The organism is Paenibacillus sp. HWE-109, assembly GCF_022163125.1.
Taxonomy (GTDB): domain Bacteria; phylum Bacillota; class Bacilli; order Paenibacillales; family NBRC-103111; genus Paenibacillus_E.
In genome coordinates this window covers 288,358-403,700 of the sequence record NZ_CP091881.1, presented here as the reverse complement: position 1 = coordinate 403,700, position 115,343 = coordinate 288,358, and the positions used below count along the sequence as shown (strand labels likewise).

General features: G+C 47.0%; 102 protein-coding genes, 1 tRNA gene and 2 riboswitches (2 of these 105 only partly in view). Of the genes, 28 read left to right on the top strand and 75 right to left on the bottom strand.

Annotated elements, in window-relative coordinates:
• Positions 1-416: the 3' end of a phosphodiester glycosidase family protein gene (locus LOZ80_RS01810; RefSeq protein WP_238169827.1), read on the top strand. The gene continues 1,066 nt to the left of window position 1, outside the view; only the last 416 of its 1,482 coding nucleotides appear in the window; the start codon falls outside the window, past its left edge; the stop codon is at positions 414-416.
• Between the two features lie 81 nt (positions 417-497).
• On the opposite strand, the gene LOZ80_RS01805 is transcribed toward LOZ80_RS01810, so the two are convergent.
• Positions 498-2,234 carry a methyl-accepting chemotaxis protein gene (locus LOZ80_RS01805; protein ID WP_238169826.1) on the bottom strand — a complete coding sequence of 579 codons (1,737 nt, stop codon included), beginning with the start codon at positions 2,232-2,234 and terminating at the stop codon, positions 498-500.
• A 541-nt stretch (positions 2,235-2,775) separates the two neighbouring features.
• Positions 2,776-4,074 (bottom strand): glutamate-1-semialdehyde 2,1-aminomutase, encoded by a 1,299-nt coding sequence (gene hemL, locus LOZ80_RS01800; RefSeq protein ID WP_238169825.1) that lies wholly within the window; start codon positions 4,072-4,074, stop codon positions 2,776-2,778.
• 71 nt (positions 4,075-4,145) lie between these two features.
• Here hemL and LOZ80_RS01795 point away from each other — a divergent pair, with 71 nt between their 5' ends.
• Positions 4,146-4,805, top strand: a complete 660-nt coding sequence (locus LOZ80_RS01795; protein ID WP_238169824.1) for a Crp/Fnr family transcriptional regulator — start codon at positions 4,146-4,148, stop codon at positions 4,803-4,805.
• On the opposite strand, the gene hemG is transcribed toward LOZ80_RS01795, so the two are convergent.
• The 15 genes from hemG to lonB all read right to left on the bottom strand — a co-directional run bounded on the left by hemG (position 4,792) and on the right by lonB (position 22,255).
• Positions 4,792-6,219 carry a protoporphyrinogen oxidase gene (gene hemG, locus LOZ80_RS01790; protein ID WP_238169823.1) on the bottom strand — a complete coding sequence of 476 codons (1,428 nt, stop codon included), beginning with the start codon at positions 6,217-6,219 and terminating at the stop codon, positions 4,792-4,794. The two genes, LOZ80_RS01795 and hemG, sit on opposite strands and share 14 nt — an antisense overlap.
• On the bottom strand, positions 6,216-7,163 hold the full coding sequence (gene hemH, locus LOZ80_RS01785) for a ferrochelatase (RefSeq protein ID WP_238169822.1): 948 nt from the start codon (positions 7,161-7,163) through the stop codon (positions 6,216-6,218). Before hemH ends, hemG begins: the two co-directional genes overlap by 4 nt.
• 1 nt (position 7,164) lies before the next feature.
• The gene (hemE, locus tag LOZ80_RS01780) at positions 7,165-8,229 is read right to left on the bottom strand and encodes a uroporphyrinogen decarboxylase (RefSeq protein ID WP_238169821.1); all 1,065 of its coding nucleotides are present in this window, start codon (positions 8,227-8,229) and stop codon (positions 7,165-7,167) included.
• A 209-nt stretch (positions 8,230-8,438) separates the two neighbouring features.
• Positions 8,439-9,434, bottom strand: coding sequence for a porphobilinogen synthase (hemB, locus tag LOZ80_RS01775; protein WP_238169820.1), 996 nt, complete (start codon positions 9,432-9,434; stop codon positions 8,439-8,441).
• Between the two features lie 16 nt (positions 9,435-9,450).
• Positions 9,451-10,980 (bottom strand): uroporphyrinogen-III C-methyltransferase, encoded by a 1,530-nt coding sequence (gene cobA, locus LOZ80_RS01770; protein ID WP_238169819.1) that lies wholly within the window; start codon positions 10,978-10,980, stop codon positions 9,451-9,453.
• Between the two features lie 5 nt (positions 10,981-10,985).
• Positions 10,986-11,933, bottom strand: coding sequence for a hydroxymethylbilane synthase (gene hemC, locus LOZ80_RS01765; RefSeq protein WP_238169818.1), 948 nt, complete (start codon positions 11,931-11,933; stop codon positions 10,986-10,988).
• A gap of 23 nt (positions 11,934-11,956) precedes the next feature.
• Positions 11,957-12,682, bottom strand: coding sequence for a precorrin-2 dehydrogenase/sirohydrochlorin ferrochelatase family protein (locus tag LOZ80_RS01760; protein WP_238169817.1), 726 nt, complete (start codon positions 12,680-12,682; stop codon positions 11,957-11,959).
• A 5-nt stretch (positions 12,683-12,687) separates the two neighbouring features.
• Positions 12,688-13,518, bottom strand: a complete 831-nt coding sequence (locus LOZ80_RS01755; RefSeq protein ID WP_238169816.1) for a cytochrome C assembly family protein — start codon at positions 13,516-13,518, stop codon at positions 12,688-12,690.
• A 33-nt stretch (positions 13,519-13,551) separates the two neighbouring features.
• The gene (hemA, locus tag LOZ80_RS01750) at positions 13,552-14,955 is read right to left on the bottom strand and encodes a glutamyl-tRNA reductase (protein ID WP_238169815.1); all 1,404 of its coding nucleotides are present in this window, start codon (positions 14,953-14,955) and stop codon (positions 13,552-13,554) included.
• 157 nt (positions 14,956-15,112) lie between these two features.
• Complete coding sequence (locus tag LOZ80_RS01745; protein ID WP_238169814.1) at positions 15,113-15,649, bottom strand: S-adenosylmethionine decarboxylase; 537 nt, start codon at positions 15,647-15,649, stop codon at positions 15,113-15,115.
• A 119-nt stretch (positions 15,650-15,768) separates the two neighbouring features.
• Positions 15,769-16,176: an adenosylmethionine decarboxylase gene (gene speD, locus LOZ80_RS01740; RefSeq protein WP_079419122.1), complete on the bottom strand. Its 408-nt coding sequence runs from the start codon at positions 16,174-16,176 to the stop codon at positions 15,769-15,771.
• A 313-nt stretch (positions 16,177-16,489) separates the two neighbouring features.
• Positions 16,490-17,077 (bottom strand): non-ribosomal peptide synthetase module, encoded by a 588-nt coding sequence (locus tag LOZ80_RS01735; RefSeq protein ID WP_238169813.1) that lies wholly within the window; start codon positions 17,075-17,077, stop codon positions 16,490-16,492.
• A 254-nt stretch (positions 17,078-17,331) separates the two neighbouring features.
• Entirely contained in the window at positions 17,332-17,976 is a 645-nt protein-coding gene (gene yihA / locus LOZ80_RS01730) for a ribosome biogenesis GTP-binding protein YihA/YsxC (protein ID WP_238169812.1), read from the bottom strand.
• A 23-nt stretch (positions 17,977-17,999) separates the two neighbouring features.
• Positions 18,000-20,345, bottom strand: a complete 2,346-nt coding sequence (lon, locus tag LOZ80_RS01725; RefSeq protein ID WP_238169811.1) for an endopeptidase La — start codon at positions 20,343-20,345, stop codon at positions 18,000-18,002.
• Between the two features lie 191 nt (positions 20,346-20,536).
• A complete protein-coding gene (lonB, locus tag LOZ80_RS01720) occupies positions 20,537-22,255 on the bottom strand; it encodes an ATP-dependent protease LonB (RefSeq protein ID WP_238169810.1) in 1,719 nt (572 codons plus the stop codon).
• A gap of 170 nt (positions 22,256-22,425) precedes the next feature.
• Here lonB and LOZ80_RS01715 point away from each other — a divergent pair, with 170 nt between their 5' ends.
• On the top strand, positions 22,426-23,106 hold the full coding sequence (locus LOZ80_RS01715; RefSeq protein WP_238169809.1) for an N-acetylmuramoyl-L-alanine amidase family protein: 681 nt from the start codon (positions 22,426-22,428) through the stop codon (positions 23,104-23,106).
• Here the strand turns inward: LOZ80_RS01715 and LOZ80_RS01710 are convergent.
• From LOZ80_RS01710 to LOZ80_RS01685, 6 genes are all read right to left on the bottom strand, one after another.
• The gene (locus LOZ80_RS01710; protein ID WP_443147041.1) at positions 23,099-23,836 is read right to left on the bottom strand and encodes a divergent polysaccharide deacetylase family protein; all 738 of its coding nucleotides are present in this window, start codon (positions 23,834-23,836) and stop codon (positions 23,099-23,101) included. The genes LOZ80_RS01715 and LOZ80_RS01710 overlap by 8 nt on opposite strands.
• Positions 23,837-24,178: 342 nt before the next feature.
• Positions 24,179-25,276, bottom strand: a complete 1,098-nt coding sequence (gene ispG / locus LOZ80_RS01705) for a flavodoxin-dependent (E)-4-hydroxy-3-methylbut-2-enyl-diphosphate synthase (protein WP_238169807.1) — start codon at positions 25,274-25,276, stop codon at positions 24,179-24,181.
• A gap of 96 nt (positions 25,277-25,372) precedes the next feature.
• Positions 25,373-26,641, bottom strand: coding sequence for an ATP-dependent protease ATP-binding subunit ClpX (gene clpX / locus LOZ80_RS01700; protein WP_189013506.1), 1,269 nt, complete (start codon positions 26,639-26,641; stop codon positions 25,373-25,375).
• Positions 26,642-26,653: 12 nt separating this feature from the next.
• Positions 26,654-27,244, bottom strand: a complete 591-nt coding sequence (gene clpP / locus LOZ80_RS01695) for an ATP-dependent Clp endopeptidase proteolytic subunit ClpP (RefSeq protein WP_238169806.1) — start codon at positions 27,242-27,244, stop codon at positions 26,654-26,656.
• A gap of 199 nt (positions 27,245-27,443) precedes the next feature.
• Positions 27,444-28,745, bottom strand: a complete 1,302-nt coding sequence (gene tig, locus LOZ80_RS01690; RefSeq protein ID WP_238169805.1) for a trigger factor — start codon at positions 28,743-28,745, stop codon at positions 27,444-27,446.
• Positions 28,746-28,854: 109 nt separating this feature from the next.
• Entirely contained in the window at positions 28,855-29,745 is an 891-nt protein-coding gene (locus LOZ80_RS01685; protein WP_238169804.1) for a hypothetical protein, read from the bottom strand.
• A gap of 180 nt (positions 29,746-29,925) precedes the next feature.
• Between LOZ80_RS01685 and LOZ80_RS01680 the strand changes: the two genes are divergently transcribed.
• The 5 genes from LOZ80_RS01680 to LOZ80_RS01660 all read left to right on the top strand — a co-directional run bounded on the left by LOZ80_RS01680 (position 29,926) and on the right by LOZ80_RS01660 (position 33,348).
• Positions 29,926-29,999 (top strand) — tRNA-Arg (locus LOZ80_RS01680).
• A 318-nt stretch (positions 30,000-30,317) separates the two neighbouring features.
• Positions 30,318-30,508: riboswitch (cobalamin riboswitch) on the top strand.
• A gap of 152 nt (positions 30,509-30,660) precedes the next feature.
• On the top strand, positions 30,661-31,434 hold the full coding sequence (locus LOZ80_RS01675) for an energy-coupling factor ABC transporter permease (protein ID WP_238169803.1): 774 nt from the start codon (positions 30,661-30,663) through the stop codon (positions 31,432-31,434).
• Positions 31,431-31,715, top strand: a complete 285-nt coding sequence (locus LOZ80_RS01670; RefSeq protein WP_238169802.1) for an energy-coupling factor ABC transporter substrate-binding protein — start codon at positions 31,431-31,433, stop codon at positions 31,713-31,715. Before LOZ80_RS01675 ends, LOZ80_RS01670 begins: the two co-directional genes overlap by 4 nt.
• Entirely contained in the window at positions 31,712-32,515 is an 804-nt protein-coding gene (gene cbiQ, locus LOZ80_RS01665; protein WP_238169801.1) for a cobalt ECF transporter T component CbiQ, read from the top strand. Before LOZ80_RS01670 ends, cbiQ begins: the two co-directional genes overlap by 4 nt.
• Entirely contained in the window at positions 32,512-33,348 is an 837-nt protein-coding gene (locus LOZ80_RS01660) for an energy-coupling factor ABC transporter ATP-binding protein (protein ID WP_238169800.1), read from the top strand. Before cbiQ ends, LOZ80_RS01660 begins: the two co-directional genes overlap by 4 nt.
• A gap of 94 nt (positions 33,349-33,442) precedes the next feature.
• Here the strand turns inward: LOZ80_RS01660 and LOZ80_RS01655 are convergent, their stop codons facing one another.
• The 8 genes from LOZ80_RS01655 to LOZ80_RS01625 all read right to left on the bottom strand — a co-directional run bounded on the left by LOZ80_RS01655 (position 33,443) and on the right by LOZ80_RS01625 (position 40,447).
• The gene (locus LOZ80_RS01655) at positions 33,443-33,808 is read right to left on the bottom strand and encodes a (2Fe-2S) ferredoxin domain-containing protein (protein ID WP_238169799.1); all 366 of its coding nucleotides are present in this window, start codon (positions 33,806-33,808) and stop codon (positions 33,443-33,445) included.
• A gap of 15 nt (positions 33,809-33,823) precedes the next feature.
• Entirely contained in the window at positions 33,824-34,579 is a 756-nt protein-coding gene (locus LOZ80_RS01650) for an ABC transporter ATP-binding protein (RefSeq protein ID WP_238169798.1), read from the bottom strand.
• 10 nt (positions 34,580-34,589) lie between these two features.
• Positions 34,590-36,353 carry a dipeptide/oligopeptide/nickel ABC transporter permease/ATP-binding protein gene (locus LOZ80_RS01645; protein WP_238169797.1) on the bottom strand — a complete coding sequence of 588 codons (1,764 nt, stop codon included), beginning with the start codon at positions 36,351-36,353 and terminating at the stop codon, positions 34,590-34,592.
• Positions 36,346-37,314: a nickel ABC transporter permease gene (gene nikB, locus LOZ80_RS01640; RefSeq protein WP_189013528.1), complete on the bottom strand. Its 969-nt coding sequence runs from the start codon at positions 37,312-37,314 to the stop codon at positions 36,346-36,348. The genes LOZ80_RS01645 and nikB overlap by 8 nt, the downstream gene beginning before the upstream one ends.
• Positions 37,311-38,888 carry an ABC transporter substrate-binding protein gene (locus LOZ80_RS01635; RefSeq protein WP_238169796.1) on the bottom strand — a complete coding sequence of 526 codons (1,578 nt, stop codon included), beginning with the start codon at positions 38,886-38,888 and terminating at the stop codon, positions 37,311-37,313. Before LOZ80_RS01635 ends, nikB begins: the two co-directional genes overlap by 4 nt.
• Positions 38,889-39,365: 477 nt before the next feature.
• Positions 39,366-39,571: riboswitch (cobalamin riboswitch) on the bottom strand.
• A gap of 99 nt (positions 39,572-39,670) precedes the next feature.
• Positions 39,671-39,802 (bottom strand): hypothetical protein, encoded by a 132-nt coding sequence (locus LOZ80_RS39100; protein ID WP_268240227.1) that lies wholly within the window; start codon positions 39,800-39,802, stop codon positions 39,671-39,673.
• 128 nt (positions 39,803-39,930) lie between these two features.
• Positions 39,931-40,044, bottom strand: coding sequence for a DUF4023 family protein (locus tag LOZ80_RS01630; protein ID WP_189020902.1), 114 nt, complete (start codon positions 40,042-40,044; stop codon positions 39,931-39,933).
• A 46-nt stretch (positions 40,045-40,090) separates the two neighbouring features.
• On the bottom strand, positions 40,091-40,447 hold the full coding sequence (locus tag LOZ80_RS01625; RefSeq protein WP_238169795.1) for a hypothetical protein: 357 nt from the start codon (positions 40,445-40,447) through the stop codon (positions 40,091-40,093).
• A 178-nt stretch (positions 40,448-40,625) separates the two neighbouring features.
• On the opposite strand from LOZ80_RS01625, the gene asnB reads away from it, so the two are divergent.
• On the top strand, positions 40,626-42,470 hold the full coding sequence (asnB, locus tag LOZ80_RS01620; protein WP_238169794.1) for an asparagine synthase (glutamine-hydrolyzing): 1,845 nt from the start codon (positions 40,626-40,628) through the stop codon (positions 42,468-42,470).
• A gap of 50 nt (positions 42,471-42,520) precedes the next feature.
• Here asnB and LOZ80_RS01615 read toward each other — a convergent pair whose 3' ends face one another.
• From LOZ80_RS01615 to LOZ80_RS01605, 3 genes are all read right to left on the bottom strand, one after another.
• Complete coding sequence (locus LOZ80_RS01615; RefSeq protein ID WP_238169793.1) at positions 42,521-43,168, bottom strand: XTP/dITP diphosphatase; 648 nt, start codon at positions 43,166-43,168, stop codon at positions 42,521-42,523.
• A complete protein-coding gene (rph, locus tag LOZ80_RS01610) occupies positions 43,152-43,910 on the bottom strand; it encodes a ribonuclease PH (RefSeq protein ID WP_238169792.1) in 759 nt (252 codons plus the stop codon). Before rph ends, LOZ80_RS01615 begins: the two co-directional genes overlap by 17 nt.
• A 189-nt stretch (positions 43,911-44,099) precedes the next feature.
• Positions 44,100-45,146 carry a GerMN domain-containing protein gene (locus LOZ80_RS01605; RefSeq protein ID WP_238169791.1) on the bottom strand — a complete coding sequence of 349 codons (1,047 nt, stop codon included), beginning with the start codon at positions 45,144-45,146 and terminating at the stop codon, positions 44,100-44,102.
• 213 nt (positions 45,147-45,359) lie between these two features.
• Between LOZ80_RS01605 and LOZ80_RS01600 the strand changes: the two genes are divergently transcribed.
• The gene (locus tag LOZ80_RS01600) at positions 45,360-46,322 is read left to right on the top strand and encodes a phosphatidylglycerophosphatase A family protein (protein WP_238169790.1); all 963 of its coding nucleotides are present in this window, start codon (positions 45,360-45,362) and stop codon (positions 46,320-46,322) included.
• A 168-nt stretch (positions 46,323-46,490) separates the two neighbouring features.
• Positions 46,491-46,751: a hypothetical protein gene (locus LOZ80_RS01595; protein WP_238169789.1), complete on the top strand. Its 261-nt coding sequence runs from the start codon at positions 46,491-46,493 to the stop codon at positions 46,749-46,751.
• 86 nt (positions 46,752-46,837) lie between these two features.
• On the opposite strand, the gene LOZ80_RS01590 is transcribed toward LOZ80_RS01595, so the two are convergent.
• The 3 genes from LOZ80_RS01590 to LOZ80_RS01580 are packed head-to-tail and all read right to left on the bottom strand — an operon-like array spanning position 46,838 to position 49,282.
• The gene (locus tag LOZ80_RS01590; protein WP_238169788.1) at positions 46,838-47,818 is read right to left on the bottom strand and encodes an MBL fold metallo-hydrolase; all 981 of its coding nucleotides are present in this window, start codon (positions 47,816-47,818) and stop codon (positions 46,838-46,840) included.
• A 10-nt stretch (positions 47,819-47,828) separates the two neighbouring features.
• A complete protein-coding gene (locus LOZ80_RS01585) occupies positions 47,829-48,560 on the bottom strand; it encodes a class I SAM-dependent methyltransferase (RefSeq protein WP_238169787.1) in 732 nt (243 codons plus the stop codon).
• Between the two features lie 29 nt (positions 48,561-48,589).
• The gene (locus tag LOZ80_RS01580) at positions 48,590-49,282 is read right to left on the bottom strand and encodes a DUF6483 family protein (protein ID WP_189020883.1); all 693 of its coding nucleotides are present in this window, start codon (positions 49,280-49,282) and stop codon (positions 48,590-48,592) included.
• Positions 49,283-49,477: 195 nt separating this feature from the next.
• Here LOZ80_RS01580 and LOZ80_RS01575 point away from each other — a divergent pair, with 195 nt between their 5' ends.
• Together LOZ80_RS01575 and LOZ80_RS01570 are read left to right on the top strand one after the other, a co-directional pair.
• Positions 49,478-49,699 (top strand): helix-turn-helix domain-containing protein, encoded by a 222-nt coding sequence (locus tag LOZ80_RS01575; protein ID WP_028556998.1) that lies wholly within the window; start codon positions 49,478-49,480, stop codon positions 49,697-49,699.
• A 220-nt stretch (positions 49,700-49,919) separates the two neighbouring features.
• Positions 49,920-50,105, top strand: a complete 186-nt coding sequence (locus tag LOZ80_RS01570) for a hypothetical protein (RefSeq protein ID WP_238169786.1) — start codon at positions 49,920-49,922, stop codon at positions 50,103-50,105.
• 1,319 nt (positions 50,106-51,424) lie between these two features.
• Here the strand turns inward: LOZ80_RS01570 and LOZ80_RS01565 are convergent.
• Complete coding sequence (locus LOZ80_RS01565; RefSeq protein ID WP_238172876.1) at positions 51,425-52,297, bottom strand: NAD-dependent epimerase/dehydratase family protein; 873 nt, start codon at positions 52,295-52,297, stop codon at positions 51,425-51,427.
• 193 nt (positions 52,298-52,490) lie between these two features.
• Between LOZ80_RS01565 and LOZ80_RS01560 the strand changes: the two genes are divergently transcribed.
• Positions 52,491-56,840 carry a DEAD/DEAH box helicase gene (locus LOZ80_RS01560; protein ID WP_238169785.1) on the top strand — a complete coding sequence of 1,450 codons (4,350 nt, stop codon included), beginning with the start codon at positions 52,491-52,493 and terminating at the stop codon, positions 56,838-56,840.
• An 8-nt stretch (positions 56,841-56,848) separates the two neighbouring features.
• On the opposite strand, the gene LOZ80_RS01555 is transcribed toward LOZ80_RS01560, so the two are convergent.
• The 4 genes from LOZ80_RS01555 to LOZ80_RS01540 form a co-directional block, all read right to left on the bottom strand.
• Positions 56,849-58,873, bottom strand: a complete 2,025-nt coding sequence (locus tag LOZ80_RS01555; protein ID WP_238169784.1) for a molybdopterin oxidoreductase family protein — start codon at positions 58,871-58,873, stop codon at positions 56,849-56,851.
• A gap of 140 nt (positions 58,874-59,013) precedes the next feature.
• Entirely contained in the window at positions 59,014-59,364 is a 351-nt protein-coding gene (gene nirD, locus LOZ80_RS01550) for a nitrite reductase small subunit NirD (protein ID WP_238169783.1), read from the bottom strand.
• 30 nt (positions 59,365-59,394) lie between these two features.
• Positions 59,395-61,812 carry a nitrite reductase large subunit NirB gene (gene nirB / locus LOZ80_RS01545; protein ID WP_238169782.1) on the bottom strand — a complete coding sequence of 806 codons (2,418 nt, stop codon included), beginning with the start codon at positions 61,810-61,812 and terminating at the stop codon, positions 59,395-59,397.
• 271 nt (positions 61,813-62,083) lie between these two features.
• Entirely contained in the window at positions 62,084-63,325 is a 1,242-nt protein-coding gene (locus LOZ80_RS01540; protein ID WP_238169781.1) for a nitrate/nitrite transporter, read from the bottom strand.
• A gap of 472 nt (positions 63,326-63,797) precedes the next feature.
• On the opposite strand from LOZ80_RS01540, the gene LOZ80_RS01535 reads away from it, so the two are divergent.
• From LOZ80_RS01535 to LOZ80_RS01525, 3 genes are all read left to right on the top strand, one after another.
• Positions 63,798-64,442: an ANTAR domain-containing response regulator gene (locus tag LOZ80_RS01535; RefSeq protein ID WP_238169780.1), complete on the top strand. Its 645-nt coding sequence runs from the start codon at positions 63,798-63,800 to the stop codon at positions 64,440-64,442.
• Positions 64,439-65,470, top strand: coding sequence for an anthranilate phosphoribosyltransferase (locus LOZ80_RS01530; RefSeq protein WP_238169779.1), 1,032 nt, complete (start codon positions 64,439-64,441; stop codon positions 65,468-65,470). The genes LOZ80_RS01535 and LOZ80_RS01530 overlap by 4 nt, the downstream gene beginning before the upstream one ends.
• A gap of 163 nt (positions 65,471-65,633) precedes the next feature.
• Positions 65,634-68,054, top strand: coding sequence for a putative bifunctional diguanylate cyclase/phosphodiesterase (locus tag LOZ80_RS01525; protein WP_238169778.1), 2,421 nt, complete (start codon positions 65,634-65,636; stop codon positions 68,052-68,054).
• A 105-nt stretch (positions 68,055-68,159) separates the two neighbouring features.
• Here the strand turns inward: LOZ80_RS01525 and LOZ80_RS01520 are convergent, their stop codons facing one another.
• The 3 genes from LOZ80_RS01520 to LOZ80_RS01510 all read right to left on the bottom strand — a co-directional run bounded on the left by LOZ80_RS01520 (position 68,160) and on the right by LOZ80_RS01510 (position 70,899).
• The gene (locus LOZ80_RS01520) at positions 68,160-68,720 is read right to left on the bottom strand and encodes a nitroreductase family protein (protein WP_238169777.1); all 561 of its coding nucleotides are present in this window, start codon (positions 68,718-68,720) and stop codon (positions 68,160-68,162) included.
• 378 nt (positions 68,721-69,098) lie between these two features.
• Positions 69,099-69,896 (bottom strand): peptidoglycan-binding protein, encoded by a 798-nt coding sequence (locus LOZ80_RS01515; protein ID WP_238169776.1) that lies wholly within the window; start codon positions 69,894-69,896, stop codon positions 69,099-69,101.
• Positions 69,897-70,023: 127 nt separating this feature from the next.
• On the bottom strand, positions 70,024-70,899 hold the full coding sequence (locus LOZ80_RS01510; protein ID WP_238169775.1) for an AraC family transcriptional regulator: 876 nt from the start codon (positions 70,897-70,899) through the stop codon (positions 70,024-70,026).
• Between the two features lie 139 nt (positions 70,900-71,038).
• Between LOZ80_RS01510 and LOZ80_RS01505 the strand changes: the two genes are divergently transcribed.
• Positions 71,039-72,616 (top strand): HEAT repeat domain-containing protein, encoded by a 1,578-nt coding sequence (locus LOZ80_RS01505; protein WP_238169774.1) that lies wholly within the window; start codon positions 71,039-71,041, stop codon positions 72,614-72,616.
• 743 nt (positions 72,617-73,359) lie between these two features.
• Here the strand turns inward: LOZ80_RS01505 and LOZ80_RS01500 are convergent.
• The 5 genes from LOZ80_RS01500 to LOZ80_RS01480 all read right to left on the bottom strand — a co-directional run bounded on the left by LOZ80_RS01500 (position 73,360) and on the right by LOZ80_RS01480 (position 81,914).
• The gene (locus LOZ80_RS01500) at positions 73,360-74,256 is read right to left on the bottom strand and encodes a hypothetical protein (RefSeq protein ID WP_238169773.1); all 897 of its coding nucleotides are present in this window, start codon (positions 74,254-74,256) and stop codon (positions 73,360-73,362) included.
• A 136-nt stretch (positions 74,257-74,392) separates the two neighbouring features.
• Entirely contained in the window at positions 74,393-75,271 is an 879-nt protein-coding gene (locus LOZ80_RS01495) for a carbohydrate ABC transporter permease (protein WP_238169772.1), read from the bottom strand.
• A gap of 13 nt (positions 75,272-75,284) precedes the next feature.
• Positions 75,285-76,184 (bottom strand): ABC transporter permease, encoded by a 900-nt coding sequence (locus tag LOZ80_RS01490; protein ID WP_238169771.1) that lies wholly within the window; start codon positions 76,182-76,184, stop codon positions 75,285-75,287.
• A 121-nt stretch (positions 76,185-76,305) separates the two neighbouring features.
• Positions 76,306-78,021 (bottom strand): extracellular solute-binding protein, encoded by a 1,716-nt coding sequence (locus tag LOZ80_RS01485; protein ID WP_238169770.1) that lies wholly within the window; start codon positions 78,019-78,021, stop codon positions 76,306-76,308.
• Positions 78,022-78,200: 179 nt separating this feature from the next.
• A complete protein-coding gene (locus tag LOZ80_RS01480; protein WP_238169769.1) occupies positions 78,201-81,914 on the bottom strand; it encodes a polysaccharide lyase family 8 super-sandwich domain-containing protein in 3,714 nt (1,237 codons plus the stop codon).
• A gap of 302 nt (positions 81,915-82,216) precedes the next feature.
• On the opposite strand from LOZ80_RS01480, the gene LOZ80_RS01475 reads away from it, so the two are divergent.
• Positions 82,217-83,206 carry a ketoacyl-ACP synthase III gene (locus LOZ80_RS01475; RefSeq protein WP_238169768.1) on the top strand — a complete coding sequence of 330 codons (990 nt, stop codon included), beginning with the start codon at positions 82,217-82,219 and terminating at the stop codon, positions 83,204-83,206.
• Between the two features lies 1 nt (position 83,207).
• Here LOZ80_RS01475 and LOZ80_RS01470 read toward each other — a convergent pair whose 3' ends face one another.
• The 6 genes from LOZ80_RS01470 to LOZ80_RS01445 form a co-directional block, all read right to left on the bottom strand.
• Complete coding sequence (locus LOZ80_RS01470) at positions 83,208-83,471, bottom strand: hypothetical protein (protein WP_238169767.1); 264 nt, start codon at positions 83,469-83,471, stop codon at positions 83,208-83,210.
• Positions 83,471-83,815, bottom strand: coding sequence for an alpha-helical endospore appendage domain-containing protein (locus LOZ80_RS01465; protein WP_229757903.1), 345 nt, complete (start codon positions 83,813-83,815; stop codon positions 83,471-83,473). The genes LOZ80_RS01470 and LOZ80_RS01465 overlap by 1 nt, the downstream gene beginning before the upstream one ends.
• An 11-nt stretch (positions 83,816-83,826) precedes the next feature.
• Positions 83,827-84,117, bottom strand: a complete 291-nt coding sequence (locus LOZ80_RS01460; protein ID WP_238169766.1) for a nucleoside-diphosphate sugar epimerase — start codon at positions 84,115-84,117, stop codon at positions 83,827-83,829.
• 72 nt (positions 84,118-84,189) lie between these two features.
• On the bottom strand, positions 84,190-84,921 hold the full coding sequence (locus LOZ80_RS01455) for a glycosyltransferase family 2 protein (RefSeq protein WP_238169765.1): 732 nt from the start codon (positions 84,919-84,921) through the stop codon (positions 84,190-84,192).
• Positions 84,912-86,024 carry a glycosyltransferase family 2 protein gene (locus LOZ80_RS01450; RefSeq protein ID WP_238169764.1) on the bottom strand — a complete coding sequence of 371 codons (1,113 nt, stop codon included), beginning with the start codon at positions 86,022-86,024 and terminating at the stop codon, positions 84,912-84,914. Before LOZ80_RS01450 ends, LOZ80_RS01455 begins: the two co-directional genes overlap by 10 nt.
• A 4-nt stretch (positions 86,025-86,028) precedes the next feature.
• Positions 86,029-86,817, bottom strand: coding sequence for a glycosyltransferase family 2 protein (locus LOZ80_RS01445; RefSeq protein WP_238169763.1), 789 nt, complete (start codon positions 86,815-86,817; stop codon positions 86,029-86,031).
• 218 nt (positions 86,818-87,035) lie between these two features.
• Here LOZ80_RS01445 and LOZ80_RS01440 point away from each other — a divergent pair, with 218 nt between their 5' ends.
• Positions 87,036-87,953 (top strand): NAD-dependent epimerase/dehydratase family protein, encoded by a 918-nt coding sequence (locus LOZ80_RS01440; RefSeq protein ID WP_238169762.1) that lies wholly within the window; start codon positions 87,036-87,038, stop codon positions 87,951-87,953.
• A 63-nt stretch (positions 87,954-88,016) separates the two neighbouring features.
• Here the strand turns inward: LOZ80_RS01440 and LOZ80_RS01435 are convergent, their stop codons facing one another.
• The gene (locus tag LOZ80_RS01435) at positions 88,017-88,364 is read right to left on the bottom strand and encodes a hypothetical protein (protein WP_238169761.1); all 348 of its coding nucleotides are present in this window, start codon (positions 88,362-88,364) and stop codon (positions 88,017-88,019) included.
• A gap of 194 nt (positions 88,365-88,558) precedes the next feature.
• On the opposite strand from LOZ80_RS01435, the gene LOZ80_RS01430 reads away from it, so the two are divergent.
• From LOZ80_RS01430 to LOZ80_RS01410, 5 genes are all read left to right on the top strand, one after another.
• Entirely contained in the window at positions 88,559-88,966 is a 408-nt protein-coding gene (locus LOZ80_RS01430; RefSeq protein WP_238169760.1) for a hypothetical protein, read from the top strand.
• A gap of 138 nt (positions 88,967-89,104) precedes the next feature.
• A complete protein-coding gene (locus LOZ80_RS01425; protein ID WP_238169759.1) occupies positions 89,105-89,452 on the top strand; it encodes a hypothetical protein in 348 nt (115 codons plus the stop codon).
• Between the two features lie 34 nt (positions 89,453-89,486).
• A complete protein-coding gene (locus tag LOZ80_RS01420; RefSeq protein WP_238169758.1) occupies positions 89,487-90,551 on the top strand; it encodes a glycosyltransferase family 4 protein in 1,065 nt (354 codons plus the stop codon).
• A gap of 22 nt (positions 90,552-90,573) precedes the next feature.
• Entirely contained in the window at positions 90,574-90,945 is a 372-nt protein-coding gene (locus LOZ80_RS01415; RefSeq protein ID WP_238169757.1) for a hypothetical protein, read from the top strand.
• A gap of 18 nt (positions 90,946-90,963) precedes the next feature.
• Positions 90,964-92,190 (top strand): beta propeller repeat protein, encoded by a 1,227-nt coding sequence (locus tag LOZ80_RS01410; protein WP_238169756.1) that lies wholly within the window; start codon positions 90,964-90,966, stop codon positions 92,188-92,190.
• 55 nt (positions 92,191-92,245) lie between these two features.
• On the opposite strand, the gene LOZ80_RS01405 is transcribed toward LOZ80_RS01410, so the two are convergent.
• The 3 genes from LOZ80_RS01405 to LOZ80_RS01395 are packed head-to-tail and all read right to left on the bottom strand — an operon-like array spanning position 92,246 to position 94,714.
• Positions 92,246-92,656 (bottom strand): hypothetical protein, encoded by a 411-nt coding sequence (locus LOZ80_RS01405; RefSeq protein ID WP_238169755.1) that lies wholly within the window; start codon positions 92,654-92,656, stop codon positions 92,246-92,248.
• Positions 92,657-92,688: 32 nt separating this feature from the next.
• Complete coding sequence (locus tag LOZ80_RS01400; protein WP_238169754.1) at positions 92,689-93,264, bottom strand: class I SAM-dependent methyltransferase; 576 nt, start codon at positions 93,262-93,264, stop codon at positions 92,689-92,691.
• Between the two features lie 25 nt (positions 93,265-93,289).
• A complete protein-coding gene (locus LOZ80_RS01395) occupies positions 93,290-94,714 on the bottom strand; it encodes a glycosyltransferase family 4 protein (protein WP_238169753.1) in 1,425 nt (474 codons plus the stop codon).
• 161 nt (positions 94,715-94,875) lie between these two features.
• On the opposite strand from LOZ80_RS01395, the gene LOZ80_RS01390 reads away from it, so the two are divergent.
• Together LOZ80_RS01390 and LOZ80_RS01385 are read left to right on the top strand one after the other, a co-directional pair.
• Positions 94,876-95,940 (top strand): glycosyltransferase family 4 protein, encoded by a 1,065-nt coding sequence (locus LOZ80_RS01390; protein WP_238169752.1) that lies wholly within the window; start codon positions 94,876-94,878, stop codon positions 95,938-95,940.
• Positions 95,941-96,111: 171 nt separating this feature from the next.
• On the top strand, positions 96,112-96,537 hold the full coding sequence (locus LOZ80_RS01385; RefSeq protein ID WP_238169751.1) for a hypothetical protein: 426 nt from the start codon (positions 96,112-96,114) through the stop codon (positions 96,535-96,537).
• Positions 96,538-96,611: 74 nt separating this feature from the next.
• Here the strand turns inward: LOZ80_RS01385 and LOZ80_RS01380 are convergent, their stop codons facing one another.
• From LOZ80_RS01380 to LOZ80_RS01310, 15 genes are all read right to left on the bottom strand, one after another.
• Positions 96,612-97,334 (bottom strand): glycosyltransferase, encoded by a 723-nt coding sequence (locus tag LOZ80_RS01380; RefSeq protein WP_238169750.1) that lies wholly within the window; start codon positions 97,332-97,334, stop codon positions 96,612-96,614.
• A 3-nt stretch (positions 97,335-97,337) separates the two neighbouring features.
• Entirely contained in the window at positions 97,338-98,069 is a 732-nt protein-coding gene (locus LOZ80_RS01375) for a glycosyltransferase family 2 protein (RefSeq protein ID WP_238172875.1), read from the bottom strand.
• A 10-nt stretch (positions 98,070-98,079) separates the two neighbouring features.
• Entirely contained in the window at positions 98,080-98,814 is a 735-nt protein-coding gene (locus LOZ80_RS01370; protein ID WP_238169749.1) for a glycosyltransferase, read from the bottom strand.
• Positions 98,807-99,706, bottom strand: coding sequence for an NAD-dependent epimerase/dehydratase family protein (locus tag LOZ80_RS01365; protein WP_238169748.1), 900 nt, complete (start codon positions 99,704-99,706; stop codon positions 98,807-98,809). Before LOZ80_RS01365 ends, LOZ80_RS01370 begins: the two co-directional genes overlap by 8 nt.
• Positions 99,703-100,539: a dTDP-4-dehydrorhamnose reductase family protein gene (locus LOZ80_RS01360; protein WP_238169747.1), complete on the bottom strand. Its 837-nt coding sequence runs from the start codon at positions 100,537-100,539 to the stop codon at positions 99,703-99,705. The genes LOZ80_RS01365 and LOZ80_RS01360 overlap by 4 nt, the downstream gene beginning before the upstream one ends.
• Positions 100,536-101,522 carry an SDR family NAD(P)-dependent oxidoreductase gene (locus LOZ80_RS01355; RefSeq protein WP_238169746.1) on the bottom strand — a complete coding sequence of 329 codons (987 nt, stop codon included), beginning with the start codon at positions 101,520-101,522 and terminating at the stop codon, positions 100,536-100,538. Before LOZ80_RS01355 ends, LOZ80_RS01360 begins: the two co-directional genes overlap by 4 nt.
• Complete coding sequence (gene wecB / locus LOZ80_RS01350; RefSeq protein WP_238169745.1) at positions 101,512-102,603, bottom strand: non-hydrolyzing UDP-N-acetylglucosamine 2-epimerase; 1,092 nt, start codon at positions 102,601-102,603, stop codon at positions 101,512-101,514. The genes LOZ80_RS01355 and wecB overlap by 11 nt, the downstream gene beginning before the upstream one ends.
• The gene (locus LOZ80_RS01345; RefSeq protein WP_238169744.1) at positions 102,600-104,480 is read right to left on the bottom strand and encodes a glycosyltransferase family 4 protein; all 1,881 of its coding nucleotides are present in this window, start codon (positions 104,478-104,480) and stop codon (positions 102,600-102,602) included. Before LOZ80_RS01345 ends, wecB begins: the two co-directional genes overlap by 4 nt.
• 64 nt (positions 104,481-104,544) lie before the next feature.
• Positions 104,545-104,844, bottom strand: a complete 300-nt coding sequence (locus tag LOZ80_RS01340) for a hypothetical protein (protein ID WP_238169743.1) — start codon at positions 104,842-104,844, stop codon at positions 104,545-104,547.
• A gap of 16 nt (positions 104,845-104,860) precedes the next feature.
• On the bottom strand, positions 104,861-106,000 hold the full coding sequence (locus tag LOZ80_RS01335; RefSeq protein ID WP_238169742.1) for a CgeB family protein: 1,140 nt from the start codon (positions 105,998-106,000) through the stop codon (positions 104,861-104,863).
• 15 nt (positions 106,001-106,015) lie between these two features.
• On the bottom strand, positions 106,016-107,110 hold the full coding sequence (locus LOZ80_RS01330; RefSeq protein ID WP_238169741.1) for a CgeB family protein: 1,095 nt from the start codon (positions 107,108-107,110) through the stop codon (positions 106,016-106,018).
• Position 107,111: 1 nt separating this feature from the next.
• Entirely contained in the window at positions 107,112-107,984 is an 873-nt protein-coding gene (rfbD, locus tag LOZ80_RS01325; protein WP_238169740.1) for a dTDP-4-dehydrorhamnose reductase, read from the bottom strand.
• Positions 107,981-108,985: a dTDP-glucose 4,6-dehydratase gene (gene rfbB, locus LOZ80_RS01320; protein ID WP_238169739.1), complete on the bottom strand. Its 1,005-nt coding sequence runs from the start codon at positions 108,983-108,985 to the stop codon at positions 107,981-107,983. The genes rfbD and rfbB overlap by 4 nt, the downstream gene beginning before the upstream one ends.
• Complete coding sequence (locus LOZ80_RS01315; protein WP_238169738.1) at positions 108,986-109,705, bottom strand: sugar phosphate nucleotidyltransferase; 720 nt, start codon at positions 109,703-109,705, stop codon at positions 108,986-108,988. It abuts the gene before it with no gap.
• 211 nt (positions 109,706-109,916) lie between these two features.
• Positions 109,917-114,665 carry a WIAG-tail domain gene (locus LOZ80_RS01310; protein WP_238169737.1) on the bottom strand — a complete coding sequence of 1,583 codons (4,749 nt, stop codon included), beginning with the start codon at positions 114,663-114,665 and terminating at the stop codon, positions 109,917-109,919.
• Between the two features lie 336 nt (positions 114,666-115,001).
• On the opposite strand from LOZ80_RS01310, the gene LOZ80_RS01305 reads away from it, so the two are divergent.
• A protein-coding gene (locus LOZ80_RS01305) for a YheC/YheD family endospore coat-associated protein (protein WP_238169736.1) crosses the window boundary here: on the top strand, positions 115,002-115,343 show its 5' portion. It continues 759 nt past the right edge of the window; 342 of the gene's 1,101 nt are visible here — the first part of the coding sequence; the start codon lies at positions 115,002-115,004; its stop codon lies beyond the right edge, outside the window.

The following is a 115,343-nucleotide window of genomic DNA, read 5'->3' as shown; positions in this document are numbered from 1 at the left end:
ATTTCTTGAAAGAACAGCAGGAGAAGAAAAACAATCCACCAAAAGCAACACCAAAACCTTCAGCATCAACAACATCAACACCTACGGCAACACATAAACCGGAATCCAGCAGTGAAGCTGGCAAGAACGGCGCAACACCAAATTCAGAAGCAACGGGAAATGGGACAACAGGCAAACCAACTTCTTCTGCGAAGCCAGAAACTTCGCCTACGACATCGGTTAACCCTACACCTACCCCAACTCCGAATACGAATGGCGGTACTACGGGAACAGGAGGCTCCACTTCTGGAGCTTCCAACACCGTAAAGCCAAGCGAGACGCCAACACCAAGTGCAACACCTGCTCTTCCAGCGAATAATGGCAATTCCGTAGCGCCGGCACCTACACCATCACCAGCGACAAAACAAACTAATTGATTACATAGTTTGAATGTAAAATAGGCAGCACCACAAGGTTGATACCTTGAGGGCTGCCTATTTTTTTCGACCTGTGACCTGTTATATTTTAAATTTCTTAACCAACCGATTCATATTATCCGACATCTCACTCAGCCTGTTTGCGGATTTTGAAATTTCTTCAATGGATGCCAATTGCTCTTCCGTAGCCGCCGACACGGTCTGTGAAGCTCCCGCGGTATTGGATGACAGCTTCTCCATTTCTTGAAGCGCAGCGGCAATTTCTTGCGAGCTTGCAGACATCTGCTCAGCTGCAGCCGAGGCTTCTTCAACTTGATCAACAACGTTGCGAGTTGCTTCCAGGATCCGTGCAAACGCAGCACCTGACTCCTTGATTGAAGCAACACCAGATTCAACTTCATGCTCACCTTTGAGCATAGAAGCAACCGCATAATCGATGTCGTTCTGTATCGTTTCTATTAACTCGGCTACCTGGCCGGCAGAATCGTTAGACCGCTCAGCTAGTTTCCTTATTTCACTAGCGACAACCGCAAACCCTTTCCCTTGTTCACCAGCGCGTGCGGCTTCAATTGATGCATTAAGGGCTAGCAGATTCGTCTGCGCTGATATTTCCCTAATCACTTCTGCGATATGGCCAATTTGCTGCGAACGATCGCCAAGCTGTTTAACGACCGCGCTCAGGTCGCCTACCGTATCACTTACCGCTGTCATTTGCGATCCGGATTGCGTAATTAATTGGCTGCCGTTCTCTGCTTCCTTCAGCGTGCCAAGTGAAGCTTCAAAAGCTTGGCTGGATGTAACGGCAATCCGTTGAATGCCAGTCGTCATTTCTTCCATGGCTCTGGACGTCTCCCCGATACTGGCAGCCTGCGTTTCATTATTGGCAGCAACTTCAGTAATAGCTTCTGAGGTTTGATGAACCGATTGGACTGTGTCTGTAATGACTGTTGATAATGTCCCTGAAGAAGAAGCCAACGCATTGGCGCTTAGCAATTGATTCCCTGCAAGCTCTCTCAAACTGCTTAGCAAGGAATTAAACGAATCGGCCAGCAAGCCAGTTTCATCGCGGTTGGAAACCTTGACTTCTTCGCCAGTCAAATCACCACTAGCCATAAGCTTCGCCTGATTTGCGACTCGTGTAATAGGTCTGGAGATATGTAGCGCAAACAAAGTTAATAACGTTGTCCCAATAACCAAACAAATGCCTAACGTTAACAGCATAGCTGACAAGATATGTCGTTGGCCAGCATTATAGTCCTGGACATAAGAGCCCGCGGATACAACCCAACCCCATGAAGGAAACTGCTCGCTGTAAGCTACTTTGCTAGCTTCTTTCGTTGAATTCGGCAGCGGCCAATCGTAGTAGGTAAAGCCGCCCCCTGATTGCGCAGTTTTGATCATATCCCGTATGTAAAACGTGCCATCCGATGTTTGCTTATCCCAAATATTTTGGCCCTCAAGCAGCGGATGCGCAAGCAAATTACCTTTTTCATCAAGAACAAAGAAATAGCCATTCTCCCCCAGATCAATTTTCTTATTGATCGACCTTGTGTTGTCTGACTTCTTCTCTCCAAGCAAAATAAGGCGAAGTTTGTCCTGCGCTTGTTCTTTGCTGATGGTACCTTTCTGTACGTCTCTATCCAGTGAATCTAGCATTTCGCCTACCATTCTCACATTATTCTTCAATCCACTTTCGATGAGTGCTCGATTAGAGTCGTCTGTCACTTGATAAGTGACAATTCCCAACGTAATGATAGGTACAACTAGTAATAGGATGGATACGTATAACAGCTTTTTACGGATTGTAAGCCTAAACACGGTCCTCACACCTTTCGACAAAATACTCATTTAGGGAAATAACTGTAGGTATATATCCCCCTTAAGAGTAATCCTATAGAACTACAATTACAAATTTTTCCGACCCTTTCACAGCTAAAATTAGATATCTTTTGGCAATTCAGTGAACTTGCCGAATGAGAAGCCCCAGCATCCTGCCTTGCTTATGTCTTACTACTAAGGACATCCCATGAAGGGGAACTGTAGTACGCTATTTAGGCAAATGGCAGGGTTGTTAGGACAGTAGCGGAACTACAGGACCTTATTTCCACCAAAAGAGCCAAATTTCTCATCAAACTTCAAAATAGCGCACTCTAGTTCCCTTACCCTCGCTATATTGACATTTCAGCTACAATAGCGCCCTGTAGTTCCCTCAACCACGCTATCAGGACACCTTTTGCTAGAATAGCGGCCTGAAGTTCCCATATCTCCGCGCGAGCCGGCTGCAGAAACTCCTGGATCACGCCAAATCTCTAAAAAAAGGACCTGACGGTTATTAACCGCCAAGTCCTTTAACAATAACCTATAATCGTTTCAACGCTTCACGATGCGCTGCGATCGTTGCGTCTATGTCCTCATCCGTATGAACAGTAGATACGAACATCCCTTCGAATTGGGAAGGCGCCACCGACACACCGAGATCCAGCAAATGACCAAAATAAGCATTGAACTTCGCTAAATCCGATGTTTTTGCTGTGTCATAGTTCGTTACTTTCTGCTCCGTAAAGAACGGGCAAATCATCGATCCGACCCGGTTTATCGTGCTTGCCACGCCAAGCTCTGATGCATTCCGAATGAACCCGGCTTCCAGCTTGGCTGATTTACGTTCCAACTCCTCATACACATTGGCTTCACCAAGTAGAGAAAGCGTCGCGATGCCAGCCGCCATGGCCAGAGGGTTGCCGGATAAGGTACCCGCTTGATAGATCGGCCCTGCAGGTGCCATATGCTCCATGATCTCCAGCTTGCCGCCGTAAGCGCCGACTGGAAGACCTCCTCCGATCACCTTACCGAGGCAGGTTAAATCCGGTGTAACCCCATATAAGCCCTGTGCGCAATGCTTATGGACGCGGAAGCCTGTCATCACTTCATCGAAGATCAAGAGCGAACCATACTGCTTCGTAACCGCACGCAAACCTTCCAAGAAACCGGGTGCCGGAGGCACAACTCCCATATTACCGGCAATCGGTTCAACAATTAAAGCTGCGATTTCTTCACCAAACTTTTCAAAAACCAGGTTCACTGATGCCAAATCATTGTAAGGCACCGTAATTGTATTGGAGGCTACACTAGCCGGCACACCTGGACTATCGGGCAATCCCAAAGTCGCAACACCTGATCCCGCTTTAATCAGCAAGGCGTCCGCATGACCATGATAGCTGCCTTCGAACTTGACGATTTTATCACGTTTGGTGTAACCGCGGGCTAACCGCAAAGCACTCATTGTCGCTTCGGTTCCCGAGTTGACCATCCGCACCATCTCGATAGATGGGACCCGCTCAATAACCAGCTTGGCCATTTCAGTTTCCAGCAGCGTAGGCGCACCGAAGCTCGTCCCCTTCTCGGCAGTAGCTTTGATAGCCTCCAGCACGAAAGGATGAGAATGCCCAACGATGAGTGGCCCCCATGAGCCCACATAGTCAATGAATGTGTTGCCATCGATGTCCGTTACTCTTGAGCCTGCCCCTTTATCCATAAACATTGGCGTCAATCCAACTGATTTGAACGCACGAACGGGACTGTTCACACCACCAGGAATCAGCTTCTTGGCTTCTTGAAAGGCCGCGGATGAGCGCGTGTCGATTCTGCTCGAATTTTCCATAATTTCATACCCCCGTTAAGCTTTCTATGATAAAATGAGTTGAAATCATTCCAAAAAAGGCGGTACCTTCTATGTTGGAATTCATCAAAAAAGTCCCTTTATTTTCTCAGTTGAATCCAGATCAATTGAACGCGCTTGCCCAAATTTGCACCAGACGTTCCTACAAAGGGAATACCATTCTTTTTGCCGAAAAAGAAAGCGGTTCTGTCTTTTACATGGTCCTCAGCGGCTCTGTCAAAATTTACACAACCAGCATCACTGGCGAAGAAAAAATATTATCCATCTGCAAAGCAGGCGAAAGTTTTGGCGAGCTTTCCTTGATAGATGGCAAACCTCGCTCAGCATCAGCCCAAACCTTAGAGGATTGTGTGCTGCTTACCTTAACCGGACCGAACTTTCTTGAACTGCTACGCAACCATTTTGACATTACGATAGGCATTATGCAAGAACTTAGCAACCGTCTGCGCGATACGAATCAACATGTGTTTGACTTGACCTTCCTGGACGCCAGAACACGCGTAATCAAGAGTTTGATCACAATGGCTAACAAGCACGGCTTGCGCAGCGGAAATATCATTACAATTAAGCTGGTTTTGAACTTTGACGAAATTTCTCAACTAGCCGGCGTACAGAAAACAACGCTCATGCAGGTCATTCGGGATTTGGAAGAGAAGCAAATCTTGACCATCTCGCCTTCGGACTTCAAATTGGATTTGGTCAAGCTTCGTTAAGATCAGCCAGCTGCCATGCTGCTTCCTTCCCTTGCCGAATACAGTCCGGCAAACCTACACCATGGAATCCAGCCCCTGTGACGAATACGCCTGGCAGGGATACGGCAAGCGCATCACGGAACTGTGCAAGCTGCTCCAGATGGCCTACAGGATATTGCGGCATTGAATGCATCAGACGTGTGACTTCCGTGAAGAGCGGCTTTGCTTCTAGACCAAGCAGTTTCCGAATATCCTCGCGCGCCTTGCTAATGAGTTCGTCATCCGACAAGTTTGGCCACTCCTGCTCACCGGAACGCCCGATATAACAACGCAGCAGCACTTTGCCCTCCGGGGCTGTATGAAGCCACTTAACGGAGGTCAGCGTGCAAGCGGTAATCGTCAATCCCTCGCTTCTAGGCACCAGAAAGCCCGATGCATCCAGTTCAAACGGAATATCCTTCCGATCAAAAGCCATAATCACATTCGCCACGGAAATATAATCGATTTTTTGAAGTACGCTTGCTGCAGGTACATGCGCCAACATCCGCGCAGACTGATAGGTGGGTGTTGTCAGAATAAGGCCATCCACAATTTCGCTATGCCCATCTTCGAAGGTAATCTCCGTTTGTCGGCCTGCTTTCTTAATCCCTGCAACTCCTTCACCACTGCGTAAATCTACGGCTTGCAAAGCCTCAAGCAGCCCTGAGACAAGTGTCTGCAGCCCTTTTTTGAACGTCACAAAAACCGAATTCCGCACATGTGCAGGCAAATGAGCACTCTCTTCACTGACATTTTTGCGGTTTGCCATCATCCCGAGAATCAAACTGCGGTGTTTTTGCTCCATCATCCCGAATTGGGGAAATGTTGCTTTAAGGCTAAGCTTAAACGTATCTCCGGCATAAATGCCAGCAAGCAGAGGCTCTACGATGCGCTCTAGCACTTCTTTACCCAGGCGGCGTTCTAGGAAGTGTCCAAGCGACTCATCCGTCACTGCCTCACGTTTGGGCTTCATTAGATCCATAGCAGCTCTAACTTTTCCCCAAGGAGAAATGAGACCCGTCTTCATAAATGGCGTCATTTGGGTGGGAATCCCTAATACGAGACCTGGCGGCATACGATGCAGCTTCCCCTGACGAACAATGTAAGTCTTTTTGGCCGCCGGATTCGTACCGGTAAGCTCATTTTCCAACCCCAAATCGTAAGCCAAATCAATAATAGGACGCTTGCGCGCTAGAAAAGAGTCCGGTCCTTTTTCAATAACGAAACCGTCCCGTTCTAATGTGTGAATTTTCCCGCCAAATAAGGGGGATTTCTCAACGATGGAAAGTCGAAAGGATTTCCCTTCCGACTCCAATCTTTTCTTCAAATAATAAGCAGCGCTTAACCCCGTGATACCCCCGCCAACAATCATGTAGTGAGGAGTCTGGGTACTCATGATGATATCGCAGCCTTAGCCCATTGCTGGTAAACAACATCGCTCAAGGTTTCCATATACAAGGGGTCCGTATTCAGCGATTCCGTCCGCTCCAGATGGAGCCCCAACTCGTTGGCAAGAGCCTGCGCTTCAATATCAATATCGTAAAGAACTTCAAGGTGATCAGACACAAATCCAATTGGACAAAGCAAGACGTTCTTCACGCCTTCTTCGGTGTTAATCGTTCGCAAAACATCCAAAATATCAGGGCCAAGCCATGGCATCGCCGTTTGTCCGGCACTCTGCCAACCAAACTGCCAATTCGTCAAGCCCACCCGTTCTGCGATGACTTTGGAGGTAGCCAACAATTGATCGGGGTACGGATCTTTCAACTCGAGAATTTTCTCCGGCAAACTATGTGCCGTGAAAATAACACGAACATCACTCCGCTCCACACCAGAGAACTTCTCCAAAGCTTTGTCTACTCGCAGGCTGAGCGCATCCAAGAGCTTAGGATGAAGATGATAGTCCAGAACAAAATCGATCTTAAGGCCAAGCGCATCCGCTTTATCCTTCGCTCTCTTTACATAACCGCCAACACTCATAGTTGAATAGTGAGGTGCCAGCACAACGCCTACAGCTTCTGTAAGGCCATCCTTAACCATTTGTTCCACACCGTCCTCTACATACGGTTGTGCATGCTTGAGGCCCTGATAGCAGACGAACTCCACTTCAGGATGCTCTTGGCGCAATGTTTCCTCAAGTCCTTTGACTTGTTTATTCGTATTTTCACGCAGAGGGAAGAACCCTCCGACAATCGCTTCATAGCGCGCTGTTAACTCGTGCAGCTGCTCAGGCGTTGGCGGATGTCCGCGCCTGATATGCGTATAGTAAGCTTCAACTTGATCCAAACTTTCCGGCGTACCATAAGACATGACTAAGACACCAATGCGACGTTTCGTCATCTTAAACACCACTCTTTTCTGCTTGCTTAGTTAATACCGAATGGGAATAGGTATGAATGAACGTTGTCAGCTCTTTCAACTTCTCCAGCGATGCTTCCGGGAATAAACCATGACCAAGATTGAAAATGTAGCCTGGCTTCTGGATGCCCTCATCGATGATGGCTTTCGCCTGTTTCTCAATAACAGACATGGGCGCTGTTAGAATATAAGGATCCAAATTACCTTGCACGGCATAACGCTCACCGACCCGCTCGCGGCCTACCGAAATCGGCACACGCCAATCCAGGCCAATTACATCCGCTTGAATACCTCTCAGATAAGGCAGCAGCTCACCGGAGCTTACGCCTGGGAAATAAATCTTAGGCTCTTGGAGATTCGAGAGCTCTTGGAAAATCCGCATCATCGTTGGCAGCACATACACCTGGAAATCAGCAGGTGAAAGCGCGCCGACCCAACTGTCAAATACCTGAACAGCTTTGGCACCTGCGGCAATATGAGCGCGCAAATAGGTAATAACCATGTCGCCGAGCTTATCCATAAGTAGGAACCAAACGGTTGGTTCGGAGTACATAAGCTGCTTCGTGCGAATATAGCTTTTGGACGGCCTGCCTTCAATCAGGTAGCTTGCAATCGTGAATGGCGCTCCTGCAAAGGAAATCAAAGGAACCTCAAGTTCCTTGTCCAAAATGCGAATGGTTTGAATGATGTGCGATAAATCTTTCTCTACATCAATGGGACGCAGATTGGCAACATCCTGTGCTGTCCGAATCGGTGTATGAATGACAGGGCCCACATCTTTGACAATATCAAAGTCAACCCCAAGCGAAGCGACGGGATTCATAATGTCTGAATATAAAATTGCCGCATCTACACCTAGCTTCTTGATAGGCATCATCGTAACTTCTGCAGCGAGTTCCGGTTGCTGGCATATTTCGAGGAGTGAATACTTTTCTTTGATTTTGCGATAATCCGGGTCATACCGTCCAGCTTGGCGCATATACCAAACAGGCAGTGTATCCACCTGCTCCTGGCGGCAGGCTTTAATAAAGTTGTCGTTGTAGCTCATGAGGCACCTTCCTCTTTGTTTCCATCTATTCTCATTCATTATGCCCTAATTATACCCCTGTCACAACTCAAGTAAGCTTGCGTTTTGCGACAAAAGTATGACAATAGAAACCTGCAAAAGAACCATTCACGTCTAGAAACGGCAGGCTTGTCAATTTCTTAAAGAAACTGCGCGCAGATACCTTCTAGGGTGAATGGTTCGGATCTTAACTAGCTATTCTTGAGATAACGAGCGATATCTTTGGCAAAATACGTCAGGATAATGTCAGCGCCCGCACGCTTGAAGCTTAACATGGTTTCCATTACGATGGCTTCTTCGTTAATCCAGCCTTGACTTGCAGCGGCCTTCACCATGGCGTATTCGGCACTTACGTTGTAGGCAACGACAGGTAAATCAAAGTTGTCTTTCAACATGCGAATAATGTCCATGTAAGCAAGCGCAGGCTTCACCATCAGGAAGTCAGCCCCTTCGCTTACATCGCTTTCCGCTTCACGCAGCGCTTCCCGGCCATTGGCCGGATCCATTTGATACGTTTTGCGATCACCGAATTGCGGAGTCGAATGCGCGGCATCACGGAACGGACCGTAGTAGGCCGAAGCGTATTTAACGGAATAAGCCATAATCGGCGTATTCTCGAAGCCCGCTTCATCCAGCCCTGAGCGAATCGCATGGACATACCCGTCCATCATGTTCGATGGCGCAATGATATCCGCTCCTGCTTTGGCTTGCGAGACCGCCGTGCGAACCAGCAATTCCAGAGAAGGATCATTAGCTACATCAGCAGCCCCTGTAACCGGGTGATGATGAATCACGCCGCAATGGCCTGTGTCCGTAAACTGGCAAAGGCACGTGTCCGCGATAATCAACAGATTCGGGTTCAATTCTTTGATAAAACGCGTGGCTTGCTGGACAATGCCATCATCCATATAAGCTGATGTCCCTGTTGGATCTTTGTAATCCGGAACTCCGAACAACAGGATCGCTTGGATGCCTAACTGCGTAATTTCGTCAATTTCTTCCTTCACACGGTCCAAGGAGAAATGATACACACCAGGCATGGAAGCAATTTCTGATTTGACATTCGTACCGTGGGTAACAAAAATAGGCTGTACAACATCATGAACGGTGACTTGATTTTCACGAACCAAATTACGAATAGCAGCATTACCGCGCAAACGGCGGTTGCGAACTGTGGGAAAACTCATGAGGAATTCCGCCTCCTTATTGACCTGATAGACTTCGAACGAGTGACGCAACGGTTGCCTCTTCGGCCAAATAGGTGATCGGTAGTCCGAATTGACTGACCGTTTCTGCCGTTTTGGGACCGATACAGGCGATTTCAACACCTTGCAGCAAAGATAAAGGGTCTTCTACGCCTAACTTGCGCAGAGCCTCAATTAAATTAGTTACGGTAGATGAACTTGTAAAAGTTATGATATGAATGCTTTGATTTTGCAAAAGATGAATAATTTCATCGCCATCATCTGTCGTAAGTACATTCTCATAGACATCGACTTCAGCGACTTCAAGACCCAGTTCTCTCAGCTTAACCGGTAAATAGTCGCGAGCGAGATCCGCCGTTGGGAGCAGAACTTTCTGCCCTGCCTTCAAATCAGCTTGAATCGCCTCTAAGATGCCTTCTCCATGATATCTGGCTGGAAGTACATCAGCAAGAATGCCTCGCTCTGCCAGCGCTTCTGCGGTCTTAGGACCGACTGCTGCTATGCGAGCATTCCCCATTTTACGTACATCTATTCTTTTCTCACGCAATCGTTGAAAGAAGAATTCAACACCATTTACGCTCGTCAATACGATCCAGTCGAATTGCTGAAGTTCATCCAAAGCCTGATCCAGAGCCGCCAACGCCTCAGGACGGCTTGGCGGCTGCAAGCGAATAACAGGAAACTCGACAGCTTCTCCGCCTAAATCATCAATTAAATCGACGAGTTCGCTTGCTTGGCTTCTTGCTCTAGTAACGAGTATGCGGCGTCCGAACAGCGGTTTCTTCTCGACCCAAGCCAGCTTCTCCCGCAGTTTAACGACCTCACCGACAATAATAACCGCCGGCGATTTGAAATCAGCTGCTCTGACTTTCTCCGTAATATCCCCGAGTGTTCCAGTGATCGTCGCTTGATCTGCCCAGGTTCCCCAGCGGACAAGCGCAACCGGCATGTCCGCTGGCTTGCCGCAGCGAATCAATTCCCGGCATATCTGTTCGAGATTAGCTACCCCCATCAAGAAAACCATGGTGCCAATCGCTTTGGCAAGATGCTCCCAGTCCAAGCTGGAGTAGGTTTTGTTCGGATATTCATGCCCAGTAATAATCGCAAAGGAGGAAGTAAAATCCCGGTGTGTCACAGGAATACCCGCATAGGCCGGTACCGCAATGGAAGAGGTAATGCCCGGAATGATATCAAAAGTCACATCATGATCGGCCAGCAATTCAGCTTCTTCCCCGACCCGACCGAAAACACTGGGATCGCCGCCTTTGAGACGGGTGACGATCTTCCCTTGCAGCGCGAGATCCACGAGCAATTGATTGATTTCTTCTTGCTTTAGAATATGTTTATCCGGCAGCTTGCCAACAAAGATCAGCTCTGCTTCCGGTCTGCGATGCTTGAGTAAACGAGGATTCGCCAGCCTGTCGTACACGATGACATCCGCTTTCTGAATAGCCTCCATACCACGAACCGAAATCAGCTTGGGATCTCCCGGACCTGCACCAACGAGATAAACTCTGCCTTTGCCCACATGGCTCACTCCCTTACCTCAGCAAGGATTCGTTCTGCCCCTTGTGCAATCAGCTGATCGGCGACAAGGAGTCCCAGCGCTTCCGGATCACGCCCGGAAGCCGATTCCTTCAGCATGGTTACGCCGTCTGGCGTTCCGACCATGCCTGTGAGGGTGAGCAGCGGCCCAGCTTCCCCGCTGCTGTCTTCGCTGACGCTCGCGTAGGCGCCGAGCGGCACCTGGCAGCCTCCATTGAGTCTGCCCAGGAATGCCCGCTCCGCTCGCACCGCGAGCGCAGTAGGCTCATGCTGGAATCTGCCCAGCAGGTCCAGCATGAAGGCGTCGCCGCCCCGGCACTCGATGCACAGCGCCCCCTGCCCTACGGCAGGGAGGCAGACCTCGGGCGGCAAGTACGCGCTGATGCGATCCTGCCAGCCGATCCGGTGCAAACCGGCAGCGGCCAGCATGATCGCATCGAAGTTCTCTTCTTCGAGCTTGCGCAGCCTCGAATCGATATTGCCGCGGACCGACTCGATTCTCAGGTCCGGGCGGTAGTTCTGCAGCTGGCTGGCGCGGCGCAGCGAGCTTGTTCCAACGAGCGCGCCTTGCGGCAGCTCGTCCAAGGAGCGATAGCCGCGCGTGATGAGCGCATCGCGCGCATCTTCACGCTTGGGAATCGCTCCGACCACTAGCCCTTCGGGGAGTTCGAAGGGCATATCTTTCATGCTGTGGACGGCCATGTCAATATCGCCATCTGTAAGCGCCTGTTCGATTTCCTTGACGAACAGCCCTTTGCCGCCAACTTTCGACAATGTTACATCCAGAATACGGTCACCTTTGGTCACGATTTTCTTAATTTCGAATTGACAGGCAATGCCGTGCTCGGCAGCCAACTGTTTCAAAAGTTCCACAACTTGTCCTGTCTGGGTTAAAGCCAGAGCACTTTGCCGTGTTCCTACAATAATGGTTTTCATCTCGATGCGCCTCCCTCTACTCTCTATTCGAAATCTCTGATCGCTGACCAAGCAGATGGACTGATCTCCACTTCACCTGTTTGTTCATTCAACCGCGTTTCTTTCTCTAAAGCATCGTAAAGTTTCTCTTTCCATCGTTCAAATGTACCCTCACGAATGTGGGCAAGTACATCCCAAGCCAGCATTTCTTTGAACATCCGCTGTCTCTCTTGCTTATCCATTACCTTCTTCTGGATGAACAAACGCAATTCACTAAGAAATTCAAGATAGAGCTCGTACTCTTCGCCGTAGCGCTCATCCAGCTCTTGAACGATTTTCCTAGCTGTCGAGGGACTGGCTCCGCCGGTTGACACCGCGATCACTAATTTTCCTCTGCGCACGACGGAGGGTACAATAAAAGAACTGAGCTGCGGCTGGTCAACCACATTGACTAATATGCCTTCACGTGAGGCCAAAGCTTCAATCTGCGCGTTTACCTGAGCATCATTCGTAGCAGCTACAACCAACGTATAACAGGAACCTTTTAAACTTGAGTTCAACATAGCTGGATCGAAATTCTGCCGGCTGAGAACGACTTCCGAGCGGCTTCCCAAATCCATCAATGCCTCAGTAAAAGATAAGCTGATGACGGTAACCGCAGCTCCTGCTTGGAGCAAGGATTGGACTTTGCGCTGAGCGACAAGGCCCCCTCCAACAACCAAACATGTGCGGCCTGACAAATTAACCATAATTGGATACGGATGCTTCATCTTAGTTAGCTCCATATCCAGTCATGAAAACCTGAGAAGAAATTTGAAACAACGAAATTCAACACAACGATGAAGAATGCAGCGAGATTCCAGGCTGCCAATTTATAACCAGAAATTCGCATCGACTTTTGTTGAAATAAATAGAACGCATAGGCAACTAGTACAAAAAAGGAATTAATCACTTTAGGATCGTACAACAAGTTCTTATTCCCTTGTAGGACGACCCAAACTACGCCCAAAGATAATGCCATTAAAAGCAGCGGTGCCCCAATAATGACCGAGAAATACGTGTAATGATCGATTTTCTCGAGCGATGGCAACCGCATCACGGTTTGTGAGAATTTCTTCGCCTTCAACATGTTATGCAGGAAAACATACATCCCCGAGAATATAGCTGCTATGGAAAAAGCCGCGTAACTGCCAATCGCCAAAGTAATATGTATAAATAATAGCTCATCGTTGATATCCCAACCGGCTTTGATCGGCTTTACATGCGGGTTCCCAAAGATATTCAGGGCTAGAATGGCAAATCCAAGCACATTGACGAAAAATACAAACAATTCAATACGGAAAAAGCGATTTATCAACAACGAAATGGTGACTATCAACCAGGAGAACATAAAAAGCACGTCTGAGCGAGCAAAGGCCCATTCAGTCAAATGTCCGTATAAGTTCATTCCTAAATAAGCGGTCTGCAGAACCCATACAAACAAAAGCAGCCCCGTCCCCATCCGTTTCGCATTCCGGTTCGCGTTGGCGAAATCCGAAAAGTAAAACAACAGGCTCAGGGCATACATATAAATCATCGCATCAAACAACCAGCTACGTGTGACCATGGCACCTCTCCTAGGCGATTAGCGCCTTTCTTCTCAAGATTGTGCTAGAACATCTGCGGTCTGTAGACCACGCACGGACAACTTCTCTTCGAGCAATTGCTTGGCTTCCAGTGCTTTTTGCTCCGCTTCCCGTTCTTCTGCTAACTGATTGGCTTGCTCTTGTTGTTCCAGTGTTTCTTCTAAGGCAAAGAGCTTCGTGAACAGCTCCAGCGCTTCATCCCCATGACGTTCTCCGGCCATTTCCTTGATACGCAGAATAGGATCACGCAGCACTTGATTAACAATACTCTTCGTTAATTTGCGTATGACTTTAATCTCACGCTCGTCGAGATCAGGCAGTTTTTTGAGCATGCTGTCCATCGTCTCTTCGTGGATCATACTCGCTTTTGCTTGCAGCGCATTGATAACAGGACTCACGCCCAACGTTTTGGTCCATTGTTCAAAAACGCCAATCTCTGTTTCAATCATAATTTCAATCTTAGCCGCTTCTTTCTTTCTCTCTTGCAAATGCTTGTCTACGATGTGTTCCAAATCATCAATGTCATAGAGGAACACGTTTGGCAGGTCACTGATTTGAGGATCCAAATCACGCGGCACAGCAATATCCATCATAAACAAGGGACGGGATTTTCTCTTTTGCACATGTGCTTGAAGATCATTTCTGGTTAGTACATACCCCGGAGCTCCTGTTGAGCTAATAATGATATCCACTTCCGGCAAATACCCAAGCATGTTGTCTACGGTACATGGAATACCATTGAATTTATCCGCCAATTCCACCGCACGCTCGAATGTGCGATTAACGACAATAACTTTGTTAGCCCCATTCGCATATAGATGCTTAACGGTAAGTTCACTCATCTTGCCTGCACCGATAATCATGACCGTTTTGTTCACATAGGATCCGAATATACGTTTGCCGAGTTCTACCGCAGCGTAGCTGACTGAAACCGGGTTGTTGCTGATCCCTGTTTCGGAGTGAGCTTTCTTGGCGAGCGTTACCGACTGCTTAAACAAAGTATTGAAATAAGCACCTGTTGCTTTCATTTTTTGAGATGATAAAAAAGCATCTCTCACTTGTCCAAGGATTTGGGTCTCCCCAATCACCATTGAATCTAGTCCGCTTGTTACGCGAAACAAATGATCAATGGCTTTTTCATTTTCATACATATATAAATGTTTTTGGAACTGATCCTTTTCAACCTGGAACCAACGCGAAATGAAATGTGTCAAATAATGACTGCACAGCTGTGGCCGATCCACAACCGCATAAATTTCAGTGCGATTGCAGGTGGCTACAATTACACACTCCAATATGCTTTTCGTTTCTTTTAATTCTGCAATTGCTTTAGGCAAATCGGATTCGGAGAACGCAAATCTCTCCCGAATTTCCACTGGAGCTGTCCGATAATTCAAGCCTACTGCGATGATATGCAAAGGTACCACCTGCCTTTCGATCTATTTCTATGAATCATTATAGCACAGCAAAACCGGCATTCCGACAAATTTTTTGTATAATTTATGAATGCTTCTGTCTGCTCGTTAGTTTTCACAGCATTTGTCTCCTATATACCTATGCATCGCCAATGCCCCTTTATTGCAGCATTTTTTTTCTTAGAAATTGAGTCAAATTACGATCTAACACCGCTAGTTTCGCATTTTGCGAAGAAATAATGTCACCGTTTGAGGCCATCATTTTCTCATAAATTTCGTACATATTCTTATATTGCAAACCGGCTTCCTTGAGTGTTTGGAGTTCATCCGCTTTAAACGCCCGCTCTCCGCCCACCTGTAATCGCTGCAGATACTGTGTAAGCTGTGTTATGCTATCCAGCGGAGTCAAGTAATCTGCGCCTCCAGCAGCCAGCACGAGCCGTTCATGCGTGTAGCCAGCTGAATACAGCGCCTGCTTGCTCGCATCCAGTTCATCGGTCGTTTTGCTTTGAGCGGCTTCCTCCAAGTAACTTTTCAAAAGCTCCATCTGAAACAAAGATACCTGATATAACAGATGCGTCGCATCGTGCTCTTCTTTGTGATTGCCAAGCATGTGAATAAGCTGATACAACGGCCAAATAATAAGAAAGAGCACAACCCCGTAGATGACCGCTTTCCTTGCTAATTTCTGTTTCAAATCGATCCCCCCCACTTCCTGTCACCTGGACATGTGCCGCAATAACAGTGTATGGGCAGGAGGACAAACAAATAACCACGGATTTCTCCGTGGTTATCGTTATGGTTATGTGCAGACTCTTATTTAACAAGCTCTGCTTGCTTAATTTCTGGAGTTTCTACTTTCAGTTCACCCATACCGCGAACTAGCTTCTTCGCATAGAACGTTTCTGGTTTCAATACGGATACCATAAAATCAATTGCTAATTGAGGGTCCACTGTCTCACCGCAAGTATAACAGTCAAGCGCGGCAAAACCTCTCTCAGGATAAGTATGAATGGAGAGATGACTCTCGGACAACATAACAAGTACAGTTGCTCCTTGTGGTTCAAATTGCTTGGATTGTACAGATAGTACGGTTGCTCCGCATACCTCGGCAGCTTCTACCATCTGAGCTTGCAGCCAATCTGCATTGTTCAGAAGTTCGAAATCTACCCCCCAAGTATCTACAGCAACGTGTCTTCCGAAAGTTGAGTATTCTGTTTCCATCTTTCGGTTCCCCCTTCCTAGGAATAAAATGTCTGAAAAAAAATTTCATCCGCTAGGACCTACGTCATTCACTTCCCGAGGGTATTATCTCTCGCAACATTCAATGTCCTGAGTGAATCCTGGTTCCTATATTGTTTTCAACGAGAATAAAAATAACATCTATCGACGAGAAATGCAATAGTTTTTTTTGCCAACCGCCTTCTTCCGAATCGATGCCACATCTAATGTATGTTGAAAGTGCCCTTCCTGTTCACTCATTTGCTAAAGAAAAAAGACCCAAATTGGGTCTTTAGAAATTTGAATATATGTGTGATTAAGCCTCCAGAATAAACAAACGATGTGTCAGTTCATTGAGGCGAGTGTCAATCTGCTGGTGTTCTTCGGGCTCTTGCAGCATATTGCGCATATCAAGAAGATGGTTGATTTGATCGTAAATCATCTCAATTTCCTGCTCAACTTCACGCTTCTGGAACATTTGCTGCATAAGTCCAATTGTATCTCTGTATTCATAAATAACGGTTAATAATTGACCTTTGACTTCCTCAATCTTCACAACTGTACCGCGTTCGTAGTAGTAAACCATCGTATAGCTGGGGTAAATCCGGTTGACGGTTGCACTGCCTTTGAACTCAGAAACGGCCTTACGCATTAAGTTAGCTAGTAGGGTATTGCTTAATCTGCAGGATCCTGTGCATTCATATAGGCCCGATTTCTTTTCAAATGAGAGGACAATTTCCTGACCTGCTCCATCTTGAAAAACAACCTCTTGGTTGCCATTTTCCAAAACTTTCACTTGCAAGGTCACTTGATGATCCACAAACATTTGAAAAAACCTGAACATCTCGGCTTCTGTTAACTGGAGGCAGGTTTTGACATATTCAGTCGCTAACCTTTGTGCCATAAAAATCCCTCGATTCTTTGTTTTCAAGCCATTTACTCTTATTAAAGCTTACCTTGTTTATTATTATACTACATGCGCCATTAATATTCCTGCGCGCAATTCATGATAATCAGCCAAATATTCTGAAAAAACCAAGGAATTACGGAATGCCAGCAAATTTTCCCCAGAAAACCTCGCTATCCCGTGTACTTCTTCTAGATTTTCTCACTCTTTTGACGTCCTACTCCTGATTACACAAAAAACCGCCCTATGAATCAGGACGGCTCTTGCTCACTTGCGATCTCAACATCTTCTTCTGGGACTGTAGGCTCGCCATATGCGATGGCTTGCTCTAGAATGCCCCACAGCTCGTCTTTGCCGAGGCCAAGCTCGGAGGAAAACATCAAAGGTTGAACACCTTTGTCCATGCCCAGTGTCTCGCGCACAATCTTGATATGCTTGGACCATCTGCTTTTGGGAATTTTGTCAGCTTTGGTTGCCACAACGATAACAGGTACATCATTGTGCCTAAGCCACTCATACATCGCTTGATCATCTTTGGATGGCGGATGACGTAAATCCACTAATTGCATGACGAGACGCAGCGTTTCGCGATTCATCAAATAGCTTTCAATGAATTTGCCCCATTGCTCCCGCTTCGTTTTGGATACTTTGGCATAACCATAACCGGGAAGATCGACAAAGTATAAGTCCTGATTAATCTTGTAATAGTTTAACGTTTGGGTTTTACCGGGTTGCGAGCTGGTCCTGGCCAAATTCTTGCGGGATATCAAGCAATTGATAAGCGAAGACTTCCCGACATTAGAACGCCCTGCCAGAGCTATCTCTGGCAAGGCATCCTCTGGATATTGGCTGGGTCCAACCGCACTGATAATAAACTCAGCTTGATTGACTTTCATGAATGTTCAGCTACTTTCTATGTTTATCCGACGTGAGCGGGAGGCCTATTTTTGACAAGCGCATGTTCCAGCACCTGATCCATATGGCTGACCGGAATAAAGGTCATCTCTGCGCGGACACTTTCTGGAATTTCGACGAGATCTTTCTCATTGTCTTGCGGCAAGAGAATGGTACGAATACCAGCGCGATGCGCAGCGAGCGCTTTCTCCTTAAGACCTCCGATCGGAAGCACACGGCCGCGAAGCGTAATCTCGCCTGTCATTGCGACTATACGGGAGACCGGGATATTCGTCAAGGCTGAGATCAAGGCCGTTGCCATCGTAATGCCTGCGGATGGACCATCCTTAGGAATGGCACCCTCGGGAATATGAATGTGAATATCGTTTTTCTCGTGAAAATCAGGTGCAATACCGAAAACATCCGCACGAGTACGCGTATAACTGAAAGCTGCTTGCGCAGATTCCTTCATCACATCACCGAGTTTCCCTGTCAAAGTCAATTTGCCTGTTCCAGGCATAATGGTAACTTCGATGACCAAGGTATCTCCACCGACCTCTGTCCATGCCAGCCCTGTTACTGCGCCAATCTGGTCCTTCTCTTCCGCTACACTGTACCGGTACTTGATTGGACCAAGGTAATCCTTCAAGTTCTCTTCTGTGACATGTACAGGCGTTTGAGGGTCAGAAACGATTTTCTTGGCCGCTTTGCGGTTCACACCGGCAACTTGCTGTTCCAAGTTACGTACGCCTGCTTCGCGCGTGTATTCACGCACAATTTTCATTAACGCAGCTTCATCTACTATCAGTTGATCTTCCTCTAGTCCATGGTCACGTTTCTGCTTAGGCAATAAATACTTCTTCGCAATCTGCAGCTTCTCAATTTCCGTATAGCCCGGAATGTAGAGAACCTCCATCCGATCTAGCAGAGGGCGGGGAATGTTGTGCACAGCGTTCGCTGTCGTTACAAACATAACATTGGATAAGTCATAAGGAACTTCAATGAAATGATCACTAAAAGTGCTGTTCTGTTCGGGATCAAGGACTTCCAGCAAGGCTGAGGCAGGATCGCCGCGGAAATCCATCGCCATTTTATCAATTTCATCTAACAGGAATACCGGGTTATTCGCTCCGGCATTCTTCATACCTTGAATGATCCGCCCTGGCATGGCGCCAACATACGTGCGGCGATGACCGCGAATCTCAGCTTCATCTCTGACTCCGCCAAGTGAAATGCGAATAAACTGTCTGCCCATGGATCTGGCGATCGAACGCGCGATCGATGTTTTACCCACGCCTGGAGGACCTACAAGACAGAGAATCGGGCCTTTCAGCTTTTTGACAAGCTTCTGAACCGCCAAGTACTCAAGCACACGTTCCTTGGGCTTCTCGAGACCAAAATGATCCTCATTCAGGATCTCTTCCGCCTTAATCAGATCCAAATCATCTTCCGTCTGCTTGCTCCATGGAAGCCCCAGCAACCAGTCGATATAGTTGCGAATGACGCCGCCTTCCGCAGAAGTGGCTGGCATTTTCTCCAGACGGTCGATTTCTTTCTCGACCTTCTCGCGAACCTTGTCAGGCAGTTCAGCTTCTGCTAGCTGACTGCGCAGCTCATCCACTTCCCCTGCCCGACCTTCTTTATCGCCAAGCTCCTTCTGAATTGCTTTCATTTGCTCGCGAAGGTAATATTCCTTCTGCGTTTTTTCCATTTGCTTTTTGACGCGTTGACTGATCTTGCGTTCCAATTCAAGCACTTCTCGCTCATTATTTAAGATATTGAGCATTTTTTCGAGACGCTCTCGGACATCTACCGTTTCCAAAATATCCTGCTTATCTTTGATTTTGAGCGAAAGGTGACTGCATATGACATCCGCCAAGCGGCCTGGTTCATCGATATCCGAAACCGCGGCAAGCGTTTCCGGTGTAACCTTTTTCGACAAATTAATGTAATTCTCAAACTGGTTCAGCACAGTCCGCATAAGAGCATCGATCTCGGGATCGGTGATTTCCTGTTCCGGCAATTCTTTGGCCGTCACTTCGTAATATTCATCGTTGACTAGATACTCTACAATCTCAGCGCGCAACACGCCTTCCACTAACACACGGATCGTTCCGTTCGGCAGTTTCAGCATCTGTCGCACCTTCGCGATGGTACCGATGCGATAAATATCCTCTTTGGAAGGTTCTTCAATGTTGATCTCAGATTGAGAGCAGAGGAGAATCATGCTGTCATCCACCATTGCCCGTTCGAGTGCTTTAACCGACTTTTCCCGCCCTACATCTAGATGTAGAACCATGCTCGGATAAACCAGCAATCCCCTAAGAGGCAATAGCGGCAATCTGCGCACCTTGATTTTTCCGGGTCCCATCCTCTGCACCTCCATTTATAGGGATCTTTGAGCCGTGCTCAAAGTCTCTCAGTTTTGGACCATTGAACGGAGTTCAAAGTCTCTCAGTTTTGGTTTGTATCCCTAGTTGCCCTTTACATTTTAACAAAACTAAAAACAAAACACCAATTGACAACTAACGCATGATGTAAGGTATTCATTTGAAGCCGAGATCAAGAATCAATCGTATGCTGGGAATTCGCATGTAGAATAGGCAGCGAAGCAGCAGGCACGGCCCTCTCGGAAGTAAACGGCAGTGGAATAACGTTGTCGTGAAGTTCAATTCCTAATGCTACACGCAGTACTTCCTCTATGGAGTCAGCAGCGATAACCTCCACGCCTGGCAGGTCAGCGAACAGCTCTTGCCAATTTTCTTTGGGGATAATCACTTTCGTAGCTCCCGCCTGGAAAGCAGCTTCCACCTTCGCCACAACCCCGCCGACCGGTTTCACCTTGCCGTGGATGCTCATTTCTCCCGTCATGGCCAGTTTATTATCGACTGGAATTTTATGTAACGCAGATGCAATAGCCGTAGCCATCGAAATGCCCGCAGAAGGCCCATCGATCGGCACACCGCCAGGAAAGTTAATATGCAGGTCATAATCAGATGTGTTAAAACCAAGCTTGCGCAAGACGGTTAGCACATTCTCTACGGAACCTCGCGCCATGCTTTTGCGACGAATCGTCCGGGAACCGCCTCCCATTTCTTCCTCATCCACTACGCCTGTAATATTAAATTTGCCTGTACCTGCAGCAGCAACCGGAATCGCAGTCACTTCAATCTCCAGCAGGGTGCCCAAATTAGGACCATAAACCGCTAATCCGTTAACAAAGCCGATTTGCGGGTGTGCAGGGACTTTACGCTCCGGTCTTGGTGGAATCTGTGACGAATTGACGACCCACTCAATGTCGCCTGCCGTAATCTCATCACGTTTATCCGTTAAGGCAATACCCGCGGCAAGCTGAATCACGTTGACCGCTTCTCTCCCATTCGTCGCATACCTCATTACAACTTCAATCGCGGCTTCACACTTCTTGAAGCCGATCTTATCGAGCGCTTTCCGCGCAATGTCCCCTACTTCGTTAGGAAGAAGCGGACGGAAATAAATTTCTAGACAGCGGGAACGAATCGCTGGAGGAATCTCACTTGGCGTACGAGTCGTCGCTCCGACCAAACGGAAATCAGCGGGCAGGCCATTCTGAAATATATCATGAATATAGCCTGGAATATTCGCATCTTCGGAGCTATAATACGCACTCTCCAGAAATACTTTACGATCCTCCAGCACTTTTAGTAATTTGTTCATTTGTGTAGCATGCAATTCACCGATCTCATCGATAAACAAAATTCCGCCATGCGCTTTGGTAACTGCGCCGGGTTTAGGCTGCGGAATCCCAGCGACACCCATAGCGCCTGCACCCTGATAAATAGGATCATGAACAGAACCGATCAGTGGATCGGCTATGCCTCTTTCGTCGAAGCGCGCGGTAGTCGCATCAATCTCCGTAAACTTAGAATCGGGGCGGAACGGTGACTCTTGATTCTTCTTCGCCTCTTCCAGCACCACACGGGCTGCTGCTGTTTTACCAACACCCGGAGGTCCATAAATGATAACGTGCTGCGGATTAGGTCCGCAAAGCGCCGCTTTCAATGCTTTCAACCCTTCGACTTGACCCACAATATCCTGCATCGAGGATGGTCTCGTTTTCTCCGACAGCGGCTTGGTTAAGGAAATGGATCTGAGTTTTCTCAGCTTCTCCAACTCTTTTCTGGATTCTCTATCGACAGCAGACCGGTTCGTCTGTTGATTACGCAATAAATTCCAGAAATACAACCCGATTACAACAGCAAAAAACACTTGAATCACCATCAGAATGATACTTAAACTCATATCCTTTACCTCCTTAGAGTTTTGCTTTGGCAAAACAGCCCTGCACTAACATCCATTATTCCCGTGTAAAAGAAGGTTAATCCAATCCATGCAAACTTTTGCAGGATGTATGATAGCCCCCTTGGGGAAGAAGGATAAGTGTAAATAATCGTGCAAAAGGATGTGGCTTCGTGAAGTATTTTGTACGCCTTCTACTTTCCCTTTGCTTACTTACATCGAGTTCAAATGCCTACGCTTTTACCAACGATCCTTTATTGCCAAGCGCAGATGTCATTCTTGATGTAGGACATGGCGGCATAGACAGCGGAACGATGGTCGGCAAATATCAGGAGAAAGACATCAATCTCGCCATATCCCAAAAGACTTATAAGCTCCTGCAAAAAAAAGGCTATCGCGTCATCATGAACCGCTCGAAAGATTACGCATTAAGCGATGACAACAAGTGGTCCTATGGCAGCAGGCATCGTAAAGATTTGGCTCAACGTTCCGGCTTAGCCAATACGATTAAACCTCAAATGATGCTAAGCTTGCATATCAATTGGTCTCGTAAATCGGATATAAGAGGACCTATTGTCATTTATCAGAATCGATCGGAAAGCATCTTGCTTGCTCAACTTTTACAGGAATCGCTCAATCGAGTCTACGGGACGGAAGAATTACCTGTGCTCGGCAAAAAATATTTCGTCATTAGGAACACCAAATGCCCTACCGTTATTGTAGAGCTTGGCTTCCTTTCCAATAAGGCCGATCGCAAGCTGCTTAATAGTTCTCATCACCAAGCAAAGCTGGCCGAAGCGATTACCAAAGGAGTAGAACAATATATCCGGATGACTCACCCATCTGTTAATTAGTCGGACGTTTTATCGTTTGGGAAATCGTTACGAACGTTGCTTCTTTCTGAATCGCCGGGATCGCTTCTTTAATTACCTGCGCCGTTTTCTTTCCAGGCGGACCAACGTGACCAATGGCGATGACGGTTTCTCTCTCATGAACCAGTTTTTTAAATCTTGTCATTTGTTTGCTGATATGGCTGTACGTATAGAGATCATCAAAGAATAATTGATTTTCTGAAAATGGCACACCTTGCGGACCAGCCAACTTGCCGATGACACTTTTGGGTGTTGTACGGCTGTCCAGCAGCATGAGATTCCTCTCCTTGCAAATGTCCACGAGAATTTTCATCACTCTCTCATCAGCCGTTGCTTTGGAACCCATATGATTGTTGATGCCTATCACATAAGGGATATCATCTATGGCCGCGACAATCCGTTTGTGGATCTCTTCATTGGACAAATCAGTCGTAATCGCTCCCGGACCTAGCCAACTCTTCTTGCCTCGCACAGGCTCCATGGGAAGGTGAAGAATAACTTCATGACCTTTCTCATGCGCTAATTGCGCATCTTGCTTGCTCGAAGGCAGGAATGGCATGACCGCAACTGTCAGTGGAATGGGCAGATTCATCATTTCTTTGGTCCCATCCATATTATTGCCAAAATCATCAATGACGATGGCCACTCTCTTAGCGCTCATTTCAGTAACTGGCTGCGCAGGCTTTAAACCAGCTTCGGCTCCTGTCTGCATAGGCAGTATAAGCAAGCCTATTCCCAACAATCCTGTTAGGGCAGCAAGGCGAGTCGATGCATATTGATTTCGCAAATTCATGGTCATTCTCCTTATAGTCATTTCATCATTAGCAAAACTTGCGACTTTTGAGCAAGCTTTCCAGTTTTATTCATTATGCTTCTCTTAGCCCACAAATATGCGCTCTTAGGTCTATAAAAAAGCAAAAGGAACCTACGCAGGTTAGTATCCTGCGGGTTCCTATTTGAGCACTAGTTCCTTATTCTCATAATGTTATTATAAGTACACAAAGACCATCAGGACTTGCCCTGATGGTCTAATATCGCCTTGTTATGATAACGATTAGTGTTTGCGGCCAGGAATGACACCTGTCTTTGTATATGAATCAACAATGATATCAATTTCTTTTTTGAGCTCAGCGAGTAATTCTGCTTCAGGCACTTTACGAATCATTTCTCCGTAGCGGAACAACATGCCTTCACCACGAGCGCCTGCGATGCCGATATCGGCTTCACGAGCTTCTCCTGGGCCGTTAACCGCACAACCCAACACAGATACCTTGATGGGCACCTTGATTTTGGAGATGTACTCTTCAACCTCGTTAGCAATCGAGAATAGATCAATATCCAAACGACCGCAGGTCGGACAGGATACTAGCGTTGCGGCATTCGTAATCAAACCGAAAGTTTTGAGCAGCTCGCGAGCCACTTTGATCTCTTCAACTGGATCTGCGCTGAGCGAGATACGAAGTGTATTCCCGATCCCCATATTCAGCAAAGTACCAATACCTGCGGCGCTCTTCACAGCTCCCGTAAAAAGCGTTCCCGCTTCTGTAATCCCCAGGTGGAGTGGATAATTGAAGGCTTGGGCCGCTTGTGAATAGGCAGCAATGGCCATCGGCACATCAGAAGCTTTGAGGGACACGATAATATCATGGAAATCCAGCTCTTCCAGGATATTAATGTGGAACAAAGCACTTTCTACCATCGCTTCCGGCGTTGGATATCCATACTTCTCGAGCAGGTGATGTTCCAATGAACCGGCATTGACTCCAATGCGAATGGGAATCCCACGTTCTTTGCAAGCTTTAACGACCGCTTCCACTTTCTCGCGACGGCCGATATTGCCTGGGTTGATACGGACTTTATCGATCCCATTCTCAATCGCAGCAAGCGCCAAACGATAGTCAAAATGGATATCTGAAACGAGCGGAATATGAATCTGTTTCTTAATTTCTTTAATCGCTTCAGCAGCTTCCTTGTTGTTGACGGTAACTCGTACCAATTGACAACCGGCTTCTTCAAGACGAAGAATTTCCGCTACGGTCGCTTTCACATCAGCTGTTTTCGTTGTACACATGCTTTGCATGATCACTTCATTGCTGCCGCCGATGGTCAGATCGCCCACTCGTACAGCTCGCGTATCTCTTCTATGGAACATTATGGTTTCTCTCCCCATGACACCAAACATCCTCCGCTCCAATTTCCTTCGAGGAAACCGGATTGGAGGCTGTGTGTTCGTTTATGAAATTATGGGTTACGCACTTTCTTCTTTCTTCTTGCCTGTCGCAGGAGCGCCCTCTTTGGTCGTCAAAACAGGAGTGATCTTGTTTTGAACCGTTTCCTTCGACACCACGCAAGTGGAAACGTCCGTTCTTGAAGGAACCTCGAACATCACATCAAGCATAATGCTCTCAATGATCGCTCTCAGTCCACGCGCACCCGTATTCCGTTTGATCGCTTCTTTGGCAATGGCGTCAAGCGCCTCTGCATCGAATTCGAGCGAAACGTTATCCATTTCAAGCATCTTCTGGTATTGCTTCACAAGCGCATTCTTAGGCTCGGAAAGAATACGCACAAGCGCTGCTTCATCCAGCGGCTCAAGAGTGGAGATAACCGGTAAACGACCTACGAATTCCGGAATTAGACCGAATCTCAGAAGATCCTCTGGCAATACCATGGACAGGTACTCACCTGGTTTCAAATCAACTTTAGCACCATCCGTGCTAAAACCGATTACTTTTTTACCGATTCTGCGTTTGATAATTTGCTCAAGACCGTCAAAAGCCCCACCACAAATAAACAGAATATTCGTTGTGTCGATTTGAATGAATTCTTGGTGCGGATGCTTGCGTCCACCTTGTGGAGGAACGGAAGCTACTGTACCCTCAAGAATTTTCAGCAAAGCTTGCTGTACGCCTTCACCGGAAACATCTCGAGTAATCGAAGGGTTCTCGGATTTGCGTGCAACTTTATCAATCTCATCGATGTAGATAATGCCGCGCTCGGCCTTCTCTACATCATAATCAGCAGCTTGAATCAATTTGAGCAAAATGTTCTCAACGTCTTCCCCTACATATCCCGCTTCTGTCAATGAAGTGGCATCTGCGATCGCGAAAGGCACGTTCAGAATTTTGGCTAGTGTTTGCGCCAGCAACGTTTTACCGCTACCTGTTGGCCCTAGAAGGACGATGTTACTCTTTTGAAGTTCAACGTCTTCCAGTTTATTTTGGGAATTAATCCGTTTGTAGTGATTATAAACCGCTACAGCCAGTGATTTCTTAGCTTGTTCTTGACCGATAACATACTGATCCAAAATGTTGCGAATTTCCTTTGGTTTCGGAACATCCTTCAGATCAAGCTCTTCTTCATGACCTAATTCTTCTTCCACAATCTCCGTGCAAAGCTCTATACATTCATCACAAATGTAAACTCCCGGACCTGCAACAAGTTTGCGAACTTGATCCTGGGATTTTCCACAAAAGGAACATTTGAGTTGGCCTTTTTCATCGTTAAATTTAAACATGGGATCACTCCTTTATTTCAAGTCGTTTCGAGTGATAACCTCGTCGATTAACCCATATGCCTTCGCTTCATCAGCGCTCATAAAGTTATCCCGGTCGGTGTCTCTTTCGATCTTATCAAGCGGCTGTCCCGTACGGTCCACATAAATCTGGTTGAGTTTTTGTTTCGTCTTGATAATCCAATCCGCGTGAATCTTGATATCGGTCGCTTGACCTCTAACACCGCCGAGCGGTTGGTGAATCATAACTTCAGCATTCGGCAGCGCGTATCGCTTGCCTTTGGCACCTGCCGTTAAAAGCAAAGAACCCATGCTTGCAGCCATACCTACGCAAATCGTAGATACGTCAGGTTTAATGAATTGCATGGTATCGAAGATACCCATTCCAGCTGTTACAGACCCACCTGGTGAGTTGATGTATAAGTGGATGTCTTTCTCAGGGTCTTGTGCAGATAAAAAGAGCAGCTGGGCAATGACCAAATTAGCCACATCGTCATCAATTGCGGTCCCGATGAATATAATGCGGTCCTTAAGCAGACGCGAGTAGATGTCGTAAGAACGTTCCCCACGAGCCTCTTGTTCAACAACCATAGGAATAAGACTCATTGTACCAACTCCTTTTGCGGCCATAGCCAATGTTCTCCAAAATGGGATTCAGTTACAGTTTAACACGTTTGAGCAGCAAAGTCATTTTTTCAGAGAACTGCTATGTAAGTACGTATTTCTTATGTTCTTGAACAGTTTGCAGGTAAAATAGGGTAAAAGAAAGGCACGTTGCTTACGTACGTGCCTTTACTAACCTTATTTATACAGCTGCGGAAACATGCTTGCTATTTTCAAGCAAGAAGTCAACTGTTTTTCTGATAACAAGATCATTGCTCAGACCTTCTAGGCTGCCGTTAGATGCGAACAGTTCACGAAGTTCTTCTGTTGTCTTTTGGTAGGAAGAGGCATATTTCTCAAGTTCCACATTAACTTCTTCGTCGGAAACTGTGATTTTTTCTGCCGCTGCGATGGCTTCAAGAACCAAATTGTTGCGAACACGCTTGTCAGCATCTTCTCTCATTTGTTCTTTCAGCACGCTCTCGTTTTGACCGGAGAACTGGAAGTAAATCTCAAGCGTCATGCCTTGGGAGCGAAGACGTCTTTCGAATTCTTTCACCATAACATCAAGCTCTGCTTCTACCATGGAAGCTGGAATCTCAACATCAGCGTTAGCTGCAGCTTTTTCAACAACAGCTGTTTCCAGAGCAGCCTCTGAATCTTTTTCTTTGCGCTCTTGCAGACGTTTTTGCAATTCTTCTTTGTACTCAACAAGTGTATCGTACTCGCTTACGTCTTTTGCAAACTCATCATCAAGTTCTGGCAAGTTTTTGCGTTTGATATCGTGAATTAACACTTTGAATACAGCTTCTTTACCTTTAAGATCTTCGGAGTGGTAGTTTTCTGGGAAGCTAACGTTAACTTCCTTTTCTTCGCCTTTTCCAAGACCAACAAGCTGCTCTTCGAATCCTGGGATGAAAGAGTTCGATCCAAGCTCAAGGGAGTATTTCTCCGCTTTGCCGCCTTCGAATGCTTCACCGTCCACGAATCCTTCGAAATCAAGAACGACCACGTCGCCGTTAGCTGCTTGTCCTTCTTCAAGAACAACCAATTCAGCGTGACGTTGTTGCAAACGCGTAAGCTCTTCGTTCAATTCTTCTTCTGTAACCGCTGCGCTAACTGCTTCTACTTCGATACCTTTGTAGTCGCCAAGCGTAACTTCAGGTTTAACCGTTACTTTAGCTTTGAACTTAAGAACTTGACCTTTGGCGAATTGCTCAACGTCAACTTCAGGGCGATCAACAGGCTCGATTTTGACTTCTTCAATCGCTTCTACGTAAACTTCTGGCAGAATGATATCCAAAGCATCTTGGTACAAGCTTTCTACACCAAATTTAGCTTCAAAGATAGAACGTGGTACTTTCCCTTTACGGAAACCTGGAACATTTACTTTCGCTGATACCTTTTTGAATGCTTTATCCAAAGCATCTGCGACGCGCTCTGCGCCAACTTCCACTTCAAGAACGCCTACGTTCTTCTCTATTTTTTCCCAACTTGCTTTCATTTTATGCTTTCCCCTCCAAAAATGTACGATGACATATTTTCACGTTACGCTCATTATAACCATTCTATTATAACATATAACAATTTCATTTCAAGGCGACCTTTTGGAGCTACGAAAGTTCATGGGTAAACTGCTTCACAAACGCCTGCAGCACTAGGTGTGCCCGCTTCCATTGCAGGGTCATCGAATCCACAATCCCATAGTTATCTAGTATTTCTTCACGGTTCACCGTACCAAATAATTTCTCTTGCAGAATCGCGTGCAGCGCGGATGCCCACACGTCGACCGCCCCTTCTTCCGCACTAAGCAGATCCGTGTAGATGGATGTGCCATAGGCGTAGGCCAGAAACTCCTGCCACGTTTGTCTGGCAAAATACACGAAGTCAGGTTGGCTGATTTCACTAATGTCCCCTACCCGGCGAATCATATCACGAATCCGCAATGGAAATTCTTCGGGACCTAGCGGCGTCTCCTCAATCTCCACGGCAACCTTTTTCCCATTCTTGGGAAACTCGATAAAGCCATGTTCACCCATGTGCTTGAGCGCTTGCAGCGCTTTGAATTGAATGTGCGGATGCCGGGGCCGTTCACTGAGCCATTCCTTAACCGATTGGCTGACCTCCTCTTGGTCGATGAAACCGAGCTGTTCAAGCGCACTGACCTGCTGCTCCAATGTGCCTTCTCTTAACAGATTCAGCAATTTAAGCGTAAATCCTTCATCCGTTGTTTTTTCTTTTATGTATTGCCTTAAAAGTTCCTTCTCCTCTTCCTCATCCTCTTCAGGCGGAGCCGCGCCCGGAAACATCGTTTCTGGAAACATGGTGTAGAGCCAATGACGCAATGCTTCCCATTGATCCGTTTTACTTGCTTCGACATTTGGGAACTGGAGTAGAAAAGTAAGCAGTTGAAGAGCATCCGTGTATTGCTCAGTTCGCAGAAAGCGAGTCAACTCTTCTTCGTAGTACTGCTCTGTTTTGGGAAAAAGAATTAAATTATTCATAGATGGTTCTGTTATGGTCATCACCTCAGAAATCATGGTCTTGCTGGTCACAGTTTACTTGATTGTCAGAGTGATTGCAAAATAATTATGAATCGAGGGTTGACTTCCTATAAAATGATATGATATATTAACTCTCGCTTCGCTAAACGGATTCATTCCGCTAGGTAAGAAGAGGTTTATGTCTCAGTAGCTCAGCTGGATAGAGCACACGCCTTCTAAGCGTGCGGTCGGGGGTTCGAATCCCTCCTGGGACGTCATGCAAGTTCGAAAGACCGCGAGAAATCGCGGTCTTTTTTTGTTTTATTTAGATAGAGGGTATACTTGGTTCCACCTCTTGATAAGAGTCTCCAAGGACTTCTATTCGTGTAAAATAGCCACCCTCGGCACAAATAAGAGCTCTTTGAGACTCCTACCGCTTCTTGTTTGGGGGTTTTTGCGCGTTTCACCGAAGATAAAAGCCCCCAAAGACTTCTATTCACGATAAAAACTACCTTTTTGTGCAAATAGGGGCTGCCAGAGACTCTTATCTTGCTACGAATCTTTCAATTTGTGCTATAATCATCTCAATTACATAAGTTCGAATAAATGAGGTGCCCTTGTTCGCAACAAGGGGTAACAGGGAATCGGGTGCAAATCCCGAGCGGTCCCGCCACTGTATTCGGGGAGTTTCTTTCTATCAATGTCACTTGATATGTCATCAGGGAAGGCCGAAAGAAAACGAAGATCCGAGAGCCAGGAGACCTACCTTCATTTATGTACCCACAACCCTTCGCGGAAAGGAGCGGTGTACGTCAGTCCTTCGACAAAGCCGTTTCTTTGTCGTGTATTCGTACGTACCCACGACCTGTCCACATGGATTGGTCTTTTTTGTTTGGACTTATTTATATTCGATGAAAAAAGGAGATTTCCGAAAAAATGTCAATCAAATCAAAAAGAATGTCAAGCTTTCTGCTGCTTGTGATCGGATTTGCGCTCTATCTATTTATCAATGAACCTCAATCCGCCTATGCAATGCACATTATGGAGGGGTTCCTGCCTGTGGGCTGGGCTATTTTCTGGTGGGTCGCTTTCCTCCCATTCTTCTTCCTCGGACTGCGTTCCCTCATTAAGATTACCAAAGAAAACCCCGAGCTCAAAATTATGCTCGGGCTTGCCGGAGCGTTCACTTTCGTGCTCTCCGCACTGAAGATTCCATCCGTTACGGGGAGCAGCTCCCATCCGACAGGTACGGGTCTTGGAGCTGTAATGTTCGGGCCGCTGCCTATGAGCGTGCTGGGCTCCATTGTATTGATGTTCCAAGCCGTATTGCTCGCGCATGGCGGGCTTACAACACTCGGAGCTAACGCTTTCTCCATGGCCCTTGCAGGCCCGGTTGTCGGTTTCTTCATCTATAGGTTCATGATGAAAACGACAGGCAAGCAGAAATGGTCCATTTTCCTGGCAGCTGCCTTGGCTGACTTATCTACCTACGTGGTTACATCCATTCAACTAGCTCTGGCCTTCCCGGCTGAACAAGGCGGCTTCATTGCTTCTTTCTTTAAATTTGGCGGGATTTTCGCCATCACACAAATCCCGCTTGCTATTAGTGAAGGTATTTTAACCGTATTAATCTGGAATTGGTTGCAAGCTTATAGCCCCAAAGAACTGACGATTCTGCAGCATAAAATGAAAGGAGCATCCGAACAATGAAATCACGCACCAAAAACATTCTCATGCTGATCGCTATTGTACTCTTGGCCGTGCTGCCTCTCGTCCTCGTGAACGGTGAATTCGGCGGTGCCGATGATGCCGCAGAACAATTGATCCAGACCATCCAACCTTCCTATGAACCGTGGTTCTCCTCTTTCTTTGAATTGCCTGCGGAGACAGAAAGCATGCTGTTCGCCCTGCAGGCGGCTATCGGCGCAGGTTTCATCGGTTTTGCTTTTGGACTATTCAAAGGAAGGGCGTCGAAATCCAAGTCCCAATGATGAAACGAATTGATACACTCGCCTACAGCAATGCGTTACGCGACCTTTCCCCGATGTGGAAATGCGCTTTTGCCATGATCATGCTCTTGTTTACTTATATGGCTCATCCGCTCGTTCAAATTCTTCTGGCTATATGGATGACGTTATGGACCGTGGTTTATGCCCGTATTCCGCTGAGGTTTTACATCTCGCTAATTGCCATCGCCTGCTTGTTTTTTGTAGGAAGTGTGCCTGCCCTTATCATTGAAATCCAGCCATTGCAAGCAAGCTATCCTGGTCTTCATGAGGTGGCAAGCCTAACCTTTCTGAATTGGCATTTATTCATTACTTCGTCGGGACTCCTGCTTGTGGGACAACTGTTCGCTCGCATTGTCGCCTGTCTGTCCTGCATGACTTTTATTATTTGCAGCACCCCTTTTGCGGAATTGCTTCAAGTTTTGAAAAAAGTCCGAGTGCCTAAACTCGTATTGGAAATTATGCTGATTATGTACCGGATTTTATTTATGCTTTTTGAAACAGCCCAAGATATGTATGTCGCGCAGCAAGCCAGAGGCGGCCAGAACGGCTTCCGCAACCGCCTGAGAGATACAGCCACTTTAATTGTCCAAATGTTTATCAAAACGATGCAGCAGTATAAATCGCTGTCCAATGGGCTCGTCTCCAGAGGCTTCACGGAAGACATCCACATGGCGCCCTACCAAGCTAAACCCATACCACTCCGATACAAAGTGGAAAGCAGCGTAGGATTCACTCTTTTGCTGCTGCTCGAATTATGGCTTCGCTGGAGGAGTGCCCTATGAGTGCAATATTTGAAACCCTGGCCGTGAGCTTCAGCTATCCAGGAACGCAAACCAAGGCTCTCAACGAGCTGAACATCGCGATCCCCGAAGGAAAAAAAACGGCCATTTGCGGTCACAATGGTTCCGGTAAGTCAACGTTATTCCTCCATACGATTGGCATTCACGAGCCTGCGTCAGGCCAGGTTTTGTGGAAGAACATGCCTTTGAAGTATGAACGCAAAGCTCTGAAGCAGCTGCGTCAGGACATTGGTCTCGTCTTTCAAGATCCAGAGCAGCAGCTCATTTTGAATACCCCTTACGAAGATGTTACCTATGGACTGCGCAATGCCGGAATGCCTGAGCCAGAAATCAAGCATCGTGCTGAAGCCATCTTGCGCACGATGCGCATCGAGCATTTGGCCCATACACCGATCCATCATTTGAGTCTCGGCCAGAAGAAGCGAGTAGCGCTGGCTGGCGTGCTCGTCCTTGAACCAAAGCTGCTGCTGCTGGATGAACCTACAGCCTATTTGGACCGCATCTCCGAACAACAGCTTATCGAAGAGCTTGATCGTATTCATCATCGCGGAATCACGCTTGTCATGGCAACTCATGATATGAATCTTGCCTATGCATGGGCCGATTGGGTTCTTGTTCTGGATCGTGGTCAATGTGTAATGGCAGGTACGCCATCCGATATTTTCAGCCAGACGGAAACTATTCAATCGCTGGGATTGGATAAACCTATGCTGCTGGATTTGTGGGAATCCTTACCTGAAGCAAACAGGGAAGGCGTCAGTGCACCAAGAAATGTAGCGGATTTCAAAAGCCATTTACTTAAAAGCTTTTCATAAAAAAGAGGCTTTCCTTGCAAGGTTGAAAACCTTGCGGGAAGCCTCTTTTGTGTTCCTATATCAGTGAATGAAGTATCGACGATTGCGGTTCATGCTACTGCTTGATGCGGCTAACGCCAGTTCGCCCTTTGCCTGTGGGTACAAAGCTATCCTCATAGGTGTAGATCATATGATCCTCCAAAGGCCGGCCCTCCAGGAGATGCTCGCGGACCAGTCTTCTTCCTGATTCCGGTGTCATCTCTTTATACCAAACCCCTTGCGGATACACAGTAACCACACAGGCATCCTCGCAGCGTCCATTGCATCTTGTGCGTGTAGTATGGATGAGACCCTCTGCACCATGCAGAGCAATTTCATCACGAATAGCCAGGGTCGTTTCATCCCCCATTTTCTTGAGACAGGAACCGCCATTGCAAATTAATACATGATGCTTCACTGTAGATAAATCCCAAGTACTCATAACGTCCTCCTTGCTTTACGTAAATTTCGGATAATGCGGCACGTCCGCAAGCAGTGAGCGGGTATAGGAATGCTTCGGATCGGCCAAAATATCCTGCGTCCTGCCCTGCTCGACGATTAGACCCTCATGCAAAACAAGAAGCCGATCACAGAGTGAAGCGACTACTGCAATATCATGGGAGATAAATAAGTAGCTAACCTGCCGGGTTTGATGCAGGGTATGCAGCAGCTCGATGACTTGGGCTTGCACCGATACATCCAGTGCCGAAAGACATTCATCCAGGATGATCAACTCAGGCTCTGCCACAAGCGCCCGGGCGATGCATACGCGCTGACATTGGCCTGTACTCAGCTCATGCGGGTAGCGGCTCAGGAAGGATTCATTCAATCCGACTGCCTCAAGCAGCTCGGCATATACCCGGTCTTGTTCTTGCGGACGACTTTGGTGTGCCTGGAATTGCAGAAACGCCTCACTTAGGCTTCGTTTCATCGTCCAGGCCGGGTTTAAGCTGTTTCTCGGGTCTTGAAACACGATCTGAATCGATTTGCGCGATGTCTGGCGAACACGCTTGTTCGCCAGGGATGCTCCATACCACTGCATGCTTCCTTCATCTGGACGTTCCAGATCCATCAAGCAGCGTGCCAATGTGCTTTTCCCTGAGCCGGACATGCCGATTAAACCGACACTTTCGCCAGGCGCTATCGTAAATGTGACGTTTTGGAGCACTTTTTTCTTTGCGTAAGCTTTGGATACGCCATCAACGACCAGCATAGACCGTACCTCATCTTTCCACCGGCACCTGAGCCAGTTCCTCTGACCTAATAGATGAAGAAGGCATCTTAGGTATAGCATCTAGTAATTGTCGCGTGTAAGCATGCGCAGGGTTCGTGAATACCTGCTGAATATCGCCTGTCTCCACAACCTGACCACCGCGCATCACACAGACGCGATCAGCGATTTGAGCAACTAGCCGCAGATCATGCGAAATAAAGATAAGAGCCATCTGATGTTTCAAACGCAGCTCATTCAACAGTTCCATGATTCTAGCCTGGGTGCTTACATCAAGCGCTGTTGTCGGCTCGTCCGCCACGATAATATCGGGTTGATGAATCATCGCCATCGCGATGACGACACGCTGACGCATCCCTCCGCTGAGTTCGTGCGGATAACAGCCATAGGTATCCGCAGACAAACCCATTTGCTCCAGAAGCTCAAGCACCTTCTCTTTGGCAGCCGCCTTCGTCCAAGAACTGCCTCGCATCAGCAGGCATTCGCGCAGCTGCTCGCCGATACGTAGGACTGGATTCAGAGAATCCATTGGATCTTGCGTTATATAGGCAATTCGCCGCCCGCGAATGCGGCGCCAATCCTTCCACCTGTACGCAGAGGTATCCTCTCCGAATAATTGGATTGAACCCTCTTGTTGATGAAGGGGCAGTCTGAGCAAGCCCAATGAAGCAAGCGCGAGTGTGCTCTTGCCTGAGCCGCTCTCCCCCACTAGGCCTAGACATTCACCTGGATACAATCGGAGGTCCACCTTGTGAAGAATAGGAGAAGTGGCTGATTTGCCGTTCTCTTGCAGAGTAATCGTGACGCTGCGCATGTCTAAAATTGGAGCGCCCGACACTCCAGCAGCCCAAGGGGCAATCGGTGGAGGTGCTATGATTTTATGCAATCGTCTGCGCCCAAACAATTGCGGAACTGAAGGTTTGCGCGGTTCCAGTGCATCCTTCAAGATGTCGCCCAAATAATTGGCGGCTAATACGGTAAGCAAGATCGCCATGCCTGGGGCAATAAACAACCAAGGCGCTTCTTCCAGATAGGCTCTGCCTTCGTTCAGCATCGCCCCCCACTCCGGCTGCGGCGGCTTAATCCCCAGCCCCAGGAAGGACATCGAAGCGATGCTAAGCATGATACTCCCCATATCCAGCGTCACCAAGACCAGAATCGGTCCTGCCAAAGCGCCTAGAATATGCGTCCCGATAATTTTCCATGCGGGAATGCCCATAGCTCGAGCGGCCGTCACGTATCCATCCCCCCGGATCGATAGAACATAACTGCGAATCATACGGGCATACGAGGGCCAGGAGACAGCCGCGACAGCAATAAGCAAGCTGGGCAATCCTGCGCCTAGTAAAGTAGCGAGCGTTATTGCTAGAACCATTTGCGGAAAGGAGAAAAGAACGTCCATAATACGGGTCAGGACTGTATCCACCCAACCACCGAAATAGCCGGCAGCAAGTCCGACCAACAGACTTATGGAAATCACGATGCTCACCGCTAGGATGGAGGCTCCAATGGAATGGAGCCCGCCATACATCAACCTTGTCCACACATCTCTTCCGTAATTATCCGTTCCGAACCAGTGATCACTCGACGGGACAAGCAGAGAAGCCGAATAATTCACTTTGAGCGGATCTTGAACAGCGAACCAAGGGGCACCAAGCGAGACGATTAGAATTCCGATAAGGAGTACAAGCAGACCAAGTGCAATCGGATCTTTTTGAATAGCTGCAACTAATCTTTGGCGAAACCGCTTATCCACGCTGTCCCTCCTGCTCAACCCTTACTCGCGGATCAAGCCACCGATAGGCGATATCAACGAGAAGATTCAATGAAATGTACACGACAGCTATGAAGAGGACAAATGCCTGAATGACCGGATAATCGCGCCCTGTTATCGCATCCACCGCATAGCGGCCAATACCGGGCCACGCGTAGATGGTCTCCACGATAACGGAACCGCCGATCAATCCCCCCAGAACCAACCCAAAGGAGGTTAGAACAGGGAGCAGCGCATTGGGAAGCGCATGTTTCCCGATCATTTGCAGCCTCGAAAGACCCTTCGCTTCAGCCAGCAGCATATACCGCTGTGAGAATGCTTGCAGCATACTTGTCCGCAGCAATCGCGCGGTAATGGAGGAAAGTCCGATCCCAAGCGTAAGTGCAGGGAGAATCAGATGTTTCATATCGCCTCGTCCCATTGTCGGCAGCCAGCCGAATTTGACCGAGAAGCTATACATAAAGACGAGTCCCAAGAAGAAAGAAGGCACCGAAATCCCGATTAAAGCTATGAATCGACTGATATGATCCAGTGCTCTGCGATGAAACACTGCGCCAGCAATACCGGAAGGAATTGAGATCAGGATCATGACCACAAGGGCAGCAAGCGATAATTCGAGCGTGGCTGGGAAGCGGCTCATAAACTCATCCCAGATCGGTGTTCTGCTGCGAAAGGAAACACCTAAATTTCCTTGGACAATGTGCATAAGCCAATGTCCGTATTGGACCCAGAAGGGCTGATCCAGCCCAAGGCTCCTTTTCAGCTCACTTGCATCTTTCTCCAAATCAGTTAGATTCGAGCCAGGATCAAACATGCTGAGCAGCATGGTGCGAGCCGGGTCGCCGGGGATGAAACGCACAAGTGAAAAAACAAGCAGCGTTACACCTAGAAGGACAGGAACCGTCATCGCCAGCCGGATGCATAGATAACGTACTAATTTCATTGTGCGATATACATGGCCGGTGTGATTCTGGTCTTGAGGTTGTCATCTACACCTTGAACTTTTTTATTGTAGGCTGCGCCCCAACGCGTACTATTGTATAAATAAACAATCGGCACATCCTGCTGCACTTTCGTTTGAATTTGCTTTGCAAGTTCAGCCTGTTTCTTGCCATCGAACTCGGAAACCAAAACTTCCAACAGTTTATCTACTTCTGTATTGGAGTAGCCACCATAATTAGAAGCAATGCCTGTGTGGTAGTATGAATTTAATTGCCCTCCAACATCCCCAGTCGCACTTCCGCACGAACAATAGGTCGCAAGCTCAAAGTTGCCGTCCAGCATCATTTGATTGGATGCCGTCGTTTCTACAACGTTTAGTTCAACGGAAATCCCAACTTCTTTGAGCTGTGATTGCAGCGCAACCGCTAGCGGTTGAAAGACCGAATAAGTCAACATTTTATACTGCAGCTTCTGGCCATCTTTGGCACGAATGCCGTCAGAACCAGCTTTCCATCCTGCCTCATCCAATAATTGAGCCGCTTTGGCTTTATCCATTTCCGTGCTCGTTTCAATTGCATATGGGAGACCCGAAGGGAAGTGCCCTGTCGCTTTGGAAGCAAATCCGCGATTCACTCCATCGATCAGTTCCTTGCGATTCACAGCGAGGTTGATCGCTTGGCGCACTTTCGCATCCTGGAGGGATGGCACTTTCTTGATATTGAGCCACAGATTCGAGGTGCTGCCAACAGGAAAATAGGTTTGGAACTTGCTATCCTTTTCGTAGGAAACCCGTTGTTCCACTTCTACGTTCATATCTCCGTCTGCATCACCATTCTTCAGCGCAAGCAAACGAGCTTGACCATCCGTCCCGAGCCTTGATTCAAGGCGCTGCAGTTTAGGCTTGTCACCCCAGTAGCCTGGGAATGCTTCTGCAATCAACAGCTCGCCGGGCGTAAATTGAATGGGCTTCATAAATCCCGTTAAATCGGGCTCTTTATTGAACTTGTCACCGATTAAATCCGCTTGAGCCGCGTTATGTATGGCAAATGCAGCTAATTTAAAGATGAAAGAAGGATCCGGCTTAGGCGTCTGAATTTGCAGATGCGTAGCATCCTTCACAATGAATTGAACGCCGCCAAGTTGAGAAGGTCCGCGTTTATTCAGCTTCTGGTGACGTTCCAGAGCCGCTTTCACAGCGGCCGCATCCATCACGGCACCGCTCCAAAATTTGACGTTAGGCTGCAGCTCAACTTCCCACTGCGTCGGTTCTACGTTCTTCCACGATTTGGCTAGCCAAGGACGAATAGAGCCATCGTCATTCTGATACACAAGCGGTTCGGCGATGCCATCTGACGTAATTCGCTGAGCGTCAATATGGACAGGATCGAGCGAGCGAGGCATATTCAGTGTGACATATTTAAGCACTTGATCTTTGGCAGGGACTGCCGCATTTGCCGAAGATTTGGGCTGAGCAGATGCGCCAGCTTGACCATTGGAACTCGAACAGGCCGATAGAATCACAATCACGATAAGGAATAGAAATGAGACCAGCTTACTGGAATAGCGACTTAACATAGGGAATTGAACCTCCTGAGAATTGTTTAATCGTAATTATTACTATTATTATGAACTGGACATGAATTGTCAATACGAAAACCAGCTTCGCCACCCTGATAGATCCGTCTCTTCTTAGCGGCAAAACTTAGCAAGGGAACCAGGGGACGCTAATTAGGCAAAAAGTAGGCATGCGAGGGTCATAGCGGAACTACAGGGTCTTATTTCCACAAAAAGTTTCAAAATTCGCATAAAACAGCAAAATAACGTACTGTAGTTCCCTCAACCTCACGATACTGACACTTTTGGCTAGAATAGCACACCTCAGTTCCCTTACGTCCGCGCGAGGCAGCTGGAGTAACTCCGCGTTCACTCCAAAACAGATAACTCTTATACTTCTAAAAAAGGCGCCTCCCCTCTTTTAAAAAAAAGGGAAAGACGCCTATCGATGGTATGCGAATAGTTCATCTAACACCTCCCTATCTCCCGTAGGTACATTGTGTGCGTCAAAAATAGGCAGGTCTCCTGGCTTCAAGATCATCATCAAGCGTCTACCTTCCCAATCTACAGCGATCAGTGGCACCCTAGACGTTGACTCCTTTGTTACAGTGGCGGGACCGCGTCGGCTTCGAACCGATCTTCCCTTTTAAGCTTATCCTTGCAATAACTTGCCCAGGATAAACACCTATTTCCGTTATGAAATTACAAAGCTTGTTCCAACTCCTCCCCCATCTTACCGTAATGTCCATAGGCTTACAAGGAAAAAAGCCCCAACTCAAGGTTGGAGCTCTTCGAGATATGGTCTACACAGAAGGACGATTAGGCTGATGATGCCCCGGCTCAGTCGAGGTCAAATTCGATTGCACTTGCGAAGCTTGCTTCGAATTATCAATAGCACTTTGGTTCTTTTCCGTCATATTTTTCTTTTTGCTCATCGCTGCTGCTCCTCCTCTAAGTGAATTAGCCACTCGTTTAGTATGGATCCAACCTGCTTAAACCATGCAAAAAGCAAAAACCTGCAAGGCAATTTCCCTCGCAGGTTCTTGTTTGGTGCCACTCGACCTTAGTGTTTCTTGTGCGGCAAATTACTGCCGGGCTGCTTATCACCTTGTGTCCTGAAGTTCTTCTCGGCTTTCCTCTGCTTGTCATGCAGCTTGCTGATGAAATGACTATCCATGAGCATTCGCCTCCTGAAGAAAGAATGGCACTACATCTTTAGAATGTCACACTAGCTCCAAATTTAAACGCATGGCTAGATTAAGAATCGCCCCTCTGGCTTCGGCATCTGTTTTGACACGCTCGTACAGTTCCTCGAAGTTGCCGCGATTTTGCATAAATTCCGGCTCCGTCTTAATGGCGGTTTGCGTCCAGTTGATCAAGACATTTTCAGCTTGTGTAAGCTCATTGTAAGCACGATGCAAACCAACACGCTCAATGATGTCCTCCAACTCAGCTTGGCCTACTTCAGCCCCCGACTCTTTCAGTTCGGCAATTCGTTTATCCGCTTGATTGCTAATTTGCAAAAAATGTTCTCTGGAGGCCAAGTAATCAATTTGTGCTTTGGAATGTTTCTTTTTCATTGTCATCACCTTCGTCATTTAATATGTAAGAATTGGATTTATTGTAACAGTCCTGTTAGCAAAACACAAAATCCATCTTGTCAGCCATACCTATCCGGCTAGGGACAGACATTATATATCCCAAATTTGCATACCCTTTATCATCATGCTCTCTTCATAAAGAAAGGAAGGAACGTCTATGTGCGGAATAACGGGTTGGATAGATTGGCGGAAAGACTTGACCGGGTACCCGTCCATTCTAGAAAATATGACGGAAACACTCCATTTGCGTGGTCCCGATGCTTCAGGCACCTGGATTTCACAGCATTGCGCGCTTGGGCATCGTCGACTTAGTGTCATGGATCCGGAAAACGGCGCTCAGCCCATGGTTCGGAAACAAGGAGACTACACCTATACCATTGTATATAACGGCGAGCTTTACAACGCCCCTGAATTGAAAAAAGAGCTCGAGCTCCGTGGACATCAATTCCGCACGACCTGCGATACCGAGGTGTTGTTGGTTGCTTTTATTGAATGGGGGCGCGCTTGTGTTGACCGTTTGAATGGCATCTTTGCTTTTGCGGCCTGGAATGATCAGGAGCAATCCCTCTATCTGGTGCGAGATCGGCTTGGCGTAAAGCCGCTTTTTTATTCTCATCAGAATGGCGTTCTTCTATTCGGTTCAGAACCGAAATCCATCCTTGCACATCCGGACTTCAAGGCGGAAGTCGGGGCGGAAGGAATAGCCGAAATCTTCGCTGTCGGACCTGCACGCACGCCAGGGCATGGCATTTACCGCAATATGTCGGAACTCAAACCAGGACAATGCGCAGTGTTCGATCGCAACGGCTTGTCCATTCGCACATATTGGAAGCTGGAGAGCAAACCACATCCAGATGACATTGCGGCAACAGCCCTGCAAGTTCAGAATCTGCTCAATGACACATCCCAACGTCAATTGGCCTCCGATGTCCCCATCTGTACGCTGCTTTCCGGCGGACTCGATTCAAGCGCCTTGACGTCGCTGGCTGCCGCTCACTACAAAGATAGCGGGCAAGGCCCTCTGCATACCTTTTCAGTCGACTACAAAGATAATGACAAGCATTTCAAAGCCAATATCTTTCAACCGAATTCCGATGCTCCGTGGATTAAAAGAATGACAGAACACTTGGGCACCGAACATCATTATATTGAGTTCGACACGCCGGAACTTGTGGAATCATTGAAAACAGCCGTTCTGGCCCGCGATACACCGGGCATGGCTGACGTCGATGGGTCTCTTTATTTATTTTGCCGAGAAATCAAGAAACATGCCACCGTGGCAATCTCCGGGGAAGCAGCGGACGAAATCTTCGGCGGTTATCCATGGTTTCACAGTGAGGAAGCCTTATCGGCCAATACGTTTCCCTGGTCGCTCAAATTGAATAATCGGGTAGATTTATTAGCTCCCGACCTCGTCGATTGGATTAAACCCATCGAATATGTCAGCAATCGCTATCAGCAAGCATTAAGTGAAGTGCCGCGGCTGGCTGGCGAAACTGAGCAAGAAAATCGGATGCGGGAAATGTCCTATTTGAATATTACCCGCTTCATGCCGACCTTGCTCGATCGCAAAGACCGCATGAGCATGGCGGTTGGGCTGGAAGTCCGCGTTCCCTTCTGCGACCATCGGCTCGTTGAATATGTCTGGAATATTCCTTGGGATATCAAAACTTCCGGTGACAGAGAAAAAGGCATTCTGCGCAAAGCCCTCAAAGGCGTTCTTCCAGACGATGTCTTAACCCGCAAAAAAAGTCCTTACCCCAAAACGCACAATCCTAATTATTTGGCTGCCGTGCGAAAATGGGTGTTGGAAATACTCGATGACTCCAGCTCCCCCTTGCTGCCTTTCATCGACGTGAAGAAAATCCGCGCGCTTGCCAGCTCGGACACGAATGATTTTGATCTGCCTTGGTTTGGCCAATTAATGACAGGTCCTCAATTATTCGCCTATTTGGCTCAAGTGGATACCTGGCTGCGCACCTATAAGATCTCTATACGATAAAGTAAAAAAACCTGCTATCCACGCATCAAGTGGTAGCAGGTCTATTTCATTTAGTCCGTTTGATTCGGCAATCGATCCAGAAAGAGCCGCAGCGCTTTGGCGCGATGGCTAATCGCATTTTTCTCTTCCATCGTCAGTTCAGCCATCGTCCTTCCCATCGCAGGAATATAGAACAGCGGGTCGTAACCAAAACCGCTCTCTCCCCGCTCCTCACCGATAATGAAGCCGCGGCAAGCATCCTCCGCCTCGATGATTTCATTAGCCACAGGATCGATTAAAGCCAGCGCACAGACGAAGGATGCTTCGCTAAGCAGCTTCGGGTGGCCCGCTTCAGACAGCAAGTCGCCCGCTGGAGCGGTTTCGCTCAAAGCTTGCAACAGTTTTGCATTATTATCGGCATCTGTGGCTCCTTCTCCAGCGTATCTAGCCGAATAGACGCCTGGATCCCCCCCCAAAGCTTTGACGCATAAACCGGAATCATCAGCTAACACAGGCACGTGGAGGTGTGCCGAAATAATCTGAGCTTTGATCCGCGCATTCTCTGCAAACGTCTTCCCGCTCTCGACAATGTCCGGAAGCTCGGTATAGTCGGCCAAACTGCGAACCTTGTAGCCCTTTGCTCCAAACAGCTTAGCGAACTCTTTGACTTTCCCTTCATTGCGCGTAGCAATGACAACAATATTACTTTGTAGCCGCATGTTGTACACCTCGAATACGATCTGCGATCGGTCCCAGCACTTTGCTTTGCTCTTCAATCATCGTCCGGATGCCTGTTTCGGCAAGTGCCAGCAGCTCATCCAATTCCTTGCGGGAAAAAGGGGCATCCTCGCCCGTACCTTGCACCTCTACGAATTGGCCTTGGCCCGTCATGACGACGTTCATATCCACCTTGGCTTGGGAATCCTCTTCGTAATTCAGGTCCAAACGCGGCGTATCGCCGATCACGCCTACACTGACGGAGGCCAGAAAATCGTTGATCGGGAACTTTGCCAATTTTTTATCATTAGCCAGATTGTTGATCGCAAACGCCATCGCTACAAAAGCACCGGTAATCGACGTCGTACGCGTTCCGCCATCTGCTTGGATCACATCACAATCCAGTGTAATGGATCTCTCGCCCAAGGCTTCCAAGTTCACGACGGAGCGGAGAGCACGCCCAATCAATCGCTGAATCTCCATCGTGCGTCCGCCTTGTTTGCCTTTGGCCGCTTCGCGTTGATTTCTAACTTGCGTGGCTCGCGGCAGCATCGAGTACTCAGCCGTTACCCAACCTTTGCCTTGCCCCTTCATGAAAGGGGGGACGCGTTCTTCCACGGTTGCCGTACAAATAACTTTGGTATCCCCGATCTCAATGAGTACCGATCCTTCTGCATGTTTTATATAATGAGGGGTAATTTTCATCGTACGCAGGTCTTGGTTCGTTCTTCCACCAATTCTCATAACTGTTGTTCTCCTCCTGTTGCTTCCTTCAAAAGCTTTAATCCTTTAAACCCCATTGTAATGTAGTAGAAGTCTTTTGTAAAAAAATTTAAGCTTCTTCCCCAAAAATAACTAAAATAAATAGAAAAAAGCCCCCTCCAAGGAGCTTGTCAATGACAAGATCCCAAGCATAGGGCTTTCGCAATAAATTTACAGCTTCGCTGGATTAATATGGGCAGGTCGGGATACCGGCTTGGTATAATTTTGATCCGATGCCGAACTTTTCACCACAGCGCCATCCACTTTAATTTGAACTTGCTTATACCCCGTGTTTTCCGTTAATGACAGAATCACCGACTGCAGCGCATCTGCGGATGCTTTCTGATCTGCGCCCAGAAGCTTATTGGTGAAATCAACGGTAATTAATCCTTCTGAAGGCTTGATACTCTTCACTTCCGTCGTCTTGTTAAGCACGGCAGCCAAGCCTTTTTTCTGATCCGGCCCTTTGATCAGTTGATTGACAACGGCGGTAGCTACATCATCAGTTCGTTTGACAAGCCGGGTTACCGGTACGTAGTATTTATAATTTTGATCATTTTGATTTAAGAAATAGAGCGTAACCGGTGTGGATTGCCCAAACTCGGCATCCTCTGCCTTCTCGATATTAATCCCCATGGAACGAGCCAAAGGCGCATCCAGCGGCGTCTTCGCCTGCGGCATTTCCTTCAGATCTTTGCCTTCTACACGTAGTTGAACCTTCTCAACACTGGAGAAATTGGTCAGGTTCCATGTGACGGCTTCCAAAATTTTTCTTTCATCCTGTTTATCATAATTCAAAAATTCTTTGGAGAAATCAACGATTGCACGCTTATCCGACGTGATGTTCAGACTAACAATTTTGGTTCCTTTCGGCAGCAGCGCCTGGAAACCAGATGGCAGCAGGCTGGCAACCGGCCCTCCATCCACCATGTACTCCAGCGTCGTCTTCGCGACCGACACCGACTTGGGAAGTCCAAGGCTAAGCGGTGCTACGAAGCCTTTGGCATCCTTGACGTACACCGTCATTTGTGAAGAGTTTTCTTCCATCATATCGATCGTAACGGCAGCAGATGTCGTCTTGGCTTCCGCTTCCGCACCCGTGGTAGGAGGTGCATCGATGTCACTTTTTTTCCCAGTGCCCAGAACCGAACATCCCGTGGTCAGCAAGGTAATCACCCCCGCAATAGCGGCTGAACGAATCCAATGTTGATGTTTCATTTGCTTATTTCCTCCTTCGCGTTTTCGCAGAAGCTTTCTTCAGAAGCATCTGCCCGTTTGTGGTCTTGGATAATGGCCTGTACATTGCTTTTTCGTATTATTATGTATACGGGGCTTTGTCCGATTTATAACTACTTTTTGTCCACATTTTCAAGAATTAAATCTGATATGCTATACTTGTCAAATAGATTGGACCCAACTGGAGGCGCAGCGATGAGAACTTTCCTCAAAGACAAAACGCTAATTTTCAATGAATTCCGTGATGAAGTTTTCAGTCACTATTCCCAAGCTGTCATAGAAGATGCTGTGGCTCGCTTGCTCGTCGAGATCAAAGGAATCAAAAAAATTCCTTATGACATGATTACCACAACGCTGCTCGGAGTATTGAGCAAAACAGAAACGTATAACGTCATGTCAACGCTCATGGAATTGCAAAAAAAAGTAAAGCATGATTCTGAACTGCTAGCCAGCATGAAAGACCCTGCTTATAATGTGCACCGGACGATTGCGATGTCCATCTGTGGTTTATATGGAAGCGGAGCCATCTCGCTCTTTGGCTTTATGGATTGTAAATTCCGCTTTTTCTTCCCGACCAAACGTCCCAAATCTTTCATTTCCAAAGGGATCTGCGCCATCGTAGCCTCAACGGCAAGCGTGATCATCTCGGAAAATGTGAAAGAAGATTACACCCAGCGCAATCTGGAAATGCTAGCCGCTAGAGGTGTGGCACTTGATGATATGGTGGAAATTCTCGACACCCTGCAGCGCCCCTATAATCCCGATATGCCGCGCAGCCTCTGCGAAGAGCATGTGCTCGCCGTTCTGCGTAAGCAGCAGACATTCCACGCCCTGCAATTGGCGATCAAAATTGATACTGCCGTGGAAGCAGGCGAATTCAACCCGCAATATAATCATATTGTCGGTCAGGATGAAGGACTTTTCGGCGTAGACGAAAGCATTGCTACCGCCGTCCCTCTCATGTACGGAACCATCGCCCTCACCAACTTCGGCTATTTGGATAAAGAGAAAATCGGCATAATCAAAGATTTGGACAGTGATCATTCCGAAGGAAAATGCAACACGTTTATCGATGATATGGTTTGTGGAATCGTTGCAGCCGCTTGCGGCCGACTTGCGCATAATAATATCCCGACTTATAGCAAGCCTTTGAAATAAAAGATGGAGAAAAGCCATGCGGTGCCTTAGGCGCCGCGTGGCTTTTTGGCGTTTGGTGGAATGAAAAGCACAAAGGCAATGTTGATACCCATTCCGCCTTTCACTCAGCACACTTATAGCAAACAAGCATTCAATATAGAGTATCTACAACGAAATGAGGTGATTAGATTGGCTCGTGCAAAAGCTGTTCATCAACCTGACTTAGTCTTGATTAGTTGGACAAGAAACCCTCTAGTTCCCGGTTCTCCGCGCAGAATTACCGCTGCCCGCGTTATCGGCAGTGCACAACCCTGCACATTCACACTGGTGCGCAATAGGTTGGTCATCAATGCGTTAAACTGCTTATTGGATCATGACATCGGCTTTAGAATCGTCTTTCAGAAAAGCACTTCACGTGTAAGCGGGTATATTCTATTGCAGCGATTTTAGTAGTAAGTAGACTGGAAGCGCAGTACCTAGGCTTCCAATAAACAGGAATAGCCTCCAAACCAGCAGCACGGTTTGGAGGCTATTCGTTATGGTTTCGCTACAGCAATGTAGCGAATGAATTCCGCGGACGGGTCATCCTTGCGGATACGTCCCTCATCTTCCAGCAGGATGAGGTGAGCGATCGTCTCCGACAACGCGAACCTCATCTGGTGAATGCTCAGCCGGTCGCCGAAGGTCGCCCGGCATACATCATAAGCGCTCAGCGATGCGCTTAGCTGACTCTCCATGAGCGCAAGCCGCTCATGGTGGTGGCGCACCAGCTCCGCTGCGCGTGCGCCGAAGCCCTGCCATGGCTCCCGGTGTCCCGGGTAAGCCATCTTCACCGGCAGCCTGCCGATCTCCTGCAGGCTGCTGAGATAGGCGCCGAGCGGGTTCTCCTCCACCTGCGGGAGGAAGGACACGTTCGGCGATATTTGCGGCAGGACGTGGTCGCCGCAGAAGATCACCTCCGCCTCGGCGTCGTAGAAGACGAGATGTCCCGCGGCATGGCCAGGGGTCTCGATGGCTTCGTACACGCGGTTCCCTAGGCGCACAGGGCCTTCACGCAGCAGCGTCACCTGCGGCTGCGGCGAGACCAATTCGACGAAGCTCACCATGTGCTTCGTCATCTCGTCCAGCCCGTCCTGCGGGAAGCCATGACGGGCGAAGAGCGTGAGGAGCAGCGCCGACATCGGCTGCTCGGCGCCCCACAGGAGCTGCACTTGCGCGAGACCGGTCTCCGAGAGGAGAACCGGCGCGCCCGTGCGCTCCTGGAACCATCCCGCCATCCCATAGTGATCCGGATGGTGGTGGGTGAGCACGATTTGCTCGATGTGCTCGAAGCCGATCCCCCGCTCCTGCAGGACCTGCAGCCAAGTTGCCTCGGCATCCGGCGTATGCAGCCCCGGATCAATCACCGTATATCCCTTCTCTCCGCGAATGAGATAAGCGTTGACCCACCGCAGCGGGAAGGGCAATGGAACTTTCACTTGGGTAATCTCTTCTGTATGTTCCGTTACGATGTTCATATCCGAAATGTCATCCTTCCTTATGCCCTACAAAAATCATTCGGCTGGAAGCATCCGCTTCATAAGCCTGTCCATCATACCCGCCATACACATGATCAATATGTAAGCCTGCTTTTTGCAGCATAGCCTCGAACGCCGTCCGGTCATACAGCTTAATCTGTTCCAAATATTTCCGCTGCGGAGCATCCTTGTCAGTAATCACAATTCGTTTCCGCACACAACCCTCTTCAATCGCCCGCATTTCGAGAATCTGCATACCATCTTCTACCCGCTCCGACTGAGGAACCAGATTCGCCTGCGTATAAACCGGATTCAGGAAATCAATGATAAAGCGCCCGCCCTCTTTCAGAAGCCGATGCACTTCATGCAGTACTTGCTCATTCTGCTCGTCCTCGTCAAAATACCCAAATGAACTAAACAAATTCACAACAGCATCAAAGGGTTGGTCGAGCGGAACTTCGCGCATATCCCCGCGCAGCCACGTCACCTGCTTATCCTTATCTAATTTCACCGCTTCATGCAGCAGCACTTCAGATAAATCAACACCTGTTACCTCATAGCCAAATTCCGCCAAAGCCATCGAATGACGGCCCATTCCACAGCACAAATCCAGTACTTCTGCCCCTTGATTCAATCCTAACCAGTCGATCATTTTCTTCACTTCATGATAAGCGCCTTGCAAATCACGATGTTTGTATACGATTAAGTAATCATTCCCAAAACTTTCCTGATACCAAGCCATTTCTTCACACCTTCAATTTTCTTATTCGATTAAGGATTCATAATTTCAAAAGAGTGCAGCTTCTGTTTCAAAAAGCGCAAACCGTCCAACGCTTCTTCCTTGCTAAAATTACCTGCCAGCAGATCATCATCCGGGATCTCCAGCAATTTTTCATAAAAGATAACGCCTTGCCCAAGAAATTCAGCTTGGTCTGGGTGATCTTCCATATAGTGAAACAACACGTCCTCAACCTTGGCATAAAGACCTTGCTTCTCGTAATGGGCAAACAGCAGCCGCTTGATATCCTCCGGCATAATCCAGCCTTCCAGACGTCCCATGCTTTGCTGAATGCGGGCAATCATTTCTCCATACTCTTCATCCTTCGGCTCAACCTCGGGGGACAGCGATAGGTGCAGCAGCAAATCCAACGATTTCAGATAAGCGCTGTACGCCTCGTCTGTTTGCTCATGCCGCTCGAGCATGTCTCCTTGGGCTGTGAACATATCTGTGATCACCAGCGCTTTTGCCGTATCCAGACTGCCATGATAGGACAAAAGTTCCAAAATATCTTTGCTCGACAACGCCTGCAGGGAGCGAATATTCAACCCCAGCAAATGTCGGCTGGCTTCATCCAGCAGCTTCTGGGCATCTTCCAATGGGAGATGTTCCTTGTTAAAAAGTATGCGATGCAGCATCACGGTCATTTGCTCAATTTGCCGCATAAAATAATCACGCTTGAACACGAGAATCGCCTCCTTTGCACAAAAGAAAACCCTCATTTCAGCTTACCATGCATCACGAGGAAACTCAAAAGTGGATACCGCCTATTTTTCTATATATACGGCACCATTGACAGCAGCCCTTCATAAACTAATTTTGACTGTATCCCTTAACCTTGTATTTCCCAATACCCGAGCAAGGAGGGGTGACACACATCCATGGGCAGCGACCACAAAAACAAATTTCTACTTACGAACCGCGAACGCGAAGTATTCGAACTATTAGTGCAGGACAAAACGACGAAGGATATCGCGCAGCAACTTTTCATTAGTGAAAAGACTGTACGAAATCATATTTCTAATGTCATGCAAAAGCTGAACGTAAAGGGTCGTTCACAAGCGGTTGTAGAACTGATCAAGCTTGGGGAATTGAAGATCTGATTCCGTCAGCAAAGGGATCCATGCAAGCTCTCGAGCCTTCTTAGGAAGGAGTCGAGGGCTTTTATGTTTGCGCGGTATGTTTGTGAATATGTTGTGAGGTAAATGTGTGATTCAAGTGTCAGCAGAATTGAACATTTTGTTAACCCAACATTTCGACAACATCCGACCTGTCCAATTGACTATGATAATAGACAAACATCTGTAGGAGGTTGAGAAACGGATGGCCCAAGCTGTCGAGACGCACAAAACTATTTTGTCACTTTCAAAGCTCCTGAATATTGAACCCATGATTTTATTGCGGCTTTGCCAATATATCGAGTCGAGAGGTCATCGTTTTCTGAAATCAGAAGAGGGTTCTCTCCAATTCAATGACCGGGATATTGCTATTATCCTGGCGCACTATTGAAGAAGTATTAGCTAGTTTATAGCCATACCCTCGCTAACGAACTGTATTGTTGCTAAAGAGATGAAAACAGCCTCGTATTTGATCTAGCGAACTGAAGAGGCGTTATGAGACTGCGTGCAGGCGGAATAGTGCTGTTTTGCTCGAAACAAAGCTTCTAGAGTTCGTTATAATCTCGAACCTATTGGTTTTTGACTACATAAAGGCTTTTGAGTTCGTAAGGGCTGAGTTCATAAGGGAAAGTCCTGTTGCCTGCTAATGGGTTCTGGGTTCTGGGTTCTGGGTTCTGGGTTCTGGGTTCTGGCTGCTGGGTTCTGGCTGCTAGCACGCTAATCTCAGTAATAATCCCCCGTTCTACTGGAAATCGTACAGTCATTTCTTCATTTAAGCTCATAGGCGATCCGCTCTATTGGATTTTGTCCAGTAGAAATGCCTTTTAAGGTGATCTTTATCAGAAATTCGCGCCTTCCACTGGATAAACTCCAGCGATAATACGAGAACACGGCTCGAAGAGGCAAACCATTGTACATTTTCCAATCAATTCAGCTAACTCTAAATGCCCGCTCCTATTATGCGCGGATAACTCATAACTCCCTATAGCTCAGCATAAGAAAGCGGTTTTGCCGCCTTAAGAGATGAGCATCTTCATATCGGTTTTAACAATCTAGCGGATCTTAGTTCCCGTTGGTCTTTGCAATGACAGAGAGCGTTGTGTGAAAAGGAACTATGATCCGCTAACTGGCGGAAACTGGGGTAAAAGTAACATGAAAAGGAACTGAGATCCGCTATTTAAGCGGAACCTGCTGATTCCAACCGGGAAACGGTGAAATAGCGGATCGTAGTTCCCTCTGGCGTGGATTATGGCGATTTTCAGAATTATAGCGCCCTGCAGTTCCCTCAAACTCCCGATAATGACTCTTTTGGCTAGAACAGCGCACCGTAGTCCCTCCGTGCGAGGTAGCTGGAGTAACTCCGCGTTCATTCCAAAACATATAAACTCTTATATTTTTAAAAAACCTAGCCGCAGGCTAGGTTTTCAAGTCCATGCACCTTCGCAAGTCTCCTTACGAACTCAATAGCCTTTATTCGGCCCAAATCGCTCATCCAAAAAATCTAATGAATACCAGATGCGCTATTCCAAGCAATTGATCACCTTACCGCCTAAAATTTGCTCGATAACGCCAATCCAGTTCATTACATCTCCAAAGTAGCCATTTTCTCGTCGATAAGCATCCTACAGTTCATTAGATGCCACTCAAGACCTCAAAAAAAGCGAACAACCCCTTTTGCTTACTCAAAAGGACTGTTCGCTTTTGCGGCTACTACGATTGCTCCATCAAATGAATCTGCGGCTCCCAATCCAACAACTTCTTGGCCTTTGCATTGGAGATTAGGGATGTTCTCCCTTCCAGGGATGAACGTATATCTTTTACTCCGGGGAGGTATTGCGCCACTAAATCTCGGGTAAGCCGATTCGATGAGCTGTCATCCGCTGCAATGATTAAGGCCTCAGCGCCAAGTCCATCGACTTCAATCGCTTTCAAACAAGCAGAGGCTACGTCTCTGGCGTCGATATACGACCACAGTATCCGCAAACGCGCTTCTGTGTTATCAAAGTTGGCTTTCAGCTCCGCATAGCTCTCGGGAACTAGAATATTCCCCAGACGGAAACTGATGACCTGCATGCCCGTCCGCCGGTGGAAGGCTTGTGCGGTGACCTCGTTCACCACTTTGGATAGGCCGTAGCTGTCTTCCGGCAATTGCGGATGAGCTTCGTCGATAGGCACATATTGCGGCTCCATGAATTCACTGGCAAAGCAGATACCGTAAGATGATTCGCTCGATGCCAGAACCACTTTCTTAATTCCCAGGTTGGCTGCCGCTTCCAAAATATTGTAAGTGCTCATCACGTTGTTCCGAAAGCAAACATCATTCGTATGTGTATAGGCTTGCGGAATAGCCGCAAAATGAACAATGCCTGCAACTTCCTGCCGATTCCCACTGCTAAAAGCCGATAAGGCATTATGAACCTGCCCCAAATCGTTGAGATCCGTAATAATCGTCCGACAGATCGGCTCAGCCGGGGCCTTGACGTCCAAATTAATGACTTCATACCCATTTTCCACAAAATGTTTTAAAATCCACTGGCCTGCTTTACCGCTGCCTCCAGTAACAATGACTCGCGCTTTTCCCATCACCTTGTTGCCTCCCTTGAAATGAGCTGCCTATCTTCTTGTCTTCCCAAGTATAAGGGCAAATGTAAAGCTTGATAAGAACTGAAAAAATGATGCGTTAGTAACATAAAAGTAAGTAAGGTTCTCTCGGCGTTGGCTAAGAGCCTTCCAATATGCTATGTTGGAATAAAGTGTAAGCAAGGGAGAGAACGATATGACGAACATAGCGCCAGAGCTGTCTCATTTTCATCCGATTCTGATAGCATGGTTTTCTTCCCGTTTCGGTGAACCAACCGATGTGCAGAAGCAGGCTTGGAATGCGATACGTACCGGAGCGCATACGCTCATATCTTCCCCTACGGGATCAGGTAAAACGTTGGCTGCCTTACTCCCGGGTATGGACCAAGTTGTACAGACGAAACAAGCGCTTGGCGATGCTTATGTGCCGGGTGTACGCGTCTTGGTGGTCACCCCGCTGAAAGCGCTCAATAACGATATTCATGATCATTTGATCCATTTTGCCGGGGAAATTGAAGCGCTGGCCGTTTCAATGAATCATGAAAACACCTGGCGCGGCCTGCGCGTCGGCGTGCGAACCGGCGATACGCCCCAAAGCACGCGAGCGTCGATGCTGAAGCAGCCGCCAGACCTATTGGTAACAACGCCAGAATCGTTGTACCTGCTGCTCACCTCAACGCGCGCGCGCGATATGCTCAAGAGCGTGGAACAAATCGTCGTCGACGAGATTCACGATCTGGCAGCGGACAAGCGCGGTATGCATTTGTCGCTCACGCTCGAAAGGCTTGACGCCTGGTGCGGGCGATCCGTCCAGCGGATCGGCGTATCCGCCACACAGAAGCCGATCCAGCGGGTTGCGCAGTTTCTCGGCGGCTGGGAAGGGGATCAGCCAAGGCAAGTCCGCATTATCGAGAGCAAAGCCGAGAAGCAATATGCCCTGCAGGTGACGATGCCGGAGCCTGCGAAGGCCGGGGCAGACAAAGAGGCGATATGGACGCCGCTGGTAGAGCGGCTGCTGCAGCTGATGGAAGGCTGCAGCACGGTCCTGATCTTCGCCAACAGCCGCAGGCTTTGCGAACGCATTACCCTGCGACTCAATGACCATGTCGGTCATGAGATCGCGAAGAGCCACCACGGCAGCGTCGCCCGCGAGAAGCGGCTCGAGGTCGAGCGCATGCTCAAGGCAGGCGAGCTTCGCTGCCTGGTTGCCACGTCGTCGCTGGAGCTCGGCATCGACGTCGGTCATGTCGAGCTGGTCATCCAGCTCGACTCTCCTTTCTCCGCTGCCGCAGGCATCCAGCGGATCGGCCGTGCCGGCCACGCCGTCGGCAGCGTCAGCCGGGGCGTGCTGCTGGCGCGCAGCCGCAGCCTGCTGCCGGAGCTCGCCGTGCTCAGCCGGCGGATCGCAGCGCGCGACATCGAGGACATCCGCATTCCGCTGGGCAGTCTCGATGTGCTGGCCCAGCAGCTCGTCGCCATGACGGCGATGGGCGACGAGCTGGATGTGGCGAGGCTGGGGCGCTTGCTGGCGCAGAGCGACTCCTTCCACGAGCTGCCGGAAGAACGCTGGTTAGCGATGCTGGAAGTCCTGTCTGGCCTCTATCCGTTCGTTCGCCCGCTCATCGCATGGAACCGCGAAACCGGCACCCTCGAACGGCTCGCCGCCACCCAGATGGCTGCGCTGACCGGAGCAGGCACCATTCCGCAAAGTACGGCCTATCCCGTGCATCACAACGAAACAGGTCTTCATCTTGGAGAACTGGATGAAGAATTCATTCATGAATCGTCCGTAGGCGACGTCTTCCAATTAGGCACAGCATCATGGCGTATCGTGCGCAAGCGCCCGGAGCGTATTTATGTACAGGAAGCTGAGAATCGCTACAGCGAAATCCCCTTCTGGCGTGGCGAATCCGGCGGAAAGTCCTTTGAACTCGGTGTGCAAACCGGTCACATTTGGCGCGAGCTGCGAGATCGTTTGCAAGCCAAGTCGCGCACCGAGGCAGACATTGATGTTCAGAATTGGCTCGAGGAGCGTTATTATTTTGACGCCGAAGCCAGTCAATCCCTGATCAGCCTTGTCCGCAATCAACTAGCAGTGAACGCTGTACCCACCGATGCAACGATTGTCATCGAGTCCTTTTTGGATGAGAATAATCAAGCACATACCATTTTACACAGCCTATTTGGCCGCAAATTAAATCGCTCTTGGCTCATGGGAATAGAGAAACATCTCAAGCAACAAGGATTAACGGCTATCTACGCCAATGCCAAAGACAATGGTATTGAGCTAATATTCCCTAGTTTCCATGATGCTTTACTACCTGCCATTCTATCTTTGAAACCCGAGGCAGCGGAACAGTTCGTCATTGAAACAGTTGCCGAGTCCGGCATGTTCGGCGCAGCCTTCCAGCGTTTAGCCGAAACCTCCTTGCTGCTCTCCCGCAGTTTTACGCGCGTTCCGGCTTGGATCAAGCGGCTGCGCGGGCAGGAGCTCATGAAGGAAGCATTGCCCTTTAAGGAGCGTTTTCCTTTATTCCAAGAAGCGATGCGTGAATGTTTGGAAGATCACGTCGATCTACCGAATCTGAGGAATACTCTCATAGCTATTCAGACAGGGGATATTCAGATTGCCGTTCATCGCAACCACTTCCCTTCCCCACTTGCCGCCCAGTTCAAATCGGACTATGTGGCGCAAAAAATATACGAATCCGATGCTCTCTCCGAGGATTTGCAAGTGGAACTGCTAGGTTTCAGCCGACAAATGGCCGCCGAAATCTTCGGAACGGCCGCCATTCGCAACGTCGTCAGCCCTCAAGCAATCGAAGCTGAGGAACATAAGCTCACGAAGACAGATGAACCGCTCTCCTCTGCCAGTGACGTGCTGCGTTTTCTGAAGGAACGCGGGGATTCCTCGCTTTCCGAACTCGTTAAAGTCAGCGCTCCAGATGAACCTTGGATAGCCGCATGGATCGATGAGCTCCTGCAAGAAGGCAAGATCGCCGCAACTGTTTATACGAATGAAACCCGCTATCTGTGCAGCGACGAACTGGATTTCTATGGCACACTTTCCGAAGATGCGGTTTCCAGAACCTTCATCTTTCAACGATTTGCCGATGGGCGACTTTCTTTTACAAAGGATGAACTTGTCTCTCGCTTTGAAATTGAACCTGGCGTAGCAGATCATTGGATTCAAGCGGCGCTAGAATCCCAAACGATAGCAGCAGCCCCATTTGCTGAAGCAGATACAGAAGAGCTCTGGACCAGCAGCAAGGTGGCCTCCCGCTTAATTCGCATGTCCTTGCAGTCTTATCGCCGAGGTGGTGGAGCCATCTCGCCATCCACGTATTTAGCGCATATGCCGCTCAGGCGCAAGCTCACCGTGCAAACGGAGATATCCGGGATGGAGCAGCTGCTTTCGATCATTACGGATTTACAGGGTTTCTTCCTGCCCGTTTCACATTGGGAATCGCTGTTATTCCCGAGTCGTCAACTTTCGTATCGCAAGCAGGATCTCGATACCCTGTGTTCTTCAGGGCAGATTCTATGGATGGGGCGCAAAGAACCGGATGAAAAGGAAGGCCGGATTGCCTTCTTTCTCTCGGATCATCACGCTTTGCTCGCTCCCTGGCTGGCAGACGTGAATGCCAGACCCGTATCCCAGCCCTATTTACTTCATTTGCTTCAGGAAAAAGGGGCAAGTTTTCTTAGTAAACTGGGCATCGAAACAGGAAAAACGCCTTCTTCTTTATTGGAAGAATTGCTTCAGCTCGTTTGGGACGGACAGGCCGCCAACGACCAGTTTGCCCCTCTTCGCTTGCATGCGATGGGTGCTTCCAAGAAGCCGGAGAAATTCCAGTCCGGACTAGGTCGCTGGTATGCGCTGCAATCGTTAATCGAACCTGCCTTTGATAAGCAGGCATCTGCTATGCAGTGGACACATCATTTGTTAGAACGTTTTGGACTTGTCACCAAAACTATCGTTTCAGCCTATTGCCCGTTTCCGTGGGAGTCCATTCAAGCTGCGCTGCGTCAATTGGAGGAATGGGGATTAGTCGTTCGAGGACTGTTTATTGCGGATTTGCATGCCTTGCAATTTGCCACCAAAGAATTCATCAGCCTTCTGCACCAGCAGCCCGCTGCTTGGGAAAGTCCAGCCAAATTCACCCTGTTAAGCGCTGTAGATCCAGCTAATCCATATGGACTTCTGCTGGACTGGCCTGCTATGCCTGGCATTTCTTTCTCACGCAAACAAGGCAATTATTTGGCGCTCCAAGGCAGTGAATGGTTATACTGGATTGAAAATAATGGGAAACGAATCTATCATATGCCATCCTCGGGCAGCGCTGTTAGTGAACCTGCCATTGTGGCTCAAGAACTCAAAAGTATGTTCCGTCAGTTCCTCAAGCAGCATCACCTGCGTAAAATCGTGATCGATACGTGGAATGGCGTGCGCATCTCGGAAGCCCCCGAGCAAGCTTACTTGAAACTTCTCGGCGCAGAAAAAGACCGCACCAGCTTCGTCCTTTGGCCAAGCCAACTGAGCTGAGTACGGTCTTAGATACATTCGATTTGCACGGCGCAAATTTTAAATTCCGGCATCCGACTGGTAGGATCCAGCGCATCATTCGTCAAGACATTGATTGAGTGTTCGTCGCCCCAGTGGAAAGGTACGAAGACGGTTCGTGGTTGAATGCCTTCCGTTACCTTCACTTCCAAACATAATGAACCCCGCCGACTTGTAATGCGGATTTGATTGTCCGTTCCGAGTCCGATTCGTTTCGCCAGCCAAGGATGAATTTCGGCCACTGGCACTGGAGCCTTCTTGTTCAAAGCATCGGTTCGGCGGGTTTGCGCACCGCTTAAATAGTGATTCGCAAGCCTCCCCGTTGTCAATACATACGGATAATCCGAATCGATCGGTTCGGCCGGCATTTTGGGCTGAATCCCGAACAGTTTGGCTTTCCCATCCGGATGATGGAAGCGACGCTCAAACAAATGCGGAGTCCCTGGATGATTCGGCGAGGGACAAGGCCAGAATATGCCCTTTTCCTCCTGAAGCCTGCGATATGTTATCCCGCTGTAATCGGCTTTCCCTCCGGCGGTTGCAGCCGTTAATTCACGAAATACATCCTCAATATCAGCATATTGAAAATAAGCGCCTCGCCCTAAAGCTTCTGCCAAGCGGCAAATAATATGGAAGTCGAGCTTACTGTTGCCCGGAAGCTCCATGGCCTTCTGACGATGGAACACACGACCTTCCAAATTCGTCATGGTCCCTTCAGCTTCGGCAAAGGAAGATCCCGGCAACAGGTAATGCGCATAACGCGCCGTTTCGGTTTCGAACATATCAACTACAACCAGCAAATCGAGTTTTTGAAGAGCTCGCTCCACCATCCGGTTATTCGGACTAGAGACCAGTGGATTCGAACCAAGGACGATCAGCGCCTTGATTTCCCCCTCATCAATCTTTTGCAGCAATTCGTAAGCAGAAACACCTTTGCCAGGCAATTCGCCCGGATCAATGCCCCAAATCTTGGCCACATACTCGCGAGCGGCTGGATCTTCGATCAGTCGGTAGCCGGGAAGCTGATCCGCTTTTTGCCCGTGCTCACGTCCGCCTTGGCCGTTCGCTTGGCCTGTAACCGCACCATATCCGCAGCCCGGACGCCCTATTTTGCCAGTTAATAAGGTCAAATTGATATAATTCAACGTGTTTTCCACACCGTTTACTTGCTGTTCCAATCCGCGAGCGGTCAGAACAATCCCCGTCTCCGCCTTCGCGAACCCCCTTGCTACTGTACGGATTACGGCTTCCAGAACACCCGTCAGAGCTTCTACCCTCGCCGGAGTAAATGACTTTACAGCTTCCTTCACTTGTTCAAAACCAGACGTTCGCTCTCCGATAAACCGCTGATCGACAAGCTTTTCCTCGATCATCACATGCAGCAAACCATTGATAAACACAGAATCGAAGCCTGGCTGCAAGCGCACATGGATATCTGCTACCTTGGATGTCATCGTGTTTCGGGGATCGATTGTCACAATGACGGCGCCTTTCTTCTTCGCTTCCAGCAAATAGGGCATCATCGTCGGTTGGCATTCCGCGATATTCGTGCCTGCCAGAATGATGTACTTGGCATTGGAGATTTCCGTCAGAGGCATCGTCATTCCCCGGTCAAGGCCGAAGGCTTGATTGCTGGCGGCAGCGGCTGATGACATACAATATCGACCGTTATAGTCAATATATTTGGAGCGCAATGCAACACGTGTGAATTTGCCAAGCAGATAGCTAACCTCGTTCGTTAGTGACCCGCCGCCGTAGACACCGATGGCATCAGGGCCGTAAGCCGTTTGCAGCGACTTAATTTTATCCGCAATGTCAGTGAAAGCTTGATCCCATGTTATCTGCTGCCACCGCTGCGAATCATTGCCGATCTTGAACAAAGGCTCAAGAATTCGCTCCGAATGGAGCACATGCTCGAGTGCATTCAACCCCTTTTGACAGAGTCTGCCGGTAGCTACCGGAAAGCTTTGACTAGGTTTAATACTAAGACCTGACGTTGTTCGTTCACTAGGCACTATCTCCAGTCCACACTGCATGCTGCAGAAGCAGCAATGGGAGGATGGTTGTTCATTCGATAAAGATAATAATGGTGATATAATAACTCCCACCCCCGCTATAATGCTCTCTATAGATGCCTATTGTAATCGTTATTTCATTAACTAGCCATTTCTTCTGCTGTCGGGAAACCAATATAGACCGTGCCATCTTCAATCTTCGTTGAATAGGTTTTTACACAGCCCGTATCCGGGGCCTGAACAAGTCCCGAAGGAAGATGAATCTTGCGGTCATGCATCGGGCAAAAGATGTGATCGTCACACACGATTCCTTCGGCCAGAACGCCCTCTTTATGAGGACAGCGGTTCTGGATCGCTTGGAGTTTGCCGCTTTTCATTCTGAACAGCGCTACTTCTTCGCCTTGATAACGAATTGTTTTTCCCGTATTGATCGCCAAATCCTCATAAGATACGGTCTGCACCCATATCATTTGCTCCTCTTGTTTTTTCATATTCCGACTCCTCCCGACCCTCGTCTATTTCTACAGTTCTACAACTTCATATAGATCGCGTTGAATTTTTTTGCTATCGATCGCCTGTCTCCACGGATCTTGCGTCACGGAAAGCGCAAGGTCCATACGCGTGCATAATTGCTTGCGTTCTTCCTCATTCTCAACCACATCACGGATATGTTCGACCCCTAATCGATGAACCCACTCACTGGTACGCTCGCCATATTTGCCTGTTTCACGATAATATTGCAGGTAAGCTTCTGTATACTCAATAATTTCTTGCTCGGTTTTCACGGTAGTCAACAGGTCGCCGACGCGCACTTTCACTCCACCATTGCCTCCGGCATACAGCTCCCAGCCGCCATCTACAGAAACAACACCCAAATCTTTGATCCCTGATTCCGCGCAATTGCGAGGACACCCAGACACAGCTAACTTCACTTTGGCCGGTGTGTTCAATCGCTCAAACCGTTTCTCCAACTCTATGCCAACAGCCATCGCATCACCCGTCCCGAATCGGCAGAACGTTTCACCTACGCAGGTCTTCACTGTGCGCAGGGCTTTCCCGTAAGCATAACCGGAAGGCATATCCAACGCTTCCCACATGGCAGTCAAATCTTCTTTCTTCACGCCAAGCAAATCAAGACGTTGACCGCCTGTGAATTTCACAGTAGGAACCTTGAATTGCTCCGCGACTTCTGCAATCCGTTTCAATTCGGTTGGATTGGTGACACCGCCATAAATCCGTGGAACAACAGAATACGTGCCATCTTTTTGAATATTGGCGTGCATTCGCTCATTGACGAATCTTGAAGTGCTGTCATCCTGATAGGTGGAAGGGCTCACCATGCCCAAATAGTAGTTGAGTGCCGGACGGCATTTGGAACAACCCTCTTCATTATGCCAACTAAGCACGTTCATCACTTCACGCACATGGGATAATCCTTTTTCACGAATCGCTTCAACAACCTCATCACGCGTATGATCTGTACAGCCGCAGATTGATTCTTTAACGGCATTCTTATCATAGGAAGCCCCCAATGTGAACGCGAGCAGGTCACTGACGAGCGGCTTGCAACCGCCGCATGAGCGGGATGCTGTCGTACAGTTTTTCACTTCATCGACCGTCGTTAAACCTTGTTCCTTGATAGCTGAGCAGATCGTGCCTTTGGTTACACCGTTGCAACCACAGATGATGGCGTCCTCTTTCATCTCCGCAACCCCTGAAGCGCTACCCTCTCCGCTCGAGGAATCCGTTAAAATCGACGTCTTGGCCATAGCGCTGACATCGGTTTCCTCCCTAATCATTTGCATAAGCCGCGTACCGTCTGCTGTGTCCCCGAAAAGAACGGCGCCGATGATTTTGTTGTCTTGAATGACAACTTTTTTATAAACGCCTGTGAATTCATCATGAATACGAATCGCTTTGGTGCCTTCCGCATCAACAAACTTTCCGCCAGAAAATACATCAACACCGGAAACTTTCAATTTCGTATATAAAATCGACCCTTCATATGGACCTGTTTCTACGCCTGCCAAATGTTTAGCGAGCACCGCACCTTGCTCATACAGCGGTGCTACCAAGCCGTAAGCGATTCCTCTGTGCATCGCGCATTCGCCTACGGCATACACATTGGGCACACTGGTTTGCAAATAGTCATTGACAACGATACCCGGATTGCATTCCACTCCGGAATTTCTGGCCAGTTCAACGTTGGGACGGATACCGACCGCCATCACAATGAGATCGGCTTCGGCAACCGTGCCATCTTTAAATTTCAAACCGGTTACCCGCTTGTCGCCAACGATCTCAGCCGATTGCTTTGCTAACAGGAAGTTGATGCCTTGTTCCTCAAGAGCTGCTTGCAGCATTTTGGAAGCTGTTCGGTCCAGTTGACGTTCCATAATCGTATCTACGATATGCACGACATCCACCTGCATGCCTAGGTTCAGAAAGCCGCGGGCAGCTTCTAGTCCAAGCAAACCGCCGCCGATTACGATGGCTTTTTTATACTTTTTCGCAGACTCAATCATAATTTCGCAATCACGGATGGTCCGGTACGCCATGACCCCTTCTTTATCCGCACCAGGCATTGGAATCATAAAAGGATTGGAACCTGTTGCCAAAATCAATTTATCGTAAGAAACCGTTAAGCCTTTGTCACTCGTTACCGTTTGGGCGGTTGTGTCGATCTGTGTAACCGTTTGGTTCGTATGCAGCGTTATATGGTTATTCGTATACCATTCGTAAGGATGGATGACGATATCTTCTACTTTGGAATCACCGGAAAGTACGTACGACAACAAAATTCGGTTATAGTTCGGATGCGGCTCGCTCCCAAAAATCGTAACCTCATATTTATCAGGTGTAAGTTTCAATAAGTGCTCAACCGCATTAACGCCTGCCATCCCATTGCCGACCAAGACTAACTTCTCTTTTTGGGTCATAACGATCTTCCTCTCTTCTATGTCTATACTCGATATCCGATTAGTACGGTTCCATTCCCGGTTAAAAAGGGTCACAGGGAGCGGCGGAGCAAGTCAGTGCTCCCAAATGACAAAATTGGGATATGGAGCTTGAATAGTTCGTTAAGAACTACCAAAGACGATAAGTCGCAAACGTCTTTGCTCATGCAGCCTGAGCTTGCAAGCTGCATGAGCAAATACTTTTACCATGATGCCGCCAGCCACCAAAGGGCCAGCGGCTTGTATCCGCTACTTAAGCATGCAGGCTATCCAGCGAAGCAGGTGCTGCTTTTACTTTACCGCCTTCGCCAATCCAGGTCCTTTTCCATTGTCCTTGCACGACTGCAATCAATAAGATACAAACAACTGCAATCCCGCTTAAAATCAGAAACCCTGGTGTGAAAGAACCTGTAGACAATTTCAAATTACCAAGAATCTTCGGCAGGAAGTAACCACCGAGACCGCCCGCCGCACCTACGATTCCTGTTACCACACCGATTTCGTTGCGAAAGCGCTGTGGTACGAGTTGGAACACAGAACCATTCCCCATCCCGAACGCCATCATGGCAATGAAGAGCATCACTGTTGTGAGCGAAAGTGCAGGAAGTGTAGAAATACCTGCCATCATTAAAGCCACAATGCCGTATAGAACCATCAGCATACGAATTCCGCCGATCTTATCTGCCAGCCAGCCACCTACTGGGCGGAAGAAACTTCCTCCAATCACACATAATGTTGTAAAATCAGCAGCCCGAACCGGGGAGAGCCCGTATTGTGTATTAAAGAAGATCGTTAAATACGTAGCCATTCCTACAAAACCACCGAACGTTACACTATAAAGAATACAAAACAACCAAGAATCTTTTTGCTTCAATACTTTGCTATACTCGGCGATGGTTTTGGGCGCTGGCTTATTCGGGCTATCTTTTGCCAGAATGCTGAAAACAATCAGTGTCAACGCAATTGGAATCATCGCAAGACCGAGAACAACATGCCAGTCCCCATAGTGCTGGGCGATCCGGTTAGCGAACAAGGTTGCAAAGATGGTTCCGCTGTTGCCGGCTCCTGCGATGCCCATCGCTAAGCCTTGATACTGCGGGGGATACCAACTGCTGGCTAATGGCAGCGCGGCTGCAAAGCTGGCACCTGCAATACCGAGCATCAATGCCACGAAATACATATCTCCCATCGAATTGGCGAATTGCCAGCCCCAGAACAGCGGTACGAGGGTTAAGCTAAGTCCGATTTGCCCCGTTAGTTTGGGGCCTATTTTATCTGTCAGTACACCTAATACTAATCGAAGAACCGCACCACCGAGTGTCGGCAAAGCTACCAGATTGGCTTTTTGAGCGGCATCGAGATGAAAATCATTAGCAAGAATAACCGCAAGCGGACCAAGAAGGACCCAAACCATGAAACTCATGTCAAAATACAAGAATGAACTAAATAACGACCCTTTGTGTCCTACTTGCAAAAAACTCTTCCGATCAACCATGCAATCCCTCTCCTTTTGCGAGGCTTTTCGCCTTCTTTTTTGTACCTACCCTAGTGTAGTTGATACGGCTATGACAGGAAAGGCCGAAAAACAATCCGCTGCCTATATGCTGGATGTTTTTCGGCCTCATTGCCACTGCTGTCACATCATCGTGAACAGCATGTTAGATTATTTAGTTGTAAGAACATAAAAAGCCTATCCAGTTACATAGTTGTAAGGGGATAGGCGCCATTGCCATCGTTAGTGCTGCTCAGTGGCACATCATTGTGCCGATTTCTAACTTGATTATAGTATGGCGCTCTCACTATGTCAATAAACATAACACAAAAATTTTATCAATGAGAATCAATGTATCATATCGACAAATTTCAATGCCATATGCTATAGTAATGCCGTATAATCTTTCACACACCACTTAAACCTAACATGAACTTACCATAAGTGAAAAGCTAATCACGATGGAGGTATTCAAATGTTGCAATCATTTATACTGATCGACGAGTTGAAAGCAACTCGCTCAGCTACCTCCTCGTCCTCCACTGCGCTGAATGATTCAGAACGTGCCGTGGAATCCTTGCCTGACGAGATGTTGAAGGATCTGGGATTTCGCGTATATGCCGCTTCTACTGTCAAAGAAATTTCCTTTATCATTCCTAAGGTCGATGCTGTATTATTATCAGTAAGTCCTGATCAAGTAGAACCGTGGCGCAATCGTGTGTTTGCTCTCAAAAGCCTCCCCTTATTCTGGTGGTGCGACAAACTAACGTTTCCTTCCCATGAATGCAAGGTCGATGGCGGCATTGATGGCTTAATTGGTTCAACAATGACTGCACTGGAAGTTCATTGCGCTTTGCTGCTGGGCGTGAATCATTATTTTCAACGAACCGAGTGGCAGCAAGAACGTGAACAGCTTCTGTCCAAGCTCGAAGAGCGGAAATGGGTAGATCAAGCGAAGCGGATCTTATGTGAAATAAAAGGGATTTCCGAAGCGGAGTCCTACGATTTTTTACGTAAACAAGCGATGAATGAACGTAAACGAATGGTAGACGTGGCTACCTCCATTGTCAAGGTGTATCAACTACTTCAGGATCAGAATCAAGGAGGTCGGAAACGATGATATCTTTACTCAAAGAAGTGGGCCGCGGCAAACGCGGAGCCAGAGACCTCACGTATGAGGAGGCTTCACAGGCAGCAGAACTCATGCTTACAGGCAGTGCGACACAAGCACAAATGGGCGCTTTCCTCGTCGCCGAGCGTATTAAAATGGAATCGCCGGATGAGATCAAAGCGTTCATCCATGCGCTTCGCAAGCGGACGAACGCTTATCCTATCCCCGGCAGCATCGACTGCGCCGGCCCTTATGACGGACGCGCGCGCACGTTCATTGCGACGTTGCCAACGGCATTCGTGCTGGCGGCCTGCGGTCTGCCAACTACGCTGCACGGCAGCCCCAGCATGCCGCCCAAGTGGGGCATCACGCTGACGGATGTCCTAGCAGCGCTAGGCGTTCCCGCACTTTCCGCATCGCGCGAAGCGCTCGTTTCCGCTGCATCCCGAACAGGTTTCCTGTTCACGCCAACGGAAAACTGGTGCCCGCCGCTCGGCGAGCTGCGCGAACTGCGCCAAGAACTCGGGCTGCGCACTGTGTTCAATACCGCAGAGAAGCTGCTTCGTTTCACAGAAGCGCCTTTCATGGCGGTCGGTGTGTTCCACGGCACTGTGTTCGAGAAAATCACTAATTTATTGATCGAATTAGGGATATCCCGCGGTATCGTGGTACAGGGGATGGAAGGTTCGGAAGATCTGGCCATCGATAAGCGTACACGAACCTACCTGATTCAAGACGGGGCCAGTGAGTTATTTATCGTGGATCCTGAAATTTATGAATTAATGGTTGAGGTCCCCGAGGTTGAATGGACAGCCCAGCTGCAAGGTGAAACCACCCTCGCCGTACTGCGCGGAGAAGCGGAACTCCCCTATTTGAACATGGTTCTACTCAATAGTGCCGTTCGTTTGTGGGTATCACAAAAAGCAGGTTCGATCGAAGAAGGCATTTACTTGGCTCGACATGCGATTGAGCAAGGAGCCGCTTTACAGAAATATACGGAATGGACTCAGGCGATTAAACTTGTTTCTACAACTTAATAACAGAAGCAACGCTCATTACATCTTCAACCCTTTGCACGGAGTTCCTTTTGGAGTCTGAGGCAAAGGGTTTTTCGACATAAATGTCATCATTTGGGAAGGAATTACCCTATTCATGTCGAATAAAGTCGGTTATCCGTCTTAGTTAGGAAGTGAGTCCTTAATGTCCACGCGTCATCTTATACTAACGTGTATAATTTATCTTCTTCCCTCCATCTACTTTTTGTATTCCTCTATAGAAATTGGGCTCCGAAATCCCAAAAGCAAGATTCATCGCGCAGCTACCCTTTTCGTTGCCAACTACGCGGTCATTTTCCTGACTCAATTCTTAATGAATCTTTTTCCCTCCTCCTATGCGCCTTTTTTTTACCAAATTATCTTCTTCCCAAGCATCTTGCTTTCCACAGGTCTGGGTATGATGTTTTACTTCAGCATTAGCAAAATTGGCGACAAACTTTCCCGCACAGTCCGAATTGTCATATACGTTGTACCCTTTTGCTTGTTTACTCCCTTGGCCGTCTTCACCCCCTATGTCATTAAGGGATATGAACCGAATAGCGAGTGGATCAAACCTGTCGCCGGCCCATTATTTCCTTATTTTCTGCTGTTTGTGCTGCTGTATGTAACTACTGAAATACTTATGCTCGTCAGGATCATACGTGCACATTCCGGCATTCACCGGCGTAAATATGTCATATTGATGATAACTAGCCTTGTCACTTTATTTTGGGGTATTCTCGTGTCCATTTTCACCAATCTTGTACATATTTCTATGACTTTGCCCGAACTCTCCATTCATCCGGTGATCTTCTATGTCCTTGCCGCTCGTGCGATTATCAAAAGATATGATTTGCTGCCCGGTGAATCCCGCAAGTATGAGATGCTGTTCGATCTCGTTCCTTTCGGTGTTGCCCTGCTGGACAAGGACGGGAATATTGTTGAAATTAATGCAGCTGGCAAAAGAATGCTGCCTCCGGTTGATGATGAACATTCACCTAACGCGTATTCCTTTCTGAATACCTTTCCCGAGGAACAGCAGCCAGAGCTGCTTGAGTCGCACCGTAAGCTCTTCGATGCTAGGCATTCCTTGCACAATTTCGAAGTAAATAAACTATCGATCATGACCAATAAACCGATGACTTTGGTCATCGATACCGACTATTTGGATGTTGGGGACGAAACGCTTGAGTTTATGATTCTACGAGATATCACCGCACAAAAGGAAGCAGAACAGAAAATCTCCTTCCTCGCTTATCACGATGCCCTGACAGGCCTGCCCAATCGCAACCAGTTTCAACGCGTTGTGAAAGACTTATTACAGCAAGCCGAAAAAGAGAATCAGCTGCTTGCCGTCATGCTGCTGGATTTGGATCGTTTCAAAATTGTTAACGATAGCCTCGGTCATCAAGTCGGTGATCGGCTGCTGCAGTTTGTGGCAGGCCTTTTATCAGAGCCTTTCTACGAAGGAAGTACCGTTGCTAGGATAGGCGGGGACGAATTTCTCATTCTCCTCCCTAATTTGCCAAGCAAAAATGATGGACTGCAAATCGCCAATCATCTAATTGCTCGTTTCCAGAACGCTGCATACACTGAGAATGGTATTGAATTGAGCGTAACCGCAAGCATGGGTATCAGCTTCTACCCGAATGATGGCAAGGACGTTCATTCCTTAATTAAGAGCGCAGACATCTCGATGTATCGAGCCAAAGAACAAGGGCGCAACCAAATGGAAGCCTATCAGCCTTCCATGAGTCATATGGCCGATGAGCGTCTCGCCTTGGAACGCAACTTGCGCAAAGCTATTGAACGCGATGAGCTGGTGCTTTATTATCAGCCGCAAATTGACCTGACTGATGGCCGTGTTTGCGGCATGGAAGCTCTTGTTCGCTGGAACTCGCCTGAACAAGGCATGGTCCCGCCGCTTCAGTTCATTCCTTTCGCCGAAGAATGCGGGCTTATTGTGCCCCTCGGAGATTGGGTGCTGCGCAATGCCTGCCTGCAGTGCAAGCATTGGCAGGATCAGGGATTGCCCGCCCTTAAGGTAGCGGTTAACATTTCTACTCTGCAATTTCATCAGCATCATTTCGCAGACAAGGTGCAAGCGGTTCTGGAGGAAACGGGATTAGATGCCAAGTATCTTTGTTTGGAAATTACCGAAAGTGTTGCTATACAGAACGAAGAGCAGGCGCTTGCCTTACTGAATCAGTTAACCGCACTTGGCATCTCGATTGCGATCGATGATTTCGGTACCGGCTTCTCTTCACTTTCCCTGCTTCACAAGTTGCCCGTCCATCAAATCAAAATTGATAAGTCCTTTATCGGAGACAAGTCTCCGCAAGGCGCCCAAATTGCCAAAAGCATCATTTCCCTGTCCCGCAGCCTGAATATGAATGTGTTGGCAGAAGGCGTTGAAACGGAAGAACAATACAACTTCTTAGCCCAGCACAAATGCGATAGCATCCAAGGCTACTTGATTTCACGTCCTGTTAGCGCCAATGAGTTTGAACAATGGCATCGTGCTCGACTAAACCACATAAGCAATCAGATACCCAGCTTCGCCGCCCAAAGAGAAGATCTTCTCTAGGCAGTTGGTGTGACTCCTGAATCAACCCAAAACAAATAAATTTGAGTAAAAAAGAACCCTCAATGCCACTTTTCGTGGTCTTGAAGGTTCTTTCCATTAGAGACCTTATTCCAACACCGTCAAGCGTTCACTAGCCGGTATGCGCTGCTGCGCGGGTGGAATTTTCCCTGGATAACCTACATGCATGCTGGCAATTATCCGTTCATCCGGCTTTACACCGAAAGCTTCACGGAAAGCATCTAACCGCAGCAATGGATACGTCTCCCACACCATGCCAATTCCTTGCTCCCATGCAAGCAAGCTGAAATTGTGAATGACACAGCTAGCCGAGGCATAATCTTCTTCCGCTATAGCTGGATTCGCATTCACTTGCAGGACAACGGCAATGAACATAGGCACAGACATGAACTTGTCGAATAGCTTTTGGCCAATTTCCTTGGCCTTCACAGGATCGGGCTCATTGGCTTCTCTGAACTTGCGCACAATATCGGCCAGTTTCTGGCGCCCCTCACCTTGGATGATGACAAAGCGCCACGGCTGCGTCATCCGGTGATTAGGTACCCAAACGGCCGTATCCAGAAGTTCGGACACCACTTCCAACGGAACAGATTTATAATCGAATTGGTGTACGGAACGTCGTTCTTTGATAAGTTTTGTTAGCTCCATGTTTATGTTTCCTCCGATCTAGTCTTCTAGATTACTCCGCCATGAGAATACAGTCATGATTGGGACAATAAATGGTAAACCGTCTCGTCTGTTAGGCTGTCATGCATCGTGGCATTGTACAGCAGCAAGCCCATCCCGGGCATAGGCCATACAGCCACATCCTTGCAACTCTGATACGTATGCTCCAATCATAATTGACAATGATTCTCATTGTCAAATTTACGAGTGCGCCGCGAGCTTTCCGCGGCGAGTGCGAACTGCCTGGCTATCTGCCTAGCCAATCTCTTGAAATAAAGGGTCCCTGTTCCCTAACATGCTGAATTTTCCGCATAAAAAAGCCTCCACCCATCATTCGGGCAGAGGCTAACAGGCCTGTCGTTATTTCCCAATAAACTGCTGCGTAAACATCTTGCCGCAGGGTCCCCCATTAACGATACCAATGCCAATATGCGTATAATCTTTGCTTAGAATATTCGCTTTGTGGCCAGGTGAATTCATCAGGGCTTCGTGCGCTGCTTGTACGCTTTGATTACAAGCGATATTTTCGCCAGCGGCATTATACGTTATACCGAATTTCTCCATCATATCGAATGGCGATCCATACGTTGGTGAATCATGGGAGAAATATTTGTTATCAACCATATCCTGACTTTTGAGCCTTGCCGTTTTGATCAGCGCCGCATCCGCTAGAAGTGGAGAAAGTCCCACGGCTGCTCGTTCTTTATTCACCAAATCAAGCATTTGCTGCTCCTCAACCGTCAAGCCTGTCTCCGATGGAACCTGAGGAACTGGGGTCGGGGTTGGCGATATCGGTACCGGAGTTGGCGTCGGAGATATCGGTACTGGTGTAGGCGTCGGCGTGGACGGCGTCTTTTTCGGTATTTTCAGATTCCCGTATGCCCATAGGATGGACTGCAAGGTTTGATCATCTACATCACCTGTTACCGGAAGACCATATCTGCTTTGGAAAGCTTTGACACCCGCTTGTGTTTGGTTTCCATAGTAGCCCGTAATAGGACCACCATAGTAGCCAAGTGACTTCAGCATCCCCTGAACCGCATACACATCCGGTCCCTTAGCTCCTTTGCCATAAGCAAAAGCAGTCGTTGTGGATGAGCAGAACAAGGCGATACAAATGCATAAGATCCAGATATGCTTTTTTTTGCCTTGAAACATGAGTTTACGTTCACTCCCCGTCATCAGCATCATTCGTCGCATTATGGACGATAAGCATTAGAATGACCTAATTCCCGATTATTATCCAAAATAATGAAAATTTGTATCCTGCTTTTTTTATAGGATACTACATGTAATTCTTCTCCTCCCGGTACTCCCGTGGTGAGCGACCGTGTAACTTGCGGAATAGCTTCGAAAAATAATGGATAGATGAAAAACCGTGTTTTTCAGCGATTTCAGTGATATTCAGGTTTGTGAAGAGGAGGTCCTCTTTCGCGCGGTTAATCCTGAATTGAATGACATATTGGGTAGGCGGAACTCCCGTTACTTGTTTGAACAAATCAAAAAAATAACCTCGGCTTATACCTAATTCTTTGTAATACGTTTCCAACGGTTGTGGATTGCCAAGTACCAGATCCTGATCCAATCGATCAAGCAACTTGGACATGCGGAGATTAGGGATATGCTCCTCTTTCAGGGCAAAAGTTAGAAAAAACTCGATAAACTGCTGGAAACTGCTTTGAATCCTTAAATTACGAATATAAGTCCTCTCGTTCGTATAGCAATTATCCGTATAAAATTTCTCGAAAAAATCCATCCATATTTGCAGTTTCTCTACTTTCAAATACTCGGGTAAAGAATATGGAAAAATGGGGCCAATCAATGATGGCTCCAGCGCGTTAACATCATAACAAATTCGGCTCGGATCGGCGAAATCGACTCGACGAGCTACATAGGACCAATCGAAATAACAGCAAATGTGAACCATTGGATCTAAGCTGTCGGCAACCCAATGATGGGGCTGGCCAGCAGGAATGAACACAAGAGAACCTGCTGTTGTTTCATAAGTACGACCACCAGTTTGAATGACACCTCTGCCTTCGCTTATCAAATATAAGGAGGACGTGTAACAAATCCGATTGTTGCTAGTCTGAGCCTTTGAGAACGGATATCTGGTTGCATAGTACACATAAGGATGAAATTCAGCGAAATCCAACACCATTAACCACACCACCTAACGACTCCATCTATAAACAATTGATATGACGATTGTACAAATTTTTGACGATTTTGCAAATACAAAATAATGCAAACCTTGTAGTATATCTAAGTGAAGACGACATTTCCTAGGAGGATTTAGGATGACAGAATCCAATTACTTGTTGACGGATGAACAAATGATGCAATTTATTACGAAAGGCTATCTTGTTCTTCGGAACGAATTACCTAATCAGCTTCATCAAAGCATTATGAACCAGATTAATCACGTTATGCACAATGAAGGAAATCCAGGAAACAACATTCTCCCACGTGTCCCAGATATTCAACAGCTGTTCGATACGCCGACCGTCAACGGAGCCTTAAGCAGTGTATTAGGTCCTGACTATTACATGCATCCTCATCGCCACTGTCATTACAATCAACCTGGAAATGCGACTCCTGGTGGCGGACAATGGCACAAAGACGGCTATTGGTCTTCCATGCGGAGCCACCGTCCATGGTGGGCAATGATCTTCTATTACACCCACGATATAACAGAAGATTTAGGTCCAACTGCGATCATGCCTGGCACCCAATATTACGAAAAATTTATCGACGAACAGGGCGAAACCCTGTTGCCCACAGGTAAGGCAGGTACGATGGTGCTCGTACATTTCGATTTGTGGCATAGAGCTTCGCTTAATGTATCACCACTAGATCGTTATATGCTTAAGTTTCAATTCCTAAGATTGCATGCACCGGAGATTCCGACCTGGAATCATCAAAGCAAGGAGATGATTGTGCCAGAAGGAACACCTGCTGCCCACTTAAATTTATGGCAGGACGTCTGGGACTGGCTTCGCGGTGAACGGCTAATAAAGCAAGTTAACAACAGTACGAGCGAGAAGCGATTGTTGTCATTACAGATCAACCTTGAGTCTGAAGACCCTACCGTTCGCGGCCGGGCTGCTGACGAATTGGGCCAGATAGGAGCAACAGCTTCTTCTTGCGCTCCTTCGCTTGGTGTTCTATTAAATGATCCGGTGGAAACCACGGCTTTGAATGCAGCCTATGCGCTTGGACACCTTGAAATACAAGGTATTAGCACCCTAATCAGCCATCTTACTGAGGGCTCAACCCTTATTGCTGAACGAGCAGCATATGGATTGCAAGCAGCTGGCGATGAGGCAATTCCCGAGCTGCTTCGTGTTATGAAGCATACAGACGAGAAGCGCAGGGCATTAGCAGCATTCGTACTTGGAATGATTGGATCTTCCGCAGGTGAAGTTACTTCCGCGCTAATCTCAAGTTTACAAGATGAGAGTGAATGGGTTCGCCGAAATGCAGTCGAAGCACTAGGTATGATGAAAAATGCTGATGAATCCATTGTTCTGGCATTAGCTAAAGTTCTAAAGGATTCATTAAGAAGTGAAACTAACGATGATTCAGATTCCAGCAATCAAACAGCGAAAACGTCTTATGCAGTCTCTCAGCGTTACATTACGAATAAGATTGGATATACTGCGGCACTATCGCTACTTCGTACCGGGCATGTCGGGGATGTCAGGGAAGCTGTCAGTTCCTTGGCTGAAGCTCTTCATAGCCAAGACCGTTACGTCAGAGCTTATGCAGTGGAAGCACTCACCCATCTGCGAACTGCGGAAGCAGTAGACATCTTGATCCGCTATTACCGATCATCTCGCTGGTGTCCAGATACGAGCAAAGCTAGTACTTTCTAGGGAGTAAATGTCTTGCTTATGCCATAAGAAAGCACACACTAAACGGTTTCGGCTCAGAGAGATCAGGCTCTTAGTAGCAAAAGGCAAAAAAATTAGTGAGGGGAACTCTGGGACGCTATTTGGGCGAATATTGGGGATGCGAGGGTCAGAGCGGAACTACAGGCTCTTATTTCCACGAAAAGCGCCGAATTTCTCGTGAAACAGCAAAATAGCGCCCTGCAGTTCCCTCACCCTCGCGATAATGCCACCTTTGGCTATAATAGCGTACTGTAGTTCTCTCCCACACGAGGCAGCTGTAGTAACTCCGTTTTTACAATGAACCTTAAGGCTAGTCCAAGTCCCCTTACGAACTCAATACCCTCTATTCGATCAAAATCGCGCCTTCTGAAAATCTAACGAATCCCAGATGCTCTATTTCACCCAAATGATCACAATTCCACCTATCATGTGCTCGATAGCGCCAATCCAGTACATTAAATCTTCAAAGCAGCTATTTTACCGTCTATAAGCATCATACAGTTCCTTAGATGTTCTTGGAGGCAAAAATAAGAAAAGACTGCTTTGCAGCAGCCTTCTTCGGTCATTTTAAATACATTTCTTTATATTTGCCAGGCGTAACTCCCTCATATTTTTAAAATATCCGGATCAATGCGTTGACATCGCTGAAACCGACGAGACTTGATATCTCATTTAGGGTGTTGTTCTGACTCTCAATCAATTCCTTTGCTTTCACAATACGAACTTTATTCATGTAATCGAAGCCCTTCTCCTGTTTGCTCTCTGAATAATTTGGATAAATAGATTGATTTCATATCAAATCGTGAACCAATCATGGAGATATTCATATCTGCGTCCTGATAATCTGGAGGGATTTCGCCCAGCGCTTCATTTTGAATTTCATTGAAAGAAATAATTTCTTTTCTGCCCATAATAAGCTTATATTCCATCGCGTCAACGGACTCTTTGTAGGCAATCGACAGATTGACAATGGACGTGTGAATGTTGCTGATTGAAACCGTAAGTTCGATTTTAAATTTATTTTTCAAAAATTGCTGCGCTTCACCTGCCATCTGACGCAGTTCGGTCAAGCCGCCTGCCTGCTCTGTGTCACGGAAATTGATGATGCAGGCGAGCATGTCATCGATCTCCGTCATATATCCAATATGCCTTGCGTTTATGATTTCCTCAACAACATTTGCCACTATAAACTGAAGCAGTCTAGACTTTTCATTCTCACTCTTTCCATCTATACTCGAAAAAAACAGCTCGTTTGCTTCTACATAAAATAAAAGAACGGCATAATGTTCACTGTCAAAGTGCATCTCGAAAGCAGGCAGCGCATCCTCTATCGGGATTTGGTTGTCTAACCTGCCTTTTAATAACCTGTTCATAAAATTAGATCGCAGCAAATAATTCTGCTGCTTGAGACGAACTTTTACTTGTTCCTTTTCATTTACGGTGTTGGAGATCATGTGCTGTATAAATTGAAATTCGTTACTCCCCTCATGTAATCGATCAGCCGAGTCAGCTTTGAGGGTTTCATGGAAGAAGCCTTGATCTTCAGAAAGAACCCGATTCGTTAATACCGGATGCTGATTCGTTTCCAAGGTGGATAAAAGAATTTGGTTCTCTTTATTCAAAACCAGCACCTCGCCTCCATTGAACAATTGAACGTTCTGGAGGGCACTGAGTAGCTTGGAGCCGTCAATTAGAATGACTACTACTCCCTCAGGCTTCGTACCAACTGCTCTCGGTTTGAAAAGGTAGCAATTTGGCTTATTCTTTGACAGATCCCAACGTCATTCCTTTCACAAAATATCTTTGCAGCACTGGATAAACGAGCAAGATCGGAAAAATTCCAATGAACATAAGTGCCGATTTAAGCGAGCGTTCCGATAGTTCCTCCAAATCAGACGGGTTGAGACCGATCTTGGTATAATCAAATCCAGCAATTAAGGCTTGAAGAAATGTAGCTAGCGGGAATTGATCGGCTTTGTTCATATAGATCATACCATCGAACCAAGAGTTCCAATGAAACACCATGGTAAATAAGGATAGTGTTGCTATAGAAGGCAATGATATTGGGAGAAATATCCTGAACAAGACACGGAAATGTCCAGCACCGTCTATCATAGCTGCTTCTTCCAGCTCTTTGGGGATTCCTCGAAAGAAATTCATCATTAGCACAACATTGAAGACGTTCACTGCGACAGGTATGATCAAGGCCCATATCGTGTTGGTCAACCCTGACTTTTGGACGACTAGATAAGTGGGAATTAATCCACCATGAAACAACATGGTAAATACGAAAAACCAGGCGTAAAACGTTCTCCCTTTAAAATACCGATCCTCTTTCGACATCGAATAGGCAGCTAGCATCGTAAGGAACATCGTGATTAACGTGCCTAATCCTGTCCTGAGTACACTCACTTTAAATGCAATAATGAAATTGTTGCTATTCAACGCCGTCTTATAGGCAGCAAGATTAAATCCAACCGGCCAAAATTTAACCAAATAAGAAGTCGTCGCATAATCCGAACTTAGAGATACAGCTAAAACATGGACCATCGGCAATATACATAGAAATGCTATAATTGATAATAAAAAATTATTGGTGATATGAAACAGTCTGTTTGAAAACGATGATTTGAGCATAGCATATATCCTCTCAGAATATCTTGTAATTCGCATATTTGGACGCTAGTTTATACGTAGTGGCAATTAAAATAAACCCAATGATCGATTTAAAGAATCCTACTGCAGTAGCTAGACTAAACGAACCTTGTTGAAGACCTACACGATAAACATACGTGTCAATAATATCTCCTTTGGGATATACCAATGGATTGTACATGTTAAATACTTGATCAAACCCCGCATTTAGAATATTCCCCAGTGATAATGTCGCAATAACAATAGCGATAGGAATGACTGCTGGAATCGTAATATGAACCGCTTTTTGCCAATTATTAGCTCCATCAATGTCAGCAGCTTCATACATATTCGGATTGATTCCTGCCATAGCCGCCAAGTAGATAATGGTTCCAAAACCAAATTCTTTCCAGACATCACTTGTGACTAACGTAGTTCGAAACCAGTTCCCGCTTTGCAGGAAAGCGATGTTTCCAAAGCCTAACCATCCAAGAAATTGATTGATCAAGCCATTCGTAGACAACATATCGGTTAAAATACCGCCAAGAATTACCCAATTAATAAAGTGCGGTAAATAAATAAGGGATTGAATTGTTCTTTTATATAAAACAACCCGTACTTCATTGAGAAATAAGGCAAAACTAAAAGGAACAATGGAACCAGCTATAATTTTAAATATCGCAATAAATAAGGTATTCCATATAACTTGCAACGCAGTAGGATCATGGAACATAAATTTAAAATGCTTTAACCCAACAAATGGAGACTTGAAAACCCCCAGCCAAGGCTTGAAATCCTCAAAGCCGATCATAAACCCAACCATTGGAATATAATTGAAGATGATTAGTAAAATGACGGATGGTAATAGAAACACATGCAACGGCCATGTTTTTCTTAGATTCAAATAGGTTTTCATTCAAATAATCTCCTATCGACTTTCAATATCGCGGAAAAAAGCTGATTTTGAAAAAACTAAATACGGAGAAACATAGTGAATCTTTGTACTCCGTATTTGTTTTCCTTATGAAGTCAGTTCCTTATTTCTGTTTGGCAACAGATTCATTAATCTCTTTGGTAATTTGTGTGCCACCTTGCTCATGCCATTGCTTAAGGAAGGTATCAAAATAATCCGGTTTCTGTTTCCCATAAATAATCTGTAAGTAAGCTTGATCCTCCAACGCATTCAGCTGCTCCCATTTTTCTTTCATTGTTGGGGTATTAGCGCCATAGAATCCGTTTTTCACATCCTTGTCCATTTGCAGGTAACCCACGGAAAAACCATCGATTGCCAATTTGTCATTGCTTGCAGCTAATTTTTGTTCAAATACATTATCCAATTTACCCGCCGCAACACGCTGGTAGATGCTCGGACCTTCCATTACATTCGTTGGTGCCGTTCCATTTGAAGGAAAAATTAAATATCGGCTAAGATTGACAATTCCATCTGGAACCGTTTTCCAATCCGGCTTTCCATCTTTCATTACGTAATCGTACCCTTCCCCTTGCCCTACCGCGAATGGACATTTAGGATCTTCGATCAGGCAGCCATACATGGTGTCATAATATTTAAAAATGGCTTCCATATTATCAAATCCCTTACGAAATACATAAGTACCGTAGGATGGCTGCGATTCCTGCCGTCCAACCTCACCCGTAATTCCGGAAGGGATCGGATAGGGTTTGACATTAAGCGTTTGATTCTTGCTCTTCGCTTCCGATACTGCAGTTCCAATTGGCCAAGCGCCTGCCCAACCTGCGGCAATTGCAATCCCCGCTTTCCCTGAAGTGAAATCAGCCATAGCTTTTGCTGCATCCATTGTTCCAAAATCAGGATTAAAATAACCTTTGCTAAACCATTGATTTAATTTGGCAAGACCTGCTTTGACAGTTGGACGGTTGGCACCGTATTGCAATTGGCCATCTGGCCCTTTGAGCCACATATAGGGCTGATCCTGTCCGAAAATAAACTCGGTATTGGTCATATAATTATTAGTTGGTTTGTGGTAGCCTGTGTTTGCGCCAAATGCCATACCGAATGTATCTTTTTTGCCATTTCCATCCGGATCTTGATTCGTAAACGCATCCAATAATTTTTCAAATTCCTCAATATTGGTTGGGGCTTTCATTTGCAGCTTATCCAGCCAATCCTGACGAATCCACATGATATTCTCGCCAACCACTCCATTTGAAACATCCGGCAAACCAATGACCTTGCCGTTTCTTTTAGCTGTGGCCCAAACTGCCGGGTTTTTTTCGTATAAATTTTTTAATCTGGGTGATGCATATTTCTCATACGCTTCGTCAATCGTTTGAATTTTACCGGAATCAATCAATTCCTCAAGCAAGCTTCCCCCTGTATAAAGAACATCCGGCAGCGTTTCTCCGCTTGCCATCGCCAAGCGTACCTTCGTCTCGAATGCCGCCGTATCAGTAACTACCCATCGAAATTTAGTTACAATTCCCAAGTTCTCACTTAACCATCGAGTGACCGGATTATTCTCTGGCGTATCTCCAAAGCGGAGTTTATCTGAAGGTCTCAACGTAATAGCGGCGGATATCGTAACCGGAGGATCAAATTTGGTACGGTCATTCGATTGCGGAGTCTTTGTAATGCCTGTCGCAACTGGACTAGCTGAATTCGTCGGACTGGCACTTACCGATGCCTCATTACCTTCGCCTGTACACCCGGCAATTATGCTCATGCAAAGGGTGATACCTGTTAATATTGCTGCTGTTCTGCGATACCTTTTCATGTAAACCCCCCTATGGAATGTATCTTACACTGTTTATTATTGCATTCGTCACAACTGAATGAAATGATCGATATTTAAGATTATGAACTTTGATTAGTCATTACTATCATGAAAAAAGCTTTCCTTTGCCACTAGGCATTGGAAAGCTCGTTCACTCATCTAGACTTTGCTCTAATTGCTCACAACTTACTTGTAATCACGGCTTTGGCAAACACCGGAGTCCAAACGTTTACCGAGTCGTTAAATACGATTTTCAAGTACTTGGTGCCTGCGGGTAATGCTTTGTCATAGCTAACCTTATGATAATTAGTTCCTACACCCGGCACCAGCGTCCTGGCAGGAGCAACTAAGGTATAGGTAACATTATCAGGCGACGAATAGAATTCAAAATCCATAATCGGTTCATTGTATGCAAACCAAGTATCCACAGCGAATGAATCCATATTCATACTCCCAAAGGCCTTATAAACAATATTTTCATGCAAATTTTTTGTTCTTGATAATTTGGAAGTATCTCCTCCCATTTTTGCCGCATTTGAAGTACTAAACACTAAATTAGGCGAATGTGAGAATATTTTTGTATAATCATACACATCATCCACTACAGTCACACTGCTGGTTGGTGGGATTGGATCAGAGGTATTGTATGAAATCGACAACTTATGCGAAACCCCATCCTTTGCCTCTGTATTCACTTCAAATTTTATCGTAGGACTTAATTGCAAAATTGTAATGGTTGGGTCTTTTTGAATCAAGGAAGCTCCTGTTTTTGTGATCTCATACGTAATCTTGTTCTGAAGATGTGTAGGATCGGACACAGTAATATCCAGTCCACCAGCTTGATCCTTTAGCATAATGGATGAAGGATTATAGGCAATAATACCTGCGGCAATATCCGGAGTCCAGAAATTAGCCCCTGTAACGCCAAGTCCGTTTTCTTTGACCATTTGAACACTTGAGGTGTTAGCAATGATCGAAATATCCGGATTGTTACTATAAGCGGTTGTTTGTTGTGCCGTCTTGTTTGGCAGCATCACATAAGAATAGTCTTTATCAACGGGATTGATGCCATGATCATACCAGAGGGTGAGGTATTTTTTATTTACCATTGCCGTCCCCCCCAATGAACTCAACTGCGCCCAGCTGCCTTGTCTGGATTCTCTAAGGCCTTTAATAGCAGCAGGTTGAGGGAAATAGTATCCTCCCGTACCTTCCATATATACGGTAGAAACATTAGCCATGTTCTCCGTCCACCCCATGCCGGCAGGCTTAGTAACTCCGTTGACGATAAGCTGTTCGTCCCCGTTGTATTTGGTTGACGTATGCACGGGAGTTAAGACAGTCCCCAATGGATTAGGCGCATAGAATTGAATTTCTGAAAGCCGATTGCTTAGATCTATATCGCTCCCGTGGAATATGATCTTCACATATCTGGCAGTCGAATCTATAAGATCATACGCTTTAATTTCAGATGTTAATGTACTTTGACCGCTGAATACCGTTGTCCACGTGGTATCATTCGTTGAGGTCTGAATGTCAAATGAATATTGGCGGATACTGCCGATGAAGAAGCCTATTCCTGCGTATCCGACCGTCACATTGCTACCGAGATCATATTTCAGCGAATTGCCATCGCCTACAGATGACCAACGTGTAAAGATATCATTATCAATCGTTTCGAGATTGTTCGTTGTGGATAAAGCTTTCAAAGGAACAACCGAAATGGGAATAATTAAATTTTGAGGATGTGGAGCATAAATTTGCACTTCGGTGATGTGGTTGTAATCGTTAGACGTATTACCATGTCCCACAATCTTCACATATCGCGCATTGACATCTGGAAAGTCAAACACTTGAATATCCGAAGCGCTTCCCCCTACAGTGGTGCTGCCGCTATATACCGTAGTCCACACCGTACTATTACTGGACACTTGGATATCGAAGCTGCTGGCTCTGGCGGTTTGACTTAAGAAATTGAGGCCAACATACCCCACAGGCTGCACTTTGCCTAAATCGTATTGAATCCACTGACCATTACCTACGGATGTCCATCTGGTATTCAGATTATTATCTAACGTATTCTCCGGCAAATTGCCATCATTGCTGCTGTCGGTTACCTGGTTTACCTTTATTCTCATAGGTTCGCTTCCTGTTGGAGCAGCAACTGCCGAATTCGTATCGATACCATGAGCTATACTTGCTTTATTCAGACTTCTGTTCTCAATTGTTGTTTCGATAACTCTGCTATCCGTACTGTTGATTCCACTACCTAAAGCGACAATTTCATCATCAAACGTGAACCAGGATTTTTTGGCTTTCAGCGTGCTTCCATAGGCTTTCAAGTCCATTCCAACCGCTGCGTATTGATTAAGCAGTTCTGTTCCTCCTGTCCATGTATTGGGACTTAAATAGGCTGCACCAGAATTGTCTGATCTAACCATTGTGTCTACGGTTGTGCCTGGCAAACGGTATTTGTTTATCGTAGGCCAATAGTCGGTATATTGGAGAGCATCATTATTATATAAGTAAGTCATGCCTTCACCTGTATACCAACCCTTGTAATTTTGATTAATACCCGTTTCATAATTCGCAATTCGCTTGGAGGACATACTGACACCAAATCCGAATCCTGGTTTCAAGCTGATGGCTCTGTCCATACCTGCATACACTTTGGCTAACGAAATCTCTCCTCTTGGGATGATGCTTGTGTCATTCATCACATCCTTAACCAACTGAAGAATGCTCAACGTTGCCTCCCTATTGAAGCTTGAAGCAGGATCCTGTTGAAGCCAATACTTGACCATGGACTTCATTCTCTGAGCATCTGTTGGGGCTGCTATCTGGGCCAAACGCAAAATGCCACCCGCTACTTTATTGCCGATAACCCGGCCTTGCGTGGCATCCCTTGAAATTTCTCTGCCCCTAACCATGTCCATCATGAAGCCATTATAGATGAGAGGCTCATAGGCGTCATAAACCCATTTAAAAACATTAGGCAGGCCCACATAGGTGGATTGCCATTGCGAACCGTTCAACAAATACAAGACATTCGCAATATCCGGCAAAAGGTTTGCTCCGTAACCTCCATTGTAAGAAAATAACAAATGCTGAACGAATGAACCATCTTTATAAAACCCGTCTTCAGAAACAACATAATCCATGACTTGATTTAATGCATCCCTGGCAGCCGTCAGTTTAGTACTCGATTTCATAATAACACCTTGCACCGCGACGATCTGGGACTTCCAAATGCGATTAGCGCCTGTCGCTTCATTAACGAATCCAGGTTCATGCATCGATATCATGGTGGGGTCAGGCGAATAATGTGAAACCGCATTCATATAATTGGTGATTTTATTCGGAGTAGCTATCAAATCATCATACATGAGTATAACGGTGTCATTAAGTTGAAGTGGTGTAGCAATCTCCAAATCGTACCATGTATACCATGTCTCAGCCCCCATGGATTCGTTATATCGATTGGTATACAGCCAGTCGAGCGCACCAATGATATCCGTTTTCAGTGTTGCATTGCCATAAAGACTTGATCCATATGTTTTGTAAGCAACAGCCATTTCCTTGATTCGAGTAAAGTTAATAGTCGTGTAAGTTGCATTAGCAGCATCGCTTATTTCGGACCACAAGTAGGTTCTGCCTGCAGATTTATTCATACTGCCCCAACTTGTCTGGGCAGCCATGACGAGTTTTTGGGCGATATCCGGATCAGCCGTATTGTATCCTGTGCCTCCAGTTAGGGTATCCGCCCATTTTATTCTCAAATCATCATATGCATCGCTCGCGCTTGCACTTCTAATTCCAATTTGTGAAAAACAGGAGAATAAAAGACTCACAATCACAAGCATACCTAGTCTTTGCTTTAAACTCTTCAACATTGCAAACCACCGTCGCTTTCGAATTTAATGTTTAATATGGCTTAGATAACCTAATTAATCACTCTCCTTTCAGGATTAATTATTGCATCCATAATAGGTGAATAAAATGAACGTTCCTAAAGATCATGAACTTTAATTAGCTATGTTTCTATTAAAATCCCATTGTTCCGAACTTATTTTGCATTAAATCCAGCCAATTAGGCAAAACAACAATTGAATTGACATTACGACTCCAATTCGTTAAAGTGAAAGTATAAATTAGTACCTAGTACTAATACCAAATACTAAAAGGAGTGATTTTCATGACTGCCTCAACTCCCCTGCAAGCCCGCATCTCTGCCATCGGCACTTACGTGCCTTCTCATATTCTAAGCAACGCCGATCTTCAAGACATGGTTGATACGAATGACGAATGGATTGTACAGCGCACAGGCATCCGCGAGCGCAGACTTGCTGCTGCCGATGAATTCACAAGCCATCTATGTATAGCTGCTGTGCAGGATATGCTCGGCAGATATCCCGCTTCGCTCGACGGGATTGAGCTCATCATCGTAGCTACGCATACCCCGGATCTGCCGTCTACCCCGGTTGCCTGCCAGATTCAGGCGCACTTCGGGTTGCCTGCAACGGGGGCTTACGACCTTAATGCCACCTGTGCCGGCTTTGCTTACGCACTGCATACGGCAAGTGCACTGGTCGCTGCCGGCGTGCACCGCAAAGTTCTGGTGGTCGGCGCCGACTCCCTGTCCAAAATAACGGATTATACCGATCGTTCCACTTGCATTCTGTTTGGCGATGGCGCCGGTGCTGTCGTCGTAGAGCGCGAAGAACAACACCCTGCGTTTATAGCGCATCATATGGGATCGGACGGTTCTGGCGGCAAGCATGTGTACCGTACTGGCTTGTCCACGATGTGGCAGGACATCCCGCTGACGGGCGACGGCAAGCTTGTCCAGAATGGCCGCGAAGTCTATAAATTCGCGGTAACAACAGTTCCGCAAGGCATCGAGAAGCTGCTTGCCAAGAGCGGATTGACGCAAACAGCGATCGATTGGTTTATTCCTCACAGCGCTAACTTGCGAATTATTGAATCCATATGCGAGAAAAGCGGAATACCTGTGGATAAAGCTCTCTATAGTCTGGAGTACTTGGGCAACACTTCCGCGGCATCCATTCCGCTAGCTCTAGATTTGGGGATCAAAGAAGGGAAAGTTAAGGACGGGGATACCCTTTTAATTTATGGTTTTGGCGGGGGGCTTACGCACGCAGGATTGATCGTGCGCTGGGGGTAAGTCAACGCGTGATTTGCTTGTTAATCCATGGCTTGCCTGGTGTTCCCACATAGCGCACACGCCGGTTTTGTTTGGTCAATTTCTGGATTAGCGTACGCTGATAGCCACTCAGTGCAGCCAAGTTCTCTGCCAGATGACTAGCCATCTGCTCAGAGGTTTCAACCTGATCGGCAATGGTCTCTAAGATTCGGCATATGGCTCGCTGGCTTCGCGCCAGCGAGGTCAGCATATGCAGTTCAATGGTTTCACGATTCGCTGCTTTCATTACTTGTCATCCTCACCGAATGAAAATAGGTTGCCCATGCCGCCCGAGCCGCCAGAATTTCCGGAACCGGACTCATTTTGCCCAAGAAGTGCTTGCATATGACGGTTTAATGAGTTCTCCATCTTCGTCAAACCATCAATAAGTTCAATCACATATTCATGAATTTCTCCGGTTTGTTTCATTTGATTTTCATGCCCCTCTAAGTTGGAAGAATTAATATGGTGGCATATCCAATTGCGCGATTTCTCCGCTTCAACCACTCTAGCCTCCAACATTAAGGCGATTTCATGCTGCAGCTTCGCCGTAGCATCCAGCATATGCAAATAAAGATCATTTCTGTTCAAGTCGGATCCCTCTATTCCTCATCTTCAGGTTCTTTCATTTCTTTCATCACAATTTCCGTCTGCTGAGCAATGGCTTCTTCCAGATTAGCAAGGCTGTTCAAGTAAGCCGTTATATTTTTGGTCAACTGCAAAGCCTGTTCCTGCAGCATGCTGAGGCCTTCAAAATCGGGGTGCGAATCTGGTATATCGTTCGCAATGCCGGCCATCTGCGTCGAAATACTTCGCTTTGCTTCCAGAATTCTGGACATCTCATGGTGTGAGGCCGCTATATGGGAAATGATCGTCGTTACCCGCTGTTCCAATCTGTTTCGCCTCCAAATCCGCTTTTTCACTTTAAGTTATGCAGCCATGCAGCGAACGGTGTCTGCCTCAAGTTATTCTATAAAGGTATGGGGATCAACGCCCCATTTATCTATAAATTTCTGACGATTTTGCTGCAGCAGCGCTTGCACGGCCTCATAGCCTTTCTTATGAAAACTGGCGCTCCCATGATGGAAAATAAAACAATCGCCGACAATTAATAAACGGTAACCAGCCAAACGCGTGCGATAACAGAAATCGTCATCTTCAAAATGTCCTGGCGAAAATCGCTCATCCATGAATCCGATTTGATCCAGCAGCTCCCTTTTAAAAAGCAAGGAAATTCCGACCAAACGGGTTGTATCTTGCCAGATTGCAGGATTCGGCGTGTTATATTTGGCTACCATCTCATTGATATTGGTATAGGGCTCCTGAATCTGCTGTTTGCCGCTCGCATAATTAGTCATCGGTCCAACCATACCTACATCGTCGCTGCTGTAAAGGGCACGCAGCATGTTGTCCAGCCAGTTCGGAGTTGCTAATGTATCGTTGTTCAGCAGCATCAAGGCGTTGCCTGTGGCGATATGAAGACCATAATTACAAGCTACAGGGAAGCCGCGGTTAATGGGAATAGCAACGAGCTTGAGACGTTCTCTATGACAATACTCCAACGTGCCATCTTGGGAACCGTTGTCCACAACGATGATTTCATAAGGCACGGAAGTGTGCCTGCGAATGGATGCCACGCACTCTTGCAATAAATTTAGACCATTGAATGTCGGAATGATGATACTCGTTACCTGCATGCTACTTCCCCCTCGAGGAATTCCCTTTTTCGAATGATATCAGGAAACACAATACGCTCTCCTCTCGACTTCATGGCAAAGTTCAGCGCTTCGACATGATCGCCGATAATCAACCGGGCAACAGGGTTATTTCTCCCCTTGTTCATCTTGCGAATGCGATTGACGGATACGACATTGATGCTGGCTGGCGCTGTTATTCGAAGTCCGTTCAAGATCGCATTAACCTGCGCTTTGGGCGGTACCATGAGCTCTGCACAGCCCATTTGCGTAATCGCTTTGCGAGATAAGGCATGTGGTACCGCAGTTAGTGAATTGGCATTCAAGTCCGGCCGCTTCATGGACACGTTCAGGAATCGCTTCATAACCGTCACAGAATCCCACTGCGAGAATGTCGGTAAATACGGGGATATATTATTCAAAGCAAGATCATGACCACGTTCTATCGCATAGATAAAAGGAAGCAATTTCTCAGCGCCAACTACAAAATCGCCATCCAAGAAGAGCAAAATGTCCGAGTGCGATAATTTGGCTCCGATGGCTCTGCCGACGTCATGGCCCAGTGGATCGGGATAATGCACAATGAGCGCATGGGAATGGGCCTTAACTTTCTCCAAAGTATGATCATTAGAGCCATTCACAATAATAATGATTTCATCCAGCGGTAAGCGATTCAACTGCTCAAGTACCTTAACAATGGTTCGTTCCTCGTTCATGACACAAACAACAGCTCCGACGGACTTGGCTGTCGGCATTAACACCCAATCCGGAAGTGGCAGTTTGGCCGCTTTGCAATAACCGGAGACGTATCCTCTGGCAGCAGCTTCATAGCTTGGGGCATTGGACAGAAGCAACTCAGAAGACGATCTCTGCATCCAATGGTTGTTCAGAGCTTTCTTCTGGTAACCCTCTTTGGTAATATCAAATTTCAGCGCATCTTCCTGACCCGCCCGACTCCCCCAGTTCTGCCAATACAATTGAGTTCTTGTTCGTTTGGGAGTAAAATTCTTACGAAGGCGTGGCGAAGACCGCTTAGGACTTACTCTTTTTTTATTCATCGGGACAGCTAAGCTCTGAGCGCTTCTTCTCTTGATGTTCGGTTTCATCGGCTCACCTCATCATTTCTCTTACGCGCAACTGATCGTGTATGCTTGCTCGTTCACCAGATACTCCAACCAACCAGCTAATCGCTTCCAGGTGATCACCAATGATTAAGTCGCCAATGGGATCAGACGCTTTGGGCCTTCTGCGGATACGATTGCGAAGTCCCACTTGAATGAGTTGGGTTGCTTTTATATGAAGTCCATGATGTGCCGCTATCGCTTGCGCCAGTGGAGGAACTGCCAAATTATCAGCTCCGATCATGTTCAGTGCTTTGCGGCTTATCGCATGCGGAATCGTCGTCATGGAGGCACCTAGCAAATCGGGACGATTAATGATTGCATTTAGAGCGTGTTTCGCTAACACAACGCGATGAACGCCAACCTTGGCCGTGCTTCCGTTATATTTATTTAAAGCGACATCCACACCACGCTGCACGGCTCTTACCAGCGGGATCACTTCTTTGGCTGCTACAACGAAATCAGCATCCAGGAAGAGTAGAATATCTCCCCTTGCTTCTTTCGCTCCAATACTTCTTCCTACATCATGTCCTAGCGGTTGATTAAACGAGATAACCCTTGCCCCTAATTGTGCTGCTACTCGTTTGCTCCCATCTGACGAACCGTTGTCAACCACGATGACTTCTGTTTGCGGGTGCACACGAAAGGCTTCCCGAATCACCTTGGCCAAGGTTCGTGCCTCATTGCAAACAGGAATGATGACGGATACTTTAGGCTGATGCAAGCTGACGCGCGCCACTAGCTGCTTCTGCTTCCGCTGAATACGTTGGTTACTCAATTCGTTCTCAACTCCTATCCATGACGGAATATCTGCTTTATGTATTCTATGATTAGAAAAGGAAGAGGACAGGGCAGAAGCCGTACAATAGGAAAACAGGCAGATGTACAGCCTATCCGTTCGGCTCAGTTCCTAGTGACAATCGGGCAGTTGCCTCGTACCCCCACCCTGCTGCTCACGTAAGATAGTGGATAAGATCAGAAAGCGAGGAATGCACGATGAAAGCTGTTGTTACTGGAGGTGCGGGATTCATTGGCTCCCATCTAGTCGATGAGCTGCTTGCCCAGCACTATGAAGTTCATGTCCTAGATAACCTGTCATCTGGAAAAATAGATTACATGCATCCAGAAGCCACTTTTCATCAAGTGGATATCTGCGATGAACAGGTGAAGTCGCTTATCGCTTCCATTCGGCCTGACGTTGTTTTCCACCTTGCGGCACAAGCCGATGTTCAGCGTTCGATTGCGAATCCAGGCCAAGATGCCTACATTAATCTGATCGGCACTATTCATCTCCTGGAAGCGGCTCGAGACGCAGGCGTTAACAAATTTATTTTTGCTTCTACATCTGCTGTCTACGGCAATTTACAAAAAGAGCGATTGGTGGAAACAGATGCTGCTTCTCCCATTTCTTATTACGGCTTATCCAAATTTGCCGCTGAATCTTACATCCGTGTTTTTCATCATCTCTATGGACTTCCCTATACCATTCTGCGGTTCGGCAATGTATATGGACCTAGACAAACAGCCAAAGGCGAAGGTGGCGTTGTAGCCGTATTTATGGATCGCATTCTGCAGGACACCACGCTTACCATTCATGGTGATGGCGAGCAGACGCGTGACTTTGTTTATGTCAAAGATGTGGTGCGTGCGATTCAGAAGTCCATTCCTCGTGGAAGTCAGGAAACCCTGCATATCAGCACGGGGCAAAGCACATCCATCAAAGAATTGGCACAGATTCTGTCTGAGTTTCATGGATCTAGGCTCCCTATTCGGCATACCTCCGCTAGACAAGGTGATATTAAGCATAGCTGCCTGGCGAATGAGAAAGCGGCCGAATGTCTGGAATGGCAGCCTCTGGACGATATGCGTTCAGGTCTGCTGAAAACATACCGATCCTACATGAGATCAGATTAGCAAAAGGTGCCCTCCATCATTCCTGGTCGAATGATGGAGGGCATCTTTTTACATACAAAGGAATCAGGACTGCCGCAAAAAATCTTCTTGCGTAAAAATTGCTATCACACTTCCATTGTGTTTAGCCTGCATCGTGATCGCCGTATACTGATCACTTTGGATATTCGTTACAAGCTGCAAAGAAAATGGTTCATAATTTGTAAATAGATCCGTGATTGTTCGTACGGAATTGGGTTGAGAGGCACTGTACACATGGTAGAGAAATAAGTGCGAATTTCCATTCCAATTCATTCCTTCAATTAAAACATCAAATTCTTCCGCACCTAGATTTTGTATCGTTAAATCGATGGATTGAATGTACCTAGAATTAACCGGGTGGTTTTCATTTGCATGAATACGGAAAATGGACATGCCGAATCCCTCCTTTTACAAACTCGCTATCATGGTATGAAGTTATGACAAAAATGTACGGGCATATTGGCAGTTCCATTCCCAAAAATGAAATCTATTCATCATTTTCATATAAATGGTCTTATTACTAGGGTAATAGACCACGCAACTTACTAGATTTCACATATATTACGAACAGAAGGAGGTGATTCACAATGACGTTCTCTATTCAAGATTTTGGTAAAAGCAATGCCGCTCAGTTCGCAAACTCCGTCAGTATTGCCATTCCTGCTTCTCCAAGTGGAGTAAAGATTGCCGAATTCGGACTTTCTGTTGTGTCAGGCGGTCAAGTGGTCTTAAAAGCAACTGTTGGTACGCAAGCTACTCTAGGTTCACCTGATATTTTGTATACTATTTTGCGTGACAATACAATTATTAATACAGTCCTGGCTTCTGATCTAACAGCGAATAAATTTAACGAGGTAGGATTTAACTATACCGATACTGGCCCGTCGAACGGTTATTTCGCATATAGCATTTTGGCAGAGATTACTAACAACATTTCAACAAATACAGCCAATGTTATCGGACCTGTTTCCTTCAGCGGAATCTCGCTTGCTTAATTCCTTATCTTAAATACAGCTGCGCTGCAGCTGTATTTTTTTGCAATTATATACGAGACAAGATACCTGCCCCTTTCGAAAGATCCCCTTCTTACGTAGGATAGTAAAAAACGAAATGACGTGGAAATGAGGAGAACTATGTCTATTTTTCAGCTTCATTCCAAAGCGGGTTACCCCATCGATGCCAGCTATATTCAGTCTTGCGATTTAGAAATTCGCAACCTACATGTACATGATTTGGATATCCTTATTCAGGTAAATAATGATTTTGGCATTTTCCATTATTCTCTACACAATTTGTCCGGTTTAAATCAACCGGGATCAACCCTTGTCATACCGGAAATATATACCCATCACGCCGCTTTTTCGTTCCTGCTGATTACAAACCTATTAACGACCAGTACGACGGCACTGACGCTATTTGCCAAAAACAACGGCCAAGTCATCGCCATTTTTACGCAAAATGAATTCATAAAGTTCGAATAAGACACATATTTTAACAACGGGGATGGCGAAGCATATGAAGGTGCTCTTTATTTTTTATACACCAAGCGGAGGTATGGAGACTCTTAATCGTCAAAGATCCAAAGCCCTGCGCCAATCCGGTATTGACTGTTATTTAGTATATTTGGAGCATGGGGCGGGTTTGCAGAACGTAGAAAACCATAACACATATGTGATGACCAGTGACCACCAAATCAATATCCTGCTGAAAAAAGTAAAGTTTGATGTGATCATTGTGACATCTAATTACAAACTTATTCCACGGCTGCGCCATATGGGGTTTAAGAAACCAATCATCTTTGAAGCACAAGGTTTAGGGTCAACCTATTCCGCTCGCTACGCACTTCTTGAGGCAATCCCCTATCTCACTGATTATGCAGATGCGCTACTCTACCCGAAAACCCCGCATCTTATCCAGCTCTTTCGAGAAATTTACCCCACATTCCAGCATTTCTCCTTTCATAACTGCATAGATAGCAAACAATTTACGTATCGTTCTCTCCCTATATTCTCCAATCCAATAATCGGTTGGGTAGGACGCATAGAAGCCAACAAAAACTGGCGTGACCTCCTAAGCATCTTTCACCGCTTACTTGCTTACAGACCCGATCTTAGGCTGTGGATGTTCGAGGATACGACAATGGGAGATGAAAAACAACTTTTCGAAGAAGCCTTAATTCAATTAGGACTATCCGCTTATATTATTCGCCATTCCAATATTCCTAACAAACAAATGTGTGATTACTATTCCATGATCGGAGATTCCGGAGGTTTCCTACTCTCTACTTCTGTTACAGAGGGCTTCGGCTATGCCATGGTGGAAGCCATGTGCTGCCGTTGTCCGATACTTTGTTCAGATTCAGATGGTGTACGAAGCTTCTTGCTTCCTTATACGACCGGAATGATGTATGCACAAGGCGATAAAGCGGAAGCTGTTCAGAAAGGTATCTATTATCTCATTAATCCCGCAGTTCGAGAGACCATCCGTATAGAGGCCAAACAGTATATCGAAGATCACTTTTCACTCGAAGCCTATTGTGTCAACTTTGTAGCCATGCTCGCTTTGTTAGGCATTTCCTAAAACATTAAAAAGGTGGTGCCTTGTGGCCTTTACAACAGGACTACTTATTAACCAAACAACTGGCAGTTCAGTGGCTAAAACGGTTATCGTCGGTGTCATCAACGATAACCCCCAGTTCTCCGCAAACGTAGCGCTTCTTGTCTTTCGCGTCATTTCCGGCAATACTCGATTACCTGCAGGCCAAGATCTTTTTAATCTTGGGCCTAATAAAATTTTCTTAAAGACCTATTCTTTGGTCAACGCTATTGCCTATGAAGTACAGATTGATTATTATAGCGCTACGAATGTAGCGCTGAGTGTATTCGGCGTGGATCAGGACGGCAATTTCGTGCCTAATCAACGTGTCTTAACGCCTGAACTCACACGGATTGATCAGTTAAGCAGTGTAAACTAATAAGGGAGGGATTATCCGTTGCCAGTAGTCAATATTACAGCTAGCCTCCCTGGTGCGCATTTCGAACCTGCAATCGCCGTAAGTGTCCTGAACCCAAATATTATTTGCGTAGTTGCTGCAGATACTACGACAGGTGCAACCCAAATCGGTATTTATCGAAGTATCGATGGAGGAGCAACGTTCACGACAGGTGTCTTGCCACTGCCTTCGGGTTGGGCAGGAGCAGAAGCGCCTACTATTGAATATACGTTGCCTAACATTTTTGTCGTGGGCATGCATGCCTTCAATGGGATTGAGGATGGAAGCATCTTCGTATATCACTCGGAGGATGATGGAGCTACGTTCAGCCCGCCAATCCTTGTCAAACAAGGGTACGGAACAGTTGTTCATTATGATATTCCCTATTTGGCAGTCGATTCATCACCATCCAGTCCTTATATCGGATTTGCCTATATTACATATGTACCGCTGTTTGATTTTGAATTTGGCAATGGAAACATGGCCATATTTTTTCAACGATCATTAGACACAGGAATCACATGGGAAAATCCCCTGCGAATCTCACTGCCTACGGGATTCCAGAATCGAGCTTCCACGGCTGTAGGCATCACTGGAGAAGTCTATGTAGGTTGGATTTTAACCGGTCCGGGGGCAGCCGTTTTCTTAATTCGACGATCTTTGGATGGCGGTGTCACATTTCAACCTGATGTGAATCAACTTCCTGCCAAGGTATCTGATGTAACGCTCGTACCTGAACAGCTTCCTGGTTACACGTTCCGCGTACTTACATTAGCCAGCTTGGCGGCCGATATATCCGCCGGTCCTTTCGGAGGCAACATCTACGCGACTTGGCAGGACAATCGCCAGGGATATTCCGACGTTTTCTTTTCCATCTCCCAAGATGGTCTCTTATGGTCAACACCACTGAGCATCACCGGCGCACCTGCAGGTTCGCAAAACTTCTTTCCTTATGTAACGGTTTCTCCATTTACCGGGAAACTATTTGTCACTTACTATACCAATCGCCTGAATCCCCCCCTACTCGATCTCTTTGTCGCTGAATCTTCAAACGGTGGGGCGAGTTTCATCAATCGCAGAGTCACAGAAGTGTCATTCGATCCGGACAGCCAGCCACTCATTGGTGATTACAATTCTGCCTCTGTGATTAAACCCCAAACCTTAGCAGCCGTCTGGACAGGAACCGTTGCACCTACCAATAAACTGGATGTTTTCTTCGGAACATAGGAAAGGCAGATCTCAAGTCTAATTTTCACTTGAGAACTGCCTTTTCTCTTAATCGTTATACCCGAGCAAGCGAAAGCCCGCTGAACACGACAGGTCCCACCACGTTAGCCCGATTGGATATGACATTATTCATAATTTCAGCCGTCAATGTATAGGACAAATAACCGGAAGGTGCATCTATATCTACGAAACTAAAGGAAACGCCGTTAAATTGATCCTGTGGCAAAGAACCTACGGTAATGGTGTATACGATAATGTTCCCGCGAATGATACTAAACAACACTTGCGGTGCTCCTAAAGTTGTTTGTGTACCTACCGTTGCATTAAGCATGACTTGGCCTGCTGGTTGTACTTGAACACCAAACTGCGCGAGTGTAATAGAACTCGGCGTGCTTAGAATCGGCTGAATAACCGAAGAAGAAAAGGAATACGGAACACTTCTGCCAAAGTCAACAACTTGAAACATACGTATCCAACACCTTTCATGATTAAGTAATCTTAGACATTCTTCCAAGCCAACAGGGCATCCACGGGAGGGTGGTTTTCCCCAAAAGAGGCACGAAACGAGCTGTTGCGCGAATCGTGGAAATCTTTTAATACAAGAACCTCATAGCCTAAATCAGCAAATTCCTCCGGCTCCCAACCGCTGCGATGCGCTTGATACATCTCGCCTTTTAGCTGAAAATGATCATAATCATCTTGCGGGAAGAAGCCCCGTGGTGTGAAAACAACAACTTTCTGCTGCGCAATCTGCTCGGCACGCTTCAACATATACAAGCCTTCATTTTTATTGAAATGTTCCAGAGTATCATTAAATAGAACGGTCGAAATAGATTTAGGCAAAAAGTAGAGGCTCATATCCCTTGCATCCATATGCAATGGAATGATTTTGGAGGAACGATTGACCCTATTCGTTAAATAGGGACGATGTACATCAATCCCGATAATGATCGGACATTCGAATTTGTCCAGGTTTAGGCAAAGGCCACAACCCACGTCAAGAAGACTAATGCCTTGATCAATGATTTCTTTCATCAAGGCATACAAGTCTTTATTCGTTGTTTCCTTTATCATCAACTTCTCACTCCATTCATTTACTTTAAGATTGAAGGGTAGCCAGCAGACTTCGATCCGGCAGGGTATAACCAGATGGGAGAGCATTATACAATCGATTCCACGTATAGTAGTCAACATTCACGTCAGGATTGGAAGTTTGCTGTTCAAATAACCGATTATACAAATCTCCCCTAACCGCAAAGGGCTCTCTATCCGCCACCTCAGACATATTGTAAGAAGCTGCAAGTTTGGGTGGATAGCCCCTCTGGGCACGTTCATACACTTGAAGCATTTTACCTACCATCGCATCCATGGACCACTGTTTCAGAGCCCATTTCTGAGAGCTGGCTCCTAAATTCATACGATACGTATTATTGCCCAGTAAAGTGATGATTTGATGCGCCAGAGCATCACTATTCCCGCTTGGAAATGTGATACCCACATGGCCATTATCGACCATTTCCGGAAGGCCGGCAGCATCCGAGACGATGACCGGCAAGCCGGCTATTTCGGCCTCCATGACAGAGAAAGGCTGATTCTCCTGTAGACTGGCGAGCACAAATATATCAGACTGCCTAAGCAGAGAAGGCACGTCGCTTCTCCGTCCAAGAAAATGCACAAGCTGACTCAGCCCTAAGTCCGCCGTTAGCTGGCGTAGAATCGCCATCTGCAGTCCATCCCCTACAATCCAGCAGACCCAGTCCTCTTGCTGCACTTTCACCTTGGCTAGCGCGTGGAGCAGCACGTGGATTCCTTTGATATGCTCAAGCCGGCATGTACAAATGATGACCTTCTTCCCAGGCGGGCGTTCAATGGGCGTGCCGTCGGCCATCTTCTGCCTAAACCCGGAGATATCCATGCCATATGGAAAAACCGTAATCTTCTCAGGCGGCGCAGAAAATTCTTTGACCAGCAGATTCTTTAACCATTTGGATGAAGTCATCGTATAATCACTAGCCAACACACCCAACAATTCCAAAGATGAATAGTACTTCCAAATGACTGAATTTAAGACCGCTTCTCTAGGCATATGGGTGGACAGGTCCAACAGCACTTCTCTTGCCGCACAGCCATGAATGCTTGTAACAAGCGGCGTCATATTCGGTTTAACTCGTCTCAGTGACCGTGCTGCCAAAATATCCTGAGCATGAATCAAGTCATATTTATGCAAGCCTAAATAAGCTGCCGACAGTTCGAAACAATAACGGTCCAACTCGGAGTGAAGAACATAGTCATTCAAGTGTAGAAGCGGTACAACAGCAGGACTTAATTTGGCTCGCAACATGCTCATGAATTTATCCTTGAAAACAGCCCGATAGTTATGAATGATATGGTAGCGATCAATACCATTGCCCATGACATCAACTTCGTGCCCCATGGATTCTAACTTTTGTTTAAGCTGCTCCGTGTAAGCCGACACACCGCCAACAAAAGGCAGCTGCCAGTACGTTGCGAGCAATATTTTCATTCGTTTCCCTCATTTCAATATTTACGTTAGTATATTCGCCAATGTGAAATTAGCTTGTGTGTATGACACGTCATGAAAAATATAATGATGTCCAAACCTCGAGAAGCTTTTTTTCATACCCTATTACATATACACCAAACTGTAAAAGTGAGGTAAAGAAGATGAACATCTTATTCGCATTCTATATACCTAGCGGCGGTGTGGAAACGTTGAATCGTCTGCGTTCTATTGCCCTGCAAAAACACGGTCATCAATGCCATAGTTTATACTTAAATGGTGGTTCCGGATTGCAAAACAGTCATGACACACCCGTTTTTGTTACGAATAATGATATCGAAATTAAGCAAATCTTGGACCGGGGCAAGTATGACGTCATTGTAGTAACCTCTGCTTATCGCTTCTTGGCGAAGTTTCGAGCTATGGGCTTTCACGGAAAGCTTATCTATGAAGTTCAAGGGCTTGGCTCCTTCACACAAGCACGAATTACGCTAAACGAAGCCAGTCATAATATACGAACTTACTCGAACGGATTACTTAACCCAAATACGCCGCATATTAGGCAACTCTTCACAGAAATCTTCCCACAAATGCCTCAATTCAACTTCAATAACTGCATGGATATGGAAAATTTCTCCTATCGTTACGTGCAAACTCCTGCATCCCCTATAGCCGCTTGGGTAGGAAGGATTGAAGATAATAAAAACTGGAGTGAGTTTCTATTCATCTGTGCGGAACTCACTCGTTTCCATGTTTCAGACCTGCAAGTGTGGATGTTCGAAGATCCCCTACTGTCAGAACCTGGGGAAAGAGCCAAATTTGAAATGATAAAACAACAGTTGAATCTCAAGGATCGTATTGTGAATCTGACAAACATCCCCCATGACCAAATGCCAGAATACTTCTCCATAATCGCTAATTCGGGTGGCTTTTTATGCTCAACCTCCAAGGTAGAAGGCGCTCCTTACTCAGTTTTGGAAGCGATGGCTTGTCACTGTCCGGTCTTATCCACGGACTCTGATGGCGTGAGAAGCTCTATTCTCCACAATCAAACAGGGAAGTATTATACGGCTGGCGATATTCAGGAAGCCGTTCGCGAAGCCTTTGAATTGATGAACAACAACTCTCTAAGAACCTCTCTTGTCTTACAAGCAGAGCACCATGTACGCACTCATTTTTCTCCGGAGAGCTATTCCTCCAGCTTTTTAACGATGGTTCACGCACTGTAATCGGAACCGATACTTTCATCTAGCGGTCTACTTCTCATTGAGGAGGAAGGACCGCTTTTTTCATATATTCGTATAAACGATTATCTATTTTTTTTACTATCTTCCATTTGTCCAAGCACTGATGGCAATTCTTTCATATCCTATCGTATATCAAATAGAGGAGGTAATAGAATGACAACATTTCTTGATGCAAGAACGTCTCAGAATGCAAGCTTCAACAACTCCATTGCGATCCCTATTCTAGCCATCAATACACCCGTATTAGTCGGTCAAGTGGGGCTCGAAACAGGTCTGGCAACAAGTTTGATGCGTGTTCAATTTAATGGCATAACAACCATTCAGCTCCCGCTTCTCCCCGTGGCTACAACGATTACTATTTCGATCGTTCGAGGAACTCTTCCAACGGATCCAACGGTGTTTGGTGTTTCGGAATCTCTCAATCTAGCCCTTCTTGGTCCACAAAGCATTGTTTTTTCGGGCTCTGACTACAATGTGCCGCTCACATCGTTTTTAATTTATACCATGTTTGTAAGCTGCTCTGTCCTTGGAACGATTCGGGTTGGTCCAGAAAGTTTTAATGCTACTGCCTATTTCTAAGCCTGCTGAGGCAAAGTCAAGAAGAGGCTGTCTCCAAGGGTAGAAAACCCAGGGAGCAGCCTCTTTTGATTCAGTCATTGACCTGATTTTAATCGCGCCAGCCAGCCCTCTAATAACGGGTTAAACTTGGCTCTTATATACTGAACTTCCTCTGCCATCCGACTTTGATGGCGAATTGTGCCATTTGCTCCATGCCAGCGGAACAGGGTAAGCGAATCATGCAGATAATAGAAATCAAAATTATTTAATACAACCCGCATCCACATTTCGTAATCCTGCGTATACAATAACCCTTCATTGAAGTATCCCATATGCAAGAACATTTCTTTCCTGGCCATTACGGTACAGCCATGTACGGGAACACTCGTGAAGAAAGCTTCATAGAAATCCCAAACCGAAGAAAAGCAAGGCCCTGCGAAGCTGGCAGTTGTCATACTATTCTCATCGATCAAATCGTAATTAGTGAAACTAACCCAAGCATCACGAGCCAGCATAAAGGATAGCTGCCTGGCAATTTTATCAGGATGAAATAAATCGTCTGAGCTGAGCCACGCGACGTACTCCCCGGTAGCACTGCCAATGCCGTGATTAAGTGCACTGGCTGTTCCACCGTTTGCTTTGCCCAGATAACAAATACGGTCTCGATATGGAGCTATTTTATCGAGATGAAGGGTTGAACCATCATCCACAACGACAATTTCGATATTCGCATAGGTTTGATTCAACACACTTTGAATCGCTTGATCAACGAAGGGACAATTATAGAAAGGAATGACGACACTGACTTTCGGAAGCATCCTTTATTCCACCTCCATATGAGCAATGATGGCCTCAAGCTGCAGCTTGTATTTGGATTGAATGAAGGCAATTTCCCTTTCAATTTCCGGCCAGTGCTTTTTGGTCCCCATTTGCTCATGCCAACGATACTTGGTTAATGATTCGTCCACGAAATGAATGGGGATTCCGTTTAAGATAAATCGTATCCATAAATCATAATCGTGTGTAAATGGCAGTGATTCATCAAAGTAACCGATATGCGTGAACATTCCCTTCTGAATCATAACCGTACAGCCGTTAATGGGATCATGCTTGAGCCAACATGTAATGAATTCACGATAGTTCCTAAACCGCATTCCTGCCGAGAAATTCAAAAATCGTCGTTGGTCATCGATTTCATCAAAGGAAGTATAACTGATCATGGCTTGATTTTTTTGCATAAATGCAAGCTGATTCCGCACTTTATCCGGATAAAATAAGTCATCGGAGCTAAGCCAAACCACATACTGACCTGTGGCCTGGCGAATACCGTGATTGAGTGCACTTGCCGTTCCCCCGTTGGCTTTGCCCAGATAAGAAACACGGTCAAGAAATGGGGTGATCTTATCAGCATGCATGGTTGATCCGTCATCAACTACAATAATTTCGATATACGGGTAAGATTGCTCAAGTGCGCTGTTAATTGCCTGATCAATGTAGGGACAATTGTAAAAGGGAATGATGATCGATACTTTAGGTCCTTCAAGCTCCTCCATTTTCAAGATTTTACCCCCCTATTTCATAAACATATTGCAGCAGTCTATGACTGTATTTGGCTTGAATTTGTCCGATTTCCCCAAGGACCTGCGGCCAATGTTTCTTGGTTCCCATTTCTCCATGCCATCGATACATCGTTAACGGCATTGCCAGATAATGAATCGGAACTCTGCCCAGAAGCATCCTGATCCATAAATCATAATCATGTGTGTAGGGCATTCCTTCATCAAACAAACCGATAAAGGATAACAACTCTTTTTTCATCATCACAGTACAGCCATTGATCGGACAGCAGCCCGTGAAAGAGCGTACAAAATCCGGATAAGTGGTATATTGGGGACCCACCTGCCTTCCCGTGATATTGTTATACGCATCGATTTCATCAAACGCTGTAAAGCTGATAGCAGAGTGCTGACTTAACATATATTGTAATTGTCTTTCAATCTTGTCGGGATAGAACATATCATCTGAACTAAGCCAGGCAATATAATCTCCCGTTGCCACCCGGATCCCATAATTCAACGCGCTGGCTGTGCCGCCATTCGCTTTTCCCAGATAATGAACTCTTGTCAAGAAGGGGCGAATCTTATCCTGGTGCAGCGTTGAGCCGTCATCCACCACAATAACCTCAATTCGTGGATAGGTTTGGCTTAACGCACTTACAATGGACTGATCTATATAGGCATCATTATAAAAGGGAATTACAATCGATACCTTAGGATATAGGCTCACATCTTCATTCATTTGCGGCTTCCTCCCGGCGGAAATAAGTCAAAGCATCCTTTAAAGAATCCTCAAAAGGGATAGACGGTTTCCACTTCATGTTGTACATCTGTGTTACATCTATAGGTCGGGGAGGCGTGTAATCGCTTAGCTGAGCTGCCATAACAGGCAGTTCTGTTGCCGTAAGCAGGCGCAGGATATCCACAATTTCTCCAATGGATCTGTTCCTCCCTGAAGCGACGGGATAGGTTCTGCCCGAAATCCCTTTCTCCAATAGGTGATCGTATGCACGCACAGCATCTCGCACATCCAAAAAATCGCGTTCTTCCACAAGGGAAGATAGCTTGAAAGGGGCTTTATTCTTCCCCTTCTCCAGCTGCGCCACATGATATGACAAAAGTCCGCAAATCCCATTCGATGGGCCAGGACCCACTAAATTGGAAGGTCTTGCAATCATAACCTGTTGTTCAAAAAGATGCGCCCAATCGAGCGCACCCCAGGTTTGAAATGTCTTGCTCATACTGTATGGATGGGGCGGCGTCCTGTTTTCTAAAGGAGCATAGGTAAGCATGGAGCCAACGACTACGATACGGCACTGAGGCACGCAGCGCAGCGCATCCAGCAAATAGAAGGTCGACATCAGATTGGTCATCATATATGCCATTGGTTCGCGCCATGACTCCGCGACTGCATTCCTGCCCGCCAGGTGCAGAACATAGTTTGGCTTCAACTGCTGGACAATTTCAGTAATCTGTTCATGCTTCGTTAAATCACATGTCCATGACTGAACCCTGTTGTGCGTGACTACCCGCGTTCTCGAAAGAGCTGCAACCTGAAATCCCTTTTCAACAAAATACTGGCAGGCATGTTGCCCTGTGAATCCGCTAGCACCCGTAATAAGAATAGTCGTCAAATGGAACACATCCGGCTCTTCAATTCATGGAGCATAACCTTATAGCTTGGGACGGAATAATGGAAATCTGTACGGCTTTGCTTGAGCGTGCGATTCAACTTGACAACATCATCCTGGCGAATCGTAACATCTTCCTTCTGAAAAACAAACTGAAACAGCTTAAGCAGCTCGTACTTGCTGATCGGCTCCGGCGCAGTAAGGTGGAGGAGCCCCTCAACGGGCTCCTGCTCAATGACATAACGGATGCAGTGGGCAAGTTCCAGCGTTGTCACACCGTTCCAAAACGCCTGTGTATAGCCGTTAATCTCTCCTTGCTGCTGGAGAAACCATTGCATTAAGCCAATCCCTTGCTTTCTAATTTCTGGACCGATAATGGATGTCCGGATTGTCAAATGCGGGGAAGTGATCACTTCTCCGAGAGCCTTCGATTTGGCATAAACGGAAGACCCATCGGGTTCGTCCTGTTCCGTATGATCGCCTTTTTCCCCAGAGAAGACACAATCCGAGCTGATGTGAATCAGCTTTCCGCCTATTTTATCCATGGCTTTGCCGATACGATGCGGCACCAAGCCATTTACCCAATAAGCCTTCTGCGGATTTTCTTGTGCAAAATGATTGAGAATCCCCATGCAATTAATCGCAACAGGGGGAGAGACGGCTTCTATGACTTTATCCAGCAGAATGGGATCTTCCGCATCCAAATAAAGGCCTTCCGGATTGCCTTTATCCCTTGTCGTAAAGATGACATGATAGTCACTGCATTCACGGAAATACTCGACAAGCATACTTCCTAACATCCCCTGTCCACCAAGGATAAGCAGCTTCCGTTTCATATTAAAAACCCCCCTCGAACGAGAAGCGACTTAATTTCTTCTTTACTCATCAAAGGTCCCTCCGAACTGAAGCTTTCAAAAGGTACCTTTGGATAATCTGCATAGTAATCACGTAAGCCGGGGATATCAATCGTCGGTAAGATGGCCAAATATTGTTTATCATACGCGACCGTATAATGGCTTTCGAATTCCGACAACAAAATTTCGTGAATTTTCTCACCTGGACGTACACCGAGTTCAATGACATCGACGTTTGTTTTGCCCATTTCTTCCATCAAGACTTCAGCTAGATCCATAATCTTGCAAGTCGGCATGGTCATAACGAAAATTTCACCGCCTCTACCCTCCTTCGCTCCACGAAGTAATAGGAAGATCGCTTCCTCTTTGGTCAAGAAAAAGCGGGTCATTTCTTTATCCGTAATGCCGATTTGATTTTTCTCGCGGATTTGCTTCATGAACAGATGGATGACACTGCCGTTTGTGCCAAGTACATTCCCGCCACGCACACACAGGAACTTCGTATAATCACTGAGTAGATTCGCTTGTACAATCAACTTCTCGCCAATCGCTTTGGTCAATCCATAAAAGTTGGATGGGTTCGCTGCTTTATCCGTCGAAATATTAATCACTCGTTTAACTTTGTTCTCGATCGCCGCTTCAATCACATTTTGAGTGCCGACAACGTTTGTTTTCAAAGCTTCATAAGGCTGATCCTCACAAACAGGCACATGCTTCAGCGCCGCTAAGTGGAATAAGTAATCCACTTTCTCACAAGCTTTGGTTAGAGCATCCTTATCTCTGACATCACCGATGCAGAACGATAATCGGGGATCCTCAAACGTCCGTTTCATGGCAACTTGTGTGGATTCATTTCGGGAGAATACAATAATCTTCTTAGGATCTTCCCTAAGTAGCTGTTCAATGAGCTCGTAACCCCAGGATCCGGTTCCGCCGGTCACCAAGATTGTCGCGTTAGTAAACATGCTTTTTACCTCCTAATAAATATTGAATGACTTTCTGCGATACATTCGTATCCAGATAACCATCCGGGCATTGCCAGTTTGCCGGGAAGCTCACCATGACCTTAACTGCGTTCAAAATTTGCTCGGCCTGGAGACCCGATACGACATTGCTGCCGCAATCAACCGTTTCTGGACGTTCCGTTGTTGTTCGAATCGTAACCGTGGGCACATGGAAAATGCAGCATTCTTCCTGTACCGTTCCGCTGTCTGTCAAGGCGCAAAATGCGTGCTGTTCCAAATGAACAAAGTCAAAAAAACCAAATGGCTCATGAAATTGAACAAGTGGATGCATGACCGTGCCCTCCTGTTCAAGCCTTGCTTTCGTCCGTGGATGAATGCTGCAGATCACCTTGTGACCGTAAGCTTCCGCCACCAGGTTGAACCCTTGAAGAATTTGGGCAAGCCGCTCCGGATGGTCAACATTCTCAGCACGATGCGTTGTCACTAAGAAATACCGTTCATCGGTTAAGCCAAGCCGCTCTATAATCGTGCTCCCCTTAATTTGAGTTTCATAATGTTTCATAACCTCATAGATGGGATTGCCGGTTACGATGATGCGATGACTCGGCACGCCTTCCCTGAGCAAATTATCTCGGCTGTATCTCGTATAGGGCATATTAATACTGGAAATAGCATCGATCACTTTGCGATTCTTCTCTTCCGGCACAGCCAGATCGAAGCAGCGATTGCCCGCTTCCATATGAATCACCGGGATGCCCATGCGCTCAGCCAGAATGCTGCTGAGTGCGCTGTTCGTATCCCCAAGCACGAGCACTTTATCCGGTCGCTCGTGCATCAATATGCGCTCAAGTTCGGCGAACAGCACCGAAAGCTGTCCACCCAGCGTATTCGACTGGTTATGAAGTCGATAATCCGGCTGCCGCAGCCCCAGTTCTTCGAAGAACACATCGCTGAGCGTAGGCGTGAAATTCTGACCTGTATGAATCAAAATGTGGGAGTCAGCCAACTCATCCAACTTCTGAATGATTAGACTCAACCGAATAATTTCAGGTCGGGTTCCGAGTACCGTTGCGATTTTCATTTTCTTCCTCCTACCTTCGCAAAGCTTTTGTGACGCACCTTCTGTCTGGCAGAACCTTTGGCCCCACGTCGGCTTTTCGCTCTGCGCGCACGCACTCCTCGTTTGGTCACTTTCATTTTCCGGGAAGCCGCTTTTCGCCTGCGCGCTTTAAATCCACCCTTGGCAAATCGCTTTCCGCTTCTTCTAAGCTTTGTCCCTTTTTTCAATCTTTTGCGCAAACTGCGTTTCACTCTGATCTTAGACTTTCTTCTCGTTGACGCCTTGCTGGATCCCCAAACGATAGGATGACCGAGCGCATAAGTCGCAAGCTCCTTCTCGGGCAGCTGAACAACCTGATCAAGGTTATAGCCATAATGATGCATCGCTGCTTCCGAGCTGAATGGATAGCGGATACCGTGCTGCATGAGATATACCGTCGGCCCCAGTCCCTTGGCTATATAGATCGCCGGAGCATGCTTCAAGAATGGTTCTTCCGCACGAATCGACAGCCCTGTCGGGTGAGAGGTTAACTGCCGATCACTTACAATACCGACCCGATTCCAATCCAATTTGTAAAATTGGAAATCGTAGCCGGTTGAAACCGGACGTTTATGACCTTGTTCAATGAGGAATACGGTATGCGAAGCCTCCCCTTTCAAGAGGAACTGATTCGGAAATTGAGGTGGGCTTAGACGAGCAGCTCTGCTTTCCTGCAAGTGTGGACGGATGCGAGCCAGGAAGTGCTCCAGCTTGCTGCGATAGGCATCGATGCCGAATACTTGCCCGATAGCCTGACTGTTCGTCTTGCCCACCTGCTGGCGTGCGATTTGATCAGAGACCAAATACTGTACTTTGCTTGTAAGATCACGAACATCGCCTTTATTCGCCAGAAAGAGTTCATTGCCCGTCGAAGCCAGAATTTCGCTTAATCCGCCAGAACGATAAGCCACGACCGCTTTGCCGAAAATGAGTCCTTCCAAAGCTGTAAGTCCGAACCCTTCGTTCAGCAGACTCGGGATAACAACGACATCCATCGCTGGGTAGACCGATTGAATATTAGGTTCGAAGGGAAGAATCGAGAATTGAGATGAGTAACCGGAAAGTAAAATCATCTGAATACAGGATTCCATATAAACAGCGTCTGCTGGTTTGCCTGTAATCATAAAATGAGCCATTCGATTCGTTTCGCATATGTTGATGCCCATCTGAATGAAGTGATCCAGCCCTTTATTCGCATAGATATCGGAGGAAATGTAACCGACCACAGGACGTTCATCATAAATGCCAATCTCCGCACGCTTGTTTTGCCTTTTGACCGGCCACTCCCTAGCATCATACTGATCTGTGTGCCAGGAAGGGGGAATCACGAATTTCTTCCGTTCCCGAATACGATGCAACGGCTGCAGCGTCGTTTCGGATATGCCAATAATCCAGTCTGCGTAGGCATCCATCAGTTCAGCACTGATCGATGCAAAGATGGTCGATTGGATCGTTTCGGCAATAATCCATGTGACCGGAATTCCTAATTTTCGGGCTGCAGCTGCCGGTAAAAGGTTGACACACGTGTTGGTGATAACCAGATCCGGTTCATGGATGAAGAGCAGATCCAGTAATCCGGCCATATCGCCATGACCCAACAACTCTTGATGCAATCGTGGCAAAGCATCCGTTGGGTGATACATGTCATAAAGCAGCGGGAACGATTGAACGATCGTAGTAATGCCATGACGTCTCGCCTCTACGGCTAGCAGCCCTTCCTTTGGAACGACTAACGTGCACGCATAATGACGTCCAAGTTCAAGCGTCATGAAGAGCAGCAATTTTTCTGCTCCTGTAATATGCTCCGGATTGCAAATATGGGAAAACAAAAGCACTTTAGGCTGCTGTGGAGTCGACATGTGCAACATACCCGATTCATGAACCGAGTATGGAATTCACCTCCTTCATACATACGTGAGCCATCTATACCGCCGGATTCTCCTGCTCTAAGGCATAGCCTTGAGCGAAACCGATATTAAAACCTTCGTTATAAGCTTCATCGAAAGCCTTGTTGTAGGTCGTTGTGCCAGCAAAGCCCCGTTTAGATTGCCGAATCGCTCTGCGTTTGGAGCGGATTCGTGATGATTTCGGGAAACGAACCACCTTGGACTTCCTCTTGCCTACCAGCTTCTTCTTCAAACGAAGTTTGCTGGGAGCAGCGACTTTCTTTTTACGAACACCGCTTTTAAGTGCGAGCTTACGCACCTTTGTCTTTTTGATCATCGTCATGCACCTCCTATTATCCGAAAACAATTCTAAGCAGCGTTGATAGCCTATTCGCATAGGTATGGTCCCGCATCGTCCGGTATAAACCTCGCATCGCAATTTGTTTGCGTTCTTCTTCATGCGTCAGGTAATAGTCCATTTTCTCCACTAATTCCTCAGGGGAAGAATACGTCACAATATCATAATCCGGTGTATAAAAGTTCACTAAATCTGCGCGGAAATCCGTGATCTGCAGCACACCGCAGCCCGAAATCTCAAAAGTTCGCGGATTGGGTGAAGCCCCCAAAATGCGCCGGCTATTGTTGTTATACGCCTGATCATCGTAAGCACGGTGCATATTAATGACGATTTTGGCGCCATTGTAGGCCGTCGCTGTATGCTCAGGTGGCATCCAGGTATTGAGCTGAATTTGCGGGGCCAGCAGCTCATAGTGCTTCAACCGCTCCCACCAAATGCCGGAGATGAAGATTCGTTTGTTAGCTAAATAAGGCGTTAATTTATCGAACATGGCAACTCGGTTCCAATACGCGGAGCCAATGAAACAGATGTCACGCTGATGTCCGTTCGGTACTGCCTTAGGTCGGAACATATCTGGTTGAAACGCTAAGGGCAAATAATGCACATGCGCACAGCCCATCTCCTGATACAAGGCGACACAGTTCACTTCCAGCGTAAACATGAAGTCATAGTGCGGAGCCATTGAGATGGTAAAATCGGTATAGTAAGGGTCATCCGTCAGCCAGATCGCGGTACGAACTCCCATTCCGCGAATCCGGTCTACGACATCCAGCGAGAGATTCATCCCATCGAGTATTAACATCAGATCCGGCTTGTGGACAGCCGCAAGCGTTTCGAGATCGGATTCCGGGCTACCGATACGAATCGGATCGTTCGGGCAATTGCCGATGATCATTTCACGGACCAATGGCCGCAAGCTGCCGATAATCGCATGATCCAGGGGCTCATAAGGATAGCCCTTCCCAGATGTGACATACAGCACGCGTATATCCCATACAGGGGCGGTATCCCGATCCCGCATAGCCTTCTGAATAATAGCTTCAGACTGCCCCAACCGAACGCCATTGGCATAGCCCGCCTCGTACCCATCTATAAATCCCTGTCTCACGGCATCGTTCTTATTGACTAAAGACATCTATCCCTCTCCTTTCTAGGCAAAGACAAGGTCCATTAATTTCACCAGTCGATTAGCGAAACTATGCTCGGCAATCGTTCTCCGCAATCCCTTCACCGCAATCCGTTGACGTTCATCTTCATGCGTCAAGTAGTATTGCATTTTCTGAACAAGTTCCTCCGCATTCATGAACGTTTCAATGTCCTGCCCAGGTGTATAGTAATATTGCAAATCGTGACGATAGTCGGTAATTTGCAATGTCCCGCAGCCCGCAATTTCGTACGTACGAGGGTTAATCGAATGACCTGGCAGATTGCGGCTATTCTTGTTATAGGTCTCGTCATAAGTCAGGCGATGAACATTGATCACAATTTTAGCGCCGCTATAATATTTCACAGACTCTTCAATAGGAATCCATTGCAGCTTAATGCCTTTCTTTAACAGCTCAAATTGACTTAATTGTTCCCATAGTGCCCCGGCAATCAGCACCGTTTTATTCTTCAGGAATGGAGTCAGCTTGTTGAAGAGGTCAATGCGGTTCGGAAACCCATTCCCGATGAAGCAGATATCACTGCGATATGCAGGATCGACTTGAAGCGGCTTGAACACACGTGTATTCACCGCAAGCGGCAAGTAGTGGACCTGCGCGCAGCCCAACTCCCGATAGAAGGCAATACAGCTCATTTCATGTGTAAACACATAATCATAATGCGGCGCCAGAAAAGCAGTTTGATCGGTAAAATAAGGATCGTCGGCAAACCAGATAGCCGTTCGGATGCCCATTTCCCTAATCTGATCGACATGAGCGGTATGTTCAGCTGGGAAAACATGAAGTCCATTCATGACAAGCACCAAATTCGGACGAAGCTCATCTGCGAGCCTAAGCATGTCAGGCGCTGTTGCCGTAAACACTTCGCGAACCGTATCTTGCAAGCCTTGGGTTATACCTTGATCAATCGCATCAAATCCCTGAACAATGAACAGCACTCTGGCTTCTCGAAGCGATATCGGAGCAGGCATCGTGGTCTCCATAACAGACTGGCATCTGCCCAACCGGCGTCCATGCTCAAGCCCTGTGCGGAATCCTCGCCTTCTTCCCTTCAACAGTGGAACAGCAACTCTTTTGCTCATCTCACACCTTCTTATCCATAACAGCTTGAACATCATGATCCACTTGCAGAAAAAATCGCAGGGCTGATTGCCAATCCCGAATAGGAGTAAAACCATTATCCGCTATCGCCCTGTGTTCAAAAGCTGAATACATGGGTCGTACAGCCGGCATCGGAAACAAGTCAGATTGGACAGGTTGCAAAGCCACATGCTCCATACGTGCCACCTTCAAAATCTGTTCAGCGAATTCATAGCGGGAGCAAACCCCTTGATTGGAGGCATGATAGATGCCATATCGATCGGATCCCACCAGTTCTCTGATAAAGATCGCTAAATCCAAACAATAGGTAGGTGAGCCAAACTGATCATTAACGATGGATAACGGTCCGCCTGATCTTGCTTTTTCCAACACTTTGGTCACAAAATTAGCCCCTTTAGTACCGTACAACCAGGACGTTCTCACAATAAAATGCTTCGAGGAGGTCATTCTCACGAACTTCTCTCCAAGCAGCTTGGAATGACCGTACACATTGCCGGGATTCGTACTATCTTGCTCCTCGTAAGGTGTTCCTTTGGTCCCATCGAAAACATAGTCCGTGCTGACATAAACAAGTTTGGCTCCGATTTGCTCGCAAGCCTTTGCTATATGCAGCGACCCCATTGCATTCACTTCATAGGCAAGCTCCGTCTCCACCTCAGCTTGATCAACATTCGTATATGCCGCAGCATGAATCACTACATCAGGGCGTTCTTGGAGCAAAATACCCATCACCTGCTGCTCATTGCTCACATCCAGTTGATCTCTGCGCCAAGCGGTCACCTGATGAACAGGTTTGAACACGCGGATCAGATCGTAGCCCAATTGTCCACCCGCACCAGTAATTAGTATGTTCATGAACGATCAGCTTCTGTGTCATCACGATAGGAGCCATTGGCAATACGTTCACACCAAATTTGTTCTTGCACATACCAATCGATCGTTTTTTGGATGCCGGTTTCGAACGTGCAGGAAGGCGCCCACCCCAGTTCACGCGCAATTTTGGAACTGTCAATGGCATAACGGCGATCATGCCCCAGTCGATCCGGTACAAAATGTATAAGATCATCAGACTTGTTAATTGCTTTCAGAATGCTTTTGACCACATCTACATTCGTACGCTCCTGATGACCGCCAATATTATAGACTTGCCCAGGCACACCATCTTGAATGACGCGATCGATGGCCGAGCAGTGATCGTCCACATACAGCCAATCGCGTACATGTAAGCCGTCACCATAAATCGGGATCGGTTCATCACGAAGCGCTCGTGTGATAATAAGCGGGATTAATTTTTCCGGGAATTGCCGTGGACCGTAGTTATTCGAACAGCGAGTGATGACCGCCGGGAATCCGTACGTCTCGTAATAAGCCCGAACGATTAAATCCGACCCGGCTTTACTCGCGGAATAAGGAGAATTGGGGGCGATCGGCGTCATTTCCGTAAAGGCTCCATCGATCCCTAAAGTGCCATAGACTTCGTCCGTTGAGACATGGACAAACTTCTTCACTTGATGTCTTTTGGCTGCTTCCAGCAAGCTTTGTGTGCCTAGCACATTGGTCATGACAAAATCGCGCGGACTATGAATGCTCCGATCCACATGAGATTCGGCCGCGAAATGAACGACCACATCAACACCCTGCTGCAGCAACTGGCTCATCTGAGCTTCATTGCCAATATCCCCTCGTACGAACTGGTACCCAGCTTGCCCAACTAAAGACGCGACATTGTCCTTGTTTCCCGCATACGTAAGCAAATCTACATTTATCACATGATCTTGCGGATGATGCTTCTTCCAATAGTGAATGAAGTTACTTCCAATAAACCCCATTCCTCCAGTCACAAGAATAACTCCCATCTAGCTGTCCTCCTTTCGCAGAAGAAGAGTGGCCTGGAAGAGAGAATCGTGGGTGCCAGCATCAATCCACCAGCCTGAGAAAAACTGATGTGATAGCTTGCCGGCGGCTGCGTAGACATTGTTCACATCAGTAATTTCCAATTCTCCGCGATTGGAAGGGGCTTGCGTCTTCATGATATCGAACACAGAAGAATCGAATAAATAAATTCCTGTCACGGCATATCGGGAAGTTGGATGCTCCGGTTTCTCATCAATTCGTTGGATGATGCCGTCTTTCATACAAGCAACGCCATATCTTCGCGGATCCGCCACCTCTTTTAGAATGACCATAGCTCCCTCAACCTGATTGTTAAAGGCATCTATCATCGGAACCAAGGAATCTTCAAACAGATTATCACCAAGCAGAACGACGAACTTCTCTCCAGGCAGGATGAAAGCATCCGCTAACGCCAACGCCTCGGCAATGCCTCCGGCTTTTTCTTGGAGCTTATAAGTAAGTCGAACGCCGAACTTGTCGCCACCGCCCAAATACTCTAAATACAAGCCAGCAGATTGCTTTCCCGTAATCAGTAAAACATCCTGTATCCCAGCTTTGCTAAATTTCTCAATGGCATATTGAATCATGGGCAAATCACCGACTGGAAGCAAATGTTTATTGATGATGTTCGTCAGAGGACGTAAACGGCTTCCGGTTCCTCCCGCCAGTACAACACCCTTCACAAGACATACCCCTTTCCAAGCGTTATAATGGTGCGATTGTCACATCCACTTCTTTAATCATATGCTTTCGTGATAAATGGAAATTGGACGAATATCCCCGAATCGAAAATTGGACATTCAACCATGAACCAGACCCCGCTCCTGGCAAGCCAAAAAAAACGGCCAGCTCGCAGGATCTGCGATGCTTGCCGTTTTCTCATCTTCCTTCTACTTATTGCTTATTCCCTATGGCAATCCAGTTCACAACCCCTTGCTGATCTGGCGAGAACTTGGCTCGGATAACCGATATAACCGCCCTATTCAGCGATTTGCTTTTGACGGACACATAGCATGCCGAGTGGTTCGTCATCGCTGTCAGAACGTAATTCTCATCTGCGAATACCTCATCAAATTGCAGAACCACCTCAATATGCTCATCTTGGACTTTCAACTCAAAAGGAACAAGACCGAATTGCTGCACGACATTTTTCTGCGTTCCCGATACTTGCAGAACACTCTCGGCCAGTTTCGATACCCTCAGAGAACCGTCCGCGATATGCTGGTTGCCGACCGCATCCGGTTTCAATTTCTCTCCATCGATGCTGCCATCGGCCAGTTTCGTGCCTTCTACACTGCCGTCGATCAAGTGTAGACTGCTCACCGATCCAAGACACAGCTTGCTGCTGTCTACACTGCCCGCAGATAGTTTACTGCCATCTACACTGCCCACTGCAAGATGTACGTTGTTTACGGCCGAATACGCCAGCTTGCTGCCATCGATGCTTCCCACTGTCAGCTTGGAGCCTTCCAGCGCTCCGTCAGCCAAGTGGCTGCTGCCAACGGCACCGGCAACCAGCTTGCTGCCATCCACGCTGCCTGCGGCCAGCTTCGTGCTATCTACCGAACCCGCAGCTAAGTGACTGCTGCTTACAGAGCCGATTGCGAGCTTCGCGCTGTCGACGCTGCCTGCGGCCAAGTGGTAGCTGCTGATAGCACTCGACGCCAGTTTGCTGCCGTCGATACTGCCAGCGGCCAGCTTCGCTCCGTACAGGGCGCCATCCGCAAGGTGGTCGCCATTGACTGAACCTGCAGCTAGCTTGCTGCCATCGACACTGTTTGCTGCCAGCTTCGCTCCGTCCACAGCGCCATCAACGATATGCGCATTGCTGATGGAAGCTGCGGTCAGCTTGCTGCCGTCAATGCTTCCTAATGCTAGTTTGACGCTGTCCACTGCACCGTCAGCGAGATGATAACTGCTGATGGCACCGGCAACCAGCTTGCTGCCATCGATACTGCCGATGGCCAGCTTCACGCTGGTAATAATGCCAGAAGCGAGATGTTCGTTGCCAATTGCGCCTTCCGCAATCTTACTGCCATCAATACTGCTTGCGGATAGCTTCGAACTCGTTACAGCTCCTGGAGCAATATGATCGCTATTAATTGAACCTGATACCAGCTTGCTGCTGTCAACACTGCTGATGGCAAGCTTAGCGCCATTCACCGAGCCGTCCTGCAAGTGCTCGCTGCCTACAGCCCCAAGCGTTAATTTGCTGCTGTCCACACTGCTTTCCTGAAGCTTAGTGCCATCAACAGCGCCAGGTGCAATATGGTTACGATCCACCGCGCCGAAGGCCAACTTCGAACCATCCACGCCATGCTCGGACAGATGCTCACGGAGAATAGCTCCCGTTACGACTTTACTGCTGTCTACACTGAGCGGTGCTAACTTAGCTGCATCTACCGCGTGATCCAGCAGATGTTCATTGCTGACTGATCCAGCGGTCAACTTGCTGCCGTCAACACTTCCGGTAGCCAATTTCACCCCATAAACTGCACTATCCGCTAAATGGTAATTATTCACTGAGCCAAGTGTCAATTTACTGCTGTCGACAGAGTTCGCAGCCAACTTTTCACTGTCAACAGAGCCAACGGCTAAGTGCTCGCCGCTAACTGCCCCAACAGACAGCTTCGCACCGTTAACTGAACTGGCAGCCAAGTGATCGCTTCCTATCGAACCTTGGATAATTTTCGTACCATCGATACTTTCCTTCGCCAGCTTCACTCCACAAATCGCACTGTCAGCGATATGCTCCTGGACGATCGTTCGCGCTGCTATTTTGGAACCTGTGATCGCGCCATCAGCCAGATGCTTCGCATGAAGCGCGCCAGCAACCAACTTACTGCCATGAATACTCTCATTCGCCAATTTAGCCGCAGTCACTGCGCCGTCCAAAATATGCTCCGTATTAATGGCTTTACTGGCAATCTTTCTGCCTGTTACACTGACATCCGCCAACTTCGCTTCGGTAATCGCATTTTGGTCTATTTTGCTACTCGTAATGGCATGATCCTGAACAATCCAGGAGGAAATCGCGCCTGCTTGCAAATGTTGCGTGGCAACGGCCCCATTCGCCAGCTTATCTTCCGTTACCGCACCCTGGGCCAGCGTTTCGGAAGTGATAGAGTTTTCGATCAGCTTGCTGCCTTCCAAACTTCGATCTGCAAATATGCCGAGCGTGATCGAACCCTGAGCCAAATGCTCGGAAGTAATCGCCCCTGGCTTAATATGAAATCCATCAATAATATTTTCTTGCAAATGGCGAATTTCAATCGACATCGAAGCCATCTTGCTGCTCGTCACAGCTTCTTCAGCAATTTTACTTGTCGTGATCGTTTCTTCCTGCACATGACGTGTTGTAATCGCATCATCCGCGATATGCTTGCGCTCAATAGCATCCTCGGCGATTTGTTCCTTACCGACAGCTTGCGGTGCAAGGTGACTCGTTTGAATAACCCCGCGCCCTAACTTCTCAGCGGAGACTGCTCCGTCTTGGATATGCTCCGCTCGAATGGCGCCGAATTGAACGTGCGATTCTCCAATTGCTCCTCTGACGAGATGGTTGCTGCCAATAATTTCATCCTGCAAATGAGCGGCTTGAACGGCATGTTCAGCAAGCTTTTCCGAAGTCACACTGTCTGGTTTCAATTTCGAGGCATCTACACTTCTATCCGCCAATTTGGCCGTGAGAATCGCCCCATCTTCAATTTTGGAGCTGGATACTGCGTTTTCACCCAGATGTCCATTCAGAATCGCAAGCTGCCGAATATGCCGATCTTGCACAATATCATTGGCTAATTTGTCTGATGTAATGGATTCCGCTTGCAGCTTCTCCGTCGAAACCACGTTGTCGGCTAGGTGCGCATCCTGGATGATCCCCTCGTTAAGATGCTTTCCTTCAATAATTCCCTCTGCTAATTTAGCCGTTGTCACAGAGCCATCCTGGAGCTTCTCAGTCGAAATAATTTGATCCGTTAAATGAGCCTGCTCGATTGCTCCTGCGTTAACGTGCTTGCCTTCGATGATTCCATCTGCTAATTTAGCGGTTGTTACTGAACCATCTTGGAGCTTCGCAGTCGAGATGATTTGGTCAGTTAGATGAACCTGCTCAATCGCTCCTGCGTTAACATGCTTTCCTTCTATGATTCCATCTGCTAATTTAGCGGTTGTTACTGAACCATCTTGGAGCTTCTCAGTTGAAATAATATGGTCCGTTAAATGAGCCTGCTCGATTGCTCCTACGTTAACGTGCTTTCCATCAATGATTCCCTCATCTAATTTAGCCGCTGTCACCGATTGATCTCTCAGCTTTGAGCTGGATATCAGATTGTCAGCTAAATGGCCGCTCTCAATCGCATTGGCCTGAATATGCTTCCCTTCAATAATAGCTTTCGCCAATTTCGGAGATGTAATAGTTCCATCTAGAATGAGCGCTGACGTTATCGCCCCATCCGTAATATGTTCGGTTTCAATGGCATTCGCTGCGATGTGATAACCTGTGACCGCAGAGTCTTGCAAATGTTCCTCCTTCACAGAAGCTTTCATAAGATGCTTCGCTTCCACGGATTGCAGCGCCAGCTTTTGAGAGGTAACGGCTTGATCGGCCAACTCGTTCACCGTGACAGATTTAGGAGCTAATTTATCGGTTGAAACCGACTCATTCTGTAAATGGAAACTTTCGACTGCGCCATCCGCAATATGAGACCCATCGATTTGACCGGGTGCTATACTGCGTTTCTGCACACTGCCGTCAGCCAAATGCTCATTGAAGATGATTTTCGGTTGAAAATGGACCGAGTTCAGGCTGCCGTTGGCAATCTTCTCTTCCGTCACCGATTGATCTCTCAATTTATCTGTGGTAATCGCCGCATCCATCAGCTTCGCTGTATCAATGCTATAATTTGCTAAATGCTTTGCCTGCACCGCACCACTATGGATTTTCTCCGATGTAATGGCTTGATTATCAATTAAATCGCTGGTGACAATCAATTCTGATAAATGCTGCGGCAGAATCGAGCCATGCGCTAATTTCAAAGAATCAATCGTTTGATCTGCCAGTTTATCTGCCGTAATGCTATTATCCAACAGCTTGCTGCCCGGAACGCTCTGGTCTTGCAACTTATCCCCATCAATACTTTGGAGCGCAATATGCTCGTCGTGAATGACACCGTCTGCGATCTTATCTCTCGTTACACTGGCCGGGGCCAGCTTGGAATGCTCGATGGCGAAGTCCTTAATCGCCCTGGAGCCAATGCTGAGCGGTTTGATTTTACTTTCATCTACCGAGCGATTCGCAATCTTCTCCCATGTGACCGCTTCTTCCACAATATCGTCCGTATATACCACTGGGTTGACGAATTTACCTGTTTTACGTTCAGACAGTAATAAGAGCGGTGGAGCCGGAGTCGAGGTTGTCGAAACATTGGCTATTTTTGATGGTTTTGCATTCTCCGTTACAGTTGGCTTTCCCGCAGCCTTAGTCGGTGCAGGAGGTGGTGTTTCCGTGATGATGGGCGGATCTGTTTTTTCCTGCTTGGCTGCAACAGGTAGAGGTTCACTATCATCAAGCCATTTTAATTCATTCGTTCTGGAGTTCACTTTTTGCACATAAGGCCTTGCGCTACTGCTCTTACGCTTACTCATAGACTCCTCTCCATTCTCCAAGAATTAGTCACTTGTAACATATTCAGTCCACGCCCGATAGGTACGCTAGCCCGCAAAAATGTGCGCTAACCCAGATAAATGGTCAAGTTGACCCGTTCTCAAAACACGAATTCCACGCAGTAACTTGGACAAGTTCCCCTGTTCCCTTTCACTCGTTATCTAAGCATCCGCGGATTATACGAGAAATTATGGGCATCTGTGCCAGTAACCCCCTGCTTTATCAGCATCTGTACAAACCAGCAGCCATGCTTTTCCATAAGCTGAGAAGAAGTCCAAATTTGAACCCAAGCCCCAGATGGAAAAGGAGGGAAGCTGATGACGAATCCCTATGTGGGTATTTTAGTCAACGATTCCTTATATGCAGGCATTCCCCTAGGGAACACACAGTATGAAGCTATTCAATTCTATGATGAAGCCGGCAAGCAGTATGGTGTAACTCCCTGTTATTTTCGTATACAAGATGTACAAATCGAGACCATGAAAGTTTATGCTTACGTGAAAGATGGCCTTAACTTCGAGCAGCAATGGCTGGATCTTCCCAAAGTCATTCATAATCGAGCTGTTTATCTGGATCAAGCATCTTATCAGAAATTTGAAGCATGGGCCCAGCATGGAATCATCCTGTTTAACCGTTGGAATCGCTACAGTAAGCTGCGT

Coding starts and splice junctions, on each gene's coding strand:
- LOZ80_RS01735 (WP_238169813.1), bottom strand. CDS start 17,077: ATGGCACAAAGGTTAGCGACTGAATATGTCAAAACCTGCCTCCAGTTA.
- speD (WP_079419122.1), bottom strand. CDS start 16,176: ATGGAAACAGAATACTCAACTTTCGGAAGACACGTTGCTGTAGATACT.
- nikB (WP_189013528.1), bottom strand. CDS start 37,314: ATGAAATTAGTACGTTATCTATGCATCCGGCTGGCGATGACGGTTCCT.
- hemC (WP_238169818.1), bottom strand. CDS start 11,933: ATGAAAACCATTATTGTAGGAACACGGCAAAGTGCTCTGGCTTTAACC.
- hemH (WP_238169822.1), bottom strand. CDS start 7,163: ATGACGAAACGTCGCATTGGTGTCTTAGTCATGTCTTATGGTACGCCG.
- LOZ80_RS01650 (WP_238169798.1), bottom strand. CDS start 34,579: ATGCTGGTCGTTGATGGCGTATCCAAAGCTTACGCAAAGAAAAAAGTG.
- LOZ80_RS01565 (WP_238172876.1), bottom strand. CDS start 52,297: ATGGGAAAAGCGCGAGTCATTGTTACTGGAGGCAGCGGTAAAGCAGGC.
- LOZ80_RS01440 (WP_238169762.1), top strand. CDS start 87,036: ATGAAAGCTGTTGTTACTGGAGGTGCGGGATTCATTGGCTCCCATCTA.
- LOZ80_RS01575 (WP_028556998.1), top strand. CDS start 49,478: ATGGGCAGCGACCACAAAAACAAATTTCTACTTACGAACCGCGAACGC.
- asnB (WP_238169794.1), top strand. CDS start 40,626: ATGTGCGGAATAACGGGTTGGATAGATTGGCGGAAAGACTTGACCGGG.
- LOZ80_RS01685 (WP_238169804.1), bottom strand. CDS start 29,745: ATGAATAATTTAATTCTTTTTCCCAAAACAGAGCAGTACTACGAAGAA.
- LOZ80_RS01455 (WP_238169765.1), bottom strand. CDS start 84,921: ATGCAGGTAACGAGTATCATCATTCCGACATTCAATGGTCTAAATTTA.
- lonB (WP_238169810.1), bottom strand. CDS start 22,255: ATGAGTTTAAGTATCATTCTGATGGTGATTCAAGTGTTTTTTGCTGTT.
- LOZ80_RS01675 (WP_238169803.1), top strand. CDS start 30,661: ATGTCAATCAAATCAAAAAGAATGTCAAGCTTTCTGCTGCTTGTGATC.
- LOZ80_RS01525 (WP_238169778.1), top strand. CDS start 65,634: ATGTCCACGCGTCATCTTATACTAACGTGTATAATTTATCTTCTTCCC.
- LOZ80_RS01710 (WP_443147041.1), bottom strand. CDS start 23,836: ATGCAGACAGGAGCCGAAGCTGGTTTAAAGCCTGCGCAGCCAGTTACT.
- LOZ80_RS01535 (WP_238169780.1), top strand. CDS start 63,798: ATGTTGCAATCATTTATACTGATCGACGAGTTGAAAGCAACTCGCTCA.
- rfbB (WP_238169739.1), bottom strand. CDS start 108,985: ATGGGAGTTATTCTTGTGACTGGAGGAATGGGGTTTATTGGAAGTAAC.
- LOZ80_RS01530 (WP_238169779.1), top strand. CDS start 64,439: ATGATATCTTTACTCAAAGAAGTGGGCCGCGGCAAACGCGGAGCCAGA.
- LOZ80_RS01310 (WP_238169737.1), bottom strand. CDS start 114,665: ATGAGTAAGCGTAAGAGCAGTAGCGCAAGGCCTTATGTGCAAAAAGTG.
- ispG (WP_238169807.1), bottom strand. CDS start 25,276: ATGTTCCATAGAAGAGATACGCGAGCTGTACGAGTGGGCGATCTGACC.
- LOZ80_RS01375 (WP_238172875.1), bottom strand. CDS start 98,069: ATGGAGGAGCTTGAAGGACCTAAAGTATCGATCATCATTCCCTTTTAC.
- LOZ80_RS01420 (WP_238169758.1), top strand. CDS start 89,487: ATGAAGGTGCTCTTTATTTTTTATACACCAAGCGGAGGTATGGAGACT.
- LOZ80_RS01590 (WP_238169788.1), bottom strand. CDS start 47,818: ATGAACATCGTAACGGAACATACAGAAGAGATTACCCAAGTGAAAGTT.
- LOZ80_RS01355 (WP_238169746.1), bottom strand. CDS start 101,522: ATGTTTACTAACGCGACAATCTTGGTGACCGGCGGAACCGGATCCTGG.
- LOZ80_RS01615 (WP_238169793.1), bottom strand. CDS start 43,168: ATGCGGCTACAAAGTAATATTGTTGTCATTGCTACGCGCAATGAAGGG.
- LOZ80_RS01435 (WP_238169761.1), bottom strand. CDS start 88,364: ATGTCCATTTTCCGTATTCATGCAAATGAAAACCACCCGGTTAATTCT.
- LOZ80_RS01330 (WP_238169741.1), bottom strand. CDS start 107,110: ATGAGCAAAAGAGTTGCTGTTCCACTGTTGAAGGGAAGAAGGCGAGGA.
- nirD (WP_238169783.1), bottom strand. CDS start 59,364: ATGAAAAAACAAGAGGAGCAAATGATATGGGTGCAGACCGTATCTTAT.
- LOZ80_RS01480 (WP_238169769.1), bottom strand. CDS start 81,914: ATGTTGAAGAGTTTAAAGCAAAGACTAGGTATGCTTGTGATTGTGAGT.
- LOZ80_RS01430 (WP_238169760.1), top strand. CDS start 88,559: ATGACGTTCTCTATTCAAGATTTTGGTAAAAGCAATGCCGCTCAGTTC.
- LOZ80_RS01405 (WP_238169755.1), bottom strand. CDS start 92,656: ATGTTTCAAGTTGTTGACTTTGGCAGAAGTGTTCCGTATTCCTTTTCT.
- LOZ80_RS01505 (WP_238169774.1), top strand. CDS start 71,039: ATGACAGAATCCAATTACTTGTTGACGGATGAACAAATGATGCAATTT.
- LOZ80_RS01760 (WP_238169817.1), bottom strand. CDS start 12,682: ATGAAGCATCCGTATCCAATTATGGTTAATTTGTCAGGCCGCACATGT.
- LOZ80_RS01630 (WP_189020902.1), bottom strand. CDS start 40,044: ATGGATAGTCATTTCATCAGCAAGCTGCATGACAAGCAGAGGAAAGCC.
- cbiQ (WP_238169801.1), top strand. CDS start 31,712: ATGATGAAACGAATTGATACACTCGCCTACAGCAATGCGTTACGCGAC.
- LOZ80_RS01425 (WP_238169759.1), top strand. CDS start 89,105: ATGTCTATTTTTCAGCTTCATTCCAAAGCGGGTTACCCCATCGATGCC.
- wecB (WP_238169745.1), bottom strand. CDS start 102,603: ATGAAAATCGCAACGGTACTCGGAACCCGACCTGAAATTATTCGGTTG.
- clpP (WP_238169806.1), bottom strand. CDS start 27,244: ATGAGTCTTATTCCTATGGTTGTTGAACAAGAGGCTCGTGGGGAACGT.
- LOZ80_RS01560 (WP_238169785.1), top strand. CDS start 52,491: ATGACGAACATAGCGCCAGAGCTGTCTCATTTTCATCCGATTCTGATA.
- LOZ80_RS01660 (WP_238169800.1), top strand. CDS start 32,512: ATGAGTGCAATATTTGAAACCCTGGCCGTGAGCTTCAGCTATCCAGGA.
- clpX (WP_189013506.1), bottom strand. CDS start 26,641: ATGTTTAAATTTAACGATGAAAAAGGCCAACTCAAATGTTCCTTTTGT.
- LOZ80_RS01570 (WP_238169786.1), top strand. CDS start 49,920: ATGGCCCAAGCTGTCGAGACGCACAAAACTATTTTGTCACTTTCAAAG.
- LOZ80_RS01795 (WP_238169824.1), top strand. CDS start 4,146: ATGTTGGAATTCATCAAAAAAGTCCCTTTATTTTCTCAGTTGAATCCA.
- LOZ80_RS01400 (WP_238169754.1), bottom strand. CDS start 93,264: ATGATAAAGGAAACAACGAATAAAGACTTGTATGCCTTGATGAAAGAA.
- LOZ80_RS39100 (WP_268240227.1), bottom strand. CDS start 39,802: ATGAGCAAAAAGAAAAATATGACGGAAAAGAACCAAAGTGCTATTGAT.
- LOZ80_RS01670 (WP_238169802.1), top strand. CDS start 31,431: ATGAAATCACGCACCAAAAACATTCTCATGCTGATCGCTATTGTACTC.
- yihA (WP_238169812.1), bottom strand. CDS start 17,976: ATGAAAGTCAATCAAGCTGAGTTTATTATCAGTGCGGTTGGACCCAGC.
- LOZ80_RS01625 (WP_238169795.1), bottom strand. CDS start 40,447: ATGAAAAAGAAACATTCCAAAGCACAAATTGATTACTTGGCCTCCAGA.
- hemE (WP_238169821.1), bottom strand. CDS start 8,229: ATGAGCTACAACGACAACTTTATTAAAGCCTGCCGCCAGGAGCAGGTG.
- LOZ80_RS01515 (WP_238169776.1), bottom strand. CDS start 69,896: ATGTTTCAAGGCAAAAAAAAGCATATCTGGATCTTATGCATTTGTATC.
- rph (WP_238169792.1), bottom strand. CDS start 43,910: ATGAGAATTGGTGGAAGAACGAACCAAGACCTGCGTACGATGAAAATT.
- LOZ80_RS01345 (WP_238169744.1), bottom strand. CDS start 104,480: ATGTCGACTCCACAGCAGCCTAAAGTGCTTTTGTTTTCCCATATTTGC.
- LOZ80_RS01340 (WP_238169743.1), bottom strand. CDS start 104,844: ATGATCAAAAAGACAAAGGTGCGTAAGCTCGCACTTAAAAGCGGTGTT.
- LOZ80_RS01370 (WP_238169749.1), bottom strand. CDS start 98,814: ATGAATGAAGATGTGAGCCTATATCCTAAGGTATCGATTGTAATTCCC.
- LOZ80_RS01755 (WP_238169816.1), bottom strand. CDS start 13,518: ATGGTCACACGTAGCTGGTTGTTTGATGCGATGATTTATATGTATGCC.
- LOZ80_RS01470 (WP_238169767.1), bottom strand. CDS start 83,471: ATGAAAGCAGCGAATCGTGAAACCATTGAACTGCATATGCTGACCTCG.
- hemB (WP_238169820.1), bottom strand. CDS start 9,434: ATGAGTTTTCCCACAGTTCGCAACCGCCGTTTGCGCGGTAATGCTGCT.
- tig (WP_238169805.1), bottom strand. CDS start 28,745: ATGAAAGCAAGTTGGGAAAAAATAGAGAAGAACGTAGGCGTTCTTGAA.
- LOZ80_RS01600 (WP_238169790.1), top strand. CDS start 45,360: ATGAGAACTTTCCTCAAAGACAAAACGCTAATTTTCAATGAATTCCGT.
- rfbD (WP_238169740.1), bottom strand. CDS start 107,984: ATGAACATACTAATTACTGGTGCGGGTGGACAATTGGGCTACGATCTG.
- LOZ80_RS01655 (WP_238169799.1), bottom strand. CDS start 33,808: ATGAGTACTTGGGATTTATCTACAGTGAAGCATCATGTATTAATTTGC.
- LOZ80_RS01490 (WP_238169771.1), bottom strand. CDS start 76,184: ATGAAAACCTATTTGAATCTAAGAAAAACATGGCCGTTGCATGTGTTT.
- LOZ80_RS01390 (WP_238169752.1), top strand. CDS start 94,876: ATGAACATCTTATTCGCATTCTATATACCTAGCGGCGGTGTGGAAACG.
- LOZ80_RS01385 (WP_238169751.1), top strand. CDS start 96,112: ATGACAACATTTCTTGATGCAAGAACGTCTCAGAATGCAAGCTTCAAC.
- LOZ80_RS01360 (WP_238169747.1), bottom strand. CDS start 100,539: ATGAAACGGAAGCTGCTTATCCTTGGTGGACAGGGGATGTTAGGAAGT.
- LOZ80_RS01495 (WP_238169772.1), bottom strand. CDS start 75,271: ATGCTCAAATCATCGTTTTCAAACAGACTGTTTCATATCACCAATAAT.
- LOZ80_RS01485 (WP_238169770.1), bottom strand. CDS start 78,021: ATGAAAAGGTATCGCAGAACAGCAGCAATATTAACAGGTATCACCCTT.
- LOZ80_RS01520 (WP_238169777.1), bottom strand. CDS start 68,720: ATGGAGCTAACAAAACTTATCAAAGAACGACGTTCCGTACACCAATTC.
- LOZ80_RS01475 (WP_238169768.1), top strand. CDS start 82,217: ATGACTGCCTCAACTCCCCTGCAAGCCCGCATCTCTGCCATCGGCACT.
- nirB (WP_238169782.1), bottom strand. CDS start 61,812: ATGACCCAAAAAGAGAAGTTAGTCTTGGTCGGCAATGGGATGGCAGGC.
- LOZ80_RS01585 (WP_238169787.1), bottom strand. CDS start 48,560: ATGGCTTGGTATCAGGAAAGTTTTGGGAATGATTACTTAATCGTATAC.
- LOZ80_RS01335 (WP_238169742.1), bottom strand. CDS start 106,000: ATGTCTTTAGTCAATAAGAACGATGCCGTGAGACAGGGATTTATAGAT.
- LOZ80_RS01450 (WP_238169764.1), bottom strand. CDS start 86,024: ATGAAACCGAACATCAAGAGAAGAAGCGCTCAGAGCTTAGCTGTCCCG.
- LOZ80_RS01380 (WP_238169750.1), bottom strand. CDS start 97,334: ATGCTTCCGAAAGTCAGTGTCGTCATTCCTTTCTATAATTGTCCCTTC.
- hemG (WP_238169823.1), bottom strand. CDS start 6,219: ATGAGTACCCAGACTCCTCACTACATGATTGTTGGCGGGGGTATCACG.
- LOZ80_RS01605 (WP_238169791.1), bottom strand. CDS start 45,146: ATGAAACATCAACATTGGATTCGTTCAGCCGCTATTGCGGGGGTGATT.
- lon (WP_238169811.1), bottom strand. CDS start 20,345: ATGGGACCCGGAAAAATCAAGGTGCGCAGATTGCCGCTATTGCCTCTT.
- LOZ80_RS01540 (WP_238169781.1), bottom strand. CDS start 63,325: ATGGTTGATCGGAAGAGTTTTTTGCAAGTAGGACACAAAGGGTCGTTA.
- LOZ80_RS01395 (WP_238169753.1), bottom strand. CDS start 94,714: ATGAAAATATTGCTCGCAACGTACTGGCAGCTGCCTTTTGTTGGCGGT.
- LOZ80_RS01510 (WP_238169775.1), bottom strand. CDS start 70,899: ATGGTGTTGGATTTCGCTGAATTTCATCCTTATGTGTACTATGCAACC.
- LOZ80_RS01635 (WP_238169796.1), bottom strand. CDS start 38,888: ATGTTAAGTCGCTATTCCAGTAAGCTGGTCTCATTTCTATTCCTTATC.
- hemL (WP_238169825.1), bottom strand. CDS start 4,074: ATGGAAAATTCGAGCAGAATCGACACGCGCTCATCCGCGGCCTTTCAA.